Raw genomic sequence first — 115343 nt, 5'->3', positions numbered from 1 at the left:
TGCGCGCAGAGGATGTTAAAACCTTGTCGGAGATCTCGGATCGGACTACACGTGCGGCTCAAATTTTTATTGGTGCATTGCCGATCATGGCAGTTTATCCGTTTTTGCAAAAATATTTCATGACCGGCCTGGTGATGGGAAGCGTGAAGGAATAGAGGGGGCTGAAACCACAACAAATTAGTTCCCTTTACAATATGTGAACTTCAACCCACGTAGCAGCGACTTATTTTTATTTAGAGCCATTTCAAATCACTAAGCTTTTGATAAGGGATTTGAAAGGGCTCTTTTGCTTTTGGAAAATAATTATCGGTCCGGGAAGGAGCTCCAATTACCGAATATTATTATAACTGCGGTGAGGACTGGTGCAACACCATAAGGGATTAATCTACCCTGGGAACGGCGGTAACCGTCTTTCTGCCAGCTATGGAACCCAAGTCAAACAATCGAAAACCTGAGTGCGTGAGTAGGTGAACGAATCGTTCATCTTTTTTACATTTGTTCCCATTTGGTTCATCTTATGTTCACATAGGATGCGTAGTATGGGGTGAGTAATCCGAACATGAGATTATAAATAACATCATTTAAAGGAGCGAGGCAAAATGAAGAAAAAGGTTGTAAGTTTGATTACAGCATCTGCATTATTTCTTAGTTCGGCACTGATTGCTTCAGCTGAGGCAATAGAAGCTGAGAATAGTGTTCTTGCGGCAAACCCTACGAAGTGTAATGATCCGATCAGCGATACTTACGATGTATCTAAGCTTGCAACACTTACGGATGCGGATAAAATGAGTTGGAATTTTGTTCATATGGATCAATTACTACCTCATTCTATCATCCAAAAGGGGAATAAGGTTCATCCATTTAAAAGGGGTAAAATTGTTGATCTTAGCACTCTTACCTATAAGTTCAACGGTGAAACTCGCAAGTTCGCGGAATTAATGAACCGCAGTAGAACAAACGGTCTTCTTGTAATCAAAGACGGTAAGATCGTAAACGAACAGTATTTCAATGGCAACGATGCTTGCACCCGCTTTACATCTTGGTCGATAGCGAAGTCCTACGTTTCTACCCTTGTAGGCATCGCGGTAGATGAAGGCAAAATTAAGAGTGTTGATGACATCATCACCGATTATGTTCCTGAGCTTAAAGGTTCAGGCTACGAGGAGGCAACAATTCGCGATGTCCTTCAAATGTCTTCAGGGGTAGATTGGGACGAGGATTACAGTAATCCAAATTCGGATATCTGGCGTATGATGCAGGATGTAGTGTTCAAAAGCATGCCGGTTATGGAGTTTATTAAGGACTTGAAAGGCGGCCAACCGCATACGTTCAACTATAAGAGCGTAGATTCTCAAGTTCTTACTTTTCTCGTAGAGAATGTTAACAAGAAACAACTACACGAGGTAGCTTCCGAAAAGCTCTGGAAACCACTCGGCATGACAAGTGATGCTTACTGGAACCAAGATTTACACAATAACGATATTGGTTTGAGTTTCATCAATGCACCACTTCGTGACCTGGCTAAACTTGGCCAGTTATTTTTGCAAGATGGCAAGTGGAGAGGAAAGCAAATCGTTTCCGCAAAATGGGTGAAAGAAGCAACAACACCTGTTGATCCGGATTTACAGCCTAATGTCGCTTACCCTCACTTTGGCTATCAGTATCAGTGGTGGGTTCCGGAAGGAGCAAAATTTGGCCATGAGTTTGCAGCTATGGGAGTCTATGGCCAGTATGTTTACGTAAATAAAGATGCTGGGGTAGTCATCGCTAAGGTTTCTGCTGATCCGGAGTATACGGTTAATGTTGATTATGATTACGAAGAAATAACCGCCTTTAGAGAAATTGTAAGAGCGGTATCGAAAGAACGTTAATAGTTGTGAACCTCTCTATAATAGAGAGGTTCTTGTGTTATCACATCGAAGCGACAAAGATCTAACTATATTTTCGATGCTTATTTCATTAAGATAAACGAGCAGGTCATTGATCAATTTTCATGCCATAGCGAACCAACAAAGCGAGCTCCATGCTTCCCTTCAGCGCCAGAAGAACAGCCATAATTGTAAGCCAAAGGATCAGGCCCGTTTGATAGATTGTTGCAATGTGCCCTACAGGCAAAACTTGTGGCGTAGACAACAGGAGTGTTTCTTTCCATTTGTTGGCTTTAAATATTTTTTTCACATGAATATTCATTCCACCGAATCCAGTATTTCTTTACTGTGAATTCTCCATGGCTTGGTGTGAACCCTATACTGCTAACCATCTCCTTCCCGTACTGTCAATTACAGACGTGATCCTCAACCCATTGAACGTGAAGATAGAACCGAAGATTAATAACATTACGCTAACGAGAGTTATAGCTCAATATACAGCGGCAGCCGAACAAGAGCGTAACTGCCTCCCGGCGGATCAATTATTTCCTTTACTTAAGCGAGGATCGAGGCGTATAATTCGTTGAGGATTCGGAGCGAGAAGAGGGGAATTAATTATGAACAATGGGTTGGTTAACGCTATTATCGCGTATATCATGTGGGGGGTTCTCCCGCTTTATTGGAAGTTGTTTGACGATGTGCCGGCAGGCGAAATTCTGTCACATCGGGTTGTATGGTCGTTCGTCTTCATGGGTATTCTCGTCGCCGTCCAGCGTCGCTGGGGTGACATGAAGCGGATTGCGGCTAGCCGCTCGCTCCTGCTGTCGCTCGCCGCCAGCGGACTGCTGATCGCTGCTAATTGGCTCATCTTCATCTGGGCGGTCAACAACGGCCATGTTGTCGAGACAAGTCTCGGCTATTATTTGAACCCGTTGCTGAACGTCCTGCTAGCGGTTGTCTTCCTTCGTGAGAAGCCAAACCGCGGCCAATGGCTCGCGATTGCCATCGCTGGCGCTGCGGTGCTCATCATCGCCATCGACTACGGGCGGTTCCCATGGATCGCGATATCGCTGGCCGTGTCGTTTGGCTTGTACGGCCTTGCGAAGAAGAAGATCGTGCAAGACGCTTCTGTAGGCTTGTTGTCGGAAACGGCTATAATCCTGCCAGTTGCGCTCGGCTACTGGATCTATTTGGCCGCCGTGGGAAAGGCGACGGCATGGACGCTGCCTGCGTCCATGTTCGTCGAACTGCTTCTTTCCGGCGTGGTAACGGCGCTGCCGCTGCTCTTCTTTGCGCGGGCGGCCGCCCGGATGGCGCTGTCCACGCTCGGCTTCGTACAATACATCGGGCCGACGATCATGCTGTTACTGAGTGTATTCGTGTTCAAGGAATCTGTCTCACCGGTTCTGCTCATCGGCTTCGCGCTCATCTGGACAGCGCTTATTGTCTATGCTGCGGCATCGATTCGAAGCACGCAACTCGCGAAGACAAGCTGACGGCAAAGGCGCCATGGTTCCGTCATAACGATCATTTCAATCCGATGGCGCGGAGATGGCCGTTTTCCTTTTGTGATGTTATCTGGCATACATAGGAAGACATAACAGGCCGCCGATTGATTGACTTTTTGGATGACCGGGGCAGACTGCGCGAAGCGTATCATTTGCAACTTGTATCTAACTTTCCTTGACCGTAATATATATATTGTGTTGAATTTTTCCATGTAATAACTATGATGAATGAATTGGGAGGGATAAAGTGATGACTGCTTCTGAGATTGTAGATGTAAACGTGAACCTGTCATGTATAGCGAAGTTTGACAAGGTTCACAAAATAACAAATCAGATACCGGAGCTTTATCCTTCTATGCATATATATATAGTTCGCGACTTACTTATAGTTAGTCTCTTGTTTTCGTATAGGTGTAGTTAGGTTAATGTACGCAAAAAAGCACCGGTAAGCTGGTGCTTTTTTGCGTTTTCTCCGTTTAAAGGGAGATAGAAATGAAGCATTTATCTAAGTATGAGAAAATTCGCAACATCTTATCGGCACTAAAACAACCGAATTATAGATATTCGCAAATAACAGAGGCAATCTTCAAGAACAAGATTGGAACTTTTGAAGCAATGAACAATTTGCCCAAGCCATTAAGAAATGAATTAATCAAAGAGCGTGGAAACAATGTGCTAAGCATCACGCCAAAGATGGAGCAGAAATCCAACCAAGTTAGCAAAATTCTGTTTGCCATCCCTGGTGATGAATACATTGAATCCGTAAGGTTAAGTTATAAAACCGGCTGGGAATCATATTGTATCTCTTCGCAGTGCGGTTGCGGATTTGGTTGTACATTTTGCGCTACGGGAACACTCGGTTTGAAGAGGAATCTCACAACGGATGAAATAACGGATCAACTTCTTTACTTTACTTTGAATAACTATCCCTTGGACAGTGTGTCCTTTATGGGGATGGGAGAGGCACTTGCAAACCCATATGTATTTGATGCATTGCATGTGCTGACGGATCCTAAACTTTTTGGTTTAGGACATCGAAGAATTACGGTTTCCACAATAGGTTTAATACCTGGAGTAAAAAAGTTGACGAAGGAGTTTCCACAGATTAATTTAACGTTCTCGCTTCATTCACCATTTCATGATCAGAGAAGCGAGTTAATGCCAATTAACAATCATTTTCCGCTAGAAGAAGTTATGACCGTGTTGGACGAGCATATTCAGCAAACAAAGCGAAAGGTTTATATTGCTTATATACTTCTAAGGGGAATCAACGATTCAACTGAACATGCTGAAGCCGTTGCTGATTTGCTCTGTGGAAGAGGGTCATGGGAACATTTATATCATGTCAATCTAATCCCTTACAATTCCACCGATGCCACACCACAAAGTTTTGTAGAGTCGGATCAGACCCGTATAAATAGGTTCCTGAAAATCCTGAAATCAAAAGGAATTCACGTCACCGTCAGGACCCAATTCGGATCGGACATCAACGCAGCATGCGGTCAGCTATACGGATCAAAATAAGGTTAGAAACACAGAATAGCTGCTAGGAGGGAAATGCAATGCTCTTCCATAAAGATACATCTATAACACATGTATGACTCCATGCAGAGCCGGTTTTGGGATATGCATGGAGCAGCCAATATAATGAAAACTGGCTTTGCTGCTTGAACAATAATTTCAAGGAGTGGGTCGAAGTGAGATATACAAATGCTTCTGTCGTCTTGCCGGAGGAGCTGGTTGAACAATTACAGAAATATGTCCAAGGGGAATACCTCTATATACCAGCTCGTAAAAACGAATATAAAGTCTGGGGAGAGCTGTCTGGCGCACGAAAAGAGATTAACAAAAGGAATGATGCTATTCTGCAAGCATATTTATCTGGCGCTTCAGTCGAGGAACTCTCGGAATCATTCTTTTTATCAACCTATGCTATCAGAAAAATAATATATCAGAAATAAATACCTATGATTCCCTTCAAGCGTGCTTCAATCGAGCACTATTACTTGAAGGGATTTTTAATGCACAGAAGAAATCGGGAACTCCGTGCGCCCGCTTAGATGTTAATTAGCAATAGTTATATGTAAATTAATACAAAATACTACAGCATCGTTTTGTATATAGATCATAAATTTTCAATCTGTTATCGTGAAGATGGAAGGGAACCACAGGGCTTAAACCAACTAAATTTGCATCAGAAGGGGGTCGAAGTGATGGATGTTATCGTAAATACTTCGATTGCAGTATAAGTGAGCAGGAAGAAGAAGCTGATATTCTAATCTAATAAAACAACTGATTATCATGATTTCTGCTCACTTTTGAGCTAAACGTTCCCATCATACAATCCACTTATTTATGATGATAATCAGGAGGTTACTAACATTGTTAAACGTTTCTGTTTATAATATGGAAGGTAAAATTACGGGTGAAATGGAACTTGAAGAGTCCATCTTCGGTATGATACCCAACGAATCGCTTCTGCATGAGGCTGTTGTTAACCATCTTGCGAACAAGCGAAGTGGGACGCACTCGACTTTAACTCGTGGCGAAGTTAGAGGTGGAGGCAGAAAACCCTATAAACAAAATAAAATTGATAGATCTAGAGCGGGTTCAATTCGTATGCCGCACTGGCGTCACGGAGGTATTGCGTTCGGTCCGAAACCACGTGACTATGGTTATCGTCTCAATAAAAAGGTTAAACGTCTTGCGATTAAATCAGCTTTATCCGCTAAGGTACAAGATAAGGAACTCATTGTAGTTGATCGTATTAAACTTGATAGTTACAGGACTAAGTCGATCGTTGCCATGCTTACTGCTCTTCATGCCAATAAGAAAGTGCTTATTGTAACTCCTGAGGCGGATCACATCATGTATAAAAGTGCAAATAACATTCCTGATGTACAGACAGCGGAAGCCAACTCGCTGAATGTATACGATATTCTTAATTGTGATGCGTTCATTATGCTAAGGATGCAATAAGAATAATTACAGATAAATATATTTAATCTTAAGCAGTGGTTATGGATATGATCCCCTTTAAGCAGCTAGTGTGCCATAAGCGCATTAAATGTACTTGAAGGGGATTATTGATGAGCGGTATACGGAAGTCATTTAATATCGAATTCAAGGATTTTAACCATTGGATAATTATAACATTGACAACTGTAGGTTTTTCCAAAATAATAGAATGTAATTGAATACTGGTACCTTTAATTCAGTCCAGAGAGGCTGACAAGGGCAGCGGATTTTTTATAATCACGCGAGGATCAGTGCGTATTCCGTCAGGGGATGCTCTGCGTCTTCGCGCGGGTTATGATGTGAAAAAGAGGCTACTTGTCAGTTAAGACTTGACGAGTAGCCTCTTTTTTCTGCTTCTTTGGTATCAGAACACTTTAACCTGGAGGTATTCTGATGAGCAAACAAGATCAAGAGTTTTCGTGGCAAGCGGTGCCGAAAACGCAGAGAAACCATTTTTGGAAGACGTTATCCGTCATGCTAGGGTTCACATTCTTTTCGGCAAGCATGCTGGCAGGGGGGACGCTCGGAGTCGGCTTAACGTTCATGGAGTTCATTGGTATCGTGCTTGCGGGCAATTTGGCACTCGGCATCTATACGGGAGCGCTGGCGCATATCGCTGCCAAAACGGGCCTCTCCACGCATTTGCTGGCAAAATATGCGTTCGGTGAGAAAGGGTCGTACCTGCCCTCGTTCCTTCTCGGATTCACGCAGGTCGGATGGTTCGGCGTCGGCGTCGCCATGTTCGCAATTCCGGTCGCCAAAGCGATGGATTGGAACGTGTACCTGTTGATCTTCCTGTTTGGTCTCGCCATGACGGCATCGGCCATCTTCGGCATGAAGTCGCTGGTTATTCTGGGTTATATCGCGGTTCCGGCCATCGCTATCCTCGGCAGTTACTCCATGTTCGAAGGCGCAGACTCAATTGGCGGGCTTCAAGGCTTGCTCGATTACACGCCGACACAGAGCCTCACAACGGCAGCGGCACTGACCATTTGTATCGGCTCATTCATTAGCGGCGGGACCTTGACGCCCGATTTTGCACGGTTCTCCCAGTCGTCCCGGCAGGCGGTTACCGCGACGGTCATTGCGTTCTTCCTTGGAAACTCGCTCATGTTCCTGTTCGGCGCAGTCGGCGCAATGGCGTATAACCTGGCAGATATCTCGGAGGTCATGTTCCTGCAAGGGCTGATCATTCCCGCGATCATCGTACTCGGGCTGAACATTTGGACGACCAACGATAATGCGCTTTATGCTTCAGGACTGGGCTTTGCCAACATTACTAAAATTTCGAAGAAAGTCTTCGTTATCGTAAACGGCATCGTGGGTACCGTATTGGCCATGTGGATGTACAACAATTTTGTTGGTTTCCTGAATGTGCTGGGTGCGGCGATCCCGTCCATCGGAGCCATCATCATCGCGGACTACTTCTTTGTGAAGCGCAGAAACTATAAACCGTTTGCCGACATGACTTTTAAAAAGGTAAACTGGATAGCGATGGCTGCTTGGGCTATCGGCGTTGCTTTCGCCCAGCTGGCTCCGGGAATAACGCCATTGAACGCACTGATCGGTACGGCGGTGGCCTACATCGTGTTAATGCTGATCATTCCTGCCAAAGAATCCAATGAAATGGGGAAAACAAATGATTATACAGAACGCAAAATTGCGGGGTAAAGAAGGTTTATGGAATATTGTCGTGAAAGACGGGAAGTTTGGGCTAATCACGAAGTCACTGGAAACAACTGCGAATGAGGAAGTTATTGATGTGGGAGGCTCGCTTGTGCTGCCGCCGTTCATTGAACCTCACATTCATCTGGACACAACATTAACGGCGGGTGAGCCGGAGTGGAATTTGAGCGGAACGTTGTTCGAAGGCATCCAGCGATGGTCCGAACGCAAGCCGTTCCTGACGCATGAAGACGTCAAAATGCGCTCAAAAACGGCACTGAAGTGGCAGATGGCGCAGGGCATCCAGCATGTACGGACGCATGTCGACGTCACCGATCCAAGCTTGACCGCAGTTAAAGCGATGCTGGAAGTGAAAGAAGAAATGGCACCCTACATTGACATCCAGCTTGTAGCATTTCCACAGGAAGGCATTCACTCCTACCCGAACGGCGCGGAATTGCTGGAAGAGTCGCTGAAAATGGGCGTTGACGTGGTCGGCGGCATTCCGCACTTCGAATTCACGCGGGAATATGGCGTCGAATCGATGAAGGTTGCGTTTAACCTCGCCGAAAAATACGACCGACTTATCGACATTCATTGCGATGAAATCGACGACGAGCAATCCCGTTTCGTGGAAGTCGTCGCCAAAGAAGCATACGAACGCGGGCTGGGCTCCCGCACGACGGCAAGCCACACGACGGCGATGGGGTCATACAATGATGCATATACGTACAAATTGTTCAGATTACTGAGGATGGCGGATCTCAATTTTGTCTCCAATCCACTGGTCAACATACATTTACAGGGACGCTTTGATACGTATCCGAAAAGAAGAGGACTGACTCGCGTCAAAGAGCTGCAGGAAGCCGGTCTTAATGTGTGTTTCGGTCACGATGACATCTTTGATCCATGGTATCCGCTAGGCACGGGCAACATGCTTCAGGTGCTGCACATGGGCATCCATGCTTCGCAGTTGCTCGGTTACGATCAAATCGTGAACTCGATCGATCTCATTACGAAAAACAGTGCAAGAACGCTGCATATCGAGGATGTGTACGGTATTGAAGAAGGCAAGCCTGCCAACTTCATCGTTCTTGAAGCGGAGAATGAATATGAGGCCATTCGCAAACAAGCCGCAGTGCTTTATTCGTTCAGAGGCGGTCGCAAAATCGCCGAAACGAAGCCGCGGGACACGTCCATCGTTCTTGAGGGCGGTTCGGAGAAGGTCACTTTCAATAAGTAATCTAGTATGCATTAAAATCCGCGGAAATCGCGGATTTTTTTGTTTGGGCTTTAGACAGGATTATCCCAAAAGCCAAATCATCTGGAGTAGGTTGCCGACAGCAATGAATCGGCGGCCTTTTTTTAATTTATTCATCGCCCCCTAAACAGTATCACTTTTTGACATGATTTAAGAATATGATAAACCCATCAAGTAAAACGAAAATTTAAAGAAGAGGAAGGGATTGAATATGACAAATTATACGCTTGAGGGGGAAGGGAAGACGGCTGATGAGTTGAGTAATGTGCTTGCTGGTGTTGCCTTCGGTCAAGTATTGCCGGAAGCCAAGAATTTCGCCTATGTTGGCGGGCCCAATGCAACGGTTGAGATGGGGCAGCGAAACGGCCTAGTATTTGGTGAAATGTGGATTCCCATTGTCAGGAAATAAGGAGGGATAACAATGTCCAATATCATTGATTTTAAAAATGTATCTACGGTTGGGTTAGAATCTTCACCCGTAGCAGAAGCACTTGCTGGTTTACGAGCGAATGAAGCCCGTTACTTTATGAACAAGTATAAGCATGAATTTACGGTTGTACCCGCCAGCGAGAGCCAGGAGACCCTTGAATATGTGAATCGAATATTGAAAGAAGAACGACATCTTGAGTTTGCGGCTAAACCTTTAGAAACGTCGCGTTTTCAAGTGGAAAACATCCAGTTTGCCTATGTTTTTTATGAGAATGGTCTTGGACTCAATGTCATGTATACGGTTGATGACCCTAAGAAGCGAGCCGTTGGTTTTAAGCTTTCGGAGGGGATGGAGGTACCAGAGGAATTAGAAGGGAAGTTTAAGTTTGCTAGGCAGAAGTCTAAATTAGCCGGAACCATTCGGGGCTCGTTCTTTGTAATTAAGAGAAATTATACGGATGAGGTGGGAACCAATGAATAAAATGATCGGTGTGGAAACAACGATGAAAGTAAATGCCCGTCCGCTCGGAAAAATGGTAACTTATTGGACAGTCACATTGCTGCTCGCAGCAGCTATTATGTTAAGTGGTATCGGACAACTAATGCAATTTGGAGGAAACCTCGAGTTGGTGACGAATCTGGGCTACCCAGTATACGTCCTGACCATTCTCGGGATTTGGAAAGTGGTTGGAGCCATCGCTCTCGTCGTGCCAGGTTTACCTCGAGTTAAAGAATGGGTTCACGCTGGTATCTTCTTTTTAATGACGGGTGCGGCACTATCCCATGCATTTGCTAACGATTACGGTGACTACGGGTTTAATCTGATCCTCCCGCTTTCATACGCTGCACTAAATATCTTCTCGTGGGCGCTACGGCCAGCGAAGAGCCGCTTATAAGATTACAGAAAATGACGGCGTGATTATTCTGGAAGTAGAAAAGCCTATGACGGTAGCCGGATCGGCTGCCGTTATTGACGTACAAGGAGAATTTCGTTACCCGTTGGGAATTCGGCTGTGTGTCGACTTCGATGAGAGCAGCTTGCCCTGGCAGCTGCTCTTCCTCTATATTTAAAAGGAAATTCTACTGCAAATCGATTCTCTTCATTAATAGGAGGCATATCGATGGTCGGGACGATTATCATTTGTTTTTTGGTATTACACATCATCATGGCTGCCATCATGGCGGTTTTCGCTAGAGATGAAAGCATGAGAAATACCATCGGATTCCAAGCTTACACCCCCGAGCCGAAATCGGCTGGAGATTACATTTTTAATGTGTTGTTCTTTCTCCTTGCGGGTGGAGCTTATTATATGGAGTCGATCAATGATCGAATTGCGCCAAAGTTTTGGCTGGTTAGGATCGGCATCCGAATTACGGTTCTATCCATTGCCATCATTGTTGTTTTTATTCTTGCCATTATCTTTTCCATTTGATTTATCCTGCTGTATCGTTACATTTAATTGTAGTTGAAGGCAATGACCACGTTATCTGATCGTCACTCGCCTAGCCGGACTGAATGACCAACGAAGACCCGGTATTCATCCGAAGGGTTGAAGAGAAGACGAATACTTCTTCCTGCCAGTTGCAGTCAAGGACTTCCGTGCCGTCTAACGATATCCCGTTTACATTCCGCCCTTTCATAAACGGCAAGTTCAGGCAACGTAACTCCAGTTCCCCGTAAAGCACGTTCAGTCCGATCCGGTCGTTCTTCCGCACGAATGTTCCCCAGCCTGAATCCAGTGACCAGAAGCAGCGGAAAAACTCTTCCTCGGTTATAGGCTGAAAGCCGATCCTTTTCTCCGTCATGTCGTATTCGAATCCGCTGAAAGCGAGCAGCAACGCATAGCTGGCCATCGATCGGGCATAGTTGCTTCCGCACTCGAACTCGTTCCACGGATTGCGCCGTTCTCCGTCGTACCGGTTGCGGATCGCTTCGACGATCTCCATGCCTTCGGCGACCATTCCTTCCTGAATCATATGAATGGCTGCCTGATATTCGAAGCCGTTCATTGTTTCCGTTGCGTAGGTGAGCGGAACGGTCGGTTTCACAGTGCCCTCAGGCCATGTACAAATCATTAACCCGGCCTCATCGTTTAAGCTGTACAAGCGCCATGGGTTGAATACGTTTCGCATGCTTTTTTTGAAGTTGTGAAGGTAGATGGATGCAAGCGACTTCCGGGTCTGTTCCGGATCGAAAATCTCGCCCAAACCGCACAGATTGGCATGCCACTGGGCCAGCACCTGGTCGATAACGCAGCCGTCCGAAACCTGATACTTGATTTCCTTTGCTTCGTCGTTCCAATAATCCCGCACGGCACTCTCGTCGTATTTCTCGAGAACAGATCGATCCTTCAAATCGATGGTTTGGACATAATAATTGCCGTTAAATAAATGTTCGTCCGTCCATGCTTTCCCCTTGGAAAAAAGCGCCAAGTATTGTTCCGCCGCGTCCGTTTCTCCCAATTGACGCGCCATTTCAGCGCCTGCTTTAAGAGCGGTGAGATAAAAACCGTTCAGCCAGGCGTTTGGTCCGTACAGTTCCATATCGAGAGTATGATGCTGCCTGCCCTCCAGCACGCCGTCCCGGTCAGCGTCCCAGCGGTCCTCGTTCGTATCGGCCCAAGCGAATTCGAGCGACTTTTTGATGGCCGGCCAAATCGATTTCAGCCATGCCGTGTCACCGGAAATCTTCCAATCGCGATACGCTTTGATCACGCCGCCGAACTGGCCGTCGGCGCACGCCCGGAAGTCCGATGCCGATCTGCCGAGCGGAAGCTGCAGACGGAACCCCATTTTGCCGTCTTCTCGGATGTTATACTTATAATCCAGATCGCGCATGGATCGCTCCAACTTCGGGAAAAGAAACGGCAGCGCATAGGCGTAATTCCACACATGGGTGCAGGAGCCTTCGCAGCAGCCTTCGTTGCAGATGCAGCCTTCGAAGCCGTAAAACGATCCGTCCGGTAGCCGCAGGCAGGTCGGCGTTTTCAGGATCGAAATATTGGCAGAAACGGCGTCGAGCGCAGCGGGAGGAAGGCTGGATGAGTACAACGCATCCTTGAACAGCTTGGTTTCGCGGTACAACCGCTCCCAGTGCTTGAGTGCGTAGGCCGCGCTTTTGGTGGAATCAGAAAACAGCGTTGCGTAATAATTTTTCCACGTTGCGGGTTGCGATGAGTTGCAATCGTTGTCGCTGCAGCCGCAAGATTCCCGATGCCAATAATTGTGGCAATTCGGGAAGCTCCAAGAGATCACGAAGCGGACGCTATTCTTCTCACCTGGATTCAGCGCGAAGTGCGCGGCCAGGGAGCAGACGTCTACACCGTTGCCTTTCGTCGCGGCCGGGTCGTAAGTACGGTTCGTAAATTTGGCAGCTTCGGTGAAGTCCTTCCAGAAAATCTCCAAATTATCGAACCAGCCGCCGCGGTACCAATATTCTTGATAACTGACATCTTCCGCATCCGTTGCAATGGACAGGTCGCCGAAATCGGGAGCGCTGAAATCATGGCCACGTGAGGACAGTTTGATCAGCTGAATGTTGTCATTCCTCTTATAACGGTGATAACGTTTATGATCTTGCATCGGGTTCGTTAGCGAAAGATTGATGGTATAAGTGACAGTATGGTCAGTCGTATTATGCATTGCGATGTCAAAAAATGCGCAGGGAATGCTTGAATCTTTGTCATTTAGCGGAATGAACGGATTAAATGCAGTCAGCTCCACCGTGCCCGGGAAACAATCGTCGGCTGCCTGAAGACGGGCGAAGGGAAACTCGCCGATAAAGCGTGTATGCTGAAAATGGGGAACACCCGCCATCGTCGCTTGATTGGGCCCGAAGCCGTAACCGCCGTGTTTCCTCGTTTGGATGTTTCCGGTGTAAGAAGGCAAAAGATCGCCATTCAGTACACGGGCATCGAGAAGTTCGCCGTCTGCTTCGGCTTTTACCGCAAAAAAGCTGAACCCGTTCTCGCTTAACTTGTTCGGTCGATTGAATATTTCCCAGTCGATCAAACGGCCGTTTCCGGCAAGACCGATGCTGCCTGTTCCAATGCCTCCTAGCGGAAATGAAATTTCTTTCGTTTTGGCCCCTTCATAGATAAATCTGCTCATAGCCGCATGTCTCCTTGTTCAACAGGAAATTGGTTGTTTCGTTCACGTGAACGACTTCATCTTAGCATAGGAAAAAAACCTTGTGAACTCTTTTCGTTCACGTGCACGTTTTTGATATGCTTATTCGTCCTTATTTTGAAAGCAATGCGGGCAGTCAATAGCCCCTGTATCGGCGAATCGGAGGGATCAACACGATTCGCCCTTGATAATATGATGCTCAACGAGCGTTGTCATCGGCACTTGCCGGCCTTCGATTTGTCCGATCAGACAGTCGATGATTTGGTTGCCGATCGTTTCCAAGGAGTACGATATCGTCGACAAGGCAGGGGAAATATATTTTAGTGTTTCGATATTGTCGAATCCCATCAGTCCGACATCCTCTGGCACGCGAACCCCGTTTTGCTTCAAGTGGAGCCAAATCTTCAGCGCGTATTTGTCGCTTGTGCAGAAAATGGCTTTTCGTTTGCCACCCTGCGCAAGGAGATTATCGATCTCTTCAATATATCCTTTATGGCCGATGACATGGGATTGGAGATGGCCTGCTTTTTTCAGTGCATCCTGAAAGCCCGCGAACCGTTGTTCCACGGCATAAACATTCGTTTTTCCGCGAAGAGACAAGGGGGGGCTGACATAAATGATTTCCTCATAGCCTTTCGCAGTGAGCATAGCAATCGCATCGCGGATGGCCTTACGGTCGTCGATCCATACGTGCGGCACCGTCTTGGACACCCGGTTGCCAAATGTGACGACCGGAATATTCAATCGCTGAATAAATTGTTTGAAGGCCGCACCCGTGTTTACCGATAACAAAATAATACCGTCCACCTTCCGGTCCGCCAAATGATTCAGACATTCCTGTTCGATGTCCGGATTTTTATTCGTGAGCGTCAGATTGAGGAAGTAGCCTGCTTCCCTTGACCGTGATTCGACGGCATTGATAAGCTGCGGAAACAGCTGGTTATTGATGTCGAAAATGACCGCCCCGATCGACATCGTTTTGCCTTTGACAAGGCTTTGGGCGAGAAAATGAGGCCGGTAGCCCAACTGTGAAGCCGTTTCCAAAATTTTTTGCTTGGTAGCCTCGCTCACTCCAGGACGGTTATTGAGCGCCCGGTCGACGGTCCCTCTGGAAACGCCGCATATCTCTGCAATTTCTTTGCTTGTAATATTCATCCATTTCACCTTTAAACATAATAATGTATTTCTTTCTGCATGTTACCATACCATTATTCAGTGTGCAAAGTAAAAGAAAATAAGAGCCGTTCACGTGAACGAAATAAGTATTTACCAAAATATAAAGTCATGTTACACTGAAACCGTTCACGTGAACGGTGATTATTGGAAGGCAGGTGAAAGACTTGAATCTTGGTAATGCAGGAGTTCTTAACAAAAAGAAAGGGCTGCTTGCCGAATGTATTAAGCACAGAAATCTTTTATTTATGATTTTGCCAGGCATACTCTTCTTTGTAATCTTTAAGTATGGGCCAATGTACGGAATTCAAATTGCATTCAGAGATTTTAAGTTCAGCAAAGGTATTACAGGAAGCACATGGGTAGGGCTGCAGCATTTTTATGACTTATTTGCTCGCCCGAGCTTCAAAGAAGTTTTTGTTAATACCATACAAATAAGCACGCTCAAACTTATTTTCGGCTTTCCTGCTCCCATTATTTTCGCCTTACTCTTAAATGAACTTAGATTGGTTAGATTCAAAAAAGCAGTTCAAACCATCAGTTATCTTCCACACTTCGTTTCATGGGTCATACTTGGCGGTCTATTCCTTCAATTACTTTCACCAACTACAGGACCTCTAAATATATTACTCAAAGAATTAGGGATGAAGCCTATATATTTCTTAGGCGATAATGGATGGTTTGTGAGCACGTTGGTAGTTACAAGCATTTGGAAAAGCATTGGCTGGAGCTCGATCGTTTACCTTGCGGCGATTGCGGGGACCAACTCCGAACTGTATGAAGCAGGGAGTCTTGATGGTTGTAATCGCTTTCAACTTGCCTGGTATATTACAATCCCAGCCATAATGCCGATTGTTACCATTATGTTCATATTTGCTGTTGGCGGCATCGTTGCAGACGATTTTGACCAGATTTTCAACCTCTATTCCCCAGCTGTATATAAAGTTGGCGATGTGCTTGGTACCTACACATATCGACATGGAATAGAAGGGATGGATTATAGTTTTGCAACGGCAGTGGGGCTGTTTACCAATATTATATCTTTGATGATGGTCTTCGCAGCGAACTATTTTGCGAGAAAATTCAGCGATTACGGTATTTGGTAAGGGGGAAGTGGACAAAATGAACCGTTCGAGCCGAATAAAGAAAAGCATAGGAGAGCATGTCTTTGATACTTTCAATGTGGTGCTCATGATTTTATTGTGCCTTACTACAATTTATCCATTCTTGTACCTCCTCTCTCTATCTTTAAGCAGCGGGAATATCTCGTTAACGAAAATCCACTTGTTCCCTCCAGAGTTTTCACTTGCTAATTATGAAAGCGTTTTAAGCTATGGATATATAAAAACGGGATTTATGAACTCGATCATGCGTGTTGTCCTTGGCACAGTGCTAGAACTGTTTTTTTGTTTACTCGTTGCTTACCCGCTTGCAAAGAGATATCTTCCCTTGAGGAATTTTTGGACCGGAATCATTGTATTTACGATGTTTTTTAGCGGAGGGTTAATTCCAAGCTATATTCTCATGAGAGAACTACATCTAATGAACTCAATATGGGCGCTAGTTCTCCCCAATCTGATTCCCGCTTTCTCCATGATTCTGATTAGAAATTATATCATGTCACTTCCTGATAGTATCGAGGAGTCAGCAAAGATAGACGGTGCAGGTGAATTTACAATTCTGTATAAAATCATTGCGCCAATGATTACTCCCATTCTTGCGACCGTTGCGCTGTGGTCAATTGTCGGACACTGGAATGCATGGTTTGACTCGCTTCTATATTCAACATCCCCCGAGAAGCAAGTATTGCAAGTAGTTATGCGAAACATTATTCAACAGGGGGATGTAACTTTGGAAGCCGGGGCAACCTCCACAGTACTCTCTGGCAGCGTTAATCCAACAACAATAAAGGCTGCTACGATCATGATCACTTCGTTACCCGTTATCGCCATTTATCCTTTTTTACAAAAGTATTTTGTTAAAGGGATTATGGTTGGTTCATTAAAGGGATAAAAATTAGGGGGAGTGAAATGTATGAATAATTTTGTGACTCTAAAAAAGTGCATGGTACTTATTCTTTGTGCTGCCATGATCGCATCGTTCACAGCCTGCGGCAACAATGAAGCAAACACAGAGAAATCAAACCTGTCAGAATCCGCAAATCCAAGCGTTGACAAGAAAATTAAAATTACCTGGGTCGGTTGGAGCAGTCCTGTTCATGACAAAGGTGAAATCGTCAAAGAAATTGAAGAAAAATTCAACGTTGACATTAACATGGTAGATGCTAGTGATGGAGCAGCATTTGATGTCAAAATCGCAGCTGGAGAAGTTCCCGATGTCTTTCCGCTTGACTTCTCAAAATACCAACAATTCATTGATGATGAAATTGTAGGCGAAATTCCATATGAAGCTATTGAAAAATATGCCCCGAATTTATACCAAGCTTATCAAACGGAAGTACCAACCTATATGGATTTGACGAAGATGGAAAACAAAAACTATGGGCTCGTTGTACCTAATCCAGAAAGTGGGAACTTTAGGCCGCTTGTTGTTTGGAGAGGTGATTGGCTTGAACATGTAGGCATCACAAAGGTGCCAGAATCATTATCTGAGTTTGAAGATGCCATGTATAAATTCACAAACAATGACCCCGATAAGAATGGAAAAAAAGATACGTATGGTTTGTCTGAATCGATGATGCAAACCGTTTATGGTGCATACGGTTATCTTCCAACCTCATGGACAAGAAGGGATGGAAAGCTCGTTTACGGCGCTGTTCAACCTGAAATGAAAGAAGCATTAAAAGTTTTGGCAAAATGGTACAAGGACGGTGTGCTTACGCCAGAATTTATTAATGGCGAGAATAAGGGTGGAGACTGGTCTATCGCTACTGATTTTGTTAACGGTATTATTGGTGTAACCAGCTACGCGGATTATTTGTACTGGAAACCAGCACAATCAGCCGGCGATCGAGAAGGCTCTAACATTATGGAAATGAGAAAAACAATGCCGGATGCTGTTGACAAGCTAGTCTACGGTAAACCTATCGCGGGTCCGGACGGTAAAAAAGGTCTTAGTATGAGGAATTCGCTCCAAGGCAGATTTATCGTTTTCGGTAAGCAAGTGGAGAAAGATCTCGATAAGCAGGCTCGTATCTTAAGTATCCTGGATTACTCCTCATCTACTTATGAAGGTTATATGCTTACTCGTTACGGCAAAGAGGGCATACATTACAACATGAAAGATGGATACCCTGAGGCGATTGCGCCATACTCCGATTGGAATGAAATCGTAAAAATTGGCGGTGGAGCAACGTTTAATAATGCAATTTGGCTGCCATCCATCATTCAGAAGGTTAACCGTGAATACGCTTGGGGCAAATCGCTTGGAACTCTCCAAAGTGACGGTATTATGAATGAAGTCATCTTACCACTACCATCCGCTTCAAAATATCAAGCGGAAATTGACAAAATCAGATCAGAAGCCTACGTAGAGATGATTACTGGAAAAAAACCAATCGATTACTTCGACACATTTGTCGCAAACTGGAGAGCGGCAGGCGGAAGTGTTCTTGAAGAAGAAGCAGCTGCAAAATAGTTTGATAGTTTAGCCTGGAATCAATAAGCGTTGTTTCTTTTCGAACAGCCGGTTCAAAGCCATGTTTATGTTCATTCATCGTGATCAGCCCATTTTCATAACTTTTCGTTAAAATTTATAACTAAAAAAGGATTGATCGATGGCAGCCGTTCAACACGATCCGGCGTTTGTCGGACGACAAGAACATATAGACATTGAAAGCCGCATACGTTGCGGTTTTTTTGTTTTAAGCTAATAAGTTCTTGTCTTAACTTAATGACAAGAACTTATTAAACCAGATCCATACGTTCAACGTCCTTTAGAAGCCCTCTCGTTTTCCGTAAAAATGAACTGCGCCTAATAAACGTAGAAGGAGGGAAGGGCACTCTTCCATCGACTAATCGAGGCACAGGGTATTACATATCCTACTTCTCAACACGCCAATCTACCTTTTTTAAGATCAATACGATGGAAATCAGCGAGAAGAGTAAGAGTACAAGCGTGTTCCAGGCAACAGACCCGGACCAGCCCGAAATCAGCACCTCCCGCATGGCCTCGGCGGCGTAAGTGGTTGGGAAGAGATAAGAGAACCACTGCAGGATCGCAGGTAATTGATCCATATCCACCATGACTGGCGTCAAAAATGAGATGAACATCATCAGCGCCTGGACCAGCATGTTCGTCAATTGGTGGCTAGGCGACCAGAAGCCGATCAGCACACCCGCGCCAACCACGCTGAAGACGGTGAGCAGCAACACAGGAACAAGTCCCCAGCTGTAGTGGAATTGAATGCCGTAAGCAAGTTGACCAATCATGGCCAGGATGATAAAAGACGGTACGCTCATAATCAAACCGCGCAGCAGATTGGCGAAGATGAAGTTTACCTTGGCAATCGGCAGGGACGAATAGAACGTGAAGTGGCCTTGATGCTTCTGCCAGGATATTTCCTGAGCCATGGAATTGAGTCCCATGACGATTAAGCCGAAGAGCATATTCCCCGTAATAATACGGGTCATGACAGCCGGCGTTGGGTCGATCGTAAAGAATTTGAGAAACAACAGCGTTGTTAACGGAAACATGCACGCCATAATGAAAATCCATACCCATGCCTCGCGGATGATCGTGAATTGAATGCGGGCCAGAATCAGCCATTCTGTTATTCTGCGTTGGATTACGTTCTGCTGCTCGTGCTCTTGAAGAAAGACCGCTTCTTGCAGTTGCAAGTCTTGGCTTTGCATGGATGGTTGTGTATTTTCCATGTTTAGATCACCTCCGCTTTGTCAGGCTTATCCTGTTCGTCATCGATATGAAAATAGACATCTTCAAGGTTCGGCGGGACCAAGGAATATTCTTCAATCGGTAAACGCTGTTGGGTTATGAAGTCAATCGCGTAGCTGGCGTCATGCTTCTCGATCAGTGCCCGGATTCGGTTTTCTCCCGTTTTGGTCCACTGTCCCAGCGCGCTTAAGCTTCGGCAAACATGATCGCTTTCGCCAAAGGAAGTCGTAATTTCCAGCTTCATCCGCTGATCGACCCTTTGTTTTAAGACACTGACATGATCGATGGCGAGCAGCTTGCCGTGATTTACGACAGCTACTCTGTCCACAACCTGTTCGGCCTCCAGTACGTTGTGTGTCACCAAGATTACGGTTACTCCTTGCCGATTCCGTTCTTGAATCAGATCCCATACGAGTCTTCTCTTTTTCGGGTCCAGCTCATTGGTCGGTTCATCCAGGATCATGACGGGGGAATAGCCGATCAAGCAAGTTCCAATCCCGATTAAACGCTTCTGTCCGCCGGAAACGTTCTTCAGCAGCTTATGACGGAGGTCCTGCATTCCAAAGCGTTCCAACAATTCCTCTGTTTGCATTACGGAGGACTCTTTCGTCAACCCCCGCAATCTTCCGGTAAAATACAAAGCTTCCCAGGTTTTTAAACTGGTCAAGGCGTGAGGCTCTTGCGAGTAGTAGGCCACCTCCTGGGCAACTCGCTTGGTTTGGGTCCGTACGCTGCTTCCTTTATAGCGTACCGTACCTGAGGTGGGAGCAAGGTGTCCTACCATCTGCTTGATTAGCGTGGATTTGCCTGCTCCATTCGGACCGAGCAAACCGAGAATTTCACCTTCTTGAACGTCGAAGCTTATGTCTTGGTTGGCAACAACCTTTCCTTTTTTGTACGTTTTATTCACATGCTCTAATTGATAAATTACCTTCATTATTCTGCCCCTTTCTGTTCGTACTTTGGGTTTGCGTATTCGTGCTTAACTACGAGAAAGTATGTATTCCTTGACTGATAAATACTATTGTTGGATGATGCCTAAGTATACTAAACGGTAAATTAACAGGTGTTAGTTTAAAGATATCGCATCGCTCAGCTAAGGAGTGACGGGCGGCAGAATGGTTTTCGTCTCCGTCTTAGGACGGAGATAGCATGATGAGCTCCCGTATCCAAGGGTTCCACAAATCAATTAAAAGATTATTTAAATAATCACAAAATTACATTTGCATTTTGCAAATAATGTGTGTATAACTGAAGTAAGAGGTGAAGAGAACAAATGGAAAGCACACGTGAACTATTTCAGATTATGACACGCCGCTTCGGCTTACTGAACAAAAATTGCTGCACCGTAGGCGGTAATGACATTACGCCGGTTCAAAGCCATATCTTATTCGAAGTCGATCGTCAACATCATCCTTCGATTCAGCAAATCGCAGACACATTGGGGACGGATATTACCACTTTCAGCAGGCAGGTACAGGCTTTAATCAAAATGAATCTAATTAAAAAGACGCCAGATCCGACCGATCGCCGAGTTTATACGCTTTCCTTAACCGTTGAAGGAAAATACGTTGCTACAACGATCGATCGCCAGATGAATGCTTATTTTGACGATATTTTTTCGTCAATGACTGAGTTCGAGAAAGAAACCGTCCTACGCTCAATCAGGTTGATGAATGAAGCCATGGCTAAATCGGATCATTGTTGCAAACCTATAATCGGGTAAAAAATTTTATCCTCAATTAATTGCATAATGCAAATAAATGAGGAGGCTTGCTTAAAATAATGTCAATTGGCGTATCAGCGATTCGCTGTGGGTCATTAACATAACCAAATTTGAACGAAGGAGGATCCCGATGAATAACAATTTTTACTATGTTGAGTACATGATGAAGGCACAAGAGCTAGAGATACAAAAGAACGCTCGAGAAGCATGGAAATGGTCTACCGATAAGTCCGGTTCTAAATGGCAGCGTATCTTAGCCAGTTTTCGCCAACCAGACGCAATACCATGTTGTTCGCAATCACTTCAGGCTTGCTGCTAAATCCGCAATGAATGATGCCTGTATCGAAACTAATCATAAGGAGTGTCTACCATGACAAAGTTAACGAATGATGAAATCCGCCAGAATGTACGAAGCCGGTATAAGCAAGTGGCAGTTCAAGAAGTTAGTGCTGGATCGTGTTGCCAAACCAATATACAAGAAACCAGCTGCTGCAGAACATCTTCTGATTTTAATACAATTTCAAGCAAATTAGGCTACTCTAATGAAGAATTAGACTCGGTACCTGACGGGGCAAATCTGGGGTTGGGGTGCGGCAATCCGCAAGCTATTGCGTCGTTAAAGCCTGGTGAAGTGGTACTGGACTTAGGCAGTGGTGGTGGGTTTGACTGCTTTTTAGCGTCCCGGCAGGTGGGGGAGACAGGGTCCGTGATCGGCGTGGACATGACACCTGAAATGGTTAGCCGGGCTCGTAACAATGCAACTAAGGGGAATTTCATGAATACAGATTTTCGTTTAGGGGAAATTGAGCATCTTCCGGTTGCTGATAACACCGTGGACGTCATCATCTCGAATTGTGTAGTGAATCTCTCGCCGGATAAGCAGCAGGTATTTCATGATTCTTTTCGTGTTCTTAAAAAAGGCGGCCGGCTGGCGATATCCGATATTGTAACAACAGCAGAGCTTCCTCCAGAAATAAAGAACGATCTGAATACACTGTATTCTGGCTGCATTTCAGGGGCATCATCAATCGACGAAATTGAGATCATGCTCCGTCAAAGTGGATTTACAGATATCTCCGTTGAACCGAAGGATGAGTCCAAAGCTTTTATTAAAGATTGGATTAAGGGATCCAATATCGAGGATTACATCGCTTCAGCGGTAATCAAGGCAATAAAGCCTTAGATTAGGGTGCGGTTACGAGGAACTTAAGCCCCCCGTTAACAGGCCATATCGGGATCAGTTATCCTTGGAGATATGTTTATTATCCATATGCGCGGGATCAGGAATCTTCACAGATTGGAGGATAACAGGATTATATAGCGAATCATGGTATAAGTAACAAAGTTGTATTACAGGAGGCTGTGACATGTTGAAACTGTTCGAGTATAACTGGCAAGTTCGCAAAGATTGGTTTGACTGGTGCGATACGGTGAGTGAGGAAGAGTTGTTGAAAAGACGTACCGGGGGCATAGGAAGCATTCTCTACACACTCTATCACATCGTGACAGTTGAATATGCCTGGTTGTGCGGGGATTTGCAAGGAAAAGAGCCGGAAATCCCTTCGTTCGAGGATTGTGCCAGCGTGCAGGGATTAAGAGATTATTCGGCACGAAGCCATGCGGAAATAGCACCCTTCATCTACGCTTGGAATGATAGCTTGGAAGACCGTATCATGTATGATACAAACCAAAACGGAGAGCAGGAAAGCTTTAAATTCGGTGAAGTGATGCGGCACGTGATCGCCCACGAAATTCACCATATCGGACAATTGTCAATATGGTCACGAGAAATCGGAAAGACGCCGGTTACAGCAAACTTGATTCGTAGAGGGTTATTCGATAACTCGCGGTAGAATGTAGAAACATGTCGCTAGACAAGAATAAAGTACCATGCAAAGTCGCTAATTTAGCGGCTTTTTTTATTGTAACGATGTTTGTTCGCCGAGTTGGAAAAGCAAGATCATGAATAGAATTGCTTTTAAAGGGAAATTTAATTCAATCCGTATGTTAAGGAGCTGAAATAGAGTATGATCCATCCCAAAGACGACTATGGGGTCTTAGGCAATAAAATCGAAGTTGATTCGGATGTGAACGAGGATCGTAATCGAGAAGAGCAGTTGGATGACTCCTTTGAGGCCTGGTATGGGAATATCAACGATCAGGTGAAGCAAAAGCTGGATCTCACGAGCGTTCCGCAAGACAGTGTATTTGATTTTGCCGTCGGCATGGATGAGGATCCATCCCAGGATTAAGAGCTTATCAACGATAATCAAGAGGCTGCCGCGGTTCCTCCGTCAAATAGACTTCTTCCGAGTATGATATGAACTGCAGTGCTTCATCAAAATGAAAGGTCCATCCACGTCATTATCGCATCAGGAGCCGCGGTGACTAAGGATTTACCGGACAACATGATGGTTGTTGGTGGTAATCCAGCGAAAGTGATTAAAGATTGAAGTCGCTAATTTAGCGGCTTTTTTGCTTTAAGGGTACAAGTTCTTGTCCCGAGGCTAGCTGGCCGTGGTAGAGGGCCTTCTCAACGGATCAATTGCGCAATCAATGATATTATTTGCAGCAAAAAAATGAAAAATTGCGCAAAAAACATTGAATAATTTGCCAATGCAGTATAAGATTGCAACAAAGGGAGAGGTAAGCGCTTTCCAAAACTACAACAGACAGGTGCTATGCCGATATGAAAATAACTTTAAAAGACATTGCCGATCATGCAAATGTATCTATTTCTTCTGTTTCGAGGGCTTTAAACAACGCAAACTCGCCAGCACTTGTAAACGACCAAACGCGTCTGCGAATTATTCAAGTTGCCAAGGACCTGGGTTATCATAAGTTTAATAATTCACTGCAAAAAAACGAAAAATTTTCAGAGAATAAAAAGATTCCAAAGAAAGTGGGACTTGTTCTATATGATGTAAAAGCTAAATACCAGGATCCATATTTTTCAGAAATCATTTACGGAATCGAAAGTGAATTGCTTGATCAAGAATGTATATTGGACTTTACATTTGAGGTGCAGGATATTTTCAATTTCAATTTATTTGGGGATATGAACGAGAGTGACTTAGGAATTATTTGTATCGGACCGCTTAAGGATGATTTTATAAATGAGCTGAATAAGCGGGTTCTATTTGTTATATCGGTGGGCGGAATACCTAAGCTGGAAATGGATTATGTTACGGTGGATTTTCGTCATGCGGCAAAACAAGCAGTTCAATATTTGGTAGATCTCGGTCATCGTAATATTGCTTACATTGGCGGAAGCTCTCAAGTTGGAATGCCGATTGACCAAGAAGAACGTTTCTATGGTTATAAAGAAGCGATGGAGTTGAACCATCTTGAAATTGTTCCGGAGTGGGTTCAAGACGGTTGCTTTGATCTGACCAAGAGCTATGAAGCCATGAAAAAAATTTTAAACACGCAGAGTCCGCCTTCGGCCGTATTTACAGCTAGCGACAAAATGGCATTTGGGGCGTACAAGGCAATTGGTGAATATGGGCTATCGATTCCAAATGATATATCTGTTGTTTCTTTTGATAATGTCGAAATGTCAGAATTCATTAACCCTCCGTTAACAACGGTACAGGTTCACAAGGAAGAAATGGGAAGAATCGCAGTCAAATTACTGCTTCAGCGCATGGAAGGGGGGATACCTTTGCCATTGATCAGCTATTTGCCGACAAAACTTATTGTCCGCAGTAGCTGTACGGAGAAAAGCGAAGTGAACAAAATATGAAAGTTTTGAGGAGGGTATAATAATGAAAAAAGTTATTGCTTGTCTCGGATTAGCCGCTTGTATGCTTATCCCCCTAGGTGCTCCAGCGCAAGCGCAATTAGCCCAAGGGGACACAAATGCAAATGAAAAAAAACCAAATGCAACCTTTCAAGTGATCAGTGACCTGCATATTAGGGATACATCGTTCTCTCATAACAAGCTTTTGAAAGCGCTTCAAGACCTTCATTCCACTGATCCGCTGGCAGATGCTATGGTCATCAACGGAGATATAACGAATAACGGTTTTCCCGCAGAATATGCGAAGGCTCGCGAACTTCTTGATCAGTCTCCTAAACCGGAAAATCTGTATATGACCATTGGGAATCATGAGTTTTTTAATGGAGAAGGAAATGAAGTGAACACCAGTCGGTTCGCAGACTTTATCGAAGAGGAGCATGTGTACTACGAGAAAATCGTAAATGGCTATCCTTTTATATTCCTTGGCTCTGAAAGCTGGGGGCCAGTCGATTCGCCCGCAAAAGACCATGTTTATCTGAGCGACGAGCAGTTGAATTGGCTGGAAGATACTTTGGAGAAGCGCAGCAAGAGCGAGAAGCCAATGTTTGTTTTTCTTCATCAGCCTCTTTCCGCCGTACATGAAACAGCAAAAAAGCGTCTAACCGATCTCTTCTCGAAGTATCCGCAAGTTATTTTATTCACTGGCCATACCCATCGGGATATGCGACTTCCAAATATTAACCTGACACAGAATAAATTTACGAGTATCAACACAGCTTCTGTTTATTATACAACCTTCGCACCGACAGTAAACTGGGACGAAAGCCAAGGATTGTATGTGCAAATTTACGATGATAGGGTCGTTGTCCAAGGACGCGACTTTTACCGTAAGCAATGGATTCCCGAAGCGCATTACACGATTGATGTTCAATCGGCAACAACATTTTCTTATCGTAATTACTATGTTATTCCGGGTGAAACCGCCCTATTAACCTCAACCTTTACAAATTATGGACAAAACACAGTCGAGGCCATCCAATTGGACTTAACGGCCCCTGATGGTTGGAGCGTAGAGGCAGTAAATCCTCTGGTCACGAATCTTTCGCCTGGAAGTTCGATTGAAACGGATTGGCGTGTGACACCCCCAGATGCTGCAGAGCCTGGATTCGCAAATTTAAAGGCAACCCTTTCATTTGAATATGGGGAAAATAACAAGCAAACAGAATGGAGTGCCGACTCCATAGTTTGGATACCAGAACGGCTCCCAGCTGCCGATTCTTATGTAAGTGATGTGGAATGGATTCATTCCGCTAATCATTGGGGGCCCGTAGAACGGGATCAAAGCAACGGTGAAAAAGCAAAAGACGATGGAAAAACCATAACGATTGGCGGCGAAAAATATACGAAAGGCTTAGGTGTGCATGCAAATGCTGAGATTACTTATTATATAGGCGGTAACTTCTCAACGTTCACGGCAGATATCGGAATCGATGATGAAGTGGGAAATAGAGGCTCCGTCGTCTTTCAAATTTGGGCAGACGGCGAGAAAGTATATGACAGCGGGCTTGTTACCGGATCTGATTCCGTCAAAAAAGTTCATGCTGATATCTCCGGTGCCAACGTACTGAAACTGGTCGTGACTGATGGCGGAGACGGAACTGGCTACGACCATGCGGATTGGGCAAATGCCCATATTGCTAGATCCGATGTAAACCGTTAGGAAGGCGAATATCACACTGCTACAGACGCTTAGCGCAAAACTTTTTTGGATTTGAACAAACGGATAACAAGGATTTGACTATTATTGCCGGAGGACAAAACATACTCCCGTTGAAAGTCGCTATTTTAGCGGCTTTTTTCCTTTAAGGGTGCAAGTTCTTGTCCCCAAGGACTACGGCAGAATAGTTGAAAATGTACAATCCGAATCAGAACAAACGCTGTTGACAATCCATCTACTGCGTGTTACTTTATAGCTGTAGTATGTATCACTTTATACCAGTGTTACAGAATAGCAACGGGGATTGTACTGGAAAACCTGACGGAAATGCTCATTCGGGAGTTGGAGCGCTGTGTCCATGAAATATAAGCCGCAAAGAAACCTTAACCTACGGATACGAAATCACGCGAGGGCAAGGAACTACGGAAGTTAGGGGAAAAATGGGAGTTCGTGTTATCAAAAATTAACGAGGTAAAGGAGAAAAAATAATGAATTTTTGGGAAAAAATCACCGGAAGCGACATGACTAAGGAAATGAAAGCTTTTGAATTGAGGGCCAAAAAGTTACCGCCTGATTATCGAGCGGCATGGGAAAAAATTAATGCCAATCTTTGGCCGCACTCAGATTTCACCGGTCGCAACCTCATGCCAATTCTTGACGGTGTGCTTGGACTGCTCGAAGAAACGGCGGCAGACGGTCAGAGTGTCGAAGAGGTTTTGGGTGGCGATATCAAAGGCTTCTGTTCAGCGTTGGCAGGCGAGGAAGGGGCAAAATCTTTTCGCGACAAGTGGCGCGAGCAACTCAACAACAATGTCGCTAAAAAATTAGGTAAATAGGAGGATGAAAATGAGAATTCAAGATATCATCGAAGGCAAAAAAGAGTGGCGGGCGCACGTGGCGCGTGTCAAAGCGCTCCCTCAAGATTATCAGATTGTTTATAAAGAGATTCAAAAATATCTCTTTAAGGTCGGCCCTGTTGAGCTAACGGAAGGGACGGGTTTGCTTTCGGGGATTATTGATCTTTTTGAAGAGGGCGCGGCCTTGGGGAAAGGCGTGCTCGAAGTGACGGGCAGTGACGTAGCGGCTTTCTGCGACGATCTAATCATAGATTCAAAAACTTATGCTGACATCTATCAAGAATCTGTCGACCAAGAAGGTAACAAGGCCAAAAAGAAGGTTACGGATAAAACAAAGTAAAAATGGGATGTCGGGCTGGAAACAGCAATTGAAGTGAAAGGTTATTTACAGATTTCCAATGGATGAAGAATGTTCTTATCTTCTAACAGTATAATTCTATAATATGGTGTTCTACTTACGGATCATATCGGATATGAAACCGTCGAGTCGGTTAAGGAGGATTCTATGAATATTACGGGTATACAACCTGATTGGAAAGTGGAAAAAATCGAATTTGCCAAGTTAACGGGAGAACGAGCCAGAAGCGCGGGGGCCAATGGCAGAATCGGCATTCATGGCAAAAGCTGCATTGTGGATATCGCCAGAATAACGATCGATGGACAAACAGGTTACGGTAGCTCGATTCATATGACGCCGGAATGGGCCCAAGATATAATAGGTCGCCGATTGCTTGACTTGTTTGATGACCGGGGCAGACTGCTCGAAGCGTATCGTTTGCAATTGGAATATCCAGTGTTGGATTGGTTAGGACAGAGACAAGGCAAACCAGTGTATGACTTGGTTTCGGGTACTCACATGGAAAGAGGAGTCCCATTGGTTGTTCCCTGTTATGATACCTCTCTATACTTCGACGATTTGCATTTGCCCGATGAGAGGAGCGCAGTCGAGTTGATGCAAGAGGAAGCAATGCAAGGTTATGCGAAGGGCCAACGTCATTTTAAAATTAAGGTTGGCCGTGGCGGACGCCATATGCCACTCTGGGAAGGGACGAAACGAGATATTGCGATCGTTCGCGGGATCTCGGAAGTGGCAGGTCCCACAGGCAAGATCATGATTGATGCGAATAATGCATATAATTTGAACTTAACCAAAGAGGTCTTGGCGGCTTTGGCGGATGTAAATCTGTATTGGCTGGAAGAAGCGTTCCATGAGGATGATGCCTTGTACGAGGACCTGAAGGAATGGCTCCGGCAACGTGGGCAAAATGTGCTTATCGCGGATGGGGAAGGGCTTGCCTCACCGCATCTAATTGAGTGGGCGACACGCGGCCTTGTCGATGTGCTGCAGTACGATATCATCAGGCCCGGTTTCACGCATTGGATGGAATTAGGCGAGAAGTTGGATGCCCATGGATTGCGGTCCGCGCCTCATTGTTACGGAAATGCTTATGGTATTTACGCGTCCGGACATTTGTCAGCCGCGGTGCGAAACTTCGAATTTGTGGATATGACGACATTACAATCGAAGGAATGGATGTATCAGGCTATCGAATCGAAAACGGAGAGATTCATATTCCGGCCACGCCGGGTTTCGGAATCGTCTTCGACGATGAACTTGTAACAAACCTTATAAAGCGATCCGGCTGGTCGTGACGTCGAGGCACAACAACAAGCTCTTTATTGAAAGTCGCTATTTTAGCGGCTTTTTTGTTGATCGATACAATTTCTTGTTCCGAGCCGGGGACAAGAAATTGTACCGATTACCGTAATGGGTCAAGAGCTTTGTCCGATTAGCTATCGGGTCATTACGTTCAGAAGAGGGGGCCGGCGAATCCGTTTAAACGTGCAATGACGCCGATTTGACCGACATGGTACGACTCATGATCGAAAACATGATGGATGATCCATCGTAGCGTCGGCGGCGAAGGCGGTTCCCAACCGTCTGAAAAACGAGGGAGCTGTACGACTGGCTCGTGTTCAACGTATTCCATAAAGTTGAGTTTATGGTCTGTATGGTCCCGTATGTCGATATATGCCTGCAAAATTTGCTGAGGACAATCCAAGACTCGTTGAAGTCGTCGCTCTCCCTTAAGTACGATCACGTTAATCCATTCGTCTTCGCTGCGCGCGATGTGCTCAACGATCCAAGCGATCGTATTCGGATGGTCCGGATGCCTTGCATGCCACTGTTCCTCAGACAATTGGTTTAAATAAGGAATCAATGTCTTTCTTGCATCGTTTCGATAAGGAAAAAAGGTGGTGAGTTTCATGAAACCTCCAAGAAAAATAGAGTAGGTACAGGTATTTACTACCATGTCTCATTGTAACTTATATTTAGTGACCAGGTTGTCGAGTCGAATTTCTGTCTTTGGTTTTATCCGAATTTGATGAGAGAAGTAGGTTTTAGAGTAAACCCATTATAAAGCAAATCAGATAGTTCGAACTTAACTTAAAGCTTACTGTTCCTTCGCATAATACAACCCTAAATGATAAGCTTGGTTAAGCAGCATCTCATAATGCTTGGGAGTGGAATCCAAAGTCTCGTATAAAAATTCAACTTTTGAATTGGATACACCGCAATAATCCGCAATTCCCACATTGAGCAAATGAGTCATCATTTCATCATAGTTACGCTTTTTCATCTGGTCTTTCGAAACGCCCGCCAAACCAATCCATAAGACATGCTGATGATGAAGCTGGTTCGAGCCGTACGCAAACCCATTGTTCCATACACGGTCAATATAACCTTTTAGCATGGCTGGCAAATGCCACCACCAAATTGGAAAAATAAATGCCAAGGCATCATGCTTCTTCATTCGCCTTATTTCCAGTTCTACCTCAAGGGAAAAGGACTGTTCTTCAGCAGACCAATCAGGTTCATCTACTCCTTTTAAAACAGGGTCAAAACCAATCTCGTGTAAATCCAATATCTCATAGTCGTGGCCCGCGGCGGTAAGACCTTTTACGAAACGATCGGCAACCTTAAAGGTCAGGGAATCTTTTCTTGGGTGCGAAACAACGCTTAATACTCTCATACTTGTATCTTCACTACCTTTCTCATTTCTCAACAGCTATCTTGTAGCCACGATCAATGGCTGATGCTATTATAAGCAGTAATAAAATAATCAGGAAGTACGCACTTTCAAGTTCTATAGGATGATACAGGTGCCCTAGAAACATCGAAGTGCCCTAGACAGTTGCCTTAGAAACTTACCTGAGTAACGGACTTAATGAATGAATCTTATGTTCCTAGAAAAAACACAGGCTTTTAACGGGGGAATGAGAGATGACTGAAAAGAGGAAAAATACCGTTCAAAAGAAGTATAAAGTTGGAGTGGAGGCGGCATTAGAAGTAATGGGGGGGAAATGGAAGCCTTTAATCATCTATCATTTGATGACAGGACGGAAACGGACGTCTGAGCTTCGACGGTTAATGCCCGGCATTACGCAGAAAATGCTGACCACTCAACTAAGAGGCTTGGAGAAGGACGGGATTGTTGCACGAAAGGTTTATAAAGAGATCCCACCTAAAGTGGAGTATGAGTTAACGGTCTACGGCTGGGGATTAAAGCCCGCATTAGACCATTTATGCTATTGGGGAGAGGATCACCTGGAAAAGATCTATGGCGACAAATCCAAGGTTTTGGAAGAGTTTTAAGGCTATACACAATCCATTCATACACTTAAAAGAATGGGTGTTCGGTAATGCCAACGGACTAAAGACCGATGGATAACCTGATCGTAGTGCTTCAACGATTGACTTGATTGTAGTGCTATCATTTGGAACGAGAAGGCATAGTCGATAGAACTGTTCACCCTGTTATCCCTCCAAAAGTGGAATATTCTCTTAGCGAATACGGCAGAACATTGATTCCTGTAGCAGAAGTCATGTGTGCTTGGGGAGAAAATCATAATAAGCGGAAATATGAAGAGTCAGCGTCATAATGCTGGTTCAATGAACTTGTACACGAATTCAATCAACTCCAAACAAAAGCTGCCATGGGATTCCGGGCAGCTTTTGTTTACCTACAGTCCGACTCCTGATAAGAATGAAATATCGGGTTTGAGTTAACAAAACTCCTATTAGAGTAATATCGTCGCCAATCTTGTCTTTAGAATTTCCCTGTCCTCCCAACCTCCGCGGATAATAATGGTATCCTTTTCTGTCATGCTTACTTTTAAGTAAGTCCCCTACTTTAAAGTGGGTTATTAACATCATTTTGAAGCGATGCTAAGCTTGAGTTAACCAAAATTTGGGACCATAAAGAGGAGGAAAGAACAATGAAAATTATTGTTTTTGGAGCGACGGGGAATACAGGGAAAAGAGTGCTGGCACAAGGGATAAAAATGGGGCTTAAAATGACCGCATTTGTGCGAAATTCTGAGAAGCTTTATGATCAGCTAGATGAGCATTCCGCAAGGCATGTGAAGGTGATCGTGGATGATATGATGGACCCGGTGAGCGTCGGTGAGGCTCTCACGCATCAAGACGCCGCTATTATTGCAGCCGGCCATGCGGGCCAGGGGGAAGAGTTTGTTCGTATCGTCGATAACATTATTAGCCAATGTGAAATCCAGCCTAGTTTCTCTGGGCGAGTATGGGTCATGGGAGGAGCCGGTCTGCTGGATATTCCATATACCGATCTTATCGGCAACAATTTACCCGGGTTCCCACCTGAGTATAAAAATCACAACCGGAATTTCGAGAGGTTGCAACGGACTGGGCTCGATTGGTCCATGATGTGTCCAGGAACCATGATGGATTCGATCGAGCAACCAGAGCCGGTTCATCTGCATGTAACAACGGATACCTTGCCCGTTCCGATGCCGGAGACGATAAAGGAATATTCCGAGGCAGAAATAGCCGGTCACTTGTTCAGCCGATTTCAAGAGCTGAATGTTGCTTATGACGATGTCGTCATGTGTATGCTTAACCATCTTGAGCTCGGAGGAGCGTTTAAGGGAAAAAGGGTCGGTCTAGCCTATCAAAGCAAGATATCGGTGCGCTGAGGAGAAGGGGGAGCATGAGTTTGTTTGGATTATTGCTCGTTTTGCATATATTGGCTTCGATCGCCATTATTGGCCCCGCTTTCGTGCTGCCCATCATTCGTAGATCGGCTAGAACCGTCGGCCAGCTGCACTTTACTTTTAGTATAACGACCAAGCTTGCCATCATGCCTAAAATTGGCGGAGCCGTCCTTATTTTAACCGGGGTTTGGCTTATGATCATAACCAAGATGGGGTTAACCCAAACATGGCTGAATGTATCCATCCTATTATCGCTGCTCATGGTCGTCATGATCGACGGATGGATCGAGCCTCGTATGAAAAAGATCATCAAGATCATATCTGAAAGTCAAGACCGTGGTAATGAGATACCCGCCGAGTTCGGACGGCTGATCAAAAAGATCGTACCCATCGAGACGGCAGCACAGCTGTTGATGATTGCCATATTGGTGCTTATGGTCGTTAAGCCATTTTAAAGAAGCCGATGGAGCGTCCTAACTCGCTTTTTAGTCACATGATTTTGGTGCTATAATTAGGGAAATGCTGGGTAAAAGGAAAGTTGGTGATTGAAATAGGGATTTTAAAAGCGGGTTATGGCCTAGACCATAATGGATTTATCGTAAGCGATGTGAGTAAAGACAAAATTGCGGATGTCTATACTACTTGCATTCATGAATCGATCGAGAGCCTTAAACATTTATTTCCTCAACATTTGCATAGTGTTTATGTGTACGGTAGCGTAGCCAGAGGAGAAGCGATTGCAATTAAATCAGATTTAGACCTTATCGCTATGTTCAATACCAAATTAAGTTCTGTTAAGTTAGCTGAATTAAAGAAACTTGCTGGAGAACTATCTAAAAATAATCGTTTTATAGTTCGGGATGTTGGTATAGCTGTAGCAGATTATGACTATACTCTTGACCCCTCAAATTATTACGAAAATGCATTTCTTAAGGAAATCTGTGTTTGTGTATATGGAGAGGATCTAGGAGAACGATTTGGTCCTTATAAACTTACATCAGAGATAGCAATCCGTTTTAATGGTGATATTGATGAGGTTCTTAATCGAACGTTAACAAGGTTAACAACAGCTTCCGGAGAAGATTTTAAAACAATTACACAAAGCTTCGCTCGTAAACTCATACGAACATACTATTCAATGGTGATGGAGCGTTCTCAGATTTGGACGACACGACTTCACGAACAGTCTGAAGTCTTTCTTCATCACTTTCCAGAAAAAGAATCAATCATTCGCACTCTCCTAAATTGGGTAGATAAACCGCCTACAGACCGTAAGGCTGTGTATGAGTTTTTTAGGATTGAGGGGGAATGGGCTGGCGCTAACTTTACAATTGAAGCCAACATTCCTTATACAGCTAACGGGGGCTTTAGTTGAATAAGACAATACTACACAATAAAACTTCTAGATAATTGGAAGTTTTATTTTTTGTTTTTAAATCCTTTTATATATAACAGCTTCCATAAAAACGGACAGACATACGGTTCATCCTCAGATGCTGCTTCTCCAGAAGCAGAACCTGAATTAATCAGTGCAATAGGTGTAGATGGCACTGCAGGATATGTGCTGAAAAAAGATTTAGACGGTGAACAACCAAAGTCACCCCAGGATGCCATCGCGATACAGAACAGCAGATCACCAGATGGTCGTGATATCCCTCTCTATGATGTTGAAGGTACAACCGTAATTGGTGTGTTTCATGTTGGAGGAAAATAACACAAAGGCATCACATTTGCAAAACAGATACACATGTTCCAACCGGGCAATCTATATCTCAAAAGCATATTATAGAGTCCATATTGGACTAGCATATGAAGTCGCCACCAGGCGGCTTTTTGTTTCTGTGAGAAGAACTGTTTTATACAGGACTATATGCGTCTTACCACTCGTTTGCCGACTTTGCACTTTCTTTAAAAATGCCGATAACCGAGGCTTTTTTACTCTTCAAAAATGTCTCATTGCGGGAAAAGAAAGCGCTGCTGCATAATAAGGCCACACCGCTCGCGAGGCGATGAACGACATATGGAGGTGGAGAATGATGAAGCAAGCTACGGCTCAAAGGGATTTCCCGCAACCGTTCAAGCAGGCGGATCACCGCACAAGCTTCGCGGCAAGGATTCGCAGGGACAAATGGCTATACCTGCTGCTGCTCCCAGGCTTGCTTTATTTTTTGGTTTTCAAATACGTGCCGATGTGGGGGGTTATGCTGGCATTTCAAAACTATCAGCCGTTTACCGGCTTTTTGAAAAGCGAATGGGTAGGCTTCGAGCATTTTCGCCTGTTTTTTAACAATCCAGAGTTTTTAATGCTGCTGCGTAATACGCTGTTGTTATCGTTCTATAATCTCATCTTCTTTTTTCCCGCTCCGATTATTCTGGCACTCTTGTTAAACGAAGTAAGGCTTTCGTTCTTCAAGCGCACGATTCAAACGATGATTTACGTTCCGCATTTTATATCGATGGTAATCGTGGCAAGCCTGACGTATGTGTTCCTAACCACGGAAGGCGGTACCGTCAACGAGCTGCTATTCCAATATACGGGGAACAAAATCCAATTTTTGTCCGATCCGTCTTGGTTCCGCCCCGTGATTATTCTGCAGACGATCTGGAAGGAATGCGGCTGGGGAACGATTATATTCCTGGCGGCGCTGGCGGCCGTCGACGTGGAGCAGTACGAAGCGGCGACGATTGACGGGGCAAACCGTTGGCGGCAAATCTGGCATATAACACTGCCGGCGATCCGCAGCACGATCGTGATTCTTTTGATTTTGCGGATGGGCAGCGTGCTGGACAATGGCTTCGAACAGATTTATTTGATGTTGAATCCGCTTAACCGCTCGGTAGGCGAAGTGTTCGACACATACGTATACGCGATGGGCATTACGCAAGGCGCTTTTAGCTACAGTACGGCTGTCGGGCTGTTTAAATCGATTGTTGGCGTAACGCTTGTGCTCGGCACGAACTGGCTGGCGAAAAAGTTCGGCCAATCCGGGCTTTACTGATAAGCAAGAAAGGGGAATCAATCCATGGCCAAGCAATACAAAACCGCGGCCGGTGTCACATTCGACGCTGCCAACTATATCGTGCTATCGTTGTTCGGGCTGGCTGCCGTACTCCCTTTCGTCTACGTGATTGCGGGCTCTTTTGCCTCGGACGCGGAGCTTACGTCGAGAGCGGTATTCTTCATACCCAAATCATTTACTTTAAATGCTTACGAGTTTATTTTTTCAACAGATACGATCATGAGAAGCATCGGCGTCTCCGTCTACATAACGGTCATCGGCACGCTCGTCAACCTGTTTTTCACGGTCACGATGGCCTATTCCTTAGCCAAGAGAGGATTGTACGGCCGGAATCTGGTGCTGAATCTCGTCATCTTCTCCATGCTGTTTGGCGGTGGCATGATTCCGACTTATCTGGTCGTGAAGGAGCTGAACCTGCTCGATTCGCTCTGGGCGCTCATGCTGCCAGGGGCGATCAGCGCGTTTAATCTGATCATCGTCAAAAACTTTTTTCAGGAAATTCCGAAGGAGATCGAGGAGGCCGGCCGCATCGACGGCTGCTCCGAGCTTGGCCTCTTAGGGCGGATCGTGCTGCCGCTTTCAATGCCCGTCCTCGCAACGTTTACGTTGTTTTACGCCGTCGGGCATTGGAACGATTTCTTTGCGGCACTGCTGTATATTAACGATCCGGAAAAATGGCCGCTGCAGGTCATGCTGCGCCAGATCGTTCTGCTGTCGCAAGCGGCCGCAGGCGATTTGAACTCGATGGACCCTAATTTCGTGCAGCCGCCGGATCAATCGATCAAAATGGCCGTGATCGTTGTCGGCACGGTTCCGATCTTGTGTGTGTATCCGTTCCTGCAAAAGCATTTTGCCAAAGGCGTCCTGCTTGGCTCGGTGAAAGGCTAAAATTTGTTATTCCAGATGTGTGATTCCGCCTGGCTCTGTTGTTAATACCGAGACGCGCTGATTGTTTTACTTGGATCTCACGCGGTTTCGAAATATGATCTTAATGATAAAGGGAGGCTATTTAATGAAGAAAAAGACAATGAAGGTGAAACGTGCTTCCACATTACTAATTCTAGGCACGGTTTGCATCGTACTGCTGGCAAGCTGCTCGTCCGGTAAAAACAGCGGGGGCGCAGACTCTTCCAACAATTCGACGGCGGCCCCTCCTGCAAGCGCTTCCGCAGATACGCAAGAGGCGTTTAAGCTGAACATTATGCTCCCTATTTTTAAAACAAACTATCCGAAGGACGACAGTCCCGTAGCGGCTGAGCTCGAGAAGCTGACCGGCACGGACATTCATTTCGAATGGGTGCCTAACGCTTCATATGCGGATAAATTCAATATTACGCTTGCATCGGGCAATTTGCCGAAAATCATTTACGTGCCGGACTCGAAGGGTCCCAGTTTCGTTAGCGCGGTAAAATCGGGGGCGTTCTGGGATTTGACCGACAAGCTCAAAAATTATCCGAACCTGAGCCAGGCCAGCGAAATCATTCTGAACAACTCCTCGATTAACGGCAAAACGTACGGCGTATATCGTGGGCGCGAGCTTGGCCGCAACGGCGTTTATTACCGCCAGGATTGGCTGGAGAACGTCGGACTTGAGCAGCCGAAAACGATCGACGATTTTTACAACATGCTGAAAGCGTTCAAAGAGAAGGATCCGGACGGTAACGGCAAGGACGACACATACGGACTGGTTATGGTCAAATGGACGGCCGGCTGGGGAGCGGGCTTCGACCAGATCAAACTGTGGTTCGGTGCACCTAATGTATGGGGTGAAAGGGACGGCCAGCTCGTACCGGAGTTCGAATACGACGAATATCTCGAAGCGCTCAAGTTCATGAAAAAGCTGTATGACGAAAAACTCGTCAACCAAGATTTTGCCGTCATGGACTCGGCGAAGTGGACTGATCCGCTCGTTAACGGGCAAGCTGGCGTGATTATCGACGTCGTGGACGGAGCGGCTCGAGTCGACGACAAAATCAAGGCGGCGAACGCCGCGGCGGGCAATGACTCAAGGGAGCATTACATGGATGTGTTCGGTGCTGTAACCGGTACGGATGGTCAAATTCGTACGCTGCCTACTTCCGGTTTTGCCGGCCTATTGGCCATTCCGAAGTCGAGTGTGAAGACTGAGGAGGAGGTCGACCGCATTTTGAAGTTTCTAGACCAGCTGAACGAGCCTGACCTGCAAACTCTGACCAGCTTCGGCCTTGAAGGCGTGCATTATACCAAGATCGATGACACAACACTCGAAAGAAGCACGGACTCAGTGCTCCTCGAGTCGGAAGTCGAAGGGCTAAACCAAATGGTACCTTATATTCCGGAAGGAAAAGGGCTGCAAGTGGCCCAGACCCCGCTTCGCTTAAAACAAACAGAGGTTCAAATGAAAAATCGGGAAACAATCGTCGCTAATCCGGCTGAGCCGTTTATTTCTGAGGTGTACTCGCAAAAAGGACAACAGCTAGGCAATATGATTAACGATGCCCGCATTAAATTCATCGTTGGCCAAATCGACGAGCAAGGCTGGCGCGATGCAATCGAACTGTGGAAAAAATCCGGCGGCAACGATTACGTGAAGGAAATCAACGAGCTGTACGCAGCATCCAAATCCTAGACGAAGTCATTTGAGCAGTGTCGTTCAGCGAAAAAAAGAGGCCAGGGGCCTCTTTTTTCGCTATAAGAATTTTTCTTTCCGGAGTCCCCACAAAGTGACAGCAGCAGCTTTGTAGCCAAGACTCCACGTTGTCGGGTTATATGGGATTCCTCTGTTTTTTGAACAATTTACTCTGAAAACATGCAGGTATTATTGGTAGGACCACGTTATGCTAATTAAGGCACTCGATTTTATTTTGCGGTGGTTGAATTTGAATACGCTTACATATCTGAAAGGCAAAGGACCGCCTAACAAAGGAAGGCAAAACTAATTTTAGATATGGTTGGTGAGCAAACGATGATTGGATGGAAGACGTTATTGGCCCGCTTATCCGGCAGATCCGGCAGCTTCTATAGGAAGAGCTTAATCATGTTCCTGTTCGTTGCCGGCATTCCCGGCATCATAACGGGGGTTCTCGTTTATTCCATGGCGGGTGGCAAGCTGGAAAAGGAGCTGCTGAAGCTCCATAATAACCAGATTGAGCAGCGTTCGCAGAACCTAAATAAACAGCTGTCCAATCTCGAAATGATGCTGGCGCATTGGGCGTTCGATACGAGCTTCGATTATTCGCTCGGCGATCGCGACTTCGTGCGCGATTTCGAGAAGACCCGCGATATTACGAATACGCTGCTCGTCATGCAGGGCTCCAATACGATGATTCGTAACGTCAGCCTCTATTTGCACGGAAGCCAGCCGGTATTGTTTTATCCGGAATATTCCACTTTGAATGACGCAAGTGTCATATCGCTATACGACCGTTTGCTCGACGCGGGAAAAACGACGTATTGGACACAGCTAACGCTGGATCCCGATCAGCCGGGAAAACGGGAATTGACGTTTGTACATCTCGTTCCCGGTGGCAGCCAAAAACCGATTGGGGCTTTGATTGTCCGCTTGGACAACGAACAAGTCGCGGAGGCGCTGCAGACCATTACACCATATGCCGACGGCGAAAACTTTCTCATGGAGCCGGAGAGAGATATATACGTATCCGCTAACGGGAGCTCGATAGACTCGGCGTTTGTAAAGGCAGTCAGGAGCGAGGTCGAGTCAAACGGGAACACGGAAGGCTCGTTTCTTTATGAATGGAACGATAAAACCTATACGGTCACGTACGGTTATTTCGCACGAATCATGGATAACTGGCTGTACGTATCGGCTTCGCCGATCACCAATATAACGGCGCCGGTCGTTTTTATATCCAAAGTCATTTTGACGGTTAGCTTGAGTGCTCTCTTGCTGGCAATGCTGCTTGCTTGGCTTGCATCGATCCGTATGTACTTGCCCGTCAAACGGCTGATGAAGGATTTGCTGCCGAGTGCCTCTTTGGCGGGAGGAGGCGGGGAGGACGAGTTCACGCTAATTGAGCGGCAATGGCAGCATTTAAACAGGGAGAGTCGAGAGCTGAACGCTAAGCTGCTCGAGCAGCTGCCGCACGTGAAAGAAAGCTTTCTCCATCAACTGCTGCAGGGCTATTTGTACGCCTATACGGAGGAGGATCTGCGGTCAAGGATGGAGCGTTATAAATGGCAGGTATGCGGCAAGCAGTTTGTCGTGCTGTACGTACAGCTTACCGGAATCGCCAGCATGGAAGGGAAATTCAAGTTTGGCGACGAGGGACTGGTCACCTTTGCGTCCGTCAACATGATCGAAGAGCTCGCGGATGCGTATTTTGAGCAAAGCAGCACAATCAATTTTCATGATCTTGGATCAGGTGTGCTGCTGATCTTGCCGGAAGGGGAGCCATGTACGCAAGCGATCAAATCGTTCAGCGAAGAGCTGGCACAGACGGTTAATCGATTGCTGAACATGGTGGTGACGGTGGCGATCAGCAGGACGACCACTCGTGTGAGCGATATTCCGCTCGCATTTGAAGGCGTGAAGCACGCAGCCAGCTTCCGCAAATTCGATAACGACAACCAGATCATCGAAATGGATCAGCTGAATTTTGAAGATTCGTCCGAACCGCAGTATCCGTTTACGTTGGAAAGAGAATTTCTTCAGGCGCTTCGGACCGGGCAGGAAGCGGACGCCCACGCCTTGCTCGTCGAGTTTCAGAAGGCGCTGTCCGCTAAAGGGGCTAAAGCGATAGACGTTCAGCAGGGAATGCTTCATTTGCTGGGTTCTGTTCAGCATGCGATTCTCGTATCCGGAATTCAGCCGAATCGTCTGTTCAAGGGTGCCAATCTGTATGAGCAGCTTTCCCAGGTCAAAGAGCCTGCAGGTGCACGGGAATGGTTCCATGTGAAGGTGATCGCCCCCTTCATGAAGGAGCTGACGAGCCGAACGGATGGCCAGGTCAAACGGCTGATCGAGCATGCCATGATCTATATGCAGCAAAACTATATGCATGATATTTCGCTCGACAATTGCGCTGAACACATCGGCACGAATCCGTTTTTCCTGAGCAAATCATTCAAACAGGTCACCGGCAAAAACTTTATCGATTATTTGACCGAGCTGCGTATGGACAAAGCGAAGGAGCTTCTTCGGGAATCGGAGATGAAAATTAACACGGTCGCCGAACAAGTCGGATATCGGCACAGCTATTTTAACCGGATCTTTAAAAAGCTCGAGGGCATGACTCCCACCCGTTATCGTGAGCTTAGCCGGACAGATTAGGAAGTAAGCTGGGATAAACACATCGGAGAAGCAGCCAGCATCGGTTCATGATGCGACCGCTGCAGGCATTGTTGTGATGCGTAAGCGCGAAGCACCAGGTCACCAGAAGAACCTTATTGTGCAATAAAGTGCAATTCTCGCGAAATCGTGCAATTAAGGCCGGCGGATGTCATCAAGAAAGTGCCATTGCCGGGAAAGCCGCAGCTGTCTACAATGAGGGCGTTGAAGCAACGGAAGCCAACAAAACGTTTAGGAGATGATTCCATGAACGACACGCGAGTATCACTGCGTTGGTTAAAGGCAGCCGCAGATATTCCGGCTGGGGTGACTTGGGGAATGCCGTGGAAGGAGGGAGAGCTTTCGCGGGATGACCGGCTGTCGCTGCACATGGAGGAAGGCACCGCCCCCGCACTGCAAAGCTGGCCGACTGCTTATTGGCCGGACGGCAGCGTCAAATGGACGGCGCATGCAGCCGCTTTTCAGGCTGATGCCCCTCATGGGTATACCATCGTGAAGGGAGATCGCGAACATTCACCAACTGCGGCTTCATTGTCCGTACGAGAGGCAGAGGATGGCTTTACCATCGACACGGGCGTCATTTCCTTTAGGGTACCGAAAAAAGGCAGCCAAATGATCGCCGATGTACACCGTAACGGCGTGAGCATCAGCTCCTGCGGCGAGCTGATTGCCATCAAGGAAAGCGTTAGCGAGCTGAGCGGCAGTCGGACGATCCGGGAGGAACGTTATCAATCCCAAATCTACGAAGCGAAGGTGGAGCAAGCAGGTCCGGTACGAGCGGTCGTCAAGTTGACGGGCCGCCACCGTGCCGTGAACGGAACCGGTGAATGGCTTCCTTTTTCGCTTCGATTGTACGCTTACGCGGGTCTGGAGTCGATCCGGATTGTACATACGTTTTTCTATGACGGCAATCCGAACCAGGATTTCGTGAAGGGACTCGGCATCCGTTTCATCCTGCCGATCCGTGGGCCGCTGTACAACCGCCATATCCGGTTTGCCGGTGATACCGGTTATTTAAGCGAATCGTCCAAAACGCTTCATTCGCGGCGCACAAAAGGCAGATATTTGGAGCTGTTCAAGCGTCAGCTCAATGGGGAAACGCTGACCGACGAAGACATGAACGACGAATACTTCATGAACCTGCTGGACGACTCCGCAAGCTGGGACGGCTTTAAGGCGACTCAGTTCTCCGCCGACCATTATCTGATGGCCAAGCGGACCAAAGCAGGATGCAGCTGGCTTAAAACCGCCGAAGGCAGGAGAGCGCGCGGCGTTGCATATGTCGGTGGGCCCGGCGGCGGACTGGCGCTTGCGATACGCAATTTCTGGCAAAAGCATCCTTCCGGCATGGAGGCGCACGGCCTCACAGAGGACGAGGCACAGCTGATTGCCTGGTTCTGGTCCCCGGAAGCACCGACCATGGACATGCGCCATTATGATACGTTAACGCATGTTGAGTCTTCCTACGAAGGTGCGGAAGAACTGCGGGCAACACCGTACGGCATCGGCAATACGAGCGAGCTGACGATCTGGTGCCGGGCGTCGACGCCGTCGCCGGATGAACTGGAGGCTTATGCGAGCTATAACGAATCACCGCCGCAGCTTGCTTGCGAGCCGGCTTATTTACGGAGCCAGGGTGCTTTTGGAATTTGGAGCTTGCCGGACCGGGGAACGCCCGCCAAAGCCCGCCTCGAAGAGAAGCTGGACGGAATCATTGCCTTTTACCAAAGGGAAGTGGAGCAGAGGCGCTGGTACGGCTTCTGGGATTACGGCGATTTCATGCACAGCTACGACCCTGCGCGCCATGTCTGGAATTATGACCTCGGCGGCTGTGCTTGGCAAAATACGGAGCTGGTCCCGAACATGTGGCTGTGGCTGATGTTTTTGCGCTCGGGACGTGAAGATATTTTCCGGATGGCGGAGGCGATGACGCGCCATACGAGCGAGGTCGACGTCTATCATTTCGGTGAATACGCCGGGCTCGGCTCCCGGCATAACGTCGTCCATTGGGGCTGCGGCTGCAAGGAAGCACGGATCGGCATGGCCGGACTGCACCGATATTATTATTATTTGACGGGTGACGAGCGGATCGGGGATATGATGGACGAGGCGAAGGATGCCGACTATACGACCGTCCATATCGACCCGATGCGCGCCTATTTTCCCAAGGACGAGCATAAGACCCATATCCGGGTCGGCCCGGATTGGGCGGCTTTCAGCTCCAACTGGATGACCCGCTGGGAGCGCAAAGAGGATATGTTTTACCGTGACAAACTGCTTACCGGCATTCAATGCATTAAACAGGCGAATTACGGTTTGATCTCCGGTCCGACTTACGGTTATGATCCGAATACCGGGTTGCTGACGTCGATGGGCGACGACAACTGGGGGCGCCATCTGGCGTTATGCATGGGCGCGCCGCAGGTGTGGTTCGAGCTGTCCGGCATGCTGAAGGATAAGCAGTGGGACGACATGATGGCTGATTTCGGTGTTTTCTATAATCTTTCGCAGGAAGAAAAGGATCACATCACAGGCGGCGCCATCAGCACAAAGCGGTTTGAGCATCCAGTCCTGACGCTGGCCCTCGTCGCTTACGGCGCTTGGTATCGTAAGGATAGACGTACAGCCGATTTTGCCTGGTCGACGCTGCTGGGACACCCTTTTGCAACCACAGACCTGGAAAAAGACGCTGTTGACGTTACGTACGTCGACAAGCTGAAGGAAATTGACTGGATGAATACGAATGAGGCGTCGCAATGGTCTTTGAACACGATCATCAGCCTGGAACTGATCCCGGATTCATTACCTGACCATGCAGACTCGGCCCGTCAGGAGGCTAATGTGTAATGCAGCTCGGTTATCGCTTGTCGCCTATACGCGGTAACCCAAACATGGGAAGAAAGGAGCGTGAATACGATGTCAACAGGTCAACCAGCCGGATCAGGAGCCGTACATGCTGCTAACAGCCCGCTTCTTCCTGAAAGCTGGCGTACGATCTATTCAAACCCACTCGCCAAACCCGAGCATGTCGCGGATTTTCGAATGGAGGGAGAAGGAGCCATCACGTTTCCTTTGGGACGTATGCGGCTCGAAAGCGTCCGCGACGAGGCGGAGGGGCAGCGAGCCAATTTCGTGTTGTGGTGCCCGGAGGATTTTCCGGCGGACGCCGCCGTCTCATGGGATTTTTGGCCGGTCCGCGAGCCGGGCCTGGCGATTATGTTTTTTAGCGCAAGCGGCACGGAAGGCCGGGATTTGTTCGATGCTTCCATCAAGCCACGGACCGGTGAATACGATCAGTATCATCACGGCGAAATGAACGCCTTCCACGTTTCTTACTTCCGGAGGAAGTGGGTGGAGGAGCGGAAGTTTCATACCTGCAATTTGCGTAAAAGCTACGGTTTCCACCTGGTCGTGCAAGGTGCCGACCCAATTCCAAGCGTCATGGACGCGGTCGGACCATACCGGATGCTCATCGTCAAGAGCGGACATCGCATTACGTTTGCCGTCAACAACCTTCCGGTTTTCTCGTGGGAAGATGACGGCGAGACGTACGGGCTTCCGATTGCTGGCGGAAAGCTCGGTTTCCGCCAGATGGCGCCTATGATTGGAGAATACGCGAATTTAACCGTATATGCCGAAAGCAAACCGTAGTTTACACCGTTATTTCCATAATTACTGCCGAAGCCACTTCCATCTCAGCAGGGGCTTTGGCCAAGGAGGCTTTGCAAATTGAAGTTAGCTATTGCTAATAGCGATCTAAAGCAGGTTGTCGGGTGCGTTGCAGACTACACCTTCGGCATGGATCTGACTTGGGACTGGCCGTGCGGCGTCGCCTATTACGGGATCAGCCGTGCATTTGAAGTGACCGGCGAGCAGGCATATTTGGAGCGGATGATACAGTGGTGCGATGAATATATCGATGCAGGACTTCCGGGATGGACGGTCAACACGTGCTCGATGGGACATATGCTGCTCACCCTTTACGAACAGACGAAGGATCAGAAATACCTCGATATTATCATGAGCAAGGTGGACTATCTGGAGAACAATGCCCTGCGTTTCGGTGACGGTGTCCTCCAGCACACGGTGTCGGCTAAAAACGATTTTCCGGAGCAATGCTGGGCGGACACCCTGTTTATGGCGGGATATTTCCTATTACGCGCAGGCGTGGTGCTTGAAGAGAAGCAGCTTATTGACGATGCACTTCATCAGTTTTATTGGCATATTAATTATTTGCAGGACGAGAATACCAGCCTGTGGTATCACGGATATAACCACATTAATAAGGATCATATGTCAGGAATGTATTGGGCGCGCGCCAACGCTTGGGCGGCCTATACGATGTCCCGCGTGGGACATGTGCTGCCGGAAGCTTACCTGTACCCTCCATTTATGCATATTATAAGCTCGTTGCGAGACCAGCTTGCCGCCACCAAAAAGCTGCAGAAGGATGACGGCCTCTGGGGCACCGTGCTCGACTACCCGGAAGCTTATGGCGAGGTGTCAGCCACGGCTGGCATTGCAGCGGCAATGGTGATGCAGAATAATCCGCTTCATGCCAAACATGTAGAGCGGGCCTTAAAGGGCGTGCTGGCTAATATTTCCGATCGTGGACGGGTGCTTAACGTATCCGGTGGAACCGCTGTCATGAACGATATCAGGGGTTATCTCGGCGTGGATAGAAAATGGGCCCAGGGCTGGGGGCAAGGACTTGCGCTTGCCTTACTTTCCGCAGTTATCGAAATGACCAACACGGGAGAACAGGAAAACGGATAGATGTTCGTATTAAGGAGGGGTGTCGATTTATGAAAACCGTCCATGAGCAGCGCAAGTTTGATGCACAGAAGACATCTGGGGTACAGATGGAATTTCTGGACCGGGGGTTGGTTGCAGCAGCGACAACAGCAGGAATTTTTCTCAGCTGGAGATTGCTTGGAAATGAAGTGGCCGGTTATAGCGGTAACGGAATGATCGGCGCCAATTTCCACCTGTATCGTAATGGCGATTTTATCGCAGCTGTCCACGACAGCACCAACTATTTGGACCCCAGCGGGACGCTAACATCGGTTTATCATGTTTGTGCCGTTGTGGATGGACAGGAAGTCGACCGTAGTGCCGACGTCACTCCCTGGGAGGGTCCATACTATGAATTACCTCTGAGAAAACCGGCTGATGGTGTCACTCCGACTGGCCAAATCTATACATACGCGGCAAATGATATGAGCGTCGGTGATGTAGATGGCGACGGAGAGTATGAGTACTTTGTAAAATGGGATCCGTCCAATGCAAAGGATGTATCGCATTCCGGCTACACCGGTCCCGTATATATCGATTGCTATAAGCTGGACGGAACTCTCCTCTACCGGATTGAGCTTGGTGTGAACATTCGGGCGGGTGCTCACTATACACAATTTCTGGTCTATGATTTTGACGGAGACGGGAAAGCTGAGCTGATGTTCAAGACAGCACCCGGTACAAAGGTCATAAGGTACGATCAGGATGGAGTAATGTCCTCCGAAACCTATATAACCATGCCCCCAGAGGATGTGTCTGCGGGGTATAGTCATCAGGACGACTATCGAATGTGCAGCGCGGACTATTATAAGCATATCGTCCATATGTTTATGAGCTGGCACTCGCATGAAGAGGTAGTGACCGGCCGTTGGCCCACTACATTGGAAGAATGCTTCGGAATCGATCGTCGCTACAGTTATCCTTTGCTAAAGGAGGATGCGGAGCGGCTGGCCGATTATTTTCTTGATGTCTATGCTCCCAGCCGGAGCGGGCGCAACAACTTGCGGTCATTCGAGGGCTTCATTCTTGAAGGGCCAGAATATTTAACCGTGTTCCATGGACAAACAGGCGAAGAATTGGAGACGATCCCCTATAAGCCGGGGCGGCATGATGACGGTCTGATGTGGGGGGATTATGCTTGGAGTCGCATCGAGCCCGGAAACCGCGTGGATCGGTTCTTAGCAGGCGTGGCCTATTTGGACGGAAAAAAACCGTTTGCGATCTTTGCTCGCGGTTATTATACCCGGGCTGCCGTCGCAGCTTATTCCTGGGACGGAACGCGCCTTAAGGAGAACTGGTTCGTTGACAGCGGCTGGGTTTCGATGAATAATCCTTTTCATGATACGCTCCGTCAGGAGGACGGCCGAAATGAGAACTTTGGCAGCCTTGCTAAACAAGGGGCGCATTCCTTAAGCATTGCAGATGTGGACGGAGACGGCTTCCATGAAATTATTTACGGAGCGGCGACCATCGACCATGACGGATCCATTTTATACAGCTCCCGAGGTGTCATGCCACCCGAAAGCAAGGCACCTGGAAAAATCGTCAAGCTGGGTCACGGCGATGCCCTTCATGTAGCGAACATGGATCCGGACCGGAAGGGATTGGAGATATTCATGGTGCATGAAAGCGGTGACTCGGGACCTTACGGATTTACTCTGCGCGATGCGGCTACTGGCGAGGTATTGTATGGCGGCTTTGCCGTCGATGACGTGGGGCGAGGGATGATCGGACAGGTTGATCCGAACCAAAAGGGGCTTCAAACATGGTGCAGCGAGGGTTATGAAAGCGATGAAGCATTCGGCTTGATGACATGTAAAGGAGACCAAATTGCAAAACAGATTCCGGGCACGAACATGAGCATCAAGTGGTCGGCCAATATGACAACACAGATTATCAACGGAAGTTTCGACGAGCCTGTTACAATCGACGATTGGAAACAAGGCAGGCTGCTTACAGCAGAAGGTGCAGTTTCTAATAACGGAACGAAGGGAAATCCTTGCCTTGTCGCTGACGTTTTCGGAGATTGGAGAGAAGAGCTGCTAGTACGAACAGAGGATAGTTCGGCGATTCGGATCTACATGAGCACCGAGGTAACAGACCGAAAATTGTATACGTTAATGCATGATGCTCAGTACAGAGCCGGTGTCGCATGGCAGAATGTCGTATATAACCAGCCCTGCTACACAAGCTTTTATTTTGCTTCCGATATCGATTGGGCGAAGGTTCCTATCCCAAATCTATATCTACCCCGTGTATGCATACGCAATCGCAACTGATGTTCCCGCGGGTGGACCTCCATGTTTGTTGACATGTTTGTTGGGGCAAATGCTCTGTTTAGTACTGGTCGCTACTCAGTGAAACCAGGTTATCCATCAGTTGCGCTCCACTCATTCCCGAAGGGAATTTGCAGTATGCCTGCTGTGGAGCATATACGCTAAGGAGGAAACAGGATGCCGAAAATTTTGATGTGCTTTCCGGAAGGGCGGCACAAAGCGTTAACGATGAGCTACGACGACGGCCGATTCGCCGATCGGCGGCTGGTAGACATGTTTAATCGGTATGGGCTTAAAGGAACTTTTCATATCAATTCCGGACTGCTTGGAACGCCTGACAAGGTGGGTGCAGATGAGGTCAAAACGCTCTTCAAAGGACACGAGGTGTCGGCACATACGCTGACTCATCCTACGATCGCTCGCTGCCCGAACGAGCAAATCGTGTACGAAATCATGGAAGATCGGCGTAATCTGGAACGTATCGTGGGCTATGCGGTGCGCGGGATGTCGTATCCGAACGGCTCTTACAACCGCAGAATCAAAGAGATGCTGCCGGGTCTCGGCATGGAGTATGCCAGAGTTGTTGACAGCACTGAACATTTCGGAATGCCGGACGACTTTCTGGAATGGCAGCCGACATGCCACCATAATCGTGACCTGATGAAGCATGCGGAAACCTTCGTCAGCTTGCACAAAAAGCAATATCTGTATCTGATGTACGTATGGGGCCACAGCTACGAATTCGACAACGATAACAATTGGGAGCTTATGGAAAAGTTCGGCGCCTATATTGGGGGCAATCCGGACATTTGGTATTGTACGAACATTGAGCTTGTCGATTATGCCAAGGCATTCGAAAGGCTGAAGTTTGCAGCTGACTTGGATTTTGTTTACAACCCTTCAGCGTTAAACGTCTGGTTGAACGTGGACGGAGCGATTGTTGAAGTGAAAGGCGGCGAGCAAATCAAGTTTTAATGAGAAGAGAGGAATGGAGGAAAATTGGATGAATCAAGGGATGACCAAAGAACCTATGCTCATCGGCAAGCTGGATATCCGGGCGGCAGGTCCGCGCTGTAAAATGCTGCTCGGCGACTTAAACGGAGACGGCCGGATGGAGATGCTGCTCGTGCAGCCCGACAACCGCCAAGACGTGCGTTATATTCCCCATCAGGTGCAGTGCCTCACTGCATTCGATCTGGAGGGGAATCTGCTCTGGCAAACGGGGAAGCCGGATCCAGGAGCAGGCAGCCAAGGGTCGGATTATCCAGCACAAATTGTCGATATCGATGGAGACGGCCGGTTGGAGGTGCTGTGCGTTATGGATAGCCGGCTCATCGTCATCAACGGGCACGACGGAAGCGTTAGATCGTCCCATGAACTTCCGGATCCTGAGGCGCACGACTGCATTATCATTGCGAATTTGACGGGCAACCCGAATGGGCGAGATTTCATTCTAAAGGATCGTTATCACCGCATGTGGGCAATGGACCGGAACTTCAATTTGCTCTGGACGCACGAGGGCAACCCCGGCCACTTCCCTTGGGCATATGATCTGGATGGTGATGGATACGACGAAGTGATGGCCGGTTATACGCTGCTGGACCATGACGGCACGCCGTTATGGAGCTGCCGTGAATTGGATGATCACGCCGATTGCATTTGGATCGGTGATGTAAATGGCGACGGAGAGCCGGAGCTTGTAATCGGAGGCAGCGTAACGGTCATGTATGACCGTTACGGCAAGGAATTATGGCGCTACGAAGGCTCAATCGAATCACAGCATTTAGCGCTCGGGCGCTTCCGAAGCGATTTGCCGGGAATGCAAATTGCCGGGCTGGATCGAGTTGTGAGAGAGGACGACGGTAAGGGCTTAATTGGCAAGGACGCGTTGTTCCTGCTGGACAGCAGCGGACAAGAGGTGTGGAAAGAAGACCGTAAGACACCCGGCTGGCTTACGATTATCGAGCCCTTGAGCGGGTGGGCGGAAGGCGCCCCGGACTATATTTTGGCATACCGTCGCGGTGGGGGCATCTTTCCAACTTTGTATGACGGTCATATGAACGCGGTCGTGGAGTTTCCTTCCGAGGGTTATGCCGTCCATGCTGACCTATGGGGGAGCCATACGGAGCAAGTCATTATCTACAGCAGCGAAACAGCTTCCATATATTCGAGCAAGACTGCGGATCTGAGGAAGCTCCCTTCGGGTATTCCACTGTCGCAGCCGAAACGCTTGTCCAACTCGACATTGTATCCGGGCGGGGAGGTTCCCTTGTTCTAATTTGCAAGCTATCACCTAATATACTGGGGGCTAATTTAATTAAGCTAACGGGCAGGTTAGTTTAGTTATAAACGTACTTTCCAAAAAAAGTGTGGTAATCTATTCGAAACACGACACTTTAGAGGGTGAAAAACTGTGGGAGACTCTGTAGCTACACAAGCAGAACGAATTGCAAGCGATTTTCTTCTTGAAGAAGTAAAAACATCATACCAGATCATAGGAAAAGGCATCGTAAATCAGGTTTTCGTAGTCGAAACAGAGAGTCGCAAAGTCGTCGTTCGCATGAACGACTCAGGTACATTTCCAAGCTATGTGAAAGAAAAATGGTGTATTGAACAAGCTGCCGCAATTGGCATTCCCGGACCTGAGGTGTTGACCATTGGTATAATTGATGAAACCGCGTATATGATTCAAGCTTTCGTTGATGGAGACAACGGGGTAGATAGTACGGTTCTCAAGTCCGATGTTTGGAGGCAGCTTGGCAAATATGCCAAACTAATTCATTCGATCCCAGTGAAGGGATATGGGGAAAATCTAATAGATCCGGTCCATGGTGAGTTTCATTCCCCTGCCCATGCAGGATCGGACGGCAGTTGGCTTGGATATGTACAGTATAATATCAATAGTTTGACGGAGAATGATCGGTTGATTGAGCTTGGAGTAATCAATCTAACGAAATCGCAGAGAGTGCAAAAACTGTTTGAGAATTTGAAGAAAGAAAGGTTCCGTTTCGGTTTAATCCATGGAGATCTTTCATTGAAGAATACGATTATCAATCAGACGGGGCAAGTCATATTATTGGATTGGGGCAATGCAGAAGCAAGAACCGTACCGCATGGAGATATGATTTGGCTGATGCGGTGCCATATTCTAGACGGAAATCCGAATATGGAAGAATTCAATGCATTTCTAGACGGGTACGGAATAAGTGTAGAAAACCTAGCTGATATGAGACATTTGCTGCTATTAAGCGCGTTCGATAACCTCAGATGGGCTATTGATCGAAATCCGGACCTGATCGAATCCTATGCGGCATTCGCTAAAAAAGTTGTTGATATGATGATGGACTAGCAGAGATTGAGCGATGTTTTTGTATCTCAGTTAAACAAGGTGAAGAAAATGATTGGATTAACGGGAAACGTTAGTTCAAAATATCGGTGCAGCTTGCCGGTTGGCACAGGACTGCTAGACCAGATGGTTCACCTTGAAATAAAGCGAAGAGGATCTCAATCAGAAACCCCGCCTAGTCTGGTGTGGAACTTTATAAAAATATTCAAAATAAGGGGTTGACATCAAAAGGATGATTGGATATATTTGTTACATACCAACCGAATGTATGAAAGGAGCGGGCGAATGGCAAGAAATAAATATCCGGAAGAAACCATCAATCAAATCCTAACCGTGGCTCTGAACCTGTTCATGCAAAAAGGATACGAGCAAACCTCCATTCAGGATATCATCAATGAGCTGGGCGGGCTGACAAAAGGGGCGATTTATCATCACTTCAAGTCGAAGGAAGAGATCTGGCAGGCCGTCATCGATCATGCGTTCAAAGGCGTTGACGAGATGTTGTCCGGCATCCGGGATGACAACGGGCTGAACGGCCTGGAGAAGCTCCGGAAGATTTCCCAACTCTCTCTTGACAATGCCGCTCACAACGAACTGGCATCGGTAGCGCCGAACCTCTTGCGCAATCCGAAGCTGCTGGCGGCACAGATCGAGAACATCTTTGAAAAAGCGGTTCCCGTCTATATCCAGCCCATCATCGAACAGGGGATGCGAGACGGTTCGATCCGGACCGACTATCCAAGGGAGCTCAGCGAAGCCTTGGTGATTCTCACGAACCTGTGGCTAAACCCGGAGGTCATCCAAGCTTCGCCCGAGATGATGTTACGCAAGGTAAGGTTTTTCGATGAAATATTGAAAGGCCTGGGGCTTGACCTGTTCGATGAGCAAATGTATCAACGATACGAGAAGTTGTTTCGTGTGTCAGCTAGAGAAACCAGCAAAGAAAACTAAACTGCCGGAAGGCAGCTTATTTTTAAACCTATTCATACCAACGGTTGGTATGAATAGGTGACCCGGACTCAAAGGATTGTTAGAAAACTTATTATAAGGAGATGTAAATATGATGAATCAGACCATGAACTCCCGATTGCGGGAACGGCAAGTACTGACAAACTTTTGTGCAAGCAACCTGGCAAAAAGCGATTTTGCAGGCGTTACGGCCCATAAAGGACAGTTTAAAGGCAGCGCGCTCTCCGGTTCCGACTTATCGGGCGCAGATTTGACCGGCAGTACGTTCAAGGGCAGCGATGTACGCGAAGCCAATTTTGACGGAGCGAATCTGACGGACTGCAGCCTATCCACGCTTAACCTGACAAATGCAACCTTCAATAAGACGATCCTGGTACGAACCAATTTCAGCAAGTCTGGGCTTGACGGAGCCAAATTCACAGGAGTAAGACTAACCGACGTCACGTTAACGATGACCGATCTTAAAAACACGATTTTTGAAGATTGTGTATTTGATGGGGTTGACTTCAAGAACTCCGATCTGAGCGGGAAACGTTTTGACGGACAGACGTTTATCGGCGTCAAGTTTGAGAAAACTGCATTAACCGACGTTTCGTTCAAGGGCGCTACATTTCATCATGTTTCCTTCCATCCGGGGTTTACTTTGACTAAAAAGTACTATCGTATGATCAAAACCATCTGCTTTGACGGCGCAACGATGGATAAATTAACTTTTGCTCTGCTCAAAGGCATGGATGCTGATTTGTCAAAAGTTACAGTCATTTAAGGGTTGGGATTCGATGCAAACCAAGGTCAACCAATTAAAAGGACTGCAAAAACCCTACAGGCAGCAAAATGCTAAAAGTTGCAGTTCCGGATCCTTCTTCAGTGAAAGAATAGCTGCGGTTATTTGATAAAGGATAACGCCAAGCCGGGAGAGAATTTGTGTTTTAAACAATAGGATTGATAAAAAAGTAAAGTGAGGGAAACGAAATGAAAAAGTTGATGGAACAAAAGAGCGGTGGCTTCTCCGAAACAGGGCTGCGCAGAATGCGCGACGTGCTGGCAAGGCATGTCGATTCCGGGAAGATTCCAGGGCTCGTCGCCCTAGTCAGCCGGAACGGTGAGACGCACGTCGAGGCGATCGGCACGATGCGCCATGACGGTGGCGCTCCGATGCACCGGGACACGATCTTCCGGATGGCTTCCACTTCCAAGATGGTCGGGGCCGCGCCGGTGATGATCCTGCTCGACGAGTGTAAGCTGCATCTCGACGACCCAGTAGACCCATGGCTGCCCGAACTTGCCAACCGGCAGGTGCTGAAACGACCCGACGGCCCGCTGGACGACACGGTGCCGGCACAGCGGCCAATCACCGTCCGGGACTTGTTGACCTCTACGTTCGGGCTCGGAGTAGATATGACGTTAATGGGCTCTCCGATCCAAAACGCGATCTTCGAGAATGGATTATTTGACACGCCAGGGCAGGAGATGCCTGAGCCGGATGAATGGATGCGCCGCCTGGGTACGCTCCCGCTATGCTACCAGCCCGGAGAGCGGTGGCAGTACCACATGAGCAACGAAGTGCTCGGCGTACTCGTTGCCAGGGTCACGGGTCAGACATTCGAGACGTTCCTGCGCGAACGCATCTTTGAACCGCTGGGGATGAAGGATACCGGCTTCTACGTGCCCGAAGGCAAGATTGACCGGCTGCCGCCCGCCTACGTCCCTGATCCGCAGACCGGAGAGTTCATCGTGTGGGATGAGGCTGCAGGCGGACGGTACAGTAAGCCTCCGGCGTTCCAAGCAGGCGGCGGCGGGTTGCTGTCAACCGTCGACGACTATCATTCGTATTTACAGATGCTGCTAAATCAAGGGATGCACGGGACCGAACGGATCCTGTCCCGGCCTGCTGTCCAGCTGATGACTACGAACCGCCTTACGCCCGAGCAACAAGCATTCCGAGACGACTTGGCAAAAAACAATGTTCATTTGTCGCATGGCCAAGGGCAGCACGGCGGCTGGGGCTTCGGGATGGCGGTACGCACCTACCGCGGCGACTATGCTTCCATCGGCCAGTTCGGCTGGGACGGCGGAAGCGGCACCTCGGCGTACGCCGACCCGGACAAACAGCTCACCGGAATCCTGCTCACTCAAGTCGGAATGTCCACTCCGGATTCGGCGCATCTTATCCACGACTTCTGGACCATGGTCTATCAGGCAATCGAAGACTGACATCGAGCCCGCGCCTGGTACGTCCGCCATCAACCAACGACATCTTGAGAAGAATATACACGCTTAAAAGCCGCAAGCTGCGGCTTTTTGCGCTTTTAACGATAAATGTTTCTGTCAAAACCCGATCTATACTTAGTCAAAAATGACAAGAACATATATGGTTACCCATAGTCCTTTGGTACAATCGTTACAACAACAGACAAAAGCAGGGAGGAAGGCGGTAGAGAGGAATGACTGAGCAAGAATGGCCGGTAGTTCATAACGTCGGCGACATTATTATCCAGGCCGGTTTCGTACTCGGCCCGCGAACCATTGACGATTACGAACTGGTTTACTTCCCCGACGGCTCTGGAACGGTCTATGAGATAGGCGGTCAAGCCTTTCTATTAGATGAGCCTTGTTTCATCTTCACTCGTCCAGGAGAGCAGCATTCATATCGGTTCGCTGCGGAGAAGAATGTGCGGCATATGTTCGTCCACTTTGACTACGCAGCTCTTCGGGATGAGAATGAAGGGTCGAGCCTCTTTTTAGCCAGGGCAATCGGTTTCTCTCCAACCAGCATACGCTTGTTGCTGGTATGATGCAGAAGATGCTTTGGATTGCGAATCACCAATCTTCTTATTGGCGGAGACGGCTGGCAGTTCTTGTTGCCGCTTCGCTTGAAGAACTGTCGTCTCACTCTGGATATACAGATGAAGGGAGCGTACTCTCCTTGCCAGTCCCTATTCAACGGGCACTGGAATTCATGGAGGAGCATCTGGGCGAGCCCATAACCATCGAAGAAATCGCGGCACGATCCGGATGGTCGCATGAGCATTTCACCCGCGTGTTCGTTGTGTCCCTCGGTATGACTCCGAAACGGATGCTGCTGGAAAGACGGCTGCGCCGCGCAGAGTTTTTGATGATGAGGGGAGCAGGTTCGGTCAAACAAATTGCCTTTTCGGTTGGCTTTGGGGATGAGCACCAAGAGCGTCCAGAACGTCAGCCATATAGACGATAATGTGAATACGCTGTCAAAGGTAGTCTCCGGCTATCCGCCGCCAATCCCTGTTATTTTGAGCCCGGGAGACGTGCTGTTTTTCCATTCACACCTGCTCCACCGATCTTTTCCCAATCGAACTTCGGACCGTTACCGCCGATCTTATGTGTGTCATTACTGCAACGCCCGGTCATGGGTTCCTTGGGATCATGACGGATTCGAAGGAAGTTCGGGTAATTACCGCCAAATTCTGGCGCGTGGAAGCACTCATCTGCCGTATGCCGAGCCTGTATTCGGTACCGAGGTATTCTTGTCTGATGAGGAAGTAGAAACGAATAGCGTGACCATGATGGGAATGGACATTGGCATGATGATGCCGATGGGGATGTCGAAGGACGAATAAATCTAGGGAGGATTATGATGAAGCTGCAATTATTTCATGCTTTTTGGGGCATGGAGGGGACATTAAGAGAAAAATTCGAGCGAGCTTATATGAACGGCTATCAAGGTATTGAAACAGGGCTTCCGAGTGATGCTGACAAGAATGAATTTAAGGAGCTGCTGCAGGAGTTCAAGTTGTTATATATCCCTCAGATTTCCACTTATGGAAATCATAAGGAAGTTTATCACGAGCAATTGGAGAGTGCATTGGAGTTTTCGCCGATCTTCGTAAACTCCCAAACCGGTAAAGATTACTTCTCTGAGGAAGAACAATATTCTCTTTTCGAGTTCGCTTTGAGCATGGAAAAGAAGCTGGGCGTTGACGTGGCGCATGAAACCCATAGAGGACGCGCTATGTTCACTCCTCGTGCAACCGTGAAGCTGCTGAAAAAAATCCCGGAATTGAAAATCACGGCGGATTTCAGCCACTTTACCTGTGTTTGCGAATCATTGCTACATGATCAAGAAGAGGATATGGTCTTTATGATTAAGCGTACTCTGCATACTCATGGAAGAGTGGGATATGTTAACGGTCCTCAGGTTCCTCATCCGGCAGCACCTGAATATGGGGAGGAACTGGCAAGATTCGAAGGCTGGTGGGAACAGATTTGGGCGCATTGCAGCCAAGCAGGCAAGCCGTACTTCACGGTAACCCCTGAGTTCGGTCCGGTCAGCTACATGCCTCGTACTCCATTTACAGGAGAACCTGTGGCCGATTTGTTTGAGATCAATCACTGGATCGCGGACCGCTTCAGGCAGAAATACAGCTAGACCAGCGGGTATTGCCGTCAGAGAACTTCGAAACGAATGTCGGCATCATTATCATACTCCTGACAACAATTAAAATCAGCCGCCAGGTTTAGACTGGCGGTTTTTATGTGTACCATTTGACATTTTTGCTCGGGGGCGGCATTCTCCCATACGATTGCTAATGATGATGGTGATCACGGATTTAAAGCTCTAATATGTGAAGCGATTAATATATCACTGATATGTAATACTTGATTCAGGAACGCGGATTTGCGATTTAACATAGAATTTACGAGAATTTTACATATATATCATTGAATATGTCAGTGACATAAATTAACTTCAAATTAGATCCCTTGCGGATACGAGTCGACTCAATGATTTGAGGGATAATTTGATGAAAGATGTACGTTTGATTAAACAGAATCAATTATATCACCGGGTGGCTGATCAGGTAATCGAGATCATTAAGAGCCGTAGGCTGCGGCCCCATGATCCTGTTCCATCCGAAGGAGAGCTTGCCAAGCTGTTCGGCGTGAGCCGAATGACAAGCAAGCTGGCGCTTCAAAAGCTGGCCGAGCAGGGACTGGTGTACCGCCTGCCACGAAGAGGGACCTTCCTAGCCCAGCCGCAAGAAGGATTGATGGTCGATGCAGGAATTTCTACCCATGGCACCGAGGCGGCGCCGGACGTGGAGAGGCCGTTCGGACAGATTGCGCTCATCTTGCCCCATCTGTCCGATTACACTTCCAGAATCATCGCCGCCGCCGAGGCTGAAGTGCGAAAGCACGGGTGCGACCTCATTCTAAAAATGACGAAGAACAGCGATGATGAGGATCTGTGTCTGGAGAGGTTGGCCGAAGGAGGAATCACCGGTATCATTCTGTTTCCCCAGGGGCGGAAGACCTGCAGCGATCAGGTGCTGCGATTAAAGCTTCGCAAACTGCCGCTGGTAATCATCGACCGTATTTTTCATGAAGTGGAGATCGATTGTGTGTATCACGACCACTATAAGGGCTCTTATCAAATGACCAAGTATTTGATCGAAAAGGGGCACCGGGAAGTCGGATACACTTCGAACGCGATCGATCATATCACAAGCAGGAAGGAGCGGTACCAAGGCTATATCCAAGCGCTGCTCGACCATAAAATTCCGGTGAAGTACCAGAACATTCATTTTCGAAGCGTCGCTTGCGATACCAGCCGCATTAATGAGCGCGATCCGGAGCAGGAGCGGTTTATTCAGGACAACCCCCGGATGACGGCCATCATGTGCGGGGATGACCATGTCGCCATCTCGACCATTCATACCGCATTGCAAATGGGTATTCCGGTTCCTGAAAAGCTGTCCATCGTCGGGTTTTCCGATATCCAGTTAGCGGCGTATATTCCAACTCCGCTTACGACGGTTCGTCAAGATACCGAGAAGCTTGCTCGATCGGCCGTTGATTTGCTGATGAAGCGCGTTGGCAACTCCAACGAGAATCCAATCACCATTAAAATTCAAACATCGATTGTAGAACGACAATCCGTTCTGTCCAGGACGTAAAATGGATCGCTACAGTTTGCATGGCAAGGAGAAATGACTTTGAAAATTCACTTTCTAGGAACCGCAGCCGCAGAGGGCTTTCCCAATGTATTTTGCCGCTGCGAGCATTGTACCAAGGCACGGGAGCTTGGTGGAAAAAATATCCGTACACGAACTTCCGCCATCATGGATGATGTCATCAAGTTTGACTATTCTCCGGATTCCTATATGCAGGCGCTGCGGGACAATATCGATCTGGGGGCAATCGAGCACCTGTTGGTGACGCATTCGCATATGGACCATTACAATGCTGCTGATCTGGAATGCCGAAGGGAAGGGATTGCGCACGGCCTCCAGCATCCGATGCACATTTATGGGAATGGTACCGTGATGCATCACACGCGTGCCGCCATCGGCCGCTTTGAAGGACAAAGGTATCAATTTCATCTGTTGCGCCCGTATGAGACCTTCGCTATGGGCGATGCAAGGGTAACGCCATTGTTGGCGGATCATGACCGGATGGAAACCTGCCTATTATACGTGATCGAAAAGGAAGGAAAAAAACTGCTGTACGGGCATGATTCGGGCTGGTTCCCGGATGCAACATGGGCATGGTTAAAGGACAAAAACCTGGATTGCGCCATCCTCGACTGCACGCATGGATATACGGGGAACGCCCGCGACCGCAATCATATGTGCGTGGAAACGGTGCTGGAAGTCCAGCGCGAGTTCCAAAAAGAAAACATACTGAAGCCTGAAGGCCAAATCGTCGTCACACATTTTAGCCATAACTCCAAGCTGCTTCATGAGGATTTTGTCCGCATCTTCAGCCCCGTCGGAATTTTGCCGGCATATGACGGGTTGATCATCAACATTTAAACAAAACAAAATGAAACGAGAAAAGGAGTGTTAAGAGAATCATGAGAAAACTTTCAATGGCGTTACTTCTCATTATGTGTGTGATTGTATCGGCTTGCGGAGGCGGCAGCAATGCAGGCAATGCGAACGGTGGCACTTCGGAGTCCGGAGCGCCGGCCGGAACACCGGCTTCATCGGAATCGTCATCTAATGAACCAGCCCAGAATGAAAAGCTGATCGTGTACACGAATGCGAACTCCGACGGCCGCGGCGAATGGCTGATCGAGAAAGCGAAAGGTGCGGGCTTTGATATCGAAATTGTCGGAGCGGGCGGCGCCGACTTGACGAACCGCTTGATTGCCGAGAAGAACAACCCGATCGCGGACGTCGTATACGGCTTGAATAATATGCTTTATGAGAATTTGAAAAAGGAAGACGCTCTGGCTAAGTTTGTTCCAAGCTGGGCCGGAGATGTTGAGCAGGGCTTAAACGATCCGGAAGGCTACTATCATGGCCTTGTGAAGCAAGCGATTCTGCTGGGTTATAACCCGAACGAATTTACGGCCGATACCGCGCCAAAGGACTGGACAGACCTTTATAAGAACGATGCGTACAAAGGGAAGTACGAAGCTCCAACGCTGCTTGGACAAAATACGCCTCGCCTTATTGTAGCGGGGATTCTGACCCGTTTCCAAGATCCGAACGGCGATCTCGGCGTATCCGAGGAAGGCTGGAATGAAATTCAGCAATTGTATGACAACGGCGTCAGCGCAGTCGAGGGCGAAGACTTTTATGCCAATTTGGCCAGCGGTAAAACGCCGCTAGGAGCGCTCGTCTCCGGAACCCTGCAGCAGAAGGAAGAGCAATATAAAGTGAAAGCAGGCATTGTTAGTCCGGAAATCGGCGTACCGATGGTCGTGGAACATGCGGCGATTGTGAACGGATCGAAGAAGCAGGCAACGGCGGAGCGGTTCGTGGAATGGCTCGGATCCAGCGAAATTCAAGGGGAATTTGCGGCTGAGTTCAATGCCATGCCGGCAAATACGAAAGCGGTCGAGCAAGCCAATGAGTCGGTCAAGGAGCTGTTTACTTCGTTAAAACCACAAGATTTCGATTGGGCCTTTATTGCCGAAAACATGGATCTGTGGGCGGAGAAAATCGAGTTGGAGATTATGAATTAAGTAACGGAATGGAGTCAAGCCGGCTGCATATTGGTGACGCCAATATGCAGCCGTTCATTCAAGTACAACAAAAAGGAAGAGAATAATATGATTACATTCCAGAACGTTGACATTAAATTCGGAGAATTTCATGCAGTCAAAAACCTTAATTTGCATATTCGGGAAGGAGAATTCTTTACGTTCCTCGGTCCCTCGGGTTGCGGGAAGACGACGACCCTCCGCAGTCTGGTCGGGTTTATTATGCCTACGAGCGGACAGATCCTGCTGAAAGACATCGACATTACCCGTTTGCCGATCGAAAAAAGAGAGATCGGGATGGTATTTCAAAGCTATGCGTTGTTTCCAACGATGAATGTGTACGAGAATATCGCTTTCGGCTTGCGAGTCAAGAAGTTGTCCAAGGCGGAATTGGATCAGAAGGTGAGGGACATTGCCCGAAAGGTAGATTTGAAAGATGATCAGCTGTTCAAGAAGGTATCGGAACTATCCGGCGGGCAGCAGCAGCGCGTTGCGATTGCCAGGGCGCTGGTTTTGAAGCCGAGCATCTTGGTACTGGACGAACCTTTATCCAACTTGGACGCCAAGCTGCGGGTACAGCTGCGCAATGAGTTGAAACAATTGCAGAAGAAATTCGGGATCACAACGATTTATGTCACGCACGACCAGGAAGAAGCGTTAACGCTGTCCGACCGGATCGGAGTATTCAATCATGGGGTCCTCGAGCAAGTAGGCACGCCCATGGAAGTTTACAATCAATCCCAAACGGAGTTTGTGTGCAATTTCATCGGGGATATTAACCGGATCGATCAGCGGATGGTTGAGAACAGCCGGTTAAATGATGTTGTTCAGCCGGGGAATATTGCCTATATCCGTAATGAGAAGGTAAGCCTGCAGCCCCTGCAGGGTATCGATACGGTCCAATTGAAAGGCAAGATCGCGGACCGGGAATTTTACGGTTTATACAGCAAGTATGTATTGGAGATTGCCGGCGGCGGACGGTTAAAGACCATCGAAACCGAAAGCCGGCTTGTCCATCATGAGGTCGGTGACGATGTGGACATCTACCTCCCGACCCGCGATATTTTGCAATATCCGATGAGGGAGGGGGAAGCATGAATGCCCGGAACCTAAGCACCCGGCTGGCTTCCATAAACCCTGTCTCGATCCTCTTATACGGGTTGATTGTCTGGTTTGTCATTGCCTTTCTGATTTATCCGAACTTGAATATTTACGGCGAAATTTTCATGAAGGACGGCAAATTTACGCTGGAAGCGGCAGAGAAGCTGCTATCGTCCGAACGCGCGATGAGAAGTTTATATAACAGCTTTATACTCGCTTTTTCGCTTGTTATTACGGTAAATGTGGTGGGCATAACGCTGGTTTTGATTTCGGAATATTTCGATATCAAAGGCTCGAAGATTTTGCGATTGGGTTATTTTACGACCCTGATTTACAGCGGAGTCGTGCTGGTGTCCGGCTATAAATTCGTCTATGGCGAAGAGGGGTTTATGACCAAGCTCCTGGTTCAATTGTTCCCTTCTTTTAATACGACATGGTTTCACGGCTACTGGGCGGTTCTATTCGTCATGACGTTCGCCTGCACGTCCAACCACTTCCTGTTCCTGAGCAATGCGATTCGCAAAATCGACTTTCAAACGGTGGAAGCCGCGAGAAATATGGGGGCATCTACTTGGTATATCCTAAGACGGGTCGTACTTCCAGTCCTGAAACCTACGATCTATGCGTTGACGATCCTGACTTTTCTTACCGGCCTGGCTGCCACGTCTGCGCCGCTTATCCTCGGAGGCAAGGAATTCCAAACGATTACGCCGATGATTCTGACGTTCTCGAGAAGCATGACGTCAAGAGATTTGGCTGCGCTGCTGGCCCTTATACTCGGAGTGGCCACACTGGTGTTGTTGACCGTGATGATCCGGTTCGAACGTAAAGGCAACTTCATGTCGGTCTCCAAAGTCAAATCGGAATTGGTCAAACAAAAAATCCGCAGCAAATCCGGGAATTTAGCCGCTCATATTCTGGCTTACGGCCTGTTTGTTCTCTACATCGTTCCGGTTGTGCTGATCATCATCTTTTCGTTCACCGATGCGGCCAGCATCTCTACCGCCACGTTGAATTTGAACAGCTTCACATTGGATAATTACATTCAAGTGTTTTCATCCATGTCGGCATTCAAGCCTTATCTCGTAAGTATTCTATATGCCGCAGCTGCCTCGGTCATTGTCGTCGCATTGGCGCTGGCCGCGTCAAGGATATTACATAAATATAAGAACAAGTGGGCGCTTGCCCTGGAATACGCATTGCTGATTCCGTGGATTCTGCCGTCAACGCTGATTGCGATCGGACTGATCGTAACCTTCAACACGCCGAAGCTGATGATCGGGAATACGGTGTTGGTTGGCACGGTCTGGATGCTTCTGATTGCGTATGTCATCATCCATATTCCTTTCACCTTGCGAATGGTCAAGGCCTCCTTCTTCAGCTTGGACAGCAATTTGGAAGACGCTGCAAGGAATTTGGGTGCCAAACCGTTTTATACGTTCAGAAAAGTATTGCTGCCGATCATTCTACCGTCGACGCTAGCTGTTCTTGCCTTGAATTTTAACGGAATTTTGGCCGATTATGACGTTACCGTGTTCCTCTATCATCCTTTGTACCAGCCGTTAGGAATCGTCATCAAGAACAGCACGGATGCTCAGGCGCTAGCGGATACCAAAGCGTTGACCTTGGTTTATTCGGTGATCCTGATGATCATGTCCTCCGTTACTTTATATTTCGTTTATGGAAGAAACAGCAGATCCTGAGTGGCCGGGTTAACGTGCCACATAGGGACTTGCTCGGCTTGCATTACCAAAAATGAACAAGGAACGAGTTGAATGACTTGGGAGCAGATTGCGCCGCGGCAGCTGCTCCCTTTTCCATTGGAAGTAAGAGGGTAATAAATGAATATATCTATAGTTGGTCTATCATCGAGGTCTTCTTTTCAAATATGATATTTGTGTATTATCTCTATGAATACATAACTAGGAGTGTGAGAAATGAATATACAATCACTGCGCTCAGATCATATTTATCAAAAAGTTGCTCAAGCTACGCCCGAGGAAAAGCTTGAATTATTCAGAAACGAAATGATGGCTCCCTTTATGAAACAATGGCAAATTCAACAGATTCCTTTTAAGGCTAAAGAGGCGAATGGTTTTGACGTTATTACGTTTAATAGTATGATGCATCGATCCCCAGATCAGATTACCCCTCAGATTTCGGCAGAGATCGAGATGATTTCGTCCGAATCATTTTGGTTAGAGTGTGAGCATGCCGTGAAGAAAAGCCTGCATCTATTTGTAGAGCATGAAATTAACCTCCCTGTATCCGACTATTTGTTTACGATTCAACTAGGGAATCCGAAAAATCGTGCTTTAACAATAAACGAAGGATATAGCGGCTTTGGGGGCATTCCCGGGTTTATCTGGGGTACACTCTTGCCAAATAAGTACACGATCCCTCGAATGAAGGCTGCGCTGGCGCACGAATGCAACCATAATGTGCGTTATCAATTTATTCAGTGGGATCACACCGTTAATTTGGGCGAGCTCATTGTAAGTGAAGGATTAGCTGAAAACTATGCGACGCTCATGTTTGGGGAAGAATTACTCGGTCCTTGGGTAACGAAAACTAACGCAGAAACGCTTAACATGCGCATAAAGCCTGTGCTTAGAGAGAAATTGCATTTAACGGGGTTTGACCAATTTGCTCCTTATCTTTACGGTGACGAGATCGCAAAACTTCAAAACTTTACACCGGTCAACATGCCTTATAGCGCCGGATACGCTTGCGGATATCATTTAATCCAATTTTATTTACGAAAAACCGGAAGAACGATTTTCGAGGCCACAATAACGCCTGCTGCTCAAATCCTAGACGAAGTAAAAGAATTTTGGAATGAAGAAACCATGATTGGTTGTTAAAGATAGAGTTCAAAATTTCAGCATATAGCTTCAAAACAATTCGTTATCCAATGGAATTGTCCGTTTCAGGATGAATTGTCGAGGTACAAGAATAATATAGACCCATTGAAAGTCGCTATTTTGCGGCTTTTTATTTTATCGGTACAAGTCCTTGCCCCAAGCCGAGGAGGGCCATTCTTGTAAGGGTGGCTCTTAATTTTAGTTTAGCTGAATACAAAGGACGCATGAACAAGGAGGTTATTTGATGGTTGATGTTTTTGCTGTAGCCGATATCATTGTCAAACATATTAAAACCCATTACCCGCAAGATGTTGCGATTGTCGGATATTACGGATCATATTTGCAGGGGAGGGCGACAGAGCGATCGGACTTGGACTTTTTCTTCATTCCGGCCACCCTTAGAGGAAATCAATTGGAATTACAGTTTATAATCGACGGTATTAGTTTTGATTTCTGGCCTATCGGATGGGATCGTGCTGAAAGAATGTCAACTTCTGAAGATTGGAGTACGACCATAATTGCGGATTGTGAACTATTGTATGTGCGTTCCCAAGAAGACCTGGCGAAATTCATGAAACTCCGCGAGACCATCTCTTCCATGGGGGAGCCGTCCAACTCGTTAACATTGATTAATAGAGCTGAGGTTGTCGTGCGCGATTGTTTTACTAGTTTGATGAAGTTCCGTCTTGCCGGAGACTCCATGGATTTATCCTTTTGTCGGATACTGGCGCAAGAAATTGCCGCTACCATTTTTAGATCTCTTGCATTGTTAAACCAAACGTACTATACACGGATGTGGGGGCATTATCGCGAGCAAGTCAACAATCTCCCAATGAAGCCGGACCAACTGGATCTCTACCTTGATACAATGATGTTCAGCCATTCTCAAGATGAAATCAAGTCTGCTTGCGAGAAACTGACTTTAGACACTCTTCATCTAATTTCAGAACGAAGAAACAAGCTCAAAGGATTACGTTCATACCCCATTTGGATGAAGGGATACTATGAAGAGGAAAAAGGAATGCTTAACAAGCTCCTAACCGCTTGCGAAAAAGGCCACTATGAAACCGCGTTTTTCGTTGCTACAGGTGTACAAGATGGTTTGGGACGTATTTTGTTCACAGCCGAAAAAGGACGCTGGCCTGGTATTTTCGAATTGGGGGAGTATAGGGAATATTATCAGCGATACAGCTATCCGGATCTCACTGCGCTTCTGGATCCCGAAGATTTCGAACCATTGCGAATAGCTGTCCTGCAGCTGATCGAACAATTAGAGAATCACCTTAGATCAGAAGGTGTATCTTTGAACCAGTTCGACTCTGTTGCTGAATTCGAATCATTTTATGTAAGCAGAATTTGATTACTCGTCGTTTGTATGGTGTAAGTCATTCTCATGACAGCTTGATTTAATGGACGGACAGTTGACCAGATCTCGACTGTCCGTTTATTTTATGCGCCCAGCGCATGGACGATCACCTCTTAGCGCAGGATGACAAGAACATATAGACTTTGACAGCAGCATAGCATTGCAGTTTTTTTGTTCAAAGTATAATGGAAGAGTCGGGAGAACGCATCCGATCCGTTCTCCCGGCTCTTCACAAAATGAAAGAATATGGAATAAAACGAGTAGGTCTTTCGTAATTTATATATTGAATATATTGATTGAAATGTGGTGATTGGATGGGCTCTACGGAAAGAATGCCTTTGTATCAGAGGGTTCAAGAGTATATACGCGAAATGATATCGTCACAAGTGCTGGAGGTTGGAGACCGTATACCTACGGAAAAGGAACTCATGGAGCGTTTCGGAGTAAGCAAGATTACGGTCGTTAATGCCCTGTCCGGCTTGGTTAATGAAAGAATCATAACCAGGGTGCCCGGCAAAGGGACTTTTGTAAGTGAACCTGAATATGAAATTCCGACAACATCTCCTAAAAGTGCCGTAAAGCCTAATCCTAAAACTAGCGGAGACATGGGGACGCGGTTGATAGGCCTCATTATGCCCAGCATTTATGACTATTTTACCATTAGACTTATACAAGGTATTCAGCAAGCGCTGAATGAGAACGATTACCGTTGCGTTATCTATTTATCAGAGGGCGATATTGATAAGGAAAAAGAAGCAATCAAGACATGTTGTAAAATCGGAGTGGAAGGGTTACTGATTTTCCCGGTTGACGAGGAATTATTCAACGAGGAAATTTTAAGCATGAAATTTGCGGGATTTCCGTTCGTTCTCATCGACCGTTACCTTCCAGGGGTCGAAACTCATTATATAGCATCGGACGGTAGGCTTGGCGTTAACATGGCTGTAAATTACCTGTGGGAGCTGGGGCATCGCGATATCGCCATATGCTCCGATTCGCCCATACAAACCGTTACCGTTCAAGAGCGGATCGATGGATATATGAATGCCTTCAAGGAAAAGGGATCCCTAATTAACCCTGCCCACATCGTGACCGATTTTGAAATCGGAAGTCTTGAGCAAGCTGAAACCCATCCCCTGTACCGCTATATCCAAAATCGAATGGCAACCGCCTATATCACGCTAAACGGAAGTCTTGGAGTGAAAATCTATCAGATTGCGCGTCAAGCTGGATTGAAGGTGCCTGAGGACATTTCCATCATCAGTTTTGACGATCCGACTTCAATCATCGAAGGATACAGCATGTTCACCCATGTTAAACAGTTTGAACGAGACATGGGCTACCGCGCGGCTTATACGCTGCTTGAAGTCATTAACAGTGATGACGGGCAAGACGGAAAATACTTTAAAACCCTCGTGGAGCCGGAAGTGGTGATTGGTGAAACGACGGGAAAAAACGTTCTCTTCACTTCATGATATATCCACACCCCGCTTACCCTATATATGTAACCTAATTACGAGTCCGATGCGCTTTCTATTCGAACCTGACAATGGGAGCGAGGGCTGCCCGGACTCCTCTACTAGGTCAACCACAACTTTCTCTCATGAAATCCTCCCATAATAAGTTCCAACTCCATAAAGAAATTCAGCAGAAGCTCTCCAAACCATGTACATTCGCTTGATCTCGATACACATTTTTATCAAACATTTTCAGATGGATATATTGAATATAACGTATCTTCGCCTAAGGAACGCCTGAAAAGAGAGGAGGGGGGCGCTTACCCCGTTTCTCTATAACCTTAAGTACAGGAGGCTCCTCTAGGCCAACATCGGACCTGAAGATTACTTTTACCCAAATGAAGAATTATGGAATGATTCCAACACTATATTGAATATATTTAAACTAAGCGCAATGAAACCGCTTGCAGCAAGGAGGGGGAGGCAGTCGCTATATACCGTCGAAACATCGAAAACCATTGGCATAGGCTCTGTTCCTAAGCGATCGGGAATGGATTCGTAAAAATCCGATACGACGAAGATGTAGGAGGTGTTCGGAGAATGGTACCAAAGGGTGCTCTTATCCCTGGATTTGAGCAATTAAAAAAGAATAAGAAACTAACTAAAATATGGTATTTCAGGCATATATATTTATTCCTGCTTCCGGCTATTATCTGGTTTCTGGTGTTTGCTTACTATCCGATGTACGGCATTATCATCGCATTCAAAGATTACAAATTCAATCTGGGGATATTGGGGAGTCCGTGGGCGGGCTTTAAATATTTCGAACAGTTTTTAAACGATTCCAGTTTTTACGATGTGCTCCGAAATACGTTATCCATTAGCGCCCTTAAACTTATTTTCGGATTTCCAGCTCCCTTGATCCTAGCCTTAATGCTCAATGCCGTCATGCACAAAAAAATCAAAAGAGTGTTTCAAACGATTTCCTATCTGCCGCACTTCGTTTCATGGGTCGTTGTCGTTACCTTGCTTCAAAAAATCCTGTCTCCGAACGTAGGGCTTATTAATGACATTCGGTACCAGATGGGTTTGGATCCGATCTTTTTTATGGGAAAGCCGGAATTATTCTATCCATTGGTCCTCATATCCGACATCTGGAAAGGTGTAGGCTGGGGTTCGATCATTTATTTAGCCGCGTTAACGAATATCGATCCGCACTTGTATGAAGCTGCGGAAATTGACGGGGCTGGAAGGTGGAGCAAACTATTCAAGATCACGCTTCCATGCCTGACTCCAACGATCGCCATATTGCTTATTTTCTCACTTAGCGGAATACTGAACGCGGGTTTTGACCAAATCTGGCTGATGCAGTCCCCGGCAACCTTAAGCGTTTCGGAGATATTGGACACCTATGTCTTAAAAACAGGCCTCCAACAGGGGCAATTAGCATATTCCACGGCCATTGGTTTGTTCAAGTCTGCGATCTCGCTGCTGCTCATTGTGGCTGTCAATAATATATCCAGACGCGTGAGTAACGTATCGTTATGGTAATCAGCTAGCTCTGAAGACGAGGAGGTGTGTTATGGGTGTGAGTAGGCTGTCGACGGCAGATAAAATGTATATGACACTTAACTATGCGATGCTGCTTTTATTCTGCGCTACGGCGCTATATCCATTTATCTATTTTCTGGCCCTTTCTTTCAATGACGGATACGATGCAATGAAGGGTGGAATCTATTTTTTTCCTAGAGTGTTTACATTAGAAAACTATGCTAAAGCTTTTAGCAACTCTTTGATCCTAAATTCCTTCTATATTTCCATTACCCGAACCTTTGTGGTTACGGTTGCCTCCGTATTTTTGACGGCCTTATTAGCTTACGCCCTTTCACGGAAAGGGCTGCCCGGAAGAAAATATATCGTATTCTTCTTTTTCTTTACCACGTTGTTCAGCGGCGGACTGATTCCGACGTTCATCCTGTTCCGGCAAATCCACATTCTGGATACGTTTTGGGTGTTGGTGCTGCCGTCCCTATATAATTTTTTCAATGCGATTATCATGAAAACCTTCTTCGACGGAATTCCTGAAGGTCTTTCGGAATCGGCCCGAATCGACGGAGCAAGCGAGTTGTCGGTATTTGCAAGAATCATTCTGCCTCTTTCGATGCCGGTGCTTGCTACCATTGCCTTGTTTGTCGGGGTGGGCGTGTGGAATGACTGGTTTACCGGTCAGTTTTTCATACAGAATGAAAAACTGCAGCCTGCCGCTACGTTCCTTAACAAGATGATCAGCGAAGCATCTTTCCAGTCGATGACGTCGTCGTCGGGAAATAGCGGATCCGCGATTCAAAACATGACCGAGACTCAGATGGAGCTGCGAGGCGTAACGCCGGAAGCCTTGAGGATGACTTTCGTCATTATTATTACGACCCCGATCATCTGTGTGTATCCATTTCTTCAGAAATATTTTGTGAAAGGCGTACTGGTCGGCTCTCTTAAGGAGTAGTTGGTATAAAAGGTTATGCCTTTTATATAAAAACTTCCAATGGAAGGGGATTGTAGGATGAGGAAGAACAAGCGTAGGCGTGTGCTTGGCATGGCACTAATCGCTTTACTGCTTTTAGTGACAATGACGGCATGCATGGGGAAAGACAGTGAAGAGGGGGCAGGCACGGTCGACACGGGCCCGAAGGAGTCAGGTACGGAAGAAATAAAGCCGGTAACCTTGACTTTCCTCAGTGCTTGGAACGGCGGCGGAGCCGGTTTCCCGCAGGACCAGGAGAATAATCCCGTAGCCGAAAAAATTAGGGGAAAAACCGGGGTAACGTTGAAACTGGAATCCATCACAACAAGCGAAGTAGAAAAACTAAACACTATATTTGCTTCCGGTACGGTTCCCGATATTGTTAACGCACCCTTCTGGTCTACTACAGGAGGAGAAGGACAAGTCATCAAGAAGGCGGCCATGGAAGGACAGCTTCTGGATTTAACCCCTTATCTCGATAAATACCCGAATATTAAAAGACTGGTGACCACCGGAATCGCGAAGGATTTTGCCGAGTTCGATCTCAATAGTCCCGAATTTGAAGGCAAGACGTATCTCATTCCGACGGAGACCCCTGATGGAACCCCCGAGAGCATTCATAATTGGAATTACGGCCTTTTTGCCAGGGGAGATATCCTGAAAGCTTTAAATGTAAAACCGGAGGATATTGATACGCAGGAAGAACTATATGATCTATTGGTCAAGATAAGAGACGGCGGTTTCAAGGATATTGGCGGGAAGCCGGTCATCCCGGCCGGTACCATGTGGAATGGATGGGATTACGGCCAATTCCTTGCCGGGTGGACGGATTACACGATTTCGGACTTCCGTGAAGTGGATGAAACACTGATCCACTGGACGCAATCCAAGGATCATGAAGCTAGATTGTTATACATGAGGAAGTTGTTGACGGAAGGTTTGTTTGATCTCGAAGCCTTCAACAATACGAGCACAACAGCGAATGAAAAGCTTACGACGGGCAAGCTTGCCGTATTCGGAGCCCAACCGATGTTAGTTGATTTACAAAAAACGCTTTATAAGACGAATCCGGAAATGCAATATGAACTGCTCGGACCGATGAAGAATAAGAGCGGAAACATTCGAACGCAAGTGGAAAAACCCGGCCGTTCCGGTTTCCCTGTCCTATTCTTAAGCGCGGACATTAAAGATCCCGATGCGACATTGCGGTACATTGATTATGTTAACAGCGAAGAAGGCCGTTTGCTTGCGTATTTTGGGATCGAAGGCACGCACTATACCATGGAAAACGGGATACCTCAATGGATTCCTGATGTGAAAAAACAATTCGATGAAAACCCGGATCTGAAGAGAGACGCAGGGCTCAATTATCTTCCGGGAAGGTTCATCGGGGCATTCTCCAATGAAGTCACTTGGCCAACGCCCGAAGATCAAAAAACAGAGTGGCAAAAGCTGGAGGAGAGCTTCTCGGCAAGAATGCCGATCAAAATCATAGACAAAGTAAGCGCCAGCTACCTTGCTAGAGAGTGGCCTAAATATCAGGAATATATCGATAAAACCAGCAGTTTGAATTTTGATGAGGAATTTAAGAAAGCATTTTTCGCGGCGTCAGATGAAGAGGCTCTAAATATGCTTCATAGTGTTCAAGAAAAATTCAGAGCGGCCGGCGTGGAAGAAATGTCAGAGTTCGTGGCTCAAAAAGCTGCAGAACGAGATGATGTAGGGTTCTAGTCAAGGAAGTTTATCCATGATGGGATGGCGTCACTGCCATCCCAAATTACTTTCATTATTCGATTACGGAGGGGAAAACGTATGTTGAACGTTGCGATGTTAAGTAAGTGGCATGTGCATGCAGATGATTACGCAAGAAGACTGCAATCTCACGGAAACGTCAAGCTCACGGCAGTCTGGGACGAACAGCCTGAACGGGGAAGCGAATGGGCTGCCCGATTGGGAACGGATTTTGAAGCGGATTTGGACACGCTGCTAGAGCGGGAAGACATCGATGGCGTCGTGGTGGATGCCCCTACAAGCATGCACGCAGACGTCATGGTAGCTGCCGCCGAGGCCGGCAAACACATCTTTACCGAGAAAGCCATGGCTCTTACCGTCGAAGAATGTGATCGGATTTCTGCAGCAGTACGCAAAGCAGGCGTCAAGTTCTGCATTTCATTTCCCGCTCGCACAAGGCCTCACCAATTGTTTGCGAAGCAGCTGATCAATGACCATGTATTAGGGGACGTCACGCTTTTGCGCATTCGGAACGGCCACGACGGCGCATTGAACAATTGGCTTCCGGAATACTGGTACGATGAGAAGCAAACCGGCGGCGGAGCGATGATGGATTTGGGATGTCATCCGATGTACTTAGCCAGTTGGATGTTGGGTCAGCCCAAACGAATCACCTCCATGTTTCATTATTTCACCCATCGTGCAGTGGAAGATAATGCGCAGTGCTCCATTGAGTTTGTCAACAACGCGGTTGCATTGGTCGAAACGAGCCTGGTGACGTACAGAACTCCTTCCGCTCTCGAGATTTACGGAACGGAGGGCACCTTGATGATCTCAGATGATACCGTTAGAGTCATCTCGAAGAAGCACGATGCCCCTTTTTCCGGATGGATCTCACCCACTCAACTCCCTAAAGAGCAGCCGCTTCCGATTATCCAATGGGCAGATGCATTGATTCATGACAAACCGATGCCCTTCGGATTGGAAGAGGGAACGAAATTGACTGAGCTATTGGAAGCGGCATACATCGCGCATAAGGAAAACCGAACGGTAGAGTTCAAATAACGCGAGGGAGGGAAATCCATGAGAACCGTAAAAGTAGGGATCATCGGTTGCGGAATGATTGCGAACGGCAAACATATGCCGTGTTTGTCCAAGTTAGACAACGTACAGATGGTGGCCTTCTGCGACTTAAAACCGGAAAGAGCCGAGGAAGCGGCCCAAAAATACGGCACGCCGGGCGCAAAGGTGTTTACCAATTACAAGGATCTGCTTGCCATGGAAGAGATTGAGGTCGTGCATGTGCTAACACCGAACAGCTCCCACGCGACAATTTCCATTGATGCTCTTGAAAGCGGCAAACATGTCATGTGCGAAAAACCAATGGCCGTCACAGGTGCGGAGGCCAAAGCGATGTACGAAGCTCACTTGCGAACCGGCAAGAAGCTCACCGTCGGGTACCAGAATCGCTCCAACGCCAAAAGCCAGCTGTTAAAAAAGATGATCGCCGATGGGGAACTCGGAGATATCTATTTTGCAAAAGCGGTCGCTACCCGAAGAAGAGGCGTACCGACATGGGGCGTGTTTCTGGATAAAGAGAAGCAGGGTGGCGGTCCCATGATCGATATTGGAACCCACTCCCTGGATCTGATCCTATGGCTGATGGATAATTATGAACCGGAGAGTGTCGTCGGCAGTGTCTTCCACAAACTGAAGCATACCGAAAATGCCGCGAACGAATGGGGAGCCTGGGATCCGAGCGAATTTGAGGTGGAAGATTCGGCGTTCGGGTATGTGAAATTTAAAAATGGAGCGACGGTCATTATTGAAACCAGTTGGGCCCTTAACATTGCGGAAGGTGGCGGCAACCTGCTGTGCGGAACGAAGGGAGGAGCGGATTTTGCTAAAAATGAACTGCGGATCAATGGTGAGAGGGCCGGGAGCTTGTTCCTGAATAAAATCGAGGTGAATCCGAATGCAAGAGAACTTTTCAGGGGAGAAGAAATGACCGATTTCGAGTATGAAGCCAAACAATGGATTCACAGTATCGTGAACGATACCGAACCCTTGGTCAAACCGAGGGAAGCGATGATTGTTTCACAAATTTTAGAAGCGGTGTATATATCCGCAGAAACAGGAAAAACCGTTTATTTTGATAAGGAATAAGGATGTGAAAATAAAGAGCACTTTTCCGTGGTATTTTCCCCTCATGATAGACAGTGAAAAAAGAGTCCATTGGTCGAGGGACAAGAATATCGTCCTGATCTAGGTAACCTATATTGTACCTGAAATGTTTATTATTAACGGAAGAAGTTAAGCTGACTGTAAAGGCTACTCTTGTGAGTAGTCTTTTTTTGCTGAATTTCTCCCTAATTTATGGAAATATGATATTCTTAAGAGAAAATATTACAGGGGAGAGAGCAGGATGTCGGATCATGATGAACTAGCGGAACAAAGACGAAAAAATTTAAAGCTCATTCATTTCAGCAAAGAGGATCAATCGCTTGTTGAGTCGGAAAAACCAAAGGAGACATTTGCCGACGTCGGAGGCCTGGAAGAGGTTAAGAAAAAAATCAGAATGAATTTTATATTGCCTCTGAAGCAGCCGGAAGTATTTGCTGCATACGGCAAACAAGCTGGAGGGAGCTTGCTCTTGTATGGTCCTCCAGGATGCGGCAAAACATTTTTGGCACGTGCGGTGGCAGGCGAGATCGATGCCAATTTTTTACATGTCGAGCTTCAGTCTATTCTTTCCATGTATGCTGGCCAGAGCGAGCACAACTTACACGATATATTCGAAAAAGCGCGTGAAAGCAAGCCGTGCGTTATTTTCATTGATGAAATCGACGCGCTTGGAGGCAGCCGTCACCAAATGCGCCAGCATCATGACCGCATGCTTGTTAACCAATTATTGCTGGAGCTTGACGGTCTGCAGGCCGAGAACGATAACGTGTTTGTCATCGGAGCAACCAATACGCCTTGGTACCTTGATTCCGCATTGAGGCGCCCCGGGCGCTTTAACCATCTTGTTTTTGTACCGCCGCCTGAACAGGAAGAGCGGCAAACCATTCTGGAACTGAAGCTATCCGGTAAGCCGCTGGGTTCACTGAACCTGCCCAAAATTGCAGCAGAGACGAAGCATTATTCCGGTGCCGATTTAGAGCAGCTAGTCAATGATGCCGTAGAATCAGCGATGGAGCGAACCTTTGAGAAGGGTGAGGTCCAGCCTATCACTCAAGACGATTTAAAGAGATCGGCAAATGGCCGGAAGGCTACGACGCTGGATTGGTTTGCTACAGTTAAGAATTATGCGACATTCAGTGATGTAAACCGTGATTATCAAATCGTGTTGGATTACATTAAGAAGCATGGCGTCAAGTCATAATGGTATATGGAGGGATAGAGCAGTGGAGAACATACATAATTACGCCGCTTATGCTAAGGCGCAGCAGCTTATCGAATGGAGGCGGTATAAAGAAGCATTAAAGGAAGCTGAGCAGCTAATGAGACAAGAACCGGAGGACCCGGATGTCTTTGCGCTAATCTCGAAAATTCACCTATTTATGAATGAATATGACAAAGCACTCCATTGGTCGAACCAGGCGCTTAGACGGGAGCCGCAGCAGGAGCTGGCCTGGTATGTGCGGGTCAGCGTTTACTACGCTACGGATAAGGATCGGGCTTTCGAGGAAGCTCTGCAAGAAGCCTTACGAATAGATCCCTATGAGCCTTATTATTATTATCTACAAGCAAATATGTTGAACAAGAAGGGCAGGCCAAGCCAAGCGAAGACGGCACTTTCGCATGCACTTGAACTGCGTCCGGAATCACCATTATATTTGGCTGTGTTAAGCTATACGGAAGCGTTGCTGAGAAACTTTGAAGATTCTGCTAGGGTGGAAACACTCGCCCTTAAGAATAATATGGAATCGTCAGAAGTATATTTTTTTCTCGGCTTGGCGGCTGGCCAGCGTGGGGAATACAAGTTGAAAGAGACGTATATGCGGAATGCCGTTCGCTTAGATCCAGAAGACAAACAGTACCAGGATGAATTTCTAGATGCGCTTCAGCATAACGAAATGTTATTTAAAATATTTTTGTGGCCAGTCAAATTTTTGAGAAAAATGAAGAATTGGCAGATTCTGCTCACCTGGGCTGTTGCCGTGCTATTATTTAGGCCTTTGCTAATCCTGTTCATCGTGTTGTATGTACTCTCGCATTGGGTAACCAAAGCCATCGTGCACGTCAAAGTCTTTGGCTGGGGACGCAGAGGAGTATAAGTATATAGGTACGCAAAAGAACATTAAACATTGCCCCATTAATAGTCTATCAGAGGACAAGAATTATGCGAAATGGAGCGGAATCATCCCGCTATCGAGAGGAAAAGCTGACTGTATGTGAACATGCCCAGTAAATTGGATGATGTATATCATCATAGCCAAGTTTTAAAATGCAATTGGTATCATGTTAAGCCGCATAATATCAGTCTTTGAAAGATCAATGCTATTAAAGGTAGTGCTCCTCGTCCGTTCCCTCTAAATAGGTAAATAAACGGTAAATATCGTACCTTTATTAAGCTGACTCTCAACGCGGATGAAACCATCGTGGGCCCTGACAAATTGATGGGCAATGGATAATCCAAGCCCCGCTCCGCCTGTAACTTGAACATGGTTTGTATATTGCTGTTTGGGAGAGAGGAAGATGAAATGAATAAAGACCAAATTATGCTTGGAAATAAAAGAAGCAGAAGAATCCCAGTTGAGTTTCCTTGTTACTCAGTTTTCACCTGGTAATCCTATGTTTCAATACAACCGATATGCTACACAAAAGAGAGGTGAGGGACTATACTTAATCGCTTGGCATAATAACACCCCTGTTGGCCATTTCTTACTACGCTGGAGTGGTCCTAATGATGAGCCTGTAACTAAAATAGTGGATATTACCCATAGCGCTTTCTTAGAAGCTGGGTTAACAGTATATGAATATCGGAGACAAGGTGTTGCAACAGCCATAATCCAAGAAGCCGAACGATTAGCAAAAGAAAAGGGATGTGCCTGTATAGGGTTAGAGGTAGGAATAAATAATCCGGAAGCCAAACGACTTTATGAAAAATTGGGCTATGTGGATTGGGGCCATGGGGATTTTTTAATCAGCTGGGAACAGATTGACGAGAATGGAAGGAAAGGAATCGGAACAGAAGTTGTGATTTATATGCAAAAAAGTTTGATGGATTAACTAACGGGAAACGATAACTCAATAATGATAATAGACGGGGTTGTCTCAAATGTCATCAGTAGATGACTGAGGGATACCCCTTTGTTATAAGTAGTCAAGTTCCGACAACAGCTTTATTTAGTTAACGAGGAAAATGATAACGAATGTAACAGGTACGATGCAGCTCTCATTTTTATATTGACTAAGTGTTCATTCAATAATAAAATAATACTAAAAATTCCAGTAGACGTCTTCAATTATTGGGTCAAATTGGTTGAAGATGATCAGAGAATTCTAAGTAGGGTCATTTGCGCATTAAAAAAATCGGGCTTCAAATGGAATTCACTTTAGGAGATGAGCGGAGATGGAAACACGTGTGAATCAAATTGAATTGAATGGACGCACTTTTCAATATCGCGAGAGTGGGGAACCTTCTGCTCCGCCTCTTGTTGCACTTCATGCGCTGGGAAAAAGTGCAGAATCATGGGATCAAGTCGCTGTTGCATTAGGAGAAAAATACCGCGTTTTAGCTTTAGATCAACGGGGTCACGGTGGGAGTGCAAGAATAGGTGAATATACTTTTGAACTGATGTGCGATGACTTGTTTCATTTTGCTAATGCTATGAACTTGGATCGATTTACGCTTCTTGGCCATTCCATGGGGGGAACAGTATCCTATCTTTTCTCGGAAACATATCCTACGAGGATAGAAAGATTGATCGTTGAAGACACTCCACCTCCTTTTCCGGATAAGCCGATCGAAATTCCTGTCAAACCTTCTGATCCCCTGCCGTTTGATTGGCTAGTAGTACCTTCGATTTTACGGCAACTTAATGAACCCGATCCCGAATGGTGGCTGCGTCTTAATGACATCATCATGCCGACTCTTATTGTAGGCGGTGGGTCCAGTCATATTCCTCAAAACAAATTGCAGGAAGTTTCTGAGCTTATTCCGAATTGCGAGTTGGTGATGATAGAGGAAGCTGGGCACTTTGTGCATGATGATAATTTACCAGCTTTCTTGGCAGCCGTAAAAAGGTTCTTAATTCGTAATTTTCCGAACGCTTCACATCCGAATGGCTATTGCGGATAGGCGACTGTCGGGGGGATTGCGTTGTCCCATTGAAAGTCGCTATGTTAGCGGCTTTTTTGTTTAGTCGGTACAAGTTTGTATCCCGAGTCTAGATGAATAACTTTTCATGGATGCGATTTCCTGAAAGGAAAAGACTCTTGCAAGTCATTCTTGCAAAGAGTCTTTTTTTTGAAGATATAGTCACGCGTCGGCTCAGGCCGCTAAGACAAAGAGTATATTATTAAAGATTGGTGAAGGGAGGGATTGTTATCTACAATAACCATGTCCAGAACATGATTACCAAGATCCCGGATGGAACGCTTGTCCGCGATTCGGGCTCGGCTGTATTTTTGATTGAACACGGTCAAAAACGACCCGTTATGGATATCGATTCCTTTTATTTTTACAAACTGATGGCCAAGAAAATCATACCACTTGAGGATATGCTGCTTCGTCTGTATCCCCTTGGAGAAGGCGTGACGGTTACGGGACAGTGGGAGAAGTGCGCCCCGGCGACGGTATTCGTAAAGGGGGGCGGAACCGGGATCTTTTTGTGGATGGACAATTGTTTATTCCCGATCCAGTCTGGGGAAGTGTTCCAACGTTTGCGGTGTCAAATGGACGAAATCGTGCATATCCCGGATTCCTTGGTTCAATCTTTGCAGGTTGGACCCACCATTGACGCCTCTTTTTTTCTTCAGTACCCGGTTATTAACGGACGCCTGTACAGCTCCCCGAGCGGTCATATTTATTACGGCGAACGGCGAACGCTGCGAAAAGTGGAAGGTCCCTCCGTTTTTTCCTTCTTTCAATGGAGCGTCCATCAGCTGATCTATCTAACCCAAAATGAATTCATAAAAAGTCCGATAGGAAAACCGGTACTTTCCTAACCGGGGTCAATACGCGGGTAGGAGGTTAAGATAACATGATACCGAAGGTAACGGTTATTATCCCTTTCTACAACTGTCTTTATGTTCAACAGGCCGTAGAGAGTGCTTTGGCGCAAACCTATCCCGAGATAGAGGTCATTGTGGTCGATGACGGGTCCACCGAACATATGGATCTCCTGAATCCTTATGTTGACCGCATCCGGTATATCCGAAAGATCAACGGGGGAACGGCTTCCGCCCTTAACGCCGGTATTCGAGAAGCTAAAGGAGATTATATTGCTTGGCTCAGTTCGGACGACTATTTTCTCCCCAACAAAACAGCAAGACAGATTTCGTTTATGCTGGAACGTGGGGCGTGGATCAGTAGTACAAACTTCAACTTCGTCAATGAGTGGAATTTAGTGCTCATGGAAGCCCCGAATTTTTCGTTCTCTTCGAATTTGGAGCTGCTTGATCGATTGAAGAGGGAATGTCCGATTAATGGCTGTACCATCATGATGAAGCGGCAGCTTCTTGAACATGTCGGCATGTTCAATGAAGAGATTAAATACACGCAGGACTACGACATGTGGTGCCGGATCGTACTCGCCGGGTACGAATTTCATTATTTGCATGATATTCTTCTGCATTACCGATATCATCCGAACATGGGAACCTTAAAGCACAAAGATGCCCTTAAGCGGGAAATCGGGACCCTTCAGGCCATATACGGCGACAGACTGGAGCAGCGAAGACAGGTATTGCTAACAGGAGGGTGGCAGCCTTGAAAATTTTGCTGGCTACCTATTTTCAAATCCCGTACGTCGGTGGATTGTGGAAATATATGTTGCAGGTGAAGCAGGGGCTTGAACGAGAGGGACATCAGGTGGATCTTTTTGGGAATGGACTGGACCGGTTTTATATTTTCAACAATAACCAGGAGGTTCCGAAGGTTCATTTCAAGGAAATGTTCGAGTACAAGATAACCCCTGCCACCGCGCCTTTGATTGCGGAGCATCCCTGGGTCAGGGATGCGGAGACCGACAGGTATTGCATGGAGTTATCGCTTGCCTTTATCGGTCTTGATCAATACGATATCATACACGCGCAAGACGTTCTTGCCGCCGCTGCCATAAAACGTATAAAACCAGAACGGATACCGTTAGTGACATCCATTCACGCTTCTGCAGCTCTTACGGTACTGGATATGCTTAAGAGCAACAAAACTTCTTCGGAAGACCCGACGAGCTCCTTGGTCTGGAAATACTATAAATCTATGGAATACTTGGGGAGTTCGGTAAGCGATAAAGTCCTTCTTGCTTCCGAATGGCTTAAAGAAGTGATGGTCCATCAATTTAGGGCTCCTTCCGATCGAATTGCCCTTATTCCTTACGCCATCGACATCCCTGCTTTTCAAAGCAGCATGCGTACGGTTTCCGGAAATCCGATCACGAAGCCCAAGGATAAAACCGTCATCATCAGCACTTCGCGTCTTAGCTACGAGAAGGGGATCCACATCTTGTTGAATGCCTTGTGCAGGCTGTATGTGGACCGCCAGGACTGGGAATGCTGGTTGGTCGGAGACGGGGATAAACGAAATGAATACGAGGAGTTATGTCGCCAGATGGGTATTCAGTCGGCGGTGCGTTTCCTGGGAAGCCGGGAGGACGTCCCCTATTTGCTGAGTCAGGCCGAAATTTTCGCAATGCCCAGTTTGATGGAAACCCTGTCCTACTCAGTAATGGAAGCTCAGTTAGCAGGTCTGCCCATCGCATCATCCAGTGCAGGCGGATTAAAAGAAGCGGTACGGCATAACGTTGACGGATTGCTGTCTCCTCCGGGAGACGCGCATGTACTTTATCTGCATTTGGGTCAGCTGCTGTCAGATCCTTCCTTCCGGCGCAGACTTGGGGACAATGCGCTGGAGTGGGCCTTGAAAAACCGGTCCCTTCAGACGATGATCAAACATTTGACAGGGGTTTATTCGGAGCAGTTGTCTCTAAAAAAACAATCCTAATTTGAAAAGGCGGTGTTTGTCATGAACATGCATCAAGTTCCCGGGGATAGATACAACGGGTTGTTTTTAACCCAGCTTTCCCAGCCGCATATTGTTGTCAACCAACAGGTATGGGACCAGATTGCCGCCAAACTTCCTCAAGAATACGCCATTCCGGATTTTCGCATCATCAATCTCATGATGAATGCTGAACCATCGTCTCAACGAGAATTGGGGTGATAAGAACAATATGGGAACATCCAATTGGCAAAATATTTCGTATTGCGTGGAACTGCTCCGTCAGATATCGCCTGCCTCGGTACTTGATATCGGCGTTGGATTTGGCCGCTGGGGCATGTTATGCCGCGAATTCCTCGATGTGTGGTCAGGGCGGGTATTTCGCAAGGATTGGAAGGTAAGGGTGGAAGGAATTGAAATATTCCCCAAAAACATTGACCGGTATCATTCATATTTCTACGATAAAATTCACATCGCTGATGCTTTTGAATTTATTCCGTCATCTTCGCCCGGTGAATATGACCTCATGATCATGGGTGATGTTCTGGAGCATTTCGATAAGGAGAAGGCGGTTACCCTGCTGAATGCCAGCATTGCAAGAGGCAAGCACGTTCTGCTTAACATTCCCATCGGATCGGAATGGCCGCAAGGCACGGTGTACGGCAATGAGTTCGAGACCCACCGCAGCATCTGGACTACCGAGGAACTTGATGCTTTCCCAGTTAAAGCCAAAAGGCATTTTAAAGACTATATTAACCGGGATTTTTCAACGTATTTATTTTCTTCGGAGTGATTGAGCTTATACAATCTGGACATTTACATGGTATCGGCAGGTACGTAGGTTACACTCCATCAGTCATGATTCACTAGATGGTTTTTTATGATTAATAAGGGTTTCGAGGGAACAGCAAATGTTTGCATTTTGCAATCATTTCCATTAACAGATCTAGAGACAATTAATGGTTGGCGTAACATGCAAATCGCAGCAGCCGGGGTTAATCCCGGCTGTTTTTGTATTCAAATAATGACGGCGCTAGGGGACGGAGCCGAGTGGCGTTAGACAACGATCGGCTGCCAACCGTATTTTGACGCTGCTGTAGGGCTGGCTCGGCTCGATTGCTGCAGCCAGAGCATAACAATATTGCAATCAGGGCAGATGACATATCTAAATCTCTAACTGTATTTTATAAATAGTGAATTATCATAGCAACACTAGTAAGTCGCATGTTATTTACATGTATTTTACTTGTATACAAATAAAGAGATATGATAAGATGAGATCGTATTGAAAACGTTTACTAACTGTGGAAAAATTCATTCGTAAAGGGGAGAGTTTAGTGAGAAGCAAGTGGAGGAATCGGATTACCGCAGTCCTAACGGTCATCATGATGTTTGCAAGTACCGCGTGGGCAATGCCGATCACGTATGCAGCCGGAGAAGAATTGACCAACGTTATGATCAACAGCGGCTTCGAGGAATCTGAAGAAGATGGACGCTTGCCGGGCTGGCAGCCCGATGCAGACACAGCTGCCATTACGGTAAGTGAGTCCGTGTACGCAGACGGGAAACGAAGTCTTCAGGTAGAACGCCTGTCGCCCGATGCAGGCTCCGGAGCGGTCAGCGATGCATACGCCGCCCAGCCATTCGGTAATGTCATCATGACAGCAAGTGTGCTATCGGATGAAGGCCAAGGCGGCAAAGCAGACCTCAGATTTTATGATGCAGGCGGAAAGCTTGTCTCCGTCGTGAGCGGCCTGGTCGGTGAACCATCGGGCAAATGGCAGAGTTTAAGAGTGGCTGCTTCCGCACCAAAAAATGCAGCGGAGATCAGGGTAGCCTTCAATTTTCATGGTGACCAAACCGGCAGGTATTTCGTTGACAGCGTCACATTGGAGTCGCAAGCTTCCTCCCCATACTTAACGAATTTAGGACCGCAATCTTCGAGTCTAACCTTGATGACGGCTGCGTTCGGTAAGGATAGGAATGGCCAGGATGCTTTGTTCACGGTCGCACAGGGTGATCCGGCACAATTCATCGTGATGGATGTAGCTTCGAAAGAAGTGAAGTCCACTCATCCACTTGTTGCGCTTGACGGAAGCAACGTATCGGCAGCTTGGGCGATTGTGACAGCCTCCGACGGAAAGGTATACATCGGCAGTACGCCGAACGGGACGTTGTTTCAATATGATCCGGCAGTGGATAAAATGCGGGCGATCGGCAAACCGGTTCCCACCGATACTGTTATCTGGACGCTTGTAGCGGGGGGAGATGGCAAAGTGTATGGAGGAACAGGATATTCCCAAACGCTGTTCGAATATGATCCTGCATCCGATCAGACTCGAATCCTTAAATCCTTCAAAACTTCATCGAAAGAGGCTCATATCCGCAGCCTTGCTTACGATTCCGATCGTCAAATGATCTATGTGGGCGGAGCCGATGTCGCCAAGCTTTATCAATACGATCTCGCAAGCGGAACATCCACCGCGCTTCATCCGCCTGTATTTAATGGCATGACTTCGGTTTATGATCTCCGGTTTGCAGGGGGCAAATTATTCGTGCGCGTGGATCCAGGACCCGTTATGTGTGTATATGATCCCGATACCTCCAGCTGGATCGTAAATAAAAATACGGCCTATAATGCCCGGGGATTCTCACCATTATCGCCTGATGGCAAAACGGTGTTCTACACCTATTATGAGACTCTCCCGGGAGGCGCGCAGCAGTGGTCGCTTTATTCGTATGATGTGAATACGGGGGTTTACGGCTCGCTGGGCGTGGATGTCAAAGGAGCAGGCGTCGCTTTTGGTTATGTTCAGCTGGACCAGGTAAAGTATCCGGGCTGGACATTGGTCGGATTGGCCGGAAATAGCGGCAGGGCATTTTATTACAATCTGGAAACCGGTTTGATTGAGACACCGGAGCTTCCGTTTCCGGCACAGTTTGTGGAATTGTTTAACATCGGGAAGAGCACAGACGGGCAGATGCTGTCTTCGGGCTTCATTTCAGGAGGGGGAATGGGAATTTACTCGCCGACCCGTAACGAGACCAAGCATTATCCTCAAATCGGCCAAGTCGAAGGATTCGGTTCCTTGAACGGAAAGATGTACCTCGGCGTTTATCCTAGAGCGACCATCTTTGAATACGATCCAGCCAAGCCATGGAACCGAACGGACCCATCAGAACCGAATAATCCGCTGCGGCTTGGTCAGCTGGGTTCGGAGCAAGACCGGCCCGTAGCCATGCTCGGGGTCGAGGAAGAAAACCTGTTATACATCGGTTCCTATCCAATTGCAGGCAAAACAGGCGGGGCTCTTACGGTCTACAATCCCGTTACCGGAAAGTTTGATGTGAAGCGCGACATTATATCCGGCCATTCGATCAATTCGTTGCTTTACAAAAATGGAAAGCTGTTTATGGCCACCGGCGCGATGACCGGCGGAGAGGGGAAGCTTGCCATTTACGATACAGCATCCGGCCGAGTAGAGCTGGAACAGGTACCTGTTCCGGGCAAAAAAGCAGTGACTTCTTTGATATGGGGCCCGGACGGTAACATATGGGGAATGGCGCTGGGGGCTCTGTTCGTCTATGATACGGAACGCCAAGAGATTATTTACAGCGAGGATATGTTTCCTACAGCAGATTATGCTCACAGCAATCCTCGCTTGACCGTTGGAACCGACGGCAATGTGTACGGTACCATTTTTACGGGATATGTTGCTGACCATACGTATACGAGCAAGCTGTTTAAGATTGACACAGCAAGCAAATCGCTGTCCATCTTGTTGGAGGGCAATGCGGAAAAGCTTGCACAGGACGACTTTGGCAACTTCTATTTCAAATATGGCAGCGAGCTGATGAAGTATAGCGACCCGAATCTGGTGATGCCGCTAGACAAAGTACAGCTCGAGGCTGAATCGCTCCAGCTTCAGCCGGGAGATGAAGTCGGTTATTCCTACGAAGTCTTCCTTGAGAGAGGAAGAACGACTAAGGAGTTATCCGGCGCTCAGATTGAGTATTTGAGCAGCCGTCCGGATAAGGCGGAGATTGACCCAAAAGGAAAGATTATCGCCAAGCATCCGGGGCAAGCCGAGTTGTCGATTCGAATTACATTGAACGGGGTAACGGTTGAATCCAATAAAATCAATGTGAAAATAACCGGCCCTTTTTAAAACTGTTATTGACATATAGCAATATGAGGCCGTTGTCCTGGACAACGGCTCTTTGCTTTATTGTCCAGTGATCCATAGGGACAAGAGCATAAACCTATAAGTTGATTCCGATGGTTTTGTGCTGTGTTTTGAGTGAACGGTTATGCAATTGCATTCGTTGTAACCGCTACTTGGAAGAAAAGTTGAACTTATGAAAGTTTTCTCTTCCGAAGCGAGATGTCCTTACCAGTTATAACCGGTATTTTAGTCTCAGTTGATAAGAGACTGAAGTAATTGGATCTAATGATTTCCGATGTCGTAGCTAGGGCAATGGATATAGGAGTGAAGTTGAAAATAGAACTATTGCCTTAATTAGCCATCATCCAATATCCAAGTAATAACAGAAGAATACGCTGGGATAGGGGAGAGTTAATACGGATTCTATTAGAGTAATGGCGTAATTTTATGGAATTCTGCCGAGGGACATAAACATGTGTATGTCTCTGTTCATAATCGAATTTTATTTGTAAAAACGTATCCTGACTTTTGAATAATATAGTTTTAATAGGTAGTTAAGTGAAGTAGAGTGAAGTCGGCGAAAAGCAAAAATTAGTAAAGATTAACTATCTTGACCTAGAGTTTCATGATGGTTAACAGTATCATCAAAACAATTCTAGAAAGACAATATTGAACAAAAGACCTATCGATTTTAATCTGGAAACAAGATACAGTAATTGTAAATCGAATACATAATATAATCATGGTTTACAATTTAAATACTTTTTTTGTACGACAATAGCAAACCCACCGAAAGGTGGCGACGCAAAGCTATAGGGGCTAATGCGGGATTTACTGCTACCGCGATGCCAGCCAGTTGCCGAATACAACGGGAAACCTCCGTTTTATTCATTATTTTGAATTGAAGAAAGGGGTTTTTTTGACGTTCCAAAAAACAACTGGATATCGGTCTGCTACGGGAAACAAGATAAACTATTCAGCACAATAAGATCGGAGTGTGAAAGCTCCATACGTCCGAAAGGTGTCATTTTTGCGGTGTTGAAGGGGGACATTACTTCATCGCAGAATGCGAGAGGATTTTTCTGTTCGTTAACAATCAGACATTAATGAATCGATTATCCGGGAGGTTGATGGTCATGGAACAAACGACATGTGAAGTATCAATTGACGAATTGCCGAGGGGGGGATGGGCCAACGATAAAGGAAACCGGGTTAGTTTTTCCCTTGATTTTGCAACGACCCGAAGACTCCATGAACTTGCGTTTAATTTCGGAATAACTGTGGATATGGCACTTATGGCCTGTTATGCGATCCTGCTTGCCAAATATACCGGCGAGGATGATCCTGTAATCGGGTATCTGTTGGAAAACCAGATGTTTCCTATACGTTACTCTCCTACTGTACATAAGCCATTAGGTGAGTTTCTGATAGAAGTTAAGCATAACACGATGCAAGCACTCGAAGATCGGAATATGCGTAAGAATCTGAGCGGCAACCCGTTCATCAAAGCGGCATTTACTTGGCAAAACGCCAATACCATTCCTTTGAAATCCGATCAGTTGGGGACGTTTGAGCTTGCTTTGACGGCTTTTAAGAAGGAATTTATCATGATACGCCTTGAATATTCGACCCGCTCGTACAGAAAAGAAACGATCGAGCAGATGGGGAGCCACTTGAGCCGTATTGTGCATGAAGTAGCAGATTTTCCCGAGAAAGAGATTGCCGACATACGCATGATGTCCGAAGAAGAGGAGAGACAGATTCTGGCTTTCAGCGGTACTAAGACGGACTATCCTTCCGGACAAACGGTCCATTACTTGTTTGAGGAACAGGTCCGCTTAACCCCCGATCGCCCGGCGGTTATGACCGAGGACCATCAGATGTCCTATCGGGAATTGAACGAACACGCAAACCAGCTTGCAAAAGCACTGCAGGATCACGGCGTAAGGCCGGAGAGCGTCGTTGGCATTGTTGCGGATCGGTCTATCAGTATGATTGTAGGGCTTACAGCCATATTGAAGGCTGGCGGCGCTTATATGCCCATCGAAGCCGATTCTCCGTGCGAAAGAATCGAATATATGCTCGAGGACAGTCGGGCGGGATTTTTGCTGGCCCCTTCCAGTTGGAAGCCTGACTTAGCATTTGAAGGAAAAGTAATTTATTGGGACAACGCGCAGCTTTACCTTGACCGCTGTCCCCATACGATATCTGCAGTAACCTCACAAAGTCTAGCGTATATCATCTATACGTCCGGATCAACGGGGACACCGAAAGGGGTCATGGTTGAACATCGAAACATCGTAAGACTGGTCAAGAATACCCATTATTTCAATTTTTCCAAGGAGCATCGAATTTTGCAAACCGGTACAATTGCATTCGATGCGTCGACCTTTGAAATTTGGGGATCCCTTTTGAACGGATCTACCTTGTATTTGATGAAGGACACGGACCTATTTGACCTTCACAAATTGAAGGAAACTATCATCGGCCACCACATTACGGCTTGGTTTCTGACTATTGCTCTGTTCCATAATCTGGCCGAACAGGACCCAGACGTCTTTCGTACGTTGAACACCTTGCTAGTCGGCGGAGAAGCGTTGTCGCCGAAGCACGTAAATGCCGTAAGGAAGAGGTGTCCCGATCTGCGGATGGTCAATATGTACGGTCCGACGGAAAACACGACGTTCTCCACTTATTTCCCGATCGAACGTGAATTCGAATCCGTCATTCCAATTGGCAGACCAATATGCAATTCCTCCGCTTATATCCTGGATAAACAGTTGAAGCTTCAGCCCATCGGAGTAGTGGGAGAGCTTTGCGTCGGAGGAGACGGTATCGCGCGGGGGTATTTGAACCGGCTGGAATTGACAGAAACCAAGTTTGTGGAACATCCGCTCCTCGGGGAAAGGTTATATCGAACGGGGGATTTGGCCTTATGGCTGCCGGATGGCAATATCGAAATGATCGGGCGAATCGACGATCAAGTGAAGATCCGAGGGTATCGAGTGGAACCGGGAGAAATCGAGACTCGCCTTTTGGAACACAACGGAATCTTGAAAGCCGCGGTAGCCGTCAAAGCGGACGGAAGTGGAAATCCGATAATATGCGCATATTATGTTGCGAAACAGGTGTTGTCCGAAACGGAAGTTATGGCGTATTTAGCCCGGAATTTGCCTGAATATTTCCTGCCCTCTCTTGTGGTACAGATGGAAAGTTTGCCGCTTACCCCTATCGGGAAAGTCGATAAAAAAGCTCTTCCGGACCCTGACTTTCTTCGTCCGATGATCGTCAACTGAGACGAATCGCAAATGAAACGCAGCAAATGCTTAAAAAGATCTGGCCGGACAAGGATGCCGGCCAAATCGAAAACGTATGTGACAAATTTATCGATCCTTATCGTCCAGTCATCTCTAATGATGGATGGGAGCACACCATTTCTAGGGAGTTTGGAGGGATTAATTGATCCGGCTGCCTTTACACAAAACGCTGACGCGGTTCAGCAAATGGCCAACCGGGAACCAGACAACGTTATTGGAGCATTGTCTACCGCGCTGGTCAGTTATGCCTACAGCATGGATGATACAGCGCCGCGGCATGGGACGCCTACGTTAAGGGATTAGACGGACTCTAACTAACCCAATACCTTGAAATCTACCAAAAAGCCTTGGAAGCGAAAAAGTAACTGATGAATCGTCAAGGGGTTCTCCGCATTCGGATTTGCCGAGCGGGGCCCTTTTTTTTACTTGTGAGTTAGTATTTCGGCGTCATCTGAGGCTTTTTTTATACACGAAGCGGAGAGGACGAAGCGTTCCGGACAAGCGAAAGCGTTCGCCTTTGTGATCTAATTTCTACCTTGAACGAAAACTCATTCAGGAAAATAAAGCACAATGGCGATGGGGAATGATTCGTACCCTCGGCGCCTCACAACAGCAAAAAGGGGGCCGCTTCTCAAGATCTAAGATCATTTGGAACGGCCCCTATTTTCAGTATGTTTTAAATAAATGTAATGAACATGATATGGATCTCTGAAAGCTGTTGTCCTGGGTGGGTGAGTTACTCTTTAACCGAACCCAGCGTAATCCCGTGGATGAAGAAGCGCTGGAGGAACGGATAAACGATGAGGACGGGCAGCATCGCGATGAAGATCTTGGCGGCATCAAGTGTCCGGTTGGACAACTCGGACAAGCGCCGATACTGGTCCTCGGACATCGTCGATGGATCGACCGACACGACGAGCTGCTGGATATACGTCTGGAGTGGATAGAATTGCTCACGAGACATGAAGATCAGACCGTATAAAAATTCATTCCAGTGATACACGATACTGAACAGCGAGACGGTCGCCAGCACCGGCACGGCCAGCGGGATATAGATCTTGAACAGAATGTACCACGGTCCTGCGCCGTCGACAAGTGCGGCTTCATCCAGCTCTTTGGGCAGGTTGCGGAAAAAGTTCATCGTGAGGATGACGTTGAAGACGAGTGTCTGCGCGCCGCCGACCAGGACAAGTGCCCAGATGCTGTTCAGCATGTTGAGCTCTTTGACCGTCAGATACAGCGGGATCAGACCGCCGTTGAATAACATCGTGAAAATGAGAATCCACATGAACACATTGCGCCCTTTGAACTCTCTCGCTGTCCGTGAGAGCGGGTAAGACATGAGCACAACCATGATAAAGTTGAGCATAACCCCCAGCAGCACACGCTGGGTCGAGGTCCAGAAGGACCGAAAGAACTGATTGTCATTGAGAATCTGGGCATACGCGTTAAGATTGAAATCGACCGGCCATAGCCAGACCTTACCGGCGGCAGCGGCAGAGTTGGAGCTAAGCGAAAGGGAGAGCGTGTACCAGATCGGCAGGATGCATGACAAAGTAATGCCTATCAGGACTACAATCAGTATAATATCAGTCACACGGTTGCCGAACGTCCGATCTCTGACCACGGTCAGGCACCTCCTTCTCTAGTTGGAATGGGATGAGTTTATACATCTTTGCATCAGGATGAATCCTTAGAATATGCGATAGTTAACAAAACGGTAAGCCAGGTAATACGAGACGGATATCAGCAGGAAGCCCACAACAGACTTCAGCAGGCCGACGGCGGTCGCAAGTTCATATTGCAGGTTGAGTAAACCCGTACGATATACCCAGGTGTCAATAATATCACCTGTAGAATAGACAAGCGGGTTGTACAGATTGAAGATCTGGTCGAAGCCCGCGTTAAGCACATTACCCAAGCTGAGTACCGTAAGCAATACGGCTGTCGTGCGGATCCTGGGCAGCGTGATATGCCAGAGACTTCTCCAGCGTCCTGCGCCATCGATGTTGGCAGCTTCGTAAAGTGCCGGGTTGATCCCGGTAAGCGCAGCAAGATAGATAATGGTGCCAAAACCGAATTCCTTCCAGACGTCACTGCCGACAACGAGGAACGGAAACAGCTGGGAATCGGCAAAGAACAGTTTGGGCTGGTATCCGAACAAAGCGGTCAGTTGATTGACGGGTCCGTTATAGGAGAACAGATCAAGTACAATGCCCCCAAGGATAACCCAGGATAAGAAGTGAGGCAGGTAGACGATGGTCTGAATCCAGCGTCTGAGAATCATCAGACGAAGCTCATTGAGCATGAGTGCAAACAGCAGAGGCGCAATCAGATTGGCGACAATCTTCATGGACGCGATAACAAGCGTATTCATGAAGACTTCCTGTGTATCCTTCAGCAAAAACATATACTTGAAGTGCTCAAGCCCCGCCCAATCCGAGCCCAGGATACCTTTGCCTGGATTAAAATACTGGAACGAAATGACGATGCCGAACATCGGAACGATGCTGAAGACGAACAGCCATAGAAATCCCGGGATCAGCATCAGATAATAATGTTTGGCGAAGCCTTTCATACGCATGACAGCACTCCTTTCCCCGAATCCTACTTCGAATGTTCCAGAGCTCTCGACAGGTGTCGGGAGCCCTGGCTATGTGGTTCGTTATCTGGCTTAAGATTACTTCGCAAGCGCGTCCTTAACCTCCTGGGTAATCTGGTCGCCGCCTTGACGTTTCCAGTTCTCGACGAAGGAGTCGAATGTCTCCAGTGGAGCCGCCCCCATGATGATGCGCAGGAAGGTCTCATCCTCTAACTTGCGCAGATTCACCCAACGGCTCTCCATTAACGGCGTCTGCTCATACAGAAGACTAGGCACCTCTTCAAACTCGGTATCAACCAGCGGCCTGCCGCCCACCATGATAGAGTATGCTCGAGTCCAAGCTCCCCAGTTCGCTTCAGGGTTCCATGTTGAAAGATCCATAGAATCGTAAGGCTCGTTTTTGATCGTCTTGATGCTTGCGATGTCCGAAGGCAGCAGTTTGTAGGCTTTGTCATTCGCAAAATCCTCTGCGGTTTTATTGCCCGCCAACACATCACGGAGGGCTTTGACTGTAAATTCAATTTCATCGGATGGAGCGTAAACCACGCGGAGCGGATAGTAACCAGGACCGCCTTTGCTCGGGTCAAAGGTGTTCTCTTGCTCGTTTTTAAACAAATTATTTAGCAATTTCATCGGAACTTCCGGATGCTCGTAATCTTTCCGAACCACCACAAACTCAGTAGAAGGAGTAGCAGCATGTGGTCTAAATTCGCCATTTTGATTCAAAGGCAGAGCATAAGCTTGCCAGTTGGCTTCGGGATCATTTTTTACAGCATTGGTTAGCGGACCGTAAGCCATCCACCATGGCGCAAAGAACATTCCGGATTTTCCGGCGATAATGGGCTCATCCGCTTTGTTACGAACACCCATCTCAGGATCAATAAGTCCCTTGGAATACAAATCTCTCAAACTAGCTAACGCCTCACGAGTCTCCGGCAGGATTGACCCGTACACAGGGCTGCCATCCTCGCCCTCAAGCCAGTATCCAGGGAACGAGTCATGCGCGGAGAAAATGGCGTCAAATCGGTACAAATTGTTCTTCGACTCCAGGAAGTTCGCATACAGCTTACCGCCACTCTCCGGTCCGGTGATCCCAATCGTATCGCGCTGACCATTGCCATCTGGATCATCTTCAACGAAAGCACGGGCGACGGCCTCAAGTTCAGCCATCGTGGTTGGCGGTTCAAGGTTCAGCTTATCCAGCCAGTCCTTCCGGATCCACAAGAGGTGGATGCCATCAGCATTGGCTTGCACACCTGGAAGGGCCATGATTTTGCCATCGAATGTTACTGCATCCAAGGCAGCACCGTTGGTGTTTTCAATGATTGTCTTTATTTCCGGGGAAGCATATTGCTTATACACCTCAGTTAAATCGGCTATTTGGTCGGCTTCGACCAATTGGCGGAGCTCAACGGCATTGACGACCATAGCATCCGGCAAATCGTTACTTGCAATGGCAAGACTAATTCTTTGCCGAAGATTCTGGCCGGAGGCAGCGAATTGATGATCGACGTCCACATTAAGCGCTTCCTTAATCTGACGAGTGTATTGATTGTCCAGCGGCGTGTCGCCAGGCGGCAATTCATTATCGGTGGGATCGATTTCAATACTGATGCTGATCTGGACAGGTTCTTCGTAGCGGCCAAATGGATCAGCGGGTTCGCTTGACTCCGCGCTTTTCTCCGGTGCAGCCGGCGTGTTATTAGCTGTATTGCTGCAAGCACCTAGAACGAGAAAACAGGCCAGTAAAAGCGCTAACGTTTTTGACTTGTTTTTCATAATTACACCCCTTCTATCAGATTGAATGGAATAACTATCCCTACGGACCATTTAACTGTAACACAATGAAACCGCCTTCAAGGATAGAAGGTGGTTTCTAAATGAGGGGGTCATATGTACAAAAATTTACTGCTGTTCCGGGTAGTTGGACATTTCACCCACTAAGGAGAAGACATTTGTCTACCCGTGATTTTTTCATTTGAAAGATAGCAACTTAGGCACCTGATTTATTGAAATCTTTGCTCAATAATCACTTTTATTTGTGTTATATTCTATAAAGAATTTTCCACCTGTTTCTATTTATGCACGTTATAAACCATATATCAAAGAGAGGAGGAGTCAATTTCAATAGGAGGATTTGAATGATCAGATAGAATGGAGCAGGGCCCTGGGGGGCGCTCGAGTTTAAGGACACTTCACTAAGTAATCGATGGGGATGAAACGATGAAACCGGAAAAGGATTGGAAGTCCCGCCTGAAGCGATTGACCTTGAAAAATAGAATTCTTTTACTGTTCGCCGCAGCGACATTAATCCCTTTCATCTGCACCTGTTATCTTTCATACAACACCATTACATCCATTCTGAATACGAAGCTGCAATCCGGCATTCAAAGCAATTTAAAGCAGGTTAGATTATCGCTTGAGAACACGCTGAACAATCTGAATCACGTTTCCCAACAACTGACCTTTAAGGGGAATGTCGGCAGGCAGCTTGAGATGTTTTTGATGGCGGAGCAGCCGTATGACCGGAGTTATCTGACGGATGAAATCAAAAATCAGCTGAATCTCATCACGTTCACGAATCCCAATGTCGGATTAACGCTGTATTATTTACGAGACGATGAGACCACTCTTTTTGAGAATACAGGCATGAAACAACCATTCGATATCAATAACCTTCCAATCATAGCACAGTATTATGGCGTCACCTATTTTGGACCGCATATCAGTAATGATCGATTCAACAATCAATATGTGCTTTCCGCATTGCGAAAGGTTGATTTACCGGAGAGGGATGATGCCTATGTCTACATTGAGTCCGGCTTCAAGCTGACGCAGAGCATTCTTGATTTGGATGAAGTCAGCAAGCATACCAATCATTTAATTCTGGACAACAACGGAAGAATTTCATACAGCGAACTTCAAGATATCTTTCCCGAAAATTCATTTTTTTCGAACTCACCAGAGCCTTCTCTGGTAACAGGCATTACTTCCGGCTATTATTGGTACCGACAAGTCAGCAATCAGGGCTGGAGTGTGGTCTCGCTTATTGCGCAATCCGACTACAACCGCGAGAAAAATCGCTGGATGATGCAGATGCTGGGACTGGCACTGCTGTTCGCTGTAGTCAGTCTGACGATTGGCTGGCTTTTATGGAAAATGGTGTACCGGCCGCTGTCGCGCTTCAATATGGAGATCAAATCGATTGCGGGCAGCAATTTTAATGCGGCTGCCACGCAATCGCGCATCCCGGAATTTGAGATGCTGTTAAATCAATTTCAACATATGAAGATTCAGATTACCCAGCTGTATTCTGAAATCAAGGCCAAGGAGAAGCGCAGAGCGGATCTGGAGATCGAGAAGCTGCAGTACCAGATTAATCCGCATTTTCTGATGAATACGCTGGATACCGCTCACTGGCTTGCCGTTATGAACGGTCAGGAGGAGATCGACAGGCTTGTCACTTCGTTGAATAAACTGCTTTACTACAATCTTCGCAAAGGCAACAGTGTCGCGACGATCAGGGATGAGATTGATTCACTGAAACAATATCTCATTCTCCAGCAGATTCGTTACAATTTTCAGTTCGATGTCAATATTCACGTGGACAACGCATTGCTCGAAGTGACAGTTCCTAGGTTCATTCTGCAGCCTTTGGTTGAAAATTCGCTGTATCACGGGCTAGATGACAACGGCAGGATCGAGGTGGAGGTTAGAAAGAATGACAGACTAGAGATCGAAATTCGAGATAATGGTGGGGGGATCTCTGAGGAAACGATTAAAGCATTGCTTGAGCAGGAACAGACCGAGCACCATCGAGTGGGGATGGGAATCGGACTGAACTATGTCAAACGAATGTTAGAATTTCATTACGAAGGGAAAGCGTGTCTTACGGTAACAAGCGAGCTTGGCAAAGGTACCTGCATCATCATTTCGATACAAATCGGGGAGGGGGATTAAACGAAATGATCCATGTTCTCATCGTAGACGATGACAAGCTTGTACGTAAGGGACTGATGTCCTTTTTACCCTGGGAGTCGTTCGGAATGAGAGTTGTAGGCGAAGCTGCCAACGGGGAGAAGGCGCTCGAATTTCTGAAGGCGAATCGGGTAGATCTGTTAATGACCGATCTGGCCATGCCCGTGATGTCGGGCATCGAATTAATTCGGGTTGTTCGCAAGCAATATCCGAATATCGCGATCGCCGTGCTGACTCTTCATCAGGATTTTGAATACATCCAGGAAGCGCTGCGACTGGGTGCCATTGATTACATTGCCAAGGTAGAGCTTGAAAAAGACCAGTTCGAAGAAGTGTTTCGACGCATTCACTCGCGCATTGTGGAAGAGAAGCAGAAGCACGAGCACAAGAATGAGTCGCATACGATAGCAGAGGCTTGTTCTTCCGATACGGCCTATGCTCTATTGACGTTCCCGGATGAACCATTAACAAGCAGCATGGTTGCGGATTGCGTTTCCTTGGGCTGGATAGCCGAATCGGAAGGATCTATTCTGATGTGGTTGACGGATCTTGCCAAGGAGGTTCAGCCTCAAGGCAATTACGAAGAAGACCCGTTGCCGCCGCTTCCCAACGGAACGCGTAGCTCCGGATGGCATATGGTGCGGATACGGCATACAGCCGGTTTATCTCCATCCGATCTGTTTCAACGGGTACGGGCTTACAGGAGCAGAGATTTTTTCTACGACTGCGACGGCAATGAGCCCAATCCGATCGAGAAGTCTGTCTTGGAACTGCTGGCGGAACATCCTGAACCGGGTGAAGAGGAGACGGACACCGTGAAGAAATTACTACACGCCTTCACATGGGTCCATGACGATGAAGCCTTTGATAAGCTTTGTAGTCGATTAAAAGAACTGCGTCTACCCGTCTCCAAGCTAATGCAATGGATCTACGGCTTTATGGTTGACTGGAACCGGCTCTATAGAGCGATACAACCTGATGATATCAAGCTACCTGACACATTTACGTGCTGGGGGGAGGTTGCGGACTGGTTGAAACATTTCAGGGAAAATGGGATAACGCGATCAGGCAGCCTGCAGCTGAGCCCGGAAGTAAGCGGCAGCATTATGACCGCGGTTAAGATCGTGCACGACGAACTGGAGTTTCCGTTATACGCCATCGATGTCGCGAAGCGGGTCAATCTGAGCCGAAGCTACTTCTATCAATGCTTCAAAGAAATCGTAGGCTTTTCCTTCAATGAATATCTGCGCAAGGTACGGATCGATAAAGCGCGGGAATATCTGGAGCAGACGGCCAGGCCAATTGTCTGGATTGCCAAGCAAACCGGATACGAGGACGAGAAATATTTCAGCAGAACTTTTCGAGAGCAGACAGGCATGCTGCCGAGCGAATATAGACAGCAGTATAAGACGAGGTAGAGTAGGAGGGATGGCCAACCGTGTCTCGATCGGCTTAATAGTAAAGGGATAATATCACTGACAGGGGGAATTTTTTTATTTAAAGTACCCAGGAAAATTTACACTTCAAGAATACTGAGTTTATATTTAAGAGTTATATTAAATTGGAATTAATATATAGGGAGGGTAAATAGTGAACAAATTCAGAAAAAATGTAGTAATGATCGCGGCAGCTTCTGTAATCGCAGTAGGGACTTTTGCCGGGACCAATTTGCCGTTATCACATGCGAAAGCCAACTCAAATGATAAAGGCAAAGCTAAAAATGTTATCTTCATGGTTCCCGATGGTTTTTCCGCTTCCTATGCAACCAATTACCGTTGGTTTAAGGGTGAAGAAACCCTTCTGGACTCCATGCTGGTGGGCATGCACCGTACCTATTCTGCAAATTCTGAAATCACCGATTCAGCCGCAGCCGGAACAGCATTTGCGGCCGGAGTAAAAACAAATAATGGAATGATCAGCACTTCCCCTGAAGGTAAAGAGCTGAAAACGATTCTTGAAACCGCTGAAGAAGAAGGTAAAGCGTCTGGATTAGTTGCAACTTCAACGATTACACATGCGACACCGGCTGTGTTCGCATCACACGTGGCTACCCGTGCGGATGAGGCGGGTATCGCACCCCAACTTATTGATAATGATGTGGATGTCATCCTGGGCGGAGGAAAAAAGTATTTCCCTGAATCGCTTCTAAAGCAGGCGGGAGAAAAGGGCTACCAGTATATTTCGAGCAAAAATGACTTAGGCAAAGCTGAAGAGTTTGATAAAATAATTGGATTGTTTGCTGAAGATGCCTTGGCACCGGAATTGGATCGTGATACGACAAATCAACCAAGCCTAAGAGAAATGACTGAAACGGCATTGGAGGTTCTGAACAAGGATAAAGATGGTTTCTTCCTAATGGTTGAAGGGAGTCAAATTGATTGGGCAGGCCATGATCATGATGCAGCGTGGGCAATGAAAGATTCGGAAGCATTCGAGCAGGCACTGGAAGCAGCATTGGAATTTGCAAAGAAGGATAAAAACACCTTGATTGTTGTAGCAGGCGACCATGATACAGGCGGTATGGCAGTTGGTGGCTATGGTCAGGGAGATGTGAAACTAGAAGTCCTTCGCAACGTAACAGCTACCGGCGATTTTATGGTGACGAAGTTGAATGCAACCCGGAGTAACGTAAAAGAGGTAGTGAAGCAATATACAACCTTTGATCTTACCGACGCAGAGGTTCAAAAAATTAAATCCGCAGAAAAACCGGATATCGCCATTAATGAAGTGATCTCGGAACGGGCTAATATAGGATGGACAAGCTATAATCACACAGGTGTAGATATTCCGCTCTATGCATTTGGTCCGGGTGCTGATCTCTTTAGAGGTCTGCATCAAAATACAGATATTCCTGTGTTAATGGCACAAGCTATGAAAATTAACTTTACACCAGGAAAATAAAATCGATCGGGTGATAGTATGCGGCGCTATGGAAGTCAAACAGTTTTGTAACGGACTTCAAAATCAAACGAGAATTATCGATAAATTTAGCAAGAGCGAGATTGAAATTGTTTACGAATAATATCTTTAAATGAACGATTCTTGGTTTCAACGAACCCGGGATCGTTTTCTTTTTTGATATTTTAAAGTGGTTGGGTCTTGGTTGTGAGGGAATCGATTGATCAAAAGATTTGCAGTTTGATTAATTGAGTTGGAAGGATTAGCATCTCATTCATGCGACCGTAATCTTACCACACTTATTTAAGGTTGTGGAAGAAAATCGGGTAAAATAAAAGAGTAGCGGAGAAGTTAATATTGCCTACTTTCCCGCAGATTATAGAAAAAAATAATAACAGAATCATATTTAACCTATATTGCAATGGTCAAGTATCATGTTTTATCAGTTCTGAATAAGCTACAATCATCGATCAGATCAGATTGGAGGCTTACTAATGATAATTAACCCCTATTTATGCTCATATAGTCGATTCCCTCAACCATCTTATTATTATCCGTATCCTGCACCATATTATGGCGTTTATTCTCCTAATGTTAACCATTTCGGACATGGCATTGGTGTTCATGCTGGCGGTCAGCTTGGGGGTGATTATGGAGCAGGTATTTTTGTCGGTGGTCATCTCGCGAGCGGCCATGGAATAGGAGTTCATGCTGGCAGCCATCTCGGTGGTGACTATGGAGTAGGAGTTCATGCTGGCGGCCAACTCGGTGGTGGTCATGGGATGGGAGTTCATGCAGGTGGATATCTTGGTGGAAAATATGGTATCGGCGGTTATACCGGTGCACATCTTGGTGGGGGACATGGTTTTGGCTTCGATGCCGGTGGCCATTTAGGCGGTTATAGTGGTCAGTTCGGCTTCCAGTTTGGCGGACATAAGGATGGGTTCCGGTGATAGAAAAAGGTTCATAAAAGAAAACAAGCTATCGTTTATCGGTAGCTTGTTTCATATTTATAGTACACACAGGTAAACTTCGTCCTATTGTGAGATTCCAGCATTACTGGCAATCGAAACTCCGACCAACATATAAGCTGACACCAGTATGGTTCCTAGCAAAGACAAACCGTCCCCAATCAAAGCGTCTCTTGAAACTCCAATATCTCCCCAAGCGATAATGATCGAGCCCAACAGCGCGGCAACCAAGCAGAGAACGGTCAACACACTCGCTCGTTCCCTAAACATATAGTACGAACCAATCATCACAAACAAAGGCTGTAGGGCCAGGATCACCATGGAACTCGCCACAGAGGTATATACCAACGACTCCATCCAAAACAGGAAGTGCAGTCCCAGAAGCAAGCCGGCTACAAAAACGGCTCTCCAATCCTTTGAGTCCAGTTTCGAGTAGCGGAGCGTTTTCCAGGGAACAAATGGAAGCATAATGATTGCCGATAGATAAAGTCTGTACATACCGGCTACTGCGGTTGGTGTATCCGAAGATTTGATCATGATCGATGATACGGATACCGATAGAATGGCGATAAAAAGCAGGATATAAGGATGAAGCGGTAAAGATGGTTTGTATCTTTTCAACTATAACCCTCCAAGAGGGCCTATCCAATCGTCTGTGCACAGGCTAGTGATAAGCCATATTTATGATATAATAATATCACCATTATTTATTTTTTTGTGCAATTATATCTTTCATTTATATAGATATATCACCATAGAAAGGAGCTTCTTGGAATGGCTAAGCCGCTGCATGAGACAATTTCGTACCCCGACGTTTCGTTTCCTTATATCATGTACACGCATACGCTTCATACAAGCATACCCGAAGGCAGAGGATTCAACGATCTGCACTGGCACGAAGAGCTGCAGATCACTTTGGTGACGAGCGGAAAACTGATTATTCAAGTAAATGGGATTGATCATGTGCTTGAAACTGGCCAGGCGATTCTGATCAACAAGGGAGTTCTTCATGTGACGACACAGCTAACACATGACGGTCAATATGTGAGCTTCAATTTTCCCGAAAAACTACTTGCCTTCTACACGGACAGTGCCATGAATACGAGATTTCGATTCAAACCGTACAGCTATGGTTCGTCTTGATTTCCAATATGTCGGTCTCTCCCGAGGAAACACCAAAACACGTGAAGCGGCAACAGGAGAGACTGCAATTAATGCTTAGCTTCATACATCGAAGCTATCCGTTTCCTGTAACGCTGCAAGAAATTGCCGATGTTGCGCATCTGAGCATCTCGGAGTGCACCCGGTGTTTTAAAAAAACGGTTCATATGACGCCATACGAGTACCTGATCAAATACCGAATAAAGAAAAGCAGCGAATTATTAATATCAACGGACGATACTATAACCGAGATAGCCCGCAAGGTAGGGTTCAATCATGTCAATCATTTTATTCAGTCTTTTAAAAAGTACCACGAAAGAACACCCAAAGATTTTCGAAAGCATAGAGCTGAAATGAATTAGTTCAATGTTTAAAATTTAAATTGTAAAATACTGAACCAAGACGCTTTGGCTTTTTCAAACCGAAACGCCTTCAACCACCCTGATTAGACAAACCCCAGCGCAGCAAGCCCTTGAATGATCCAAGATGCGATATTCATGAATGGTGCTAACCTCCTTATTACTTATTTGAGCGAGCTTCAAAAATCGATACCGGGTATAAACAAAAAAATGCTTACCCAACAGTTAAGAGAGCTTGAGTATAACGATATTGTACATCGAGTGGTATATAACCAAATCCCTCCGAAAGTAGAGTATTCAATTTCCGAGTATGGCAAAGGTGTAAGCACGGTGCTAAAGGCATTGAACAATTGGGGAGAGGCCCATATGGACCATATGAATACGCTGTATGGAGCAGATCGTTCAAGGAAAGAAACCGGGGTCAACCGATTATAAACAAGGCGAGGCAAATCTCCTTATAATATTCCTACTTCCCGCTCCACCGGAAGAACCGTGTAGCAAGCACAACAGATACAGTCGCAATGCCAATCAAAACAGCAGCTTCAAAGCCATATTCCGTAATTGGCGCTTCTGTCCACGTCCCCCGCAGCAACTGAATGACGTAATAAAGCGGAAGTATTTTCGCTACATATTGAAGAAACGTCGGCATCAACTCCAGCGGAAATGTCGCCCCTGACAGGAACAGCATCAGGTTTAGAAATAATGAACTGATTGCGGAAGCAGCCTGAGTGTTTTTTGCTAAGGAAGTCAGAAATAAAGCAAACGGGAAAAAGGCCAGGATGCTAATAAGCAATGAAAGCAGGGTGCTTCCGATATAGACCGGCAGGGTTAAATCATAGAGCAGCATGCCAAAGATCATAAGAAGCATGGCGGATATAGCAAAGATGACGGTCCCTTGAAAGGTATGGGCGGCGAGGATTTTCCATGGCTGGAGCGGTGTTGATTGATATCTTCTCAATACACCCGTTTCCCGGTAATTGGTTAAAACAGTTCCCAGTGTAAAAAAGGAAGTGGTTACGATATTGACGCCAATCCACGAAGGAACAAAATATTCTGCAAAAGCCTTTTGGCTCATGTTATCTCCAACAAACATGGATCCAAACAGCCCAATCATCACAATTGGAAAGAGGAACGTCCAAAACATGCTTATACGGTCTCTAAAGAACATTTTCGTTTCTAAACTGGCGAGTTTTACGACTGCCTTCATCCGATCTTCTCCTTTTCCAGGTACTGGACAAATAAATCATCGAGAGAGACTTTCTCAAACCTGAAGCTGGACAATGGGATGCCTTTTTCCTGACAGTAACTGAAAATGTGATAAGCCGTTGTCTGCTGGTCATCACAAAACACTTTGAATTCGTCTTGATTCTTTTCAACGTGCTCCACTCCGGGAAGCGAGCTTAAATATTCGGGACCAAGTTCTTCACTGACAAAGGCAAGACAGCCAGCAGCACCTTCGTTTAATAATTCACGAGGAGAGTTTAAAGCTTTTAATTGGCCGCTGTAAATCATCGCTACCCTGTCGCACAGCTGCTCAGCTTCTTCCATATAATGCGTGGTTACCACAATGGTACTTCCACGGTCCCGTAACAGCCGGATCAATGACCACATTTCCCGCCTGGCTGAGGGATCAAGACCCATGCTCGGCTCATCAAGAAATAAGATTTCAGGCTCATGCAGAGTGGCTAAAGCAAGAGTTACCCGCTGTTTCCATCCGCCGGATAAGTCATCGAACCTTACGTTCAGCTTTTCGCTTAAGCCAAGCAATTCTATGAAATAATCTTTTTGCGTGGCGTTATCGTAAAATGAAGAAAAGAGATCCAGCGCTTCTTTTACTTTCATTTTCTTCTGAATCGAAGTGGCTTGAAACTGGACACCAATTCTCTTGTTTAACTCCCGGAGCTGCTTATTGGGAACAAGTCCAAGGACTTCAACCGCACCCTCGCTAGGATCAGAAATTCCTTCCAGAATTTCGAGGGTGGTCGTTTTCCCTGCGCCGTTCGGCCCGATTATCCCGAAGATTTCACCTCTGTAAACATCAAAGGAAAGATTCTTTACTGCCTTGGTCCCGCCAAAGTTTTTCGATAGATTGTTTACTGTAATGACATTCTCCATGCGTATCCTCCTTTTATTCAATGCCTTCGAAGATCGTTATTCAGCTTTTTCGATTCATTTTTAAAATAAAGATAAAACCCAATCCATCCGATGGCGTAACCGATAATAGAGATTCCCAGGAATATCAAAAAGTTCTTTACATTAATGTGGATCCAGCCAATCCATTGGCCTAATAAAAAGTAGACGATGGTGACTGTTAGAAAGTGCAAGGCAGTCTGCATGGGCAGGCGGAGTGAGCGGATTTTAAAATAGAGGGGTGTGACATTAAACAGCCAGCCGCAGAATATATAGCCAAATGCATCTTTAATAAAAAGCATTCCATCTATTGTCGATTGTCCGCCAAAATAAATAAGCGCACTTGTAGTCATTACAGCAATAAAGGCACCGAAGAATATACCGATCATGCTTCTGAAAAAAAATGCATTCATTTCGTTTCCCTCCTGTTCATATTTAAAACTTCTTTAATTCGGCCAATGTAATGTCGCGAAACATATTCTTTTTCACCTGATTTAAAGTGAACACAAAGGGTCCCGTTAAATGATGGTTCGAAATGGCTCATAGCATATAGGTTTGCAATGACGGACTTTGAGATCCTGATAAATCGGTGGGAGGGAAGGGAGTTTTCGAGCTCATATAATTTTTCTTTTACTTTAAAGATTCCTTCTGAGGTGGCGGCTGTGACCACATCGCCTTCTGTACGAAAGTAGTGTACCTCCTCGTACTTAATTAAGTGCTGGTTATCCCCATCTTTTCCGACGATCAAATCCGTGTCATTCTTATTGAGGTACTCGAGGATCTCCTGGATGGCTGGGGTCAATTCTTTGCAGTGAATCGTCACCGTGGTTTCTTCGTGGCGCGGGTCGATGTCGAGTAAGATTTTCATGTAAAGGCAGCTCCTCCTTTCTCTATAGGTTTAGTATAGGTGGCGATTTTCCAATTGTCACCAAAAGGAATGCGACCCGTAGGACGCAGACAGTAAGATGCATGAATCGACGTCCGTCCTGCAGGCTAAAAGGGTAAACCATCCCTAATCCAATGAACCTGATGGTGGTATAGAACGATAGTTGAATAAAGAAAAGAAGGCAGCTGGTCAGAGCGATCAGTTGCCTTCTTAAGTTAACGGACATTTTAGTTTAACATGACATCACATTATACTCGATTCATCCTAAATCATTTTAATGCTGCAATTTTCGGAAGACCCTATAGCTTCTTTGCGCGCATTCGGAGATGGCAATGGGGTGGAAGCCGCTGACATCGGCATACAACGTATCGTTTAGCGGCGAGATCCACTTCTCAGGAAGTGCCGCCGCTCCAAGCGATGCGCCAAGAATGGAGCCGACGGTGGCGCCATTGCAATCGGTGTCCCAGCCTCCAAGCACGGCTGTCGTAATGCCTTTTTCAAAATCGCCTCCGGAATGAATGAGCGCAGCCGCGCATAATGCAGCATTATTGTTCGTATGAACAGGGTGATAGTGCTTAAACGCTTCCCATATTTTACTCACCAATTCTAATGTGTCTTCTGTTTCCTCAGCAATGTTGACCGCTAATGCGATATCTTCTGCAAGACGGCTGTGTTTCGGAATTTCACTTAATCCGATCTCAACAATTCGCTTCGCATCACGTTCAACGAATGCGGCGGCAATCATAGCCGAGCAAAACATGGCGCCGTAAATACCATTCTTCACATGGGAGAAGGAAGCGTCCCGCCAAGCAAGCTCAGCTGCAAGCTGGGGCTGGCCCGCAGCACCGTATGCATAGCCGTCTACACGGATTTGGGCGCCGATCCATTCGCGGTAGGGATTCAAATACGAACGTCCTGAGTGGATATGTTTCTCCCAGTCGTCTGGCCGATCGCCGCTAATATGTGAAGTGACACGAGCGAAATTAAGATAGGACTGCGCTTCAGCCGTGAATACCTGCCCGAATGACAAATGACGATGCCACAGCTTGCCCACATCCCATGAGCTGAAATCAAGCCCGCGCTCCTCAAGCATGAGCAGACCGAGAACGGTATAACGAATATCATCGTCTGTTTCGATAAAGCGTATGTTTTCCCGGCAGCTGGCCAAGCTGCTCCACCTTGCGATCTCGATACCGTACTCGGCTTCTGCAGTTGATTCGCCCGGTGTATAGTGGCGAATCGGCCATTGTCCTGCGCCTTCGAACCACAACTTAACATTGTGCCAGCCGGGTCTTCCGCCGGAGCCTTGCATGAAGGAAGGAGCTTCGAGAGGTTTTCCGAGCGCACAACCAGCCGAACGGCCAAGCCACGCACCATGAAATTTATCCTGCCATTTAAGTTCATCCCAGTTTCCGGACAAGATTCTCGGTCCATCCGGACGTACAGCGCGAATGGCTTCCAATTCCGACGGCTCGATATACTTGAAATCCGCACGTGGTTCAAGAGCCATTAAAGCCTGGTATACTTCCATTAGCTTTGCTTCGTTTGTGCCGGCTGCATCCAGATGTTCGGTCATCCCCTCTACATGACAGCCTTCTTCTCCGCGCTGTTTGATTTCGTCGCGAATTAATTCCCTCAGTCCAATCCATTTCGTCATCACAGTTGCCCTCCTGAAATACTTGAAATCAACATATGCCTTGATTATAACCAGCCATGCCAGCAATGGCTTCTCAAATTAGGAAAGCATTATTCTCATTTTTTGCTCATTCCGTAATCCCCATAGATTGCCGATAATGGACCGGAGACAGACCGACAGTCTCTTTAAATACGCGGTAAAAGGTCGGCAAGCTTTGAAACCCGCATTCGAATGCAATATCGGCTACAGCTTTGTCCGTTCCTGCCAATTCCCGCTTGGCAGCCTGGATACGCAGCAGGGAAACATATTCCGAGAAACGATAACCTGTCGTTTCCAGAAATGCCCGGCTTACGCGCGAGACGCTTAAACCAAGTTCATCAGCCAATTCCCCTAAGCTAACCGGCTCGTGGTAACGATGCTCGACCAAAGCGGCCAGCGATTGCGCCTGGCGAACGGAATGTACCATATGATGACGCTCCTCATCGGTTAGCAAACCGTTGTAATGTCGAAGAAGACGGCCGCACAGCTGAATGAGCGCGCTTTTGGCCATGACCACATAACCCGGGGATTTCTCCCGCAGCTCTTCCGCTATAGCCAGCACCCAAGGCGTAAGCTGTTTGGCAAGGGGCGAGCCGCCCATAATATGATTGCAAAAATGAGTGGAGCGATAGGAGAATGGCAGCAGTAGACCGGGCTCCTCCGCTAGCAGCAGCGCGGGATCAAAGTTAATAAAAAGATAGTGGCTCGGGTCGTCGGGGGCAGATTGGGCGATATGCCGTTCCTCATTATTGACCAGAAATAAGTCGCCTGGATTAGCTGCATATTGTTTGCTGCCAAAGAAAAAATAGCCTTTGCCTGTTAAACAGAGGCCGATCTCCAGACTCGCGTGTACATGAGGCGGCTGCCGAAAAGTGGCAGGGGTCCATTCGAAAGCATTGATAGGAATGGGGTGATCATAGGCAATATGAAGTTTCATTATGTTCCAACGCCTCCAGACAAACATGAATTTATATGCTAAGTATATGGACAAGGGATGCCATCAACCAGATACTGTTTTTTACTTTCTACATACATTTTGAGGTGTTTCTAAATGAAAAGTAAACCCCGCCGTTGGATACGTAAATAACTGTATTTTGCCTGGTGTCAAGAGGTGTATACGAAAGTAAAGACTAGTATATAGAACAGTGGGGAGCTTCTTTCTATACTGGAATTATGAAAGACTGCAGTACAATTTGGATCAAAAAAACTAAACGAAATGTACCGGAGGGGTAAAATTTGAAGAGCAAAAAGGCACTTGTCATGATCTCCTTGACGCTTGCATTGGCGATTACAGGCTGTGGCTTCAAAACGTCGTCTGAGCCACCACCTGGAAATACCAAGGAACCGGTCGAAACAACAGGCACAGGAAACAGCAATGATATCATTGAGGTTTCAACGGTTTCGCCAAGCGATCCTTACTTGAAATTTGACGAAGGTGAAGACTTCGACAAAAACTCAGTTTATGACGCTTATGAACAAGATATCGGTGTCAAAATTACAAACAAGTGGATTGCAGATGTAAGCCAATTTAAAGAGAGAGTAAAAATTGCGATCGCATCCAACGATCTTCCGGATTTCTTGCTTGTAAACGCTGCACAGCTTAAAGAGCTTACTGAAGCGGATATGATTATGGATTTGACAGAGATTTATGATCAGCATGCTACGGAAGAGACGAAAAAGTTTCTGACCATGGACGGCGGCATGCAGATGAAAACAGCGATGATCGACGGGAAAATGATGGGCATTCCAAGCTCATACAACCCGTTCAACTATCAATTCTTGTTCGTTCGTACCGACTGGCTGAAAGAACTTGGCTTGCCTGAGCCTAAAACAATGGAAGATTTCATTAAAATTGCCGAAGCGTTCAAAGAGAAGAATCCAGGCGACACCAAACAAGCTTACGGTATTGCGGTCAGCAAGAACCCATTTAGTACAGAGACAGGTGTTACCGGTCTGAGAGCGTTCTTGAACGGCTATCATGCCTATGAAAACATCTGGATGGAAGACGGGAACGGCGGTTTGATGAACAGTGATATCCAGCCCGAGATGAAGCAGGCGCTTGCAGCGCTGCAAGACATGTTCAAAAAAGGGCTGATCGATCCTGAGTTTGCGGTCAAAGATTCGGAAAAAGCCGCTGAGCTCATCTACGACGGCAGTATCGGCATGGTATTTGGCGCTTCCTGGACACCTGCGCAGCTTGTGCAGGGCGCTGTGAAAGACGGAAAGGTTGTCCAAGAATGGGGAGTATTCCCTATCCCTTCAATCGATAACAAGCCTACATTGAATCAAATTGGCCTTGGCGTTGACGAGTACTATGTGATCTCTAAAAAAGCCAAGCATCCGGAAGGCGTAATCCGTTTGCTGAACCAATGGATCGTTGTTGACCATCATCCGACAGAAGAGCAGAAGGTATACACATATGGCAAAGACCCTGTGGAAAAAGGCAACAACTACTGGCTGCTTAACCCGCTTCGTGTAGGCAAACAGTCTGACAATAACGGCGAAATTCTGCCTAAAGCCATTGAAAACAAAGACGAAAGCATACTTGAGACAGTAGACCAAAAAACGCGTTATGCACGTGCCATGCAATACGTTGAAGGCGATACGAGCATGTGGTGGGAATATATAATCTCCGGTCCTAATGGTGCCTTCTCTCATGTTCCAGAAATTCAAAAGAATAAGCAATACCTGCAAAACAAATTCTACGGCGCGCCTACGCCGACAATGGCAGACCGTCAAGAAATTTTAACGAAGAAACGTGATGAAATATTCATCAAAATCATGATGAACCAAGTATCCGTAGACGAGTTCGATACATTCGTTGAAGAGTGGAAGAAGCTTGGCGGCAATGAAATCACGAAAGAAGTGAACGAGTGGTATAAATCGCTTCAATAGGATCTGCAGCGCAAAGGAGGGATTGAAACTATGCAATCCCTCCTTTTTTCAAGAACAAGAATGCACAGCATGATAAGTGAATCAGCGAGGTGAAAGATATGAAGAGTCTGACGCGCGTGTGGAAGAAGGAATGGCCGCTTCATTTGATGCTGCTGCCGGGTTTGGCTTTTATTGTTATTTTTAGTTACATTCCAATGTCAGGAATCATGATGGCTTTTCAAAAATATGTGCCGAATAAAGGGTTGTTCGGCTCCCCGTTTATCGGATGGAGGAACTTCCAACTGTTAATGGATTACCCGGATATCGGCCGTATCTTTTTTAACACAGTATATATTGCCGTAATGAAAATCGTTGCCGGTTTGTTCGTGCCGATCATCATTGCTATTTTGCTTAATGAATTGCGCAGAGAATGGATGAAAAGAACGTTCCAAACCTTGGTCTATCTGCCCCATTTCTTATCCTGGGTACTGCTGAGCGGTATTTTGGTCGATATTTTGTCTCCTTCCTCCGGCATATTGAACCAGATGCTTGGATGGTTCGGCATGAAGCCGGTTTTCTTTCTTGGCGACAATAACTGGTTCCCTTATGTTATGGTCATCTCCGATGTTTGGAAGGAATTTGGATTTGGTACCATTGTTTATTTGGCGGCGCTAACAGGAATTAATCCTACGCTTTATGAAGCCGCTGAAATCGATGGTGCGGGTCGCTGGAAACAAACGCTTCACGTGACGCTGCCGGGCATGATGCCGATCATCGTTCTTATGCTTACGCTTAATATCGGCAATGTGCTGAATGCCGGATTTGATCAAATATTTAACCTGTACAGCGCGCCGGTTTATGAAAGTGCCGATATCATCGATACTTTCGTCTACCGCATGGGGATACAGCAAGCCCAGTTCGGATTTGCCACAGCTGTCGGCTTATTGAAATCCGTCGTATCCTTTATTTTCATTTCCGTATCCTACGTACTCGCCTACCGACTAGCGAATTACCGTATTTTCTAGTAGCGGAAAAGTCGGTGATTCAGAAAGGAGACACACCGTGGTCATTAAACCGTCATTCGGAAGAAGGGCTTTTCTAGTTTGCAATCTTATCTTTCTTGCGTTTATATCTTTTTTATGCTTAATGCCGATCATTCATATTTTGGCGATTTCCTTTAGCTCGGGTTCGGCGGCGGCAGCCGGCAAGGTTGCGCTGTGGCCTGTAGAGTTTACAACGGCGGCTTATGATAACGTGTTCGGCAAGCCTGAATATGTAAGAGCCTTTGGCATTTCTATTCAACGGGTTGTTGTAGGGACGGCATTAAGCATGCTGTTAACGATTGTTACGGCTTATCCTTTATCCAAGGACCGCCATTCGTTTCGTCTAAGAACCGTTTATGCCTGGATTTTCGTTTTTACGATTTTGTTCAACGGCGGACTCATTCCTACCTACTTGACAATTAAAAGCCTGGGACTTATTGATTCTCTCGGAGCGCTGGTGTTTCCTATGGCGATTAACGTGTTCAACGTCATCTTGCTATTGAACTTTTACCGCAATTTGCCCAGGGAGCTTGAGGATGCTTCACGGATAGACGGAGCCGGGCATTTTTCAACACTTTGGAAAATATATGTTCCGCTATCGTTGCCCGCACTGGCGACAACAGGGCTGTTTACGATGGTAGGGCATTGGAATAGCTGGTTCGATGGCATGCTTTATATGAATCATCCGGAAAATTACCCGCTGCAAACCTTCTTGCAAACCGTTATTATTAAGATGGATTTCAGATTTCTTAAATCAGAAAATGTGGAACTCATGCTCCAGCTGTCTGACCGTACAAGCAGGGCGGCGCAAATCTTCGTAGCGGCATTCCCGATTCTTATTGTCTATCCATTCTTGCAGCGGTTTTTCATCAAAGGCATTGTAATGGGAAGTGTAAAAGAATAGACAAGGAAGGTCGTAGATCTCAGGCACAGGAGAACAAACGATGAAAAGTATATTCTTTTTACAGGATTCCTCTATATTCAGAAAAATAATGGCTGCCTTTTTGGCGGCCTTACTGCCGCTTATGGCATTTACCTGGATGATGAATGAGCAAGGGGCCGATCATATCCGCAGTGAAATATCCGATTCGATATTAAATACGACGCGGTTTTATTTAGACTCCCTGGATCAGGAAGTAGATCGGATCAGCCGATATTTGCCTAACTACGTCATGGACAGGGATTTAATGGAAGTGGCGGCGACAGGCGAGCAGATGAACTCCTATGAGCGGTCGTATAAAATATTGGATATTCAGCACCGCTTGGATTTAATGAAAAATTCCAGTCCGTTCATTCGCGAGGCGAAGGCGTACATTCCGCATATCGAGCGCACGGTGCTGAGCAACAGCTTTGAAACCAATCTGGATGCGGAAGAATATGAAGCGATGCAGCCAGACAAGAAGCTTTATACGGAGCCTTTTATTTATTGGCAGGACCGGCTGTTTATTACGATGCAGTACCCTGCAGGCAAAAAAGACCCGCTCTATGTGGTAGGCGTAGAGCTCTCAACCGATAAAATGAAAGAAACATTAGCGCAAATTGGCAATAGCAGGGGTGGCCAGACCGTATTGTTTAATCTGGAGCGCGGCTGGGAAATCAATAGCGGCTCCGATCTTGAATTTCATGACCTGATGAAGCAGCTGGCTTTTGACAAGCAGGCGGCGAAAATGGATGAAGGCTATGATACGATCCATTATAAAAATAAGCGATATTTAACCGTATTCAAGTATTCCAGCCTATGGAATTCATACATGGTAACGAGCATACCGGAAGAGATGATTCTCGGATCGCTCGAGGTATATAAAGCTTTGTTTTGGTGGGCTTGCGCGCTTGCGGTTTTTATTTTTTTATTCTTTACCTTTTTTTTAATCCGGTTAATATACCGTCCATTGATCAAGCTGGTGCGTTCCTTCCGCCGCATGCAGCAAAACGAGCTGGAGCCGATCTTGATCGACCGCAGGAAGGATGAGTTCGGCTATTTATACCAGGCTTTTAACGATACCGTGAAATCTTTGAAAACATTGATTGAGGAAAATTATGAGCAGCAAATTCGCAATCAGCGTTCGGAGCTGAAACGACTGCAATCGCAAATTAATCCTCATTTTTTATATAATTGCTTTTTCGTGCTTTGCCGCTTGATTAAATCCGACAGCCAGAAGGAAAAAGCCTACCAGTTCTGTTTGTACATCGGGCAATATTTTCAATTCATTACTCGCCATCATGATGACGACATCCCGCTGGAGATGGAGCTTGAACATTCCCGCACTTATGTGGAGATGCAGTCGATCTGTTACGGAGATCGAATCCAAGTGCTGTTTGAAGTCGAAGCCCAGCCGATTGAAGTCCCCCGATTGATTGTGCAGCCTATTATTGAAAATGCCTATAAGTACGCCCTCGGCAATATGCGCGGCACGGGCGAGCTATGGGTGCACAGCAAGCTGGGAAATGATGCTTTGTACATTTATATAGAGGATAACGGCGAGTTCATTACGGACGAGGAGATCGAAGCGCTTGGCAAGAGGCTGCGTTATTCAACGAACCAGATGGAGGAGACAACCGGCCTGTTTAATGTTCATCGCAGAATTCAGCTTCGTTATGGAGAAGAGTATGGGATTACCGTATCACGCTCTGAGCTTGGCGGGCTTCAAGCTATTATTAAACTGAGTTTGAGCTAAGGAGGAATCGCCATGTACAGGCTATTAATCGTGGATGATCTGCCGATTATTGTAGATGGTCTTCTGGAGTTGTTCGAGAAGACGGAGCATTTGGAGCTTGAGGTCATGAAAGCCTATTCCGGCGAAGAGGCGCTTGAGGTGCTGTCACATCACCGGATGGACATTGTGATTTCGGACATTAAGATGTCCGGGATAGAGGGCATTGAGCTGCTGCAGGAAATAAAATCGCAGTGGCCGGCTTGCAAAGTTATTTTATTGACAGGTTTCAATGATTTTCACTATGCGAAGAACGCCCTTACATTTGGCGCCTTTGATTACTTGCTGAAAGTGGAAAGCGACGAGAAGATCATTCATACCGTTGAACGGGCGATAGAGGAAATTGAAGAGGAACAGGGACAGGCGCAAATGATCTTGCGTGCCCAGTCCAAAATGAGAATAGCGATGCCTTCCTTGCAGAAGGAATATATTTGGGGCTTATTTCAAGGCAAGACGATGACGGGGCAGCAGCTTCGGGACGCTTTTGCTGAAATGGACATTCCGCTCGACGCATCGCTGCCTGTCTATTTACTGATTGGCCGGATCGATGCCTGGAAGGAAATGTTCACGGCCCCGGACAAGGCTTTGCTTGCTTACGCTTTGCAAAATATCGGCGATGAGTATTTATCCGCCCATGTGCGATGCTTCTCCGTCGTATTTGATATGAACAAAATGGTATGGATCTTTCAGCCTAAAGCCGGCACGGAGATAACGGCGGATACCGCTTCGATGGAATGGACCAGGGCATACCGCTATGTGAGCGGCAATTTGGAGACGATCCAGGCAACCAGCAAAAAGCTGCTGAGCCTCTCCGTATCTTTTCTTATTGGCAGCGAGGCTGTCCCATGGAATCGGCTGTCGGATCGTTTTCATGCGATGAAATACGGTCTTATGCAAGGCCATGGCTTGTTCCATGAGGTCATCATGACCGATAAAGATATTCAGAAGTCTGAAGAAAAAGAGAAGGCGAACAGCTATCATGACAGCTTTTTTCACGCTCGCGTACAGCTGCTGATGAGCTGTCTTGAAAATAATCACCGCGAGCAGTTTAATCATCTATTTGTTGAATTGACAGACATCTGGAACGATCCGGATACTCCTTATGAGCGCAAGGTGGAGTTGTACCATTTCCTATCTGCGGTATTTCTGGCGCATTTGCACAAAAATAAAGATATCCGAGACTATATGAATACCCAGATGAATTTGGATATACTGTTTCGTCAGGAGGAGACCGCTTCATGGACAGAGCTCATTCCATACTATTGGCAAATGGCGGACTGCTTTTTTGAATGGAATGCGATTCGAGGGACAGAGCTGCCGGCGGAGGTCGTCAATAAGGTGCATCGTTATATAGAGGAGCATATTGCGGATGATATATCCCTAACCGCGATTGGGGATTATGTCAGCTTGAACCCATCCTATTTATCAAGGCTTTACAAACAGATAACGGGAATCGGACTGTCTAAATACGTAAATGATTACCGTAATGTCATTGCAAAGGATATGCTGCTCAATACATCCATGAAGGTCAATGAAATTGCCGCCAAGCTCGGCTACAATTCAGCGCTTGCCTTTATCCGTTTCTTTAAGAAGCAAAATGATATGACGCCTCAGGATTTTCGGACGGCCCGCACCGAACCGATGCAGCAAGGTCAATAAATGTATATGGAATGTAAGCAATGATCTATTTTGATGCGCGGGGTCACCCCTTACAATGAATCTATGATGCAATTGTACATGCGAGGGGGACTAACATTGAGAACATTAACGGCTGTACTATTAGGCGCAGGCAGTAGAGGAAGATACATCTATGGACCGTATGCTGAAAAATTTCCGAATGAGCTGAAGTTTGTTGCAGTAGCCGAGCCGGACGATGAACGCAGACAACGTTTTGCAGAGATTCATACAATCGCTGAGGAGCATGTTTATCATTCTTGGGAACAAGCATTCGAGCAGGGAAAAATAGCCGACGTGATGATTATCTGCACGCTTGATCGGATGCATTATATACCGACTTTGAAAGCGCTGGAGCTTGGCTACCATGTCATGCTGGAGAAACCGATGTCACCGAATGTGCGGGAATGTATAGAACTGGAGCAAGCTTTCCTTAAGCATAAGCGTTTGCTGGTGGTCACGCATGTGCTTCGCTATTCCCCGTTCTGGTCGGGCATCAAGAAATGCATCGAGGATGGGGAGCTGGGGGCAATCGGCACCATTCAGCTGACAGAGAACGTAGGCTATCACCATATGGTTCATAGCTACGTACGCGGCAATTGGCGCAATTCCGAGGAAACAAGCCCGATGATTTTGGCCAAATCCTGCCATGACCTGGATCTCATCTCCTGGCTGATGGATGAGCCGTGCACAGCGGTCAGCTCCTTTGGCTCACTGCTTCATTTTAAAGCCGAGAACGCGCCGGAGGGTGCAACGGACCGCTGCATCGACGGTTGCGAAGCTGAGAGGGAATGTGCCTTTTCAGCGATTAAAATGTATTTGGAGCAACCTGCCGATCATTGGGCGCGCTATATGACGCACGATTTATCACAGGAAGGTATTATCCGGGCCCTCAAGGAAGGACCGTTCGGCCGTTGCGTCTATCGCTGCGATAACAATGTTGTCGACCATCAGGTCGTCAATATGGAATTTGCTAGCGGCGCCAACGCTAATTTTATTATGTCGGGATTAACCCAGAGCGGTACTCGCCGTGTACAGATTATGGGCACGCAGGGAGAGATCATTGGCGACATGGATAAGGGCTCATTTACACTGTACCGTTATGCGACGGGCGAAGAGATTGAAATTAAATGCAGCGTGCAGGGTGACGGCCACGGAGGAGGCGATGAGCGCATGGTGAGCTCCTTCCTCAAAAATGTACATAAGTTCGACCGCAACCCGTCTTCAGGCCTTACATCGGCTACGGCTTCCTTGCAAAGTCATTTGATTGCCTTCGCTTCCGAGCGATCTCGTCTGCAGCAAGGCAGAAGCATCAAGCTGACCGAGATGTATGAGAAGGAAGAAGCGGGCATTTAATTGTTGAAATCCGCAGAATTTGAATTAAACCGCAACTTCGCCGTATGGGTTGAATGAAGCTGCGACGGTAGACGGGCCATTGCCGCTGCAGATGTTGATCTGGCGGCTAATGGTTTACCGTCGGACTGATCTTCAAAGACATTTCGCGAGCAAAGAAGGGAATGGAAAATGAGAATTTTTTATTTTTGAAAGCGGTTCCAATGAAGGCTCTTTGCCATATTTCGTGAAAGGGGGGATCCATTCAGGTATTCATCACGAAACGGGTAATGCTTTCAGGCATTTCCACAACATTCGAGAGTAAAAAAGGAGTTGACCAGATGATTTCAAATAAGAAATGGGGATCCGCCCTGCTGGCAGCCGTATTGCTGATGACCCCGATTTCTGCGGTGCAGGCTAAATCGCCTGTACCGGCAGTGATTAGTGCGCAGGCGGAAGAAGCAGAACAGGCATCCTCAGCACCGAATACAAACCAGCCGGGAGCATCTTCGGCAGTGGAGGAGACGCAATTCCGCAATCTTGCGGACGGTCTCCCGTATGAATGGTCCGAGGAGCCGGAAGCGTCGCGTCCAGACGGCGGGTACAAGCTTACGGATGGTAAATACGGCCCATTGGATGTGAACGACCCAGCATGGGTAGGACATCAGCGTGGAAAAACGAGGGAAGTCGTCTTTGATCTCGGTGAGGAAAAATCAATCGGA

Annotated in this window: 103 protein-coding genes, 3 pseudogenes and 1 riboswitch (2 of these 107 cut by a window edge); of the genes and pseudogenes, 88 read left to right on the top strand and 18 right to left on the bottom strand. The window is 46.7% G+C overall.

Features of this window, described 5'->3' with window-relative positions; translation table 11 throughout:
• A protein-coding gene (locus tag ACQKPA_RS21470; protein WP_427494545.1) for a hypothetical protein crosses the window boundary here: on the top strand, positions 1-155 show its 3' portion. It extends 130 nt beyond the left edge of the window; only the last 155 of its 285 coding nucleotides appear in the window; its start codon lies beyond the left edge, outside the window; it ends in the stop codon at positions 153-155.
• A 444-nt stretch (positions 156-599) separates the two neighbouring features.
• Positions 600-1871, top strand: a complete 1272-nt coding sequence (locus ACQKPA_RS21465) for a serine hydrolase domain-containing protein (RefSeq protein WP_427494544.1) — start codon at positions 600-602, stop codon at positions 1869-1871.
• 106 nt (positions 1872-1977) lie between these two features.
• Here ACQKPA_RS21465 and ACQKPA_RS21460 read toward each other — a convergent pair whose 3' ends face one another.
• Positions 1978-2190 carry a hypothetical protein gene (locus ACQKPA_RS21460; protein WP_427494542.1) on the bottom strand — a complete coding sequence of 71 codons (213 nt, stop codon included), beginning with the start codon at positions 2188-2190 and terminating at the stop codon, positions 1978-1980.
• Between the two features lie 295 nt (positions 2191-2485).
• Between ACQKPA_RS21460 and rarD the strand changes: the two genes are divergently transcribed.
• The 11 genes and pseudogenes from rarD to ACQKPA_RS21405 all read left to right on the top strand — a co-directional run bounded on the left by rarD (position 2486) and on the right by ACQKPA_RS21405 (position 11182).
• Positions 2486-3364: an EamA family transporter RarD gene (gene rarD, locus ACQKPA_RS21455; protein ID WP_427494541.1), complete on the top strand. Its 879-nt coding sequence runs from the start codon at positions 2486-2488 to the stop codon at positions 3362-3364.
• Between the two features lie 504 nt (positions 3365-3868).
• On the top strand, positions 3869-4900 hold the full coding sequence (locus ACQKPA_RS21450; RefSeq protein WP_427494540.1) for a Cfr family 23S rRNA (adenine(2503)-C(8))-methyltransferase: 1032 nt from the start codon (positions 3869-3871) through the stop codon (positions 4898-4900).
• A 173-nt stretch (positions 4901-5073) separates the two neighbouring features.
• Positions 5074-5337, top strand: a complete 264-nt coding sequence (locus ACQKPA_RS21445; RefSeq protein WP_427494539.1) for a CD3324 family protein — start codon at positions 5074-5076, stop codon at positions 5335-5337.
• Between the two features lie 421 nt (positions 5338-5758).
• Positions 5759-6355, top strand: a complete 597-nt coding sequence (gene rplD, locus ACQKPA_RS21440; RefSeq protein WP_427494538.1) for a 50S ribosomal protein L4 — start codon at positions 5759-5761, stop codon at positions 6353-6355.
• A 432-nt stretch (positions 6356-6787) separates the two neighbouring features.
• The gene (codB, locus tag ACQKPA_RS21435) at positions 6788-8065 is read left to right on the top strand and encodes a cytosine permease (RefSeq protein ID WP_427494537.1); all 1278 of its coding nucleotides are present in this window, start codon (positions 6788-6790) and stop codon (positions 8063-8065) included.
• Positions 8034-9302, top strand: a complete 1269-nt coding sequence (locus ACQKPA_RS21430) for a cytosine deaminase (RefSeq protein WP_427494536.1) — start codon at positions 8034-8036, stop codon at positions 9300-9302. The genes codB and ACQKPA_RS21430 overlap by 32 nt, the downstream gene beginning before the upstream one ends.
• Positions 9303-9546: 244 nt before the next feature.
• A pseudogene (locus ACQKPA_RS21425) lies at positions 9547-9729 on the top strand (transcriptional regulator); the annotation flags it as partial.
• A 12-nt stretch (positions 9730-9741) separates the two neighbouring features.
• Entirely contained in the window at positions 9742-10230 is a 489-nt protein-coding gene (locus ACQKPA_RS21420; RefSeq protein ID WP_427494535.1) for a phage tail protein, read from the top strand.
• Positions 10223-10645 (top strand): DoxX family protein, encoded by a 423-nt coding sequence (locus ACQKPA_RS21415; protein WP_427494534.1) that lies wholly within the window; start codon positions 10223-10225, stop codon positions 10643-10645. Before ACQKPA_RS21420 ends, ACQKPA_RS21415 begins: the two co-directional genes overlap by 8 nt.
• Positions 10646-10691: 46 nt before the next feature.
• Entirely contained in the window at positions 10692-10820 is a 129-nt protein-coding gene (locus ACQKPA_RS21410; RefSeq protein WP_427494533.1) for a hypothetical protein, read from the top strand.
• Between the two features lie 50 nt (positions 10821-10870).
• On the top strand, positions 10871-11182 hold the full coding sequence (locus ACQKPA_RS21405; protein WP_427494532.1) for a hypothetical protein: 312 nt from the start codon (positions 10871-10873) through the stop codon (positions 11180-11182).
• A gap of 70 nt (positions 11183-11252) precedes the next feature.
• Here ACQKPA_RS21405 and ACQKPA_RS21400 read toward each other — a convergent pair whose 3' ends face one another.
• Together ACQKPA_RS21400 and ACQKPA_RS21395 are read right to left on the bottom strand one after the other, a co-directional pair.
• Positions 11253-13859, bottom strand: coding sequence for a GH116 family glycosyl-hydrolase (locus ACQKPA_RS21400; RefSeq protein ID WP_427494530.1), 2607 nt, complete (start codon positions 13857-13859; stop codon positions 11253-11255).
• 186 nt (positions 13860-14045) lie between these two features.
• Positions 14046-15032 (bottom strand): LacI family DNA-binding transcriptional regulator, encoded by a 987-nt coding sequence (locus ACQKPA_RS21395; protein WP_427494529.1) that lies wholly within the window; start codon positions 15030-15032, stop codon positions 14046-14048.
• Between the two features lie 185 nt (positions 15033-15217).
• Between ACQKPA_RS21395 and ACQKPA_RS21390 the strand changes: the two genes are divergently transcribed.
• The 3 genes from ACQKPA_RS21390 to ACQKPA_RS21380 are packed head-to-tail and all read left to right on the top strand — an operon-like array spanning position 15218 to position 18647.
• A complete protein-coding gene (locus ACQKPA_RS21390; RefSeq protein WP_427494528.1) occupies positions 15218-16156 on the top strand; it encodes an ABC transporter permease in 939 nt (312 codons plus the stop codon).
• 16 nt (positions 16157-16172) lie between these two features.
• On the top strand, positions 16173-17063 hold the full coding sequence (locus tag ACQKPA_RS21385) for a carbohydrate ABC transporter permease (RefSeq protein ID WP_427494527.1): 891 nt from the start codon (positions 16173-16175) through the stop codon (positions 17061-17063).
• A 21-nt stretch (positions 17064-17084) separates the two neighbouring features.
• Positions 17085-18647 (top strand): ABC transporter substrate-binding protein, encoded by a 1563-nt coding sequence (locus ACQKPA_RS21380; protein WP_427494526.1) that lies wholly within the window; start codon positions 17085-17087, stop codon positions 18645-18647.
• A 404-nt stretch (positions 18648-19051) separates the two neighbouring features.
• Here the strand turns inward: ACQKPA_RS21380 and ACQKPA_RS21375 are convergent, their stop codons facing one another.
• Entirely contained in the window at positions 19052-19885 is an 834-nt protein-coding gene (locus tag ACQKPA_RS21375) for an ABC transporter permease (protein ID WP_427494525.1), read from the bottom strand.
• Between the two features lie 2 nt (positions 19886-19887).
• Positions 19888-20841, bottom strand: coding sequence for an ABC transporter ATP-binding protein (locus tag ACQKPA_RS21370; protein ID WP_427494524.1), 954 nt, complete (start codon positions 20839-20841; stop codon positions 19888-19890).
• 339 nt (positions 20842-21180) lie between these two features.
• Between ACQKPA_RS21370 and ACQKPA_RS21365 the strand changes: the two genes are divergently transcribed.
• The 10 genes and pseudogenes from ACQKPA_RS21365 (at position 21181) to ACQKPA_RS21320 (ending at position 29567) form a co-directional block, all read left to right on the top strand.
• Positions 21181-21630: a MarR family winged helix-turn-helix transcriptional regulator gene (locus tag ACQKPA_RS21365; protein WP_427494523.1), complete on the top strand. Its 450-nt coding sequence runs from the start codon at positions 21181-21183 to the stop codon at positions 21628-21630.
• Positions 21631-22000: 370 nt separating this feature from the next.
• Entirely contained in the window at positions 22001-22813 is an 813-nt protein-coding gene (locus tag ACQKPA_RS21360) for an arsenite methyltransferase (protein WP_427494522.1), read from the top strand.
• Between the two features lie 184 nt (positions 22814-22997).
• A complete protein-coding gene (locus ACQKPA_RS21355; RefSeq protein WP_427494521.1) occupies positions 22998-23483 on the top strand; it encodes a DinB family protein in 486 nt (161 codons plus the stop codon).
• 174 nt (positions 23484-23657) lie between these two features.
• Entirely contained in the window at positions 23658-23882 is a 225-nt protein-coding gene (locus tag ACQKPA_RS21350; protein ID WP_216533418.1) for a hypothetical protein, read from the top strand.
• A gap of 105 nt (positions 23883-23987) precedes the next feature.
• A pseudogene (locus tag ACQKPA_RS21345) lies at positions 23988-24083 on the top strand (acetyltransferase); the annotation flags it as partial.
• Between the two features lie 236 nt (positions 24084-24319).
• Positions 24320-25375, top strand: coding sequence for a LacI family DNA-binding transcriptional regulator (locus ACQKPA_RS21340; RefSeq protein WP_427494520.1), 1056 nt, complete (start codon positions 24320-24322; stop codon positions 25373-25375).
• Positions 25376-25397: 22 nt separating this feature from the next.
• Positions 25398-27092: an NPCBM/NEW2 domain-containing protein gene (locus tag ACQKPA_RS21335; RefSeq protein ID WP_427494519.1), complete on the top strand. Its 1695-nt coding sequence runs from the start codon at positions 25398-25400 to the stop codon at positions 27090-27092.
• Positions 27093-27577: 485 nt separating this feature from the next.
• Positions 27578-27925 carry a DUF1048 domain-containing protein gene (locus ACQKPA_RS21330; RefSeq protein ID WP_427494518.1) on the top strand — a complete coding sequence of 116 codons (348 nt, stop codon included), beginning with the start codon at positions 27578-27580 and terminating at the stop codon, positions 27923-27925.
• A 10-nt stretch (positions 27926-27935) separates the two neighbouring features.
• A complete protein-coding gene (locus tag ACQKPA_RS21325) occupies positions 27936-28286 on the top strand; it encodes a DUF1048 domain-containing protein (protein ID WP_427494517.1) in 351 nt (116 codons plus the stop codon).
• A 165-nt stretch (positions 28287-28451) separates the two neighbouring features.
• Positions 28452-29567, top strand: coding sequence for an enolase C-terminal domain-like protein (locus ACQKPA_RS21320; protein WP_427494516.1), 1116 nt, complete (start codon positions 28452-28454; stop codon positions 29565-29567).
• Between the two features lie 190 nt (positions 29568-29757).
• Here the strand turns inward: ACQKPA_RS21320 and ACQKPA_RS21315 are convergent, their stop codons facing one another.
• Positions 29758-30216: a DinB family protein gene (locus ACQKPA_RS21315; protein ID WP_427494515.1), complete on the bottom strand. Its 459-nt coding sequence runs from the start codon at positions 30214-30216 to the stop codon at positions 29758-29760.
• 186 nt (positions 30217-30402) lie between these two features.
• On the bottom strand, positions 30403-30981 hold the full coding sequence (locus tag ACQKPA_RS21310) for an NAD(P)H oxidoreductase (RefSeq protein WP_427494514.1): 579 nt from the start codon (positions 30979-30981) through the stop codon (positions 30403-30405).
• Between the two features lie 251 nt (positions 30982-31232).
• On the opposite strand from ACQKPA_RS21310, the gene ACQKPA_RS21305 reads away from it, so the two are divergent.
• From ACQKPA_RS21305 to ACQKPA_RS21115, 39 genes are all read left to right on the top strand, one after another.
• A complete protein-coding gene (locus ACQKPA_RS21305; protein WP_427494513.1) occupies positions 31233-31604 on the top strand; it encodes a winged helix-turn-helix transcriptional regulator in 372 nt (123 codons plus the stop codon).
• Between the two features lie 122 nt (positions 31605-31726).
• Positions 31727-31891, top strand: coding sequence for a winged helix-turn-helix transcriptional regulator (locus ACQKPA_RS21300; RefSeq protein WP_427494512.1), 165 nt, complete (start codon positions 31727-31729; stop codon positions 31889-31891).
• 336 nt (positions 31892-32227) lie between these two features.
• Complete coding sequence (locus tag ACQKPA_RS21295) at positions 32228-32956, top strand: NAD(P)-dependent oxidoreductase (RefSeq protein ID WP_427494511.1); 729 nt, start codon at positions 32228-32230, stop codon at positions 32954-32956.
• A 14-nt stretch (positions 32957-32970) separates the two neighbouring features.
• Positions 32971-33429, top strand: coding sequence for a DUF2269 family protein (locus tag ACQKPA_RS21290; RefSeq protein WP_427494510.1), 459 nt, complete (start codon positions 32971-32973; stop codon positions 33427-33429).
• Between the two features lie 86 nt (positions 33430-33515).
• Positions 33516-34349: a nucleotidyltransferase domain-containing protein gene (locus ACQKPA_RS21285; protein ID WP_427494509.1), complete on the top strand. Its 834-nt coding sequence runs from the start codon at positions 33516-33518 to the stop codon at positions 34347-34349.
• Positions 34350-34400: 51 nt separating this feature from the next.
• Positions 34401-34688: a hypothetical protein gene (locus ACQKPA_RS21280; protein ID WP_427494508.1), complete on the top strand. Its 288-nt coding sequence runs from the start codon at positions 34401-34403 to the stop codon at positions 34686-34688.
• 322 nt (positions 34689-35010) lie between these two features.
• A complete protein-coding gene (locus tag ACQKPA_RS21275) occupies positions 35011-35973 on the top strand; it encodes an ABC transporter permease (protein ID WP_427494786.1) in 963 nt (320 codons plus the stop codon).
• 24 nt (positions 35974-35997) lie between these two features.
• Positions 35998-36882, top strand: a complete 885-nt coding sequence (locus tag ACQKPA_RS21270) for a carbohydrate ABC transporter permease (RefSeq protein WP_427494507.1) — start codon at positions 35998-36000, stop codon at positions 36880-36882.
• Between the two features lie 124 nt (positions 36883-37006).
• The gene (locus ACQKPA_RS21265; protein ID WP_427494506.1) at positions 37007-38602 is read left to right on the top strand and encodes an extracellular solute-binding protein; all 1596 of its coding nucleotides are present in this window, start codon (positions 37007-37009) and stop codon (positions 38600-38602) included.
• A 336-nt stretch (positions 38603-38938) separates the two neighbouring features.
• Positions 38939-41263, top strand: a complete 2325-nt coding sequence (locus ACQKPA_RS21260) for an AraC family transcriptional regulator (RefSeq protein WP_427494505.1) — start codon at positions 38939-38941, stop codon at positions 41261-41263.
• A gap of 264 nt (positions 41264-41527) precedes the next feature.
• Entirely contained in the window at positions 41528-44128 is a 2601-nt protein-coding gene (locus tag ACQKPA_RS21255; RefSeq protein WP_427494504.1) for a hypothetical protein, read from the top strand.
• A 69-nt stretch (positions 44129-44197) separates the two neighbouring features.
• Complete coding sequence (locus tag ACQKPA_RS21250; protein WP_427494503.1) at positions 44198-44932, top strand: DUF1961 family protein; 735 nt, start codon at positions 44198-44200, stop codon at positions 44930-44932.
• 78 nt (positions 44933-45010) lie between these two features.
• Positions 45011-46057: a glycoside hydrolase family 88/105 protein gene (locus ACQKPA_RS21245; protein WP_427494502.1), complete on the top strand. Its 1047-nt coding sequence runs from the start codon at positions 45011-45013 to the stop codon at positions 46055-46057.
• 29 nt (positions 46058-46086) lie between these two features.
• Positions 46087-48354 carry a rhamnogalacturonan lyase gene (locus ACQKPA_RS21240; protein WP_427494501.1) on the top strand — a complete coding sequence of 756 codons (2268 nt, stop codon included), beginning with the start codon at positions 46087-46089 and terminating at the stop codon, positions 48352-48354.
• A gap of 174 nt (positions 48355-48528) precedes the next feature.
• Positions 48529-49326, top strand: coding sequence for a polysaccharide deacetylase family protein (locus tag ACQKPA_RS21235; RefSeq protein ID WP_427494500.1), 798 nt, complete (start codon positions 48529-48531; stop codon positions 49324-49326).
• A gap of 28 nt (positions 49327-49354) precedes the next feature.
• A complete protein-coding gene (locus tag ACQKPA_RS21230; protein ID WP_427494499.1) occupies positions 49355-50629 on the top strand; it encodes an FG-GAP-like repeat-containing protein in 1275 nt (424 codons plus the stop codon).
• Positions 50630-50764: 135 nt separating this feature from the next.
• Positions 50765-51700: a phosphotransferase family protein gene (locus tag ACQKPA_RS21225; RefSeq protein WP_427494497.1), complete on the top strand. Its 936-nt coding sequence runs from the start codon at positions 50765-50767 to the stop codon at positions 51698-51700.
• Between the two features lie 282 nt (positions 51701-51982).
• On the top strand, positions 51983-52648 hold the full coding sequence (locus ACQKPA_RS21220) for a TetR/AcrR family transcriptional regulator (protein ID WP_427494496.1): 666 nt from the start codon (positions 51983-51985) through the stop codon (positions 52646-52648).
• Between the two features lie 109 nt (positions 52649-52757).
• Entirely contained in the window at positions 52758-53432 is a 675-nt protein-coding gene (locus tag ACQKPA_RS21215; RefSeq protein ID WP_427494495.1) for a pentapeptide repeat-containing protein, read from the top strand.
• Between the two features lie 218 nt (positions 53433-53650).
• Positions 53651-54880: a serine hydrolase domain-containing protein gene (locus ACQKPA_RS21210; protein WP_427494785.1), complete on the top strand. Its 1230-nt coding sequence runs from the start codon at positions 53651-53653 to the stop codon at positions 54878-54880.
• 230 nt (positions 54881-55110) lie between these two features.
• Positions 55111-55461: an AraC family ligand binding domain-containing protein gene (locus ACQKPA_RS21205; RefSeq protein ID WP_427494494.1), complete on the top strand. Its 351-nt coding sequence runs from the start codon at positions 55111-55113 to the stop codon at positions 55459-55461.
• Positions 55462-55469: 8 nt separating this feature from the next.
• Entirely contained in the window at positions 55470-55880 is a 411-nt protein-coding gene (locus tag ACQKPA_RS21200; RefSeq protein WP_427494493.1) for a helix-turn-helix domain-containing protein, read from the top strand.
• Positions 55837-56262: a phytanoyl-CoA dioxygenase family protein gene (locus ACQKPA_RS21195; RefSeq protein WP_427494492.1), complete on the top strand. Its 426-nt coding sequence runs from the start codon at positions 55837-55839 to the stop codon at positions 56260-56262. Before ACQKPA_RS21200 ends, ACQKPA_RS21195 begins: the two co-directional genes overlap by 44 nt.
• A gap of 17 nt (positions 56263-56279) precedes the next feature.
• On the top strand, positions 56280-57071 hold the full coding sequence (locus ACQKPA_RS21190) for a sugar phosphate isomerase/epimerase family protein (RefSeq protein WP_427494491.1): 792 nt from the start codon (positions 56280-56282) through the stop codon (positions 57069-57071).
• 376 nt (positions 57072-57447) lie between these two features.
• Positions 57448-58599, top strand: a complete 1152-nt coding sequence (locus ACQKPA_RS21185) for a GntR family transcriptional regulator (RefSeq protein WP_427494490.1) — start codon at positions 57448-57450, stop codon at positions 58597-58599.
• Between the two features lie 39 nt (positions 58600-58638).
• Positions 58639-59457, top strand: coding sequence for an MBL fold metallo-hydrolase (locus ACQKPA_RS21180; RefSeq protein WP_427494489.1), 819 nt, complete (start codon positions 58639-58641; stop codon positions 59455-59457).
• A gap of 41 nt (positions 59458-59498) precedes the next feature.
• Entirely contained in the window at positions 59499-60617 is a 1119-nt protein-coding gene (locus tag ACQKPA_RS21175; protein WP_427494488.1) for an extracellular solute-binding protein, read from the top strand.
• A gap of 87 nt (positions 60618-60704) precedes the next feature.
• The gene (locus ACQKPA_RS21170) at positions 60705-61733 is read left to right on the top strand and encodes an ABC transporter ATP-binding protein (RefSeq protein ID WP_427494486.1); all 1029 of its coding nucleotides are present in this window, start codon (positions 60705-60707) and stop codon (positions 61731-61733) included.
• Positions 61730-63439 carry an ABC transporter permease gene (locus tag ACQKPA_RS21165; RefSeq protein WP_427494485.1) on the top strand — a complete coding sequence of 570 codons (1710 nt, stop codon included), beginning with the start codon at positions 61730-61732 and terminating at the stop codon, positions 63437-63439. Before ACQKPA_RS21170 ends, ACQKPA_RS21165 begins: the two co-directional genes overlap by 4 nt.
• A gap of 234 nt (positions 63440-63673) precedes the next feature.
• Positions 63674-64600 carry a DUF2268 domain-containing protein gene (locus ACQKPA_RS21160; RefSeq protein ID WP_427494484.1) on the top strand — a complete coding sequence of 309 codons (927 nt, stop codon included), beginning with the start codon at positions 63674-63676 and terminating at the stop codon, positions 64598-64600.
• Between the two features lie 244 nt (positions 64601-64844).
• Positions 64845-65960: a hypothetical protein gene (locus tag ACQKPA_RS21155; RefSeq protein WP_427494483.1), complete on the top strand. Its 1116-nt coding sequence runs from the start codon at positions 64845-64847 to the stop codon at positions 65958-65960.
• A gap of 320 nt (positions 65961-66280) precedes the next feature.
• Positions 66281-67441 carry a GntR family transcriptional regulator gene (locus ACQKPA_RS21150; RefSeq protein WP_427494482.1) on the top strand — a complete coding sequence of 387 codons (1161 nt, stop codon included), beginning with the start codon at positions 66281-66283 and terminating at the stop codon, positions 67439-67441.
• A gap of 582 nt (positions 67442-68023) precedes the next feature.
• A complete protein-coding gene (locus ACQKPA_RS21145) occupies positions 68024-68974 on the top strand; it encodes an ABC transporter permease (protein ID WP_251497698.1) in 951 nt (316 codons plus the stop codon).
• Between the two features lie 31 nt (positions 68975-69005).
• Positions 69006-69926 carry a carbohydrate ABC transporter permease gene (locus ACQKPA_RS21140; RefSeq protein WP_427494481.1) on the top strand — a complete coding sequence of 307 codons (921 nt, stop codon included), beginning with the start codon at positions 69006-69008 and terminating at the stop codon, positions 69924-69926.
• Positions 69927-69983: 57 nt separating this feature from the next.
• Positions 69984-71675, top strand: a complete 1692-nt coding sequence (locus ACQKPA_RS21135; protein ID WP_427494480.1) for an extracellular solute-binding protein — start codon at positions 69984-69986, stop codon at positions 71673-71675.
• A gap of 81 nt (positions 71676-71756) precedes the next feature.
• Complete coding sequence (locus ACQKPA_RS21130) at positions 71757-72740, top strand: Gfo/Idh/MocA family protein (RefSeq protein WP_427494479.1); 984 nt, start codon at positions 71757-71759, stop codon at positions 72738-72740.
• 18 nt (positions 72741-72758) lie between these two features.
• Entirely contained in the window at positions 72759-73841 is a 1083-nt protein-coding gene (locus tag ACQKPA_RS21125) for a Gfo/Idh/MocA family protein (protein ID WP_427494478.1), read from the top strand.
• A gap of 259 nt (positions 73842-74100) precedes the next feature.
• On the top strand, positions 74101-75060 hold the full coding sequence (locus tag ACQKPA_RS21120; protein ID WP_427494477.1) for an ATP-binding protein: 960 nt from the start codon (positions 74101-74103) through the stop codon (positions 75058-75060).
• Between the two features lie 22 nt (positions 75061-75082).
• On the top strand, positions 75083-75955 hold the full coding sequence (locus ACQKPA_RS21115; RefSeq protein ID WP_427494476.1) for a tetratricopeptide repeat protein: 873 nt from the start codon (positions 75083-75085) through the stop codon (positions 75953-75955).
• Between the two features lie 255 nt (positions 75956-76210).
• Here the strand turns inward: ACQKPA_RS21115 and ACQKPA_RS21110 are convergent, their stop codons facing one another.
• Positions 76211-76396: an ATP-binding protein gene (locus tag ACQKPA_RS21110; protein WP_427494475.1), complete on the bottom strand. Its 186-nt coding sequence runs from the start codon at positions 76394-76396 to the stop codon at positions 76211-76213.
• Between the two features lie 7 nt (positions 76397-76403).
• Here ACQKPA_RS21110 and ACQKPA_RS21105 point away from each other — a divergent pair, with 7 nt between their 5' ends.
• The 10 genes from ACQKPA_RS21105 (at position 76404) to ACQKPA_RS21060 (ending at position 88630) form a co-directional block, all read left to right on the top strand.
• Positions 76404-76910, top strand: a complete 507-nt coding sequence (locus ACQKPA_RS21105; RefSeq protein ID WP_427494473.1) for a GNAT family N-acetyltransferase — start codon at positions 76404-76406, stop codon at positions 76908-76910.
• A 343-nt stretch (positions 76911-77253) separates the two neighbouring features.
• Positions 77254-77982, top strand: a complete 729-nt coding sequence (locus tag ACQKPA_RS21100) for an alpha/beta fold hydrolase (RefSeq protein WP_427494472.1) — start codon at positions 77254-77256, stop codon at positions 77980-77982.
• A gap of 272 nt (positions 77983-78254) precedes the next feature.
• The gene (locus ACQKPA_RS21095; RefSeq protein ID WP_427494470.1) at positions 78255-78851 is read left to right on the top strand and encodes a hypothetical protein; all 597 of its coding nucleotides are present in this window, start codon (positions 78255-78257) and stop codon (positions 78849-78851) included.
• A gap of 35 nt (positions 78852-78886) precedes the next feature.
• A complete protein-coding gene (locus ACQKPA_RS21090; protein ID WP_427494469.1) occupies positions 78887-79618 on the top strand; it encodes a glycosyltransferase in 732 nt (243 codons plus the stop codon).
• On the top strand, positions 79615-80847 hold the full coding sequence (locus ACQKPA_RS21085; RefSeq protein ID WP_427494468.1) for a glycosyltransferase family 4 protein: 1233 nt from the start codon (positions 79615-79617) through the stop codon (positions 80845-80847). The genes ACQKPA_RS21090 and ACQKPA_RS21085 overlap by 4 nt, the downstream gene beginning before the upstream one ends.
• Before the next feature lie 21 nt (positions 80848-80868).
• Positions 80869-81066 carry a hypothetical protein gene (locus tag ACQKPA_RS21080; protein ID WP_427494466.1) on the top strand — a complete coding sequence of 66 codons (198 nt, stop codon included), beginning with the start codon at positions 80869-80871 and terminating at the stop codon, positions 81064-81066.
• A gap of 10 nt (positions 81067-81076) precedes the next feature.
• Complete coding sequence (locus ACQKPA_RS21075) at positions 81077-81637, top strand: methyltransferase domain-containing protein (protein WP_427494465.1); 561 nt, start codon at positions 81077-81079, stop codon at positions 81635-81637.
• Between the two features lie 544 nt (positions 81638-82181).
• Positions 82182-85013, top strand: coding sequence for a hypothetical protein (locus ACQKPA_RS21070; RefSeq protein WP_427494464.1), 2832 nt, complete (start codon positions 82182-82184; stop codon positions 85011-85013).
• Positions 85014-85779: 766 nt separating this feature from the next.
• Positions 85780-85874, top strand: a riboswitch (cyclic di-GMP riboswitch).
• 272 nt (positions 85875-86146) lie between these two features.
• Positions 86147-88306 carry a non-ribosomal peptide synthetase gene (locus ACQKPA_RS21065; protein WP_427494463.1) on the top strand — a complete coding sequence of 720 codons (2160 nt, stop codon included), beginning with the start codon at positions 86147-86149 and terminating at the stop codon, positions 88304-88306.
• A gap of 150 nt (positions 88307-88456) precedes the next feature.
• Positions 88457-88630, top strand: a complete 174-nt coding sequence (locus tag ACQKPA_RS21060; protein WP_427494462.1) for a hypothetical protein — start codon at positions 88457-88459, stop codon at positions 88628-88630.
• A 433-nt stretch (positions 88631-89063) separates the two neighbouring features.
• On the opposite strand, the gene ACQKPA_RS21055 is transcribed toward ACQKPA_RS21060, so the two are convergent.
• From ACQKPA_RS21055 to ACQKPA_RS21045, 3 genes are all read right to left on the bottom strand, one after another.
• On the bottom strand, positions 89064-89954 hold the full coding sequence (locus ACQKPA_RS21055; protein WP_427494461.1) for a carbohydrate ABC transporter permease: 891 nt from the start codon (positions 89952-89954) through the stop codon (positions 89064-89066).
• Positions 89955-90020: 66 nt separating this feature from the next.
• Positions 90021-90911, bottom strand: a complete 891-nt coding sequence (locus ACQKPA_RS21050; RefSeq protein WP_427494460.1) for an ABC transporter permease — start codon at positions 90909-90911, stop codon at positions 90021-90023.
• A gap of 96 nt (positions 90912-91007) precedes the next feature.
• Entirely contained in the window at positions 91008-92708 is a 1701-nt protein-coding gene (locus tag ACQKPA_RS21045) for an extracellular solute-binding protein (protein WP_427494459.1), read from the bottom strand.
• Between the two features lie 444 nt (positions 92709-93152).
• Here ACQKPA_RS21045 and ACQKPA_RS21040 point away from each other — a divergent pair, with 444 nt between their 5' ends.
• The 4 genes from ACQKPA_RS21040 to ACQKPA_RS21025 all read left to right on the top strand — a co-directional run bounded on the left by ACQKPA_RS21040 (position 93153) and on the right by ACQKPA_RS21025 (position 98758).
• Positions 93153-94889: a sensor histidine kinase gene (locus tag ACQKPA_RS21040; RefSeq protein WP_427494458.1), complete on the top strand. Its 1737-nt coding sequence runs from the start codon at positions 93153-93155 to the stop codon at positions 94887-94889.
• Between the two features lie 5 nt (positions 94890-94894).
• On the top strand, positions 94895-96325 hold the full coding sequence (locus ACQKPA_RS21035; RefSeq protein WP_427494457.1) for a response regulator transcription factor: 1431 nt from the start codon (positions 94895-94897) through the stop codon (positions 96323-96325).
• A 172-nt stretch (positions 96326-96497) separates the two neighbouring features.
• The gene (locus ACQKPA_RS21030; protein ID WP_427494455.1) at positions 96498-97808 is read left to right on the top strand and encodes an alkaline phosphatase; all 1311 of its coding nucleotides are present in this window, start codon (positions 96498-96500) and stop codon (positions 97806-97808) included.
• Positions 97809-98299: 491 nt separating this feature from the next.
• Complete coding sequence (locus ACQKPA_RS21025) at positions 98300-98758, top strand: hypothetical protein (RefSeq protein WP_427494453.1); 459 nt, start codon at positions 98300-98302, stop codon at positions 98756-98758.
• An 84-nt stretch (positions 98759-98842) separates the two neighbouring features.
• Here the strand turns inward: ACQKPA_RS21025 and ACQKPA_RS21020 are convergent, their stop codons facing one another.
• On the bottom strand, positions 98843-99397 hold the full coding sequence (locus ACQKPA_RS21020) for a DMT family transporter (protein WP_427494452.1): 555 nt from the start codon (positions 99395-99397) through the stop codon (positions 98843-98845).
• Positions 99398-99550: 153 nt separating this feature from the next.
• On the opposite strand from ACQKPA_RS21020, the pseudogene ACQKPA_RS21015 reads away from it, so the two are divergent.
• Positions 99551-100299 (top strand): annotated as a pseudogene (locus ACQKPA_RS21015) (AraC family transcriptional regulator).
• 135 nt (positions 100300-100434) lie between these two features.
• Positions 100435-100731 carry a winged helix-turn-helix transcriptional regulator gene (locus tag ACQKPA_RS21010; RefSeq protein WP_427494451.1) on the top strand — a complete coding sequence of 99 codons (297 nt, stop codon included), beginning with the start codon at positions 100435-100437 and terminating at the stop codon, positions 100729-100731.
• Positions 100732-100762: 31 nt separating this feature from the next.
• Here the strand turns inward: ACQKPA_RS21010 and ACQKPA_RS21005 are convergent, their stop codons facing one another.
• The 6 genes from ACQKPA_RS21005 to ACQKPA_RS20980 all read right to left on the bottom strand — a co-directional run bounded on the left by ACQKPA_RS21005 (position 100763) and on the right by ACQKPA_RS20980 (position 105924).
• Entirely contained in the window at positions 100763-101503 is a 741-nt protein-coding gene (locus tag ACQKPA_RS21005; protein ID WP_427494450.1) for an ABC transporter permease, read from the bottom strand.
• Entirely contained in the window at positions 101500-102411 is a 912-nt protein-coding gene (locus ACQKPA_RS21000) for an ATP-binding cassette domain-containing protein (RefSeq protein ID WP_427494449.1), read from the bottom strand. The genes ACQKPA_RS21005 and ACQKPA_RS21000 overlap by 4 nt, the downstream gene beginning before the upstream one ends.
• Positions 102412-102428: 17 nt before the next feature.
• Entirely contained in the window at positions 102429-102839 is a 411-nt protein-coding gene (locus ACQKPA_RS20995; protein ID WP_427494448.1) for a DUF3021 domain-containing protein, read from the bottom strand.
• The gene (locus tag ACQKPA_RS20990) at positions 102836-103294 is read right to left on the bottom strand and encodes a LytTR family DNA-binding domain-containing protein (protein WP_427494447.1); all 459 of its coding nucleotides are present in this window, start codon (positions 103292-103294) and stop codon (positions 102836-102838) included. Before ACQKPA_RS20990 ends, ACQKPA_RS20995 begins: the two co-directional genes overlap by 4 nt.
• A 292-nt stretch (positions 103295-103586) precedes the next feature.
• Positions 103587-104969 (bottom strand): ADP-ribosylglycohydrolase family protein, encoded by a 1383-nt coding sequence (locus ACQKPA_RS20985; protein WP_427494445.1) that lies wholly within the window; start codon positions 104967-104969, stop codon positions 103587-103589.
• A 106-nt stretch (positions 104970-105075) separates the two neighbouring features.
• Positions 105076-105924 carry a helix-turn-helix domain-containing protein gene (locus ACQKPA_RS20980; protein ID WP_427494444.1) on the bottom strand — a complete coding sequence of 283 codons (849 nt, stop codon included), beginning with the start codon at positions 105922-105924 and terminating at the stop codon, positions 105076-105078.
• Between the two features lie 299 nt (positions 105925-106223).
• Here ACQKPA_RS20980 and ACQKPA_RS20975 point away from each other — a divergent pair, with 299 nt between their 5' ends.
• The 7 genes from ACQKPA_RS20975 to ACQKPA_RS20945 form a co-directional block, all read left to right on the top strand.
• Positions 106224-107882, top strand: a complete 1659-nt coding sequence (locus ACQKPA_RS20975; RefSeq protein ID WP_427494443.1) for an extracellular solute-binding protein — start codon at positions 106224-106226, stop codon at positions 107880-107882.
• A gap of 98 nt (positions 107883-107980) precedes the next feature.
• On the top strand, positions 107981-108886 hold the full coding sequence (locus ACQKPA_RS20970; RefSeq protein ID WP_427494441.1) for an ABC transporter permease: 906 nt from the start codon (positions 107981-107983) through the stop codon (positions 108884-108886).
• A gap of 37 nt (positions 108887-108923) precedes the next feature.
• Positions 108924-109808 (top strand): carbohydrate ABC transporter permease, encoded by an 885-nt coding sequence (locus ACQKPA_RS20965; RefSeq protein WP_216533352.1) that lies wholly within the window; start codon positions 108924-108926, stop codon positions 109806-109808.
• 40 nt (positions 109809-109848) lie between these two features.
• Positions 109849-111579: a sensor histidine kinase gene (locus ACQKPA_RS20960; protein WP_427494440.1), complete on the top strand. Its 1731-nt coding sequence runs from the start codon at positions 109849-109851 to the stop codon at positions 111577-111579.
• Between the two features lie 12 nt (positions 111580-111591).
• Positions 111592-113274, top strand: a complete 1683-nt coding sequence (locus ACQKPA_RS20955; RefSeq protein ID WP_427494439.1) for a response regulator transcription factor — start codon at positions 111592-111594, stop codon at positions 113272-113274.
• Between the two features lie 96 nt (positions 113275-113370).
• Positions 113371-114645, top strand: a complete 1275-nt coding sequence (locus ACQKPA_RS20950; protein ID WP_427494438.1) for a Gfo/Idh/MocA family protein — start codon at positions 113371-113373, stop codon at positions 114643-114645.
• A 317-nt stretch (positions 114646-114962) separates the two neighbouring features.
• Positions 114963-115343, top strand: partial view of a DUF4855 domain-containing protein gene (locus tag ACQKPA_RS20945; protein ID WP_427494437.1) — the start only. 2574 nt of this gene lie beyond the right edge of the window; the window shows 381 of its 2955 coding nt (coding positions 1-381); it begins with the start codon at positions 114963-114965; its stop codon lies off the right edge, out of view.

The organism is Paenibacillus sp. NPDC093718, from assembly GCF_050279985.1.
GTDB lineage: Bacteria > Bacillota > Bacilli > Paenibacillales > Paenibacillaceae > Paenibacillus_AQ.
Note: the sequence above shows the minus strand (reverse complement) of the source record. Positions and strands in the feature narration are given on the sequence as shown.

Excerpts from the sequence above, each read along its gene's own strand:
- ACQKPA_RS21465 (WP_427494544.1), top strand. The coding sequence starts at position 600 with ATGAAGAAAAAGGTTGTAAGTTTGATTACAGCATCTGCATTATTTCTT.
- ACQKPA_RS21460 (WP_427494542.1), bottom strand. The coding sequence starts at position 2,190 with ATGAATATTCATGTGAAAAAAATATTTAAAGCCAACAAATGGAAAGAA.
- rarD (WP_427494541.1), top strand. The coding sequence starts at position 2,486 with ATGAACAATGGGTTGGTTAACGCTATTATCGCGTATATCATGTGGGGG.
- ACQKPA_RS21450 (WP_427494540.1), top strand. The coding sequence starts at position 3,869 with ATGAAGCATTTATCTAAGTATGAGAAAATTCGCAACATCTTATCGGCA.
- codB (WP_427494537.1), top strand. The coding sequence starts at position 6,788 with ATGAGCAAACAAGATCAAGAGTTTTCGTGGCAAGCGGTGCCGAAAACG.
- ACQKPA_RS21430 (WP_427494536.1), top strand. The coding sequence starts at position 8,034 with ATGATTATACAGAACGCAAAATTGCGGGGTAAAGAAGGTTTATGGAAT.
- ACQKPA_RS21420 (WP_427494535.1), top strand. The coding sequence starts at position 9,742 with ATGTCCAATATCATTGATTTTAAAAATGTATCTACGGTTGGGTTAGAA.
- ACQKPA_RS21415 (WP_427494534.1), top strand. The coding sequence starts at position 10,223 with ATGAATAAAATGATCGGTGTGGAAACAACGATGAAAGTAAATGCCCGT.
- ACQKPA_RS21410 (WP_427494533.1), top strand. The coding sequence starts at position 10,692 with ATGACGGTAGCCGGATCGGCTGCCGTTATTGACGTACAAGGAGAATTT.
- ACQKPA_RS21405 (WP_427494532.1), top strand. The coding sequence starts at position 10,871 with ATGGTCGGGACGATTATCATTTGTTTTTTGGTATTACACATCATCATG.
- ACQKPA_RS21400 (WP_427494530.1), bottom strand. The coding sequence starts at position 13,859 with ATGAGCAGATTTATCTATGAAGGGGCCAAAACGAAAGAAATTTCATTT.
- ACQKPA_RS21395 (WP_427494529.1), bottom strand. The coding sequence starts at position 15,032 with ATGAATATTACAAGCAAAGAAATTGCAGAGATATGCGGCGTTTCCAGA.
- ACQKPA_RS21385 (WP_427494527.1), top strand. The coding sequence starts at position 16,173 with ATGAACCGTTCGAGCCGAATAAAGAAAAGCATAGGAGAGCATGTCTTT.
- ACQKPA_RS21380 (WP_427494526.1), top strand. The coding sequence starts at position 17,085 with ATGAATAATTTTGTGACTCTAAAAAAGTGCATGGTACTTATTCTTTGT.
- ACQKPA_RS21375 (WP_427494525.1), bottom strand. The coding sequence starts at position 19,885 with ATGGAAAATACACAACCATCCATGCAAAGCCAAGACTTGCAACTGCAA.
- ACQKPA_RS21370 (WP_427494524.1), bottom strand. The coding sequence starts at position 20,841 with ATGAAGGTAATTTATCAATTAGAGCATGTGAATAAAACGTACAAAAAA.
- ACQKPA_RS21365 (WP_427494523.1), top strand. The coding sequence starts at position 21,181 with ATGGAAAGCACACGTGAACTATTTCAGATTATGACACGCCGCTTCGGC.
- ACQKPA_RS21360 (WP_427494522.1), top strand. The coding sequence starts at position 22,001 with ATGACAAAGTTAACGAATGATGAAATCCGCCAGAATGTACGAAGCCGG.
- ACQKPA_RS21355 (WP_427494521.1), top strand. The coding sequence starts at position 22,998 with ATGTTGAAACTGTTCGAGTATAACTGGCAAGTTCGCAAAGATTGGTTT.
- ACQKPA_RS21350 (WP_216533418.1), top strand. The coding sequence starts at position 23,658 with ATGATCCATCCCAAAGACGACTATGGGGTCTTAGGCAATAAAATCGAA.
- ACQKPA_RS21340 (WP_427494520.1), top strand. The coding sequence starts at position 24,320 with ATGAAAATAACTTTAAAAGACATTGCCGATCATGCAAATGTATCTATT.
- ACQKPA_RS21335 (WP_427494519.1), top strand. The coding sequence starts at position 25,398 with ATGAAAAAAGTTATTGCTTGTCTCGGATTAGCCGCTTGTATGCTTATC.
- ACQKPA_RS21330 (WP_427494518.1), top strand. The coding sequence starts at position 27,578 with ATGAATTTTTGGGAAAAAATCACCGGAAGCGACATGACTAAGGAAATG.
- ACQKPA_RS21325 (WP_427494517.1), top strand. The coding sequence starts at position 27,936 with ATGAGAATTCAAGATATCATCGAAGGCAAAAAAGAGTGGCGGGCGCAC.
- ACQKPA_RS21320 (WP_427494516.1), top strand. The coding sequence starts at position 28,452 with ATGAATATTACGGGTATACAACCTGATTGGAAAGTGGAAAAAATCGAA.
- ACQKPA_RS21315 (WP_427494515.1), bottom strand. The coding sequence starts at position 30,216 with ATGAAACTCACCACCTTTTTTCCTTATCGAAACGATGCAAGAAAGACA.
- ACQKPA_RS21310 (WP_427494514.1), bottom strand. The coding sequence starts at position 30,981 with ATGAGAGTATTAAGCGTTGTTTCGCACCCAAGAAAAGATTCCCTGACC.
- ACQKPA_RS21305 (WP_427494513.1), top strand. The coding sequence starts at position 31,233 with ATGACTGAAAAGAGGAAAAATACCGTTCAAAAGAAGTATAAAGTTGGA.
- ACQKPA_RS21295 (WP_427494511.1), top strand. The coding sequence starts at position 32,228 with ATGAAAATTATTGTTTTTGGAGCGACGGGGAATACAGGGAAAAGAGTG.
- ACQKPA_RS21290 (WP_427494510.1), top strand. The coding sequence starts at position 32,971 with ATGAGTTTGTTTGGATTATTGCTCGTTTTGCATATATTGGCTTCGATC.
- ACQKPA_RS21275 (WP_427494786.1), top strand. The coding sequence starts at position 35,011 with ATGAAGCAAGCTACGGCTCAAAGGGATTTCCCGCAACCGTTCAAGCAG.
- ACQKPA_RS21270 (WP_427494507.1), top strand. The coding sequence starts at position 35,998 with ATGGCCAAGCAATACAAAACCGCGGCCGGTGTCACATTCGACGCTGCC.
- ACQKPA_RS21265 (WP_427494506.1), top strand. The coding sequence starts at position 37,007 with ATGAAGAAAAAGACAATGAAGGTGAAACGTGCTTCCACATTACTAATT.
- ACQKPA_RS21260 (WP_427494505.1), top strand. The coding sequence starts at position 38,939 with ATGATTGGATGGAAGACGTTATTGGCCCGCTTATCCGGCAGATCCGGC.
- ACQKPA_RS21255 (WP_427494504.1), top strand. The coding sequence starts at position 41,528 with ATGAACGACACGCGAGTATCACTGCGTTGGTTAAAGGCAGCCGCAGAT.
- ACQKPA_RS21250 (WP_427494503.1), top strand. The coding sequence starts at position 44,198 with ATGTCAACAGGTCAACCAGCCGGATCAGGAGCCGTACATGCTGCTAAC.
- ACQKPA_RS21240 (WP_427494501.1), top strand. The coding sequence starts at position 46,087 with ATGAAAACCGTCCATGAGCAGCGCAAGTTTGATGCACAGAAGACATCT.
- ACQKPA_RS21235 (WP_427494500.1), top strand. The coding sequence starts at position 48,529 with ATGCCGAAAATTTTGATGTGCTTTCCGGAAGGGCGGCACAAAGCGTTA.
- ACQKPA_RS21230 (WP_427494499.1), top strand. The coding sequence starts at position 49,355 with ATGAATCAAGGGATGACCAAAGAACCTATGCTCATCGGCAAGCTGGAT.
- ACQKPA_RS21220 (WP_427494496.1), top strand. The coding sequence starts at position 51,983 with ATGGCAAGAAATAAATATCCGGAAGAAACCATCAATCAAATCCTAACC.
- ACQKPA_RS21215 (WP_427494495.1), top strand. The coding sequence starts at position 52,758 with ATGATGAATCAGACCATGAACTCCCGATTGCGGGAACGGCAAGTACTG.
- ACQKPA_RS21210 (WP_427494785.1), top strand. The coding sequence starts at position 53,651 with ATGGAACAAAAGAGCGGTGGCTTCTCCGAAACAGGGCTGCGCAGAATG.
- ACQKPA_RS21205 (WP_427494494.1), top strand. The coding sequence starts at position 55,111 with ATGACTGAGCAAGAATGGCCGGTAGTTCATAACGTCGGCGACATTATT.
- ACQKPA_RS21200 (WP_427494493.1), top strand. The coding sequence starts at position 55,470 with ATGCTTTGGATTGCGAATCACCAATCTTCTTATTGGCGGAGACGGCTG.
- ACQKPA_RS21195 (WP_427494492.1), top strand. The coding sequence starts at position 55,837 with ATGAGCACCAAGAGCGTCCAGAACGTCAGCCATATAGACGATAATGTG.
- ACQKPA_RS21190 (WP_427494491.1), top strand. The coding sequence starts at position 56,280 with ATGAAGCTGCAATTATTTCATGCTTTTTGGGGCATGGAGGGGACATTA.
- ACQKPA_RS21185 (WP_427494490.1), top strand. The coding sequence starts at position 57,448 with ATGAAAGATGTACGTTTGATTAAACAGAATCAATTATATCACCGGGTG.
- ACQKPA_RS21175 (WP_427494488.1), top strand. The coding sequence starts at position 59,499 with ATGAGAAAACTTTCAATGGCGTTACTTCTCATTATGTGTGTGATTGTA.
- ACQKPA_RS21170 (WP_427494486.1), top strand. The coding sequence starts at position 60,705 with ATGATTACATTCCAGAACGTTGACATTAAATTCGGAGAATTTCATGCA.
- ACQKPA_RS21165 (WP_427494485.1), top strand. The coding sequence starts at position 61,730 with ATGAATGCCCGGAACCTAAGCACCCGGCTGGCTTCCATAAACCCTGTC.
- ACQKPA_RS21160 (WP_427494484.1), top strand. The coding sequence starts at position 63,674 with ATGAATATACAATCACTGCGCTCAGATCATATTTATCAAAAAGTTGCT.
- ACQKPA_RS21155 (WP_427494483.1), top strand. The coding sequence starts at position 64,845 with ATGGTTGATGTTTTTGCTGTAGCCGATATCATTGTCAAACATATTAAA.
- ACQKPA_RS21150 (WP_427494482.1), top strand. The coding sequence starts at position 66,281 with ATGGGCTCTACGGAAAGAATGCCTTTGTATCAGAGGGTTCAAGAGTAT.
- ACQKPA_RS21145 (WP_251497698.1), top strand. The coding sequence starts at position 68,024 with ATGGTACCAAAGGGTGCTCTTATCCCTGGATTTGAGCAATTAAAAAAG.
- ACQKPA_RS21140 (WP_427494481.1), top strand. The coding sequence starts at position 69,006 with ATGGGTGTGAGTAGGCTGTCGACGGCAGATAAAATGTATATGACACTT.
- ACQKPA_RS21135 (WP_427494480.1), top strand. The coding sequence starts at position 69,984 with ATGAGGAAGAACAAGCGTAGGCGTGTGCTTGGCATGGCACTAATCGCT.
- ACQKPA_RS21130 (WP_427494479.1), top strand. The coding sequence starts at position 71,757 with ATGTTGAACGTTGCGATGTTAAGTAAGTGGCATGTGCATGCAGATGAT.
- ACQKPA_RS21125 (WP_427494478.1), top strand. The coding sequence starts at position 72,759 with ATGAGAACCGTAAAAGTAGGGATCATCGGTTGCGGAATGATTGCGAAC.
- ACQKPA_RS21120 (WP_427494477.1), top strand. The coding sequence starts at position 74,101 with ATGTCGGATCATGATGAACTAGCGGAACAAAGACGAAAAAATTTAAAG.
- ACQKPA_RS21100 (WP_427494472.1), top strand. The coding sequence starts at position 77,254 with ATGGAAACACGTGTGAATCAAATTGAATTGAATGGACGCACTTTTCAA.
- ACQKPA_RS21095 (WP_427494470.1), top strand. The coding sequence starts at position 78,255 with ATGATTACCAAGATCCCGGATGGAACGCTTGTCCGCGATTCGGGCTCG.
- ACQKPA_RS21090 (WP_427494469.1), top strand. The coding sequence starts at position 78,887 with ATGATACCGAAGGTAACGGTTATTATCCCTTTCTACAACTGTCTTTAT.
- ACQKPA_RS21080 (WP_427494466.1), top strand. The coding sequence starts at position 80,869 with ATGAACATGCATCAAGTTCCCGGGGATAGATACAACGGGTTGTTTTTA.
- ACQKPA_RS21075 (WP_427494465.1), top strand. The coding sequence starts at position 81,077 with ATGGGAACATCCAATTGGCAAAATATTTCGTATTGCGTGGAACTGCTC.
- ACQKPA_RS21065 (WP_427494463.1), top strand. The coding sequence starts at position 86,147 with ATGGAACAAACGACATGTGAAGTATCAATTGACGAATTGCCGAGGGGG.
- ACQKPA_RS21050 (WP_427494460.1), bottom strand. The coding sequence starts at position 90,911 with ATGCGTATGAAAGGCTTCGCCAAACATTATTATCTGATGCTGATCCCG.
- ACQKPA_RS21045 (WP_427494459.1), bottom strand. The coding sequence starts at position 92,708 with ATGAAAAACAAGTCAAAAACGTTAGCGCTTTTACTGGCCTGTTTTCTC.
- ACQKPA_RS21040 (WP_427494458.1), top strand. The coding sequence starts at position 93,153 with ATGAAACCGGAAAAGGATTGGAAGTCCCGCCTGAAGCGATTGACCTTG.
- ACQKPA_RS21035 (WP_427494457.1), top strand. The coding sequence starts at position 94,895 with ATGATCCATGTTCTCATCGTAGACGATGACAAGCTTGTACGTAAGGGA.
- ACQKPA_RS21025 (WP_427494453.1), top strand. The coding sequence starts at position 98,300 with ATGATAATTAACCCCTATTTATGCTCATATAGTCGATTCCCTCAACCA.
- ACQKPA_RS21010 (WP_427494451.1), top strand. The coding sequence starts at position 100,435 with ATGAATGGTGCTAACCTCCTTATTACTTATTTGAGCGAGCTTCAAAAA.
- ACQKPA_RS21005 (WP_427494450.1), bottom strand. The coding sequence starts at position 101,503 with ATGAAGGCAGTCGTAAAACTCGCCAGTTTAGAAACGAAAATGTTCTTT.
- ACQKPA_RS21000 (WP_427494449.1), bottom strand. The coding sequence starts at position 102,411 with ATGGAGAATGTCATTACAGTAAACAATCTATCGAAAAACTTTGGCGGG.
- ACQKPA_RS20995 (WP_427494448.1), bottom strand. The coding sequence starts at position 102,839 with ATGAATGCATTTTTTTTCAGAAGCATGATCGGTATATTCTTCGGTGCC.
- ACQKPA_RS20990 (WP_427494447.1), bottom strand. The coding sequence starts at position 103,294 with ATGAAAATCTTACTCGACATCGACCCGCGCCACGAAGAAACCACGGTG.
- ACQKPA_RS20985 (WP_427494445.1), bottom strand. The coding sequence starts at position 104,969 with ATGACGAAATGGATTGGACTGAGGGAATTAATTCGCGACGAAATCAAA.
- ACQKPA_RS20980 (WP_427494444.1), bottom strand. The coding sequence starts at position 105,924 with ATGAAACTTCATATTGCCTATGATCACCCCATTCCTATCAATGCTTTC.
- ACQKPA_RS20970 (WP_427494441.1), top strand. The coding sequence starts at position 107,981 with ATGAAGAGTCTGACGCGCGTGTGGAAGAAGGAATGGCCGCTTCATTTG.
- ACQKPA_RS20960 (WP_427494440.1), top strand. The coding sequence starts at position 109,849 with ATGAAAAGTATATTCTTTTTACAGGATTCCTCTATATTCAGAAAAATA.
- ACQKPA_RS20955 (WP_427494439.1), top strand. The coding sequence starts at position 111,592 with ATGTACAGGCTATTAATCGTGGATGATCTGCCGATTATTGTAGATGGT.